Source organism: Streptomyces sp. SCSIO 30461, from assembly GCF_037023745.1.
Classification (GTDB): domain Bacteria; phylum Actinomycetota; class Actinomycetes; order Streptomycetales; family Streptomycetaceae; genus Streptomyces.
Genome location: NZ_CP146101.1, coordinates 5,697,163 through 5,812,505, shown reverse-complemented (window position 1 = coordinate 5,812,505; position 115,343 = coordinate 5,697,163). Strand labels below are relative to the sequence as shown.

At 68.9% G+C, this 115,343-nt stretch carries 97 protein-coding genes and 5 pseudogenes (2 of these 102 only partly in view); 62 read left to right on the top strand and 40 right to left on the bottom strand.

Features of this window, described 5'->3' with window-relative positions; translation table 11 throughout:
• From rpsA to V1460_RS26045, 4 genes are all read left to right on the top strand, one after another.
• A protein-coding gene (rpsA, locus tag V1460_RS26060; RefSeq protein ID WP_338676048.1) for a 30S ribosomal protein S1 crosses the window boundary here: on the top strand, positions 1-1,112 show its 3' portion. It extends 382 nt beyond the left edge of the window; only the last 1,112 of its 1,494 coding nucleotides appear in the window; the start codon falls outside the window, past its left edge; its stop codon occupies positions 1,110-1,112.
• Positions 1,113-1,388: 276 nt separating this feature from the next.
• Positions 1,389-2,327: a PAC2 family protein gene (locus tag V1460_RS26055; RefSeq protein WP_338678203.1), complete on the top strand. Its 939-nt coding sequence runs from the start codon at positions 1,389-1,391 to the stop codon at positions 2,325-2,327.
• 31 nt (positions 2,328-2,358) lie between these two features.
• Positions 2,359-2,961 (top strand): dephospho-CoA kinase, encoded by a 603-nt coding sequence (coaE, locus tag V1460_RS26050; protein ID WP_338676047.1) that lies wholly within the window; start codon positions 2,359-2,361, stop codon positions 2,959-2,961.
• Positions 2,962-3,046: 85 nt separating this feature from the next.
• A complete protein-coding gene (locus tag V1460_RS26045) occupies positions 3,047-3,409 on the top strand; it encodes a tetratricopeptide repeat protein (RefSeq protein WP_338676046.1) in 363 nt (120 codons plus the stop codon).
• Positions 3,410-3,412: 3 nt separating this feature from the next.
• Here the strand turns inward: V1460_RS26045 and V1460_RS26040 are convergent, their stop codons facing one another.
• Positions 3,413-3,688, bottom strand: a complete 276-nt coding sequence (locus tag V1460_RS26040) for a DUF6343 family protein (protein ID WP_338676045.1) — start codon at positions 3,686-3,688, stop codon at positions 3,413-3,415.
• A gap of 145 nt (positions 3,689-3,833) precedes the next feature.
• Positions 3,834-4,169: a hypothetical protein gene (locus tag V1460_RS26035; protein WP_338676044.1), complete on the bottom strand. Its 336-nt coding sequence runs from the start codon at positions 4,167-4,169 to the stop codon at positions 3,834-3,836.
• A 200-nt stretch (positions 4,170-4,369) separates the two neighbouring features.
• Here V1460_RS26035 and V1460_RS26030 point away from each other — a divergent pair, with 200 nt between their 5' ends.
• From V1460_RS26030 to V1460_RS26015, 4 genes are all read left to right on the top strand, one after another.
• Complete coding sequence (locus V1460_RS26030) at positions 4,370-5,335, top strand: slipin family protein (RefSeq protein WP_338678202.1); 966 nt, start codon at positions 4,370-4,372, stop codon at positions 5,333-5,335.
• 199 nt (positions 5,336-5,534) lie between these two features.
• Positions 5,535-8,507, top strand: coding sequence for a DEAD/DEAH box helicase (locus V1460_RS26025; RefSeq protein ID WP_338676043.1), 2,973 nt, complete (start codon positions 5,535-5,537; stop codon positions 8,505-8,507).
• Entirely contained in the window at positions 8,504-9,856 is a 1,353-nt protein-coding gene (locus tag V1460_RS26020) for an SWIM zinc finger family protein (protein WP_338676042.1), read from the top strand. Before V1460_RS26025 ends, V1460_RS26020 begins: the two co-directional genes overlap by 4 nt.
• 210 nt (positions 9,857-10,066) lie before the next feature.
• Positions 10,067-10,786 (top strand): chaplin, encoded by a 720-nt coding sequence (locus V1460_RS26015; RefSeq protein WP_338678201.1) that lies wholly within the window; start codon positions 10,067-10,069, stop codon positions 10,784-10,786.
• 53 nt (positions 10,787-10,839) lie between these two features.
• On the opposite strand, the gene V1460_RS26010 is transcribed toward V1460_RS26015, so the two are convergent.
• Together V1460_RS26010 and V1460_RS26005 are read right to left on the bottom strand one after the other, a co-directional pair.
• On the bottom strand, positions 10,840-11,523 hold the full coding sequence (locus tag V1460_RS26010; RefSeq protein WP_338676041.1) for a DUF2293 domain-containing protein: 684 nt from the start codon (positions 11,521-11,523) through the stop codon (positions 10,840-10,842).
• Positions 11,524-11,957: 434 nt separating this feature from the next.
• Entirely contained in the window at positions 11,958-13,169 is a 1,212-nt protein-coding gene (locus tag V1460_RS26005; protein ID WP_338676040.1) for a pyridoxal phosphate-dependent aminotransferase, read from the bottom strand.
• Positions 13,170-13,252: 83 nt separating this feature from the next.
• Here V1460_RS26005 and V1460_RS26000 point away from each other — a divergent pair, with 83 nt between their 5' ends.
• A complete protein-coding gene (locus V1460_RS26000; RefSeq protein ID WP_338676039.1) occupies positions 13,253-13,936 on the top strand; it encodes a helix-turn-helix domain-containing protein in 684 nt (227 codons plus the stop codon).
• A gap of 65 nt (positions 13,937-14,001) precedes the next feature.
• Entirely contained in the window at positions 14,002-14,658 is a 657-nt protein-coding gene (locus V1460_RS25995) for a uridine kinase (protein ID WP_338676038.1), read from the top strand.
• 33 nt (positions 14,659-14,691) lie between these two features.
• On the opposite strand, the gene V1460_RS25990 is transcribed toward V1460_RS25995, so the two are convergent.
• Positions 14,692-15,567, bottom strand: a complete 876-nt coding sequence (locus V1460_RS25990) for a carbohydrate kinase family protein (RefSeq protein WP_407077634.1) — start codon at positions 15,565-15,567, stop codon at positions 14,692-14,694.
• Positions 15,568-15,668: 101 nt separating this feature from the next.
• Complete coding sequence (locus V1460_RS25985; protein ID WP_338676037.1) at positions 15,669-16,577, bottom strand: pseudouridine-5'-phosphate glycosidase; 909 nt, start codon at positions 16,575-16,577, stop codon at positions 15,669-15,671.
• A 123-nt stretch (positions 16,578-16,700) separates the two neighbouring features.
• Here V1460_RS25985 and V1460_RS25980 point away from each other — a divergent pair, with 123 nt between their 5' ends.
• Positions 16,701-17,078, top strand: coding sequence for a cupin domain-containing protein (locus tag V1460_RS25980; RefSeq protein ID WP_338676036.1), 378 nt, complete (start codon positions 16,701-16,703; stop codon positions 17,076-17,078).
• A gap of 21 nt (positions 17,079-17,099) precedes the next feature.
• Here the strand turns inward: V1460_RS25980 and V1460_RS25975 are convergent, their stop codons facing one another.
• Both V1460_RS25975 and V1460_RS25970 read right to left on the bottom strand, forming a co-directional pair.
• Positions 17,100-18,467, bottom strand: a complete 1,368-nt coding sequence (locus tag V1460_RS25975; protein WP_338676035.1) for an MFS transporter — start codon at positions 18,465-18,467, stop codon at positions 17,100-17,102.
• A 223-nt stretch (positions 18,468-18,690) separates the two neighbouring features.
• Positions 18,691-19,245 carry a methylated-DNA--[protein]-cysteine S-methyltransferase gene (locus V1460_RS25970; RefSeq protein ID WP_338676034.1) on the bottom strand — a complete coding sequence of 185 codons (555 nt, stop codon included), beginning with the start codon at positions 19,243-19,245 and terminating at the stop codon, positions 18,691-18,693.
• 245 nt (positions 19,246-19,490) lie between these two features.
• Between V1460_RS25970 and V1460_RS25965 the strand changes: the two genes are divergently transcribed.
• The 6 genes from V1460_RS25965 to V1460_RS25940 all read left to right on the top strand — a co-directional run bounded on the left by V1460_RS25965 (position 19,491) and on the right by V1460_RS25940 (position 28,346).
• Positions 19,491-20,309 (top strand): MHYT domain-containing protein, encoded by an 819-nt coding sequence (locus V1460_RS25965; RefSeq protein WP_338676033.1) that lies wholly within the window; start codon positions 19,491-19,493, stop codon positions 20,307-20,309.
• Between the two features lie 738 nt (positions 20,310-21,047).
• Positions 21,048-21,941, top strand: coding sequence for a reverse transcriptase domain-containing protein (locus V1460_RS25960; protein WP_338676032.1), 894 nt, complete (start codon positions 21,048-21,050; stop codon positions 21,939-21,941).
• Between the two features lie 107 nt (positions 21,942-22,048).
• Entirely contained in the window at positions 22,049-24,202 is a 2,154-nt protein-coding gene (uvrB, locus tag V1460_RS25955; RefSeq protein ID WP_338676031.1) for an excinuclease ABC subunit UvrB, read from the top strand.
• 148 nt (positions 24,203-24,350) lie between these two features.
• Positions 24,351-24,929 carry a TerD family protein gene (locus tag V1460_RS25950; RefSeq protein WP_338676030.1) on the top strand — a complete coding sequence of 193 codons (579 nt, stop codon included), beginning with the start codon at positions 24,351-24,353 and terminating at the stop codon, positions 24,927-24,929.
• 125 nt (positions 24,930-25,054) lie between these two features.
• Complete coding sequence (locus V1460_RS25945; RefSeq protein ID WP_338676029.1) at positions 25,055-27,055, top strand: TerD family protein; 2,001 nt, start codon at positions 25,055-25,057, stop codon at positions 27,053-27,055.
• Positions 27,056-27,332: 277 nt separating this feature from the next.
• Positions 27,333-28,346, top strand: a complete 1,014-nt coding sequence (locus V1460_RS25940; RefSeq protein WP_338676028.1) for a TerC family protein — start codon at positions 27,333-27,335, stop codon at positions 28,344-28,346.
• Between the two features lie 87 nt (positions 28,347-28,433).
• On the opposite strand, the gene V1460_RS25935 is transcribed toward V1460_RS25940, so the two are convergent.
• Entirely contained in the window at positions 28,434-29,732 is a 1,299-nt protein-coding gene (locus V1460_RS25935) for an MFS transporter (RefSeq protein ID WP_338676027.1), read from the bottom strand.
• Between the two features lie 159 nt (positions 29,733-29,891).
• Positions 29,892-30,077: pseudogene (locus tag V1460_RS25930) on the bottom strand (MBL fold metallo-hydrolase); the annotation flags it as partial.
• A gap of 18 nt (positions 30,078-30,095) precedes the next feature.
• On the opposite strand from V1460_RS25930, the gene V1460_RS25925 reads away from it, so the two are divergent.
• Positions 30,096-31,598 carry a recombinase family protein gene (locus V1460_RS25925; protein ID WP_338676026.1) on the top strand — a complete coding sequence of 501 codons (1,503 nt, stop codon included), beginning with the start codon at positions 30,096-30,098 and terminating at the stop codon, positions 31,596-31,598.
• Positions 31,599-31,637: 39 nt separating this feature from the next.
• Here V1460_RS25925 and V1460_RS25920 read toward each other — a convergent pair whose 3' ends face one another.
• Both V1460_RS25920 and V1460_RS25915 read right to left on the bottom strand, forming a co-directional pair.
• Positions 31,638-31,958 (bottom strand): hypothetical protein, encoded by a 321-nt coding sequence (locus V1460_RS25920; RefSeq protein ID WP_338676025.1) that lies wholly within the window; start codon positions 31,956-31,958, stop codon positions 31,638-31,640.
• A 935-nt stretch (positions 31,959-32,893) separates the two neighbouring features.
• The gene (locus V1460_RS25915; RefSeq protein WP_338676024.1) at positions 32,894-33,121 is read right to left on the bottom strand and encodes a hypothetical protein; all 228 of its coding nucleotides are present in this window, start codon (positions 33,119-33,121) and stop codon (positions 32,894-32,896) included.
• A gap of 496 nt (positions 33,122-33,617) precedes the next feature.
• On the opposite strand from V1460_RS25915, the gene V1460_RS25905 reads away from it, so the two are divergent.
• Complete coding sequence (locus V1460_RS25905) at positions 33,618-34,181, top strand: DNA-binding protein (protein ID WP_338676023.1); 564 nt, start codon at positions 33,618-33,620, stop codon at positions 34,179-34,181.
• A 51-nt stretch (positions 34,182-34,232) separates the two neighbouring features.
• Entirely contained in the window at positions 34,233-34,682 is a 450-nt protein-coding gene (locus V1460_RS25900; RefSeq protein WP_338676022.1) for a hypothetical protein, read from the top strand.
• 281 nt (positions 34,683-34,963) lie between these two features.
• Here the strand turns inward: V1460_RS25900 and V1460_RS25895 are convergent, their stop codons facing one another.
• From V1460_RS25895 to V1460_RS25880, 4 genes are all read right to left on the bottom strand, one after another.
• Positions 34,964-38,884, bottom strand: coding sequence for a hypothetical protein (locus V1460_RS25895; protein ID WP_338676021.1), 3,921 nt, complete (start codon positions 38,882-38,884; stop codon positions 34,964-34,966).
• Positions 38,885-38,928: 44 nt separating this feature from the next.
• Entirely contained in the window at positions 38,929-41,232 is a 2,304-nt protein-coding gene (locus V1460_RS25890; protein WP_338676020.1) for a hypothetical protein, read from the bottom strand.
• A 48-nt stretch (positions 41,233-41,280) separates the two neighbouring features.
• Entirely contained in the window at positions 41,281-42,180 is a 900-nt protein-coding gene (locus V1460_RS25885; RefSeq protein ID WP_338676019.1) for a hypothetical protein, read from the bottom strand.
• A gap of 554 nt (positions 42,181-42,734) precedes the next feature.
• On the bottom strand, positions 42,735-43,724 hold the full coding sequence (locus V1460_RS25880; RefSeq protein WP_338676018.1) for a hypothetical protein: 990 nt from the start codon (positions 43,722-43,724) through the stop codon (positions 42,735-42,737).
• A 71-nt stretch (positions 43,725-43,795) separates the two neighbouring features.
• Between V1460_RS25880 and V1460_RS25875 the strand changes: the two genes are divergently transcribed.
• A protein-coding gene (locus V1460_RS25875) for an IS5 family transposase (RefSeq protein ID WP_407077527.1) occupies positions 43,796-44,613 on the top strand; the annotation gives its coding sequence in 2 pieces (ribosomal slippage) (positions 43,796-44,138 and positions 44,138-44,613; 819 coding nt in all).
• 160 nt (positions 44,614-44,773) lie between these two features.
• On the opposite strand, the gene V1460_RS25870 is transcribed toward V1460_RS25875, so the two are convergent.
• Positions 44,774-47,149, bottom strand: a complete 2,376-nt coding sequence (locus V1460_RS25870; RefSeq protein WP_338676017.1) for a DNA topoisomerase — start codon at positions 47,147-47,149, stop codon at positions 44,774-44,776.
• Positions 47,150-47,485: 336 nt separating this feature from the next.
• Here V1460_RS25870 and V1460_RS25865 point away from each other — a divergent pair, with 336 nt between their 5' ends.
• Both V1460_RS25865 and V1460_RS25860 read left to right on the top strand, forming a co-directional pair.
• Complete coding sequence (locus V1460_RS25865; protein WP_338676016.1) at positions 47,486-47,713, top strand: hypothetical protein; 228 nt, start codon at positions 47,486-47,488, stop codon at positions 47,711-47,713.
• Positions 47,714-47,779: 66 nt separating this feature from the next.
• Positions 47,780-48,520, top strand: coding sequence for an NUDIX domain-containing protein (locus V1460_RS25860; RefSeq protein ID WP_338676015.1), 741 nt, complete (start codon positions 47,780-47,782; stop codon positions 48,518-48,520).
• Between the two features lie 2 nt (positions 48,521-48,522).
• Here the strand turns inward: V1460_RS25860 and V1460_RS25855 are convergent, their stop codons facing one another.
• Positions 48,523-49,896 (bottom strand): hypothetical protein, encoded by a 1,374-nt coding sequence (locus tag V1460_RS25855; protein WP_338676014.1) that lies wholly within the window; start codon positions 49,894-49,896, stop codon positions 48,523-48,525.
• Positions 49,897-50,087: 191 nt separating this feature from the next.
• On the opposite strand from V1460_RS25855, the gene V1460_RS25850 reads away from it, so the two are divergent.
• The 9 genes from V1460_RS25850 to V1460_RS25810 all read left to right on the top strand — a co-directional run bounded on the left by V1460_RS25850 (position 50,088) and on the right by V1460_RS25810 (position 57,266).
• The gene (locus V1460_RS25850) at positions 50,088-50,879 is read left to right on the top strand and encodes a fumarylacetoacetate hydrolase family protein (RefSeq protein WP_338676013.1); all 792 of its coding nucleotides are present in this window, start codon (positions 50,088-50,090) and stop codon (positions 50,877-50,879) included.
• Positions 50,880-50,935: 56 nt separating this feature from the next.
• Entirely contained in the window at positions 50,936-51,799 is an 864-nt protein-coding gene (locus V1460_RS25845) for an acetaldehyde dehydrogenase (acetylating) (protein WP_338676012.1), read from the top strand.
• A 14-nt stretch (positions 51,800-51,813) separates the two neighbouring features.
• Positions 51,814-52,842, top strand: a complete 1,029-nt coding sequence (gene dmpG, locus V1460_RS25840; protein WP_338676011.1) for a 4-hydroxy-2-oxovalerate aldolase — start codon at positions 51,814-51,816, stop codon at positions 52,840-52,842.
• The gene (locus tag V1460_RS25835; RefSeq protein ID WP_338676010.1) at positions 52,839-53,816 is read left to right on the top strand and encodes a beta-ketoacyl-ACP synthase III; all 978 of its coding nucleotides are present in this window, start codon (positions 52,839-52,841) and stop codon (positions 53,814-53,816) included. Before dmpG ends, V1460_RS25835 begins: the two co-directional genes overlap by 4 nt.
• Positions 53,813-54,043, top strand: a complete 231-nt coding sequence (locus tag V1460_RS25830) for an acyl carrier protein (RefSeq protein ID WP_338676009.1) — start codon at positions 53,813-53,815, stop codon at positions 54,041-54,043. The genes V1460_RS25835 and V1460_RS25830 overlap by 4 nt, the downstream gene beginning before the upstream one ends.
• A 7-nt stretch (positions 54,044-54,050) precedes the next feature.
• Entirely contained in the window at positions 54,051-54,896 is an 846-nt protein-coding gene (locus tag V1460_RS25825; protein WP_338676008.1) for a CoA ester lyase, read from the top strand.
• On the top strand, positions 54,893-55,423 hold the full coding sequence (locus V1460_RS25820; RefSeq protein WP_338676007.1) for a MaoC family dehydratase: 531 nt from the start codon (positions 54,893-54,895) through the stop codon (positions 55,421-55,423). The genes V1460_RS25825 and V1460_RS25820 overlap by 4 nt, the downstream gene beginning before the upstream one ends.
• Positions 55,424-55,435: 12 nt before the next feature.
• Positions 55,436-56,605, top strand: coding sequence for a GNAT family N-acetyltransferase (eis, locus tag V1460_RS25815; RefSeq protein ID WP_338676006.1), 1,170 nt, complete (start codon positions 55,436-55,438; stop codon positions 56,603-56,605).
• Positions 56,606-56,843: 238 nt separating this feature from the next.
• Entirely contained in the window at positions 56,844-57,266 is a 423-nt protein-coding gene (locus tag V1460_RS25810) for a hypothetical protein (RefSeq protein ID WP_338678403.1), read from the top strand.
• A gap of 8 nt (positions 57,267-57,274) precedes the next feature.
• Here the strand turns inward: V1460_RS25810 and V1460_RS25805 are convergent.
• The 6 genes and pseudogenes from V1460_RS25805 to V1460_RS25780 form a co-directional block, all read right to left on the bottom strand.
• A pseudogene (locus tag V1460_RS25805) lies at positions 57,275-57,415 on the bottom strand (alpha/beta fold hydrolase); the annotation flags it as partial.
• 402 nt (positions 57,416-57,817) lie between these two features.
• Positions 57,818-62,791: an amino acid adenylation domain-containing protein gene (locus tag V1460_RS25800; RefSeq protein ID WP_338676005.1), complete on the bottom strand. Its 4,974-nt coding sequence runs from the start codon at positions 62,789-62,791 to the stop codon at positions 57,818-57,820.
• On the bottom strand, positions 62,788-68,415 hold the full coding sequence (locus V1460_RS25795) for a beta-ketoacyl synthase N-terminal-like domain-containing protein (protein WP_338676004.1): 5,628 nt from the start codon (positions 68,413-68,415) through the stop codon (positions 62,788-62,790). The genes V1460_RS25800 and V1460_RS25795 overlap by 4 nt, the downstream gene beginning before the upstream one ends.
• Complete coding sequence (locus V1460_RS25790; protein WP_338676003.1) at positions 68,412-69,230, bottom strand: thioesterase domain-containing protein; 819 nt, start codon at positions 69,228-69,230, stop codon at positions 68,412-68,414. The genes V1460_RS25795 and V1460_RS25790 overlap by 4 nt, the downstream gene beginning before the upstream one ends.
• A 49-nt stretch (positions 69,231-69,279) precedes the next feature.
• Positions 69,280-72,219, bottom strand: coding sequence for a non-ribosomal peptide synthetase (locus V1460_RS25785; RefSeq protein ID WP_338676002.1), 2,940 nt, complete (start codon positions 72,217-72,219; stop codon positions 69,280-69,282).
• Positions 72,220-72,223: 4 nt separating this feature from the next.
• Positions 72,224-73,240, bottom strand: coding sequence for a TauD/TfdA family dioxygenase (locus V1460_RS25780; RefSeq protein WP_338676001.1), 1,017 nt, complete (start codon positions 73,238-73,240; stop codon positions 72,224-72,226).
• A gap of 521 nt (positions 73,241-73,761) precedes the next feature.
• Here V1460_RS25780 and lat point away from each other — a divergent pair.
• From lat to V1460_RS25745, 7 genes are all read left to right on the top strand, one after another.
• Positions 73,762-75,084, top strand: coding sequence for an L-lysine 6-transaminase (gene lat / locus V1460_RS25775; protein WP_338676000.1), 1,323 nt, complete (start codon positions 73,762-73,764; stop codon positions 75,082-75,084).
• Between the two features lie 54 nt (positions 75,085-75,138).
• On the top strand, positions 75,139-76,704 hold the full coding sequence (locus tag V1460_RS25770; protein ID WP_338675999.1) for an aldehyde dehydrogenase family protein: 1,566 nt from the start codon (positions 75,139-75,141) through the stop codon (positions 76,702-76,704).
• A gap of 64 nt (positions 76,705-76,768) precedes the next feature.
• Positions 76,769-77,665 carry a hypothetical protein gene (locus V1460_RS25765; protein ID WP_338675998.1) on the top strand — a complete coding sequence of 299 codons (897 nt, stop codon included), beginning with the start codon at positions 76,769-76,771 and terminating at the stop codon, positions 77,663-77,665.
• The gene (locus V1460_RS25760; RefSeq protein WP_338675997.1) at positions 77,662-78,963 is read left to right on the top strand and encodes a hypothetical protein; all 1,302 of its coding nucleotides are present in this window, start codon (positions 77,662-77,664) and stop codon (positions 78,961-78,963) included. Before V1460_RS25765 ends, V1460_RS25760 begins: the two co-directional genes overlap by 4 nt.
• A gap of 73 nt (positions 78,964-79,036) precedes the next feature.
• Positions 79,037-80,449, top strand: a complete 1,413-nt coding sequence (locus V1460_RS25755) for a hypothetical protein (protein ID WP_338675996.1) — start codon at positions 79,037-79,039, stop codon at positions 80,447-80,449.
• Positions 80,446-81,774 carry an MFS transporter gene (locus V1460_RS25750; protein ID WP_338675995.1) on the top strand — a complete coding sequence of 443 codons (1,329 nt, stop codon included), beginning with the start codon at positions 80,446-80,448 and terminating at the stop codon, positions 81,772-81,774. The genes V1460_RS25755 and V1460_RS25750 overlap by 4 nt, the downstream gene beginning before the upstream one ends.
• 12 nt (positions 81,775-81,786) lie before the next feature.
• Entirely contained in the window at positions 81,787-83,130 is a 1,344-nt protein-coding gene (locus V1460_RS25745; protein WP_338675994.1) for a hypothetical protein, read from the top strand.
• 308 nt (positions 83,131-83,438) lie between these two features.
• On the opposite strand, the pseudogene V1460_RS25740 reads toward V1460_RS25745, so the two are convergent.
• Together V1460_RS25740 and V1460_RS25735 are read right to left on the bottom strand one after the other, a co-directional pair.
• Positions 83,439-83,813, bottom strand: a pseudogene (locus tag V1460_RS25740) (transposase); the annotation flags it as partial.
• Positions 83,791-83,883 (bottom strand): annotated as a pseudogene (locus V1460_RS25735) (IS5/IS1182 family transposase); the annotation flags it as partial. The pseudogenes V1460_RS25740 and V1460_RS25735, both read right to left, overlap by 23 nt.
• A gap of 400 nt (positions 83,884-84,283) precedes the next feature.
• Between V1460_RS25735 and V1460_RS25730 the strand changes: the two are divergent.
• Together V1460_RS25730 and V1460_RS25725 are read left to right on the top strand one after the other, a co-directional pair.
• Entirely contained in the window at positions 84,284-84,736 is a 453-nt protein-coding gene (locus V1460_RS25730; RefSeq protein ID WP_338675993.1) for a hypothetical protein, read from the top strand.
• The gene (locus V1460_RS25725) at positions 84,733-85,368 is read left to right on the top strand and encodes a DUF6262 family protein (RefSeq protein ID WP_338675992.1); all 636 of its coding nucleotides are present in this window, start codon (positions 84,733-84,735) and stop codon (positions 85,366-85,368) included. Before V1460_RS25730 ends, V1460_RS25725 begins: the two co-directional genes overlap by 4 nt.
• Here V1460_RS25725 and V1460_RS25720 read toward each other — a convergent pair.
• The gene (locus V1460_RS25720) at positions 85,352-85,729 is read right to left on the bottom strand and encodes a hypothetical protein (RefSeq protein WP_338675991.1); all 378 of its coding nucleotides are present in this window, start codon (positions 85,727-85,729) and stop codon (positions 85,352-85,354) included. The genes V1460_RS25725 and V1460_RS25720 overlap by 17 nt on opposite strands.
• A gap of 114 nt (positions 85,730-85,843) precedes the next feature.
• On the opposite strand from V1460_RS25720, the gene V1460_RS25715 reads away from it, so the two are divergent.
• From V1460_RS25715 to V1460_RS25705, 3 genes are all read left to right on the top strand, one after another.
• Complete coding sequence (locus V1460_RS25715; RefSeq protein ID WP_338678198.1) at positions 85,844-86,155, top strand: hypothetical protein; 312 nt, start codon at positions 85,844-85,846, stop codon at positions 86,153-86,155.
• Positions 86,156-87,186: 1,031 nt separating this feature from the next.
• Positions 87,187-87,468 (top strand): hypothetical protein, encoded by a 282-nt coding sequence (locus tag V1460_RS25710; RefSeq protein WP_338675990.1) that lies wholly within the window; start codon positions 87,187-87,189, stop codon positions 87,466-87,468.
• Between the two features lie 476 nt (positions 87,469-87,944).
• The gene (locus V1460_RS25705) at positions 87,945-88,130 is read left to right on the top strand and encodes a hypothetical protein (protein WP_338675989.1); all 186 of its coding nucleotides are present in this window, start codon (positions 87,945-87,947) and stop codon (positions 88,128-88,130) included.
• A 1,502-nt stretch (positions 88,131-89,632) separates the two neighbouring features.
• Here the strand turns inward: V1460_RS25705 and V1460_RS25700 are convergent.
• The 10 genes and pseudogenes from V1460_RS25700 to V1460_RS25655 all read right to left on the bottom strand — a co-directional run bounded on the left by V1460_RS25700 (position 89,633) and on the right by V1460_RS25655 (position 101,691).
• Positions 89,633-89,818 (bottom strand): hypothetical protein, encoded by a 186-nt coding sequence (locus tag V1460_RS25700; RefSeq protein WP_338675988.1) that lies wholly within the window; start codon positions 89,816-89,818, stop codon positions 89,633-89,635.
• 2 nt (positions 89,819-89,820) lie between these two features.
• Positions 89,821-95,934: an RHS repeat-associated core domain-containing protein gene (locus V1460_RS25695; RefSeq protein WP_407077526.1), complete on the bottom strand. Its 6,114-nt coding sequence runs from the start codon at positions 95,932-95,934 to the stop codon at positions 89,821-89,823.
• A gap of 334 nt (positions 95,935-96,268) precedes the next feature.
• Positions 96,269-96,691: a hypothetical protein gene (locus V1460_RS25690; RefSeq protein WP_338675987.1), complete on the bottom strand. Its 423-nt coding sequence runs from the start codon at positions 96,689-96,691 to the stop codon at positions 96,269-96,271.
• Positions 96,688-97,518: an IS5 family transposase gene (locus V1460_RS25685; RefSeq protein WP_338675986.1), complete on the bottom strand. Its 831-nt coding sequence runs from the start codon at positions 97,516-97,518 to the stop codon at positions 96,688-96,690. Before V1460_RS25685 ends, V1460_RS25690 begins: the two co-directional genes overlap by 4 nt.
• Complete coding sequence (locus tag V1460_RS25680; protein WP_338675985.1) at positions 97,511-98,158, bottom strand: reverse transcriptase N-terminal domain-containing protein; 648 nt, start codon at positions 98,156-98,158, stop codon at positions 97,511-97,513. The genes V1460_RS25685 and V1460_RS25680 overlap by 8 nt, the downstream gene beginning before the upstream one ends.
• Before the next feature lie 664 nt (positions 98,159-98,822).
• Positions 98,823-99,380, bottom strand: a pseudogene (locus V1460_RS25675) (ISAzo13 family transposase); the annotation flags it as partial.
• 176 nt (positions 99,381-99,556) lie between these two features.
• Positions 99,557-100,006: a hypothetical protein gene (locus V1460_RS25670; RefSeq protein ID WP_338675984.1), complete on the bottom strand. Its 450-nt coding sequence runs from the start codon at positions 100,004-100,006 to the stop codon at positions 99,557-99,559.
• Between the two features lie 182 nt (positions 100,007-100,188).
• Positions 100,189-100,695 carry an ATP-binding protein gene (locus V1460_RS25665; protein WP_338675983.1) on the bottom strand — a complete coding sequence of 169 codons (507 nt, stop codon included), beginning with the start codon at positions 100,693-100,695 and terminating at the stop codon, positions 100,189-100,191.
• A gap of 25 nt (positions 100,696-100,720) precedes the next feature.
• Entirely contained in the window at positions 100,721-101,218 is a 498-nt protein-coding gene (locus tag V1460_RS25660; RefSeq protein WP_338675982.1) for a DUF6415 family natural product biosynthesis protein, read from the bottom strand.
• Positions 101,215-101,691, bottom strand: a complete 477-nt coding sequence (locus tag V1460_RS25655) for an ATP-binding protein (RefSeq protein WP_338675981.1) — start codon at positions 101,689-101,691, stop codon at positions 101,215-101,217. The genes V1460_RS25660 and V1460_RS25655 overlap by 4 nt, the downstream gene beginning before the upstream one ends.
• Positions 101,692-101,904: 213 nt before the next feature.
• Between V1460_RS25655 and V1460_RS25650 the strand changes: the two genes are divergently transcribed.
• Together V1460_RS25650 and V1460_RS25645 are read left to right on the top strand one after the other, a co-directional pair.
• A complete protein-coding gene (locus V1460_RS25650) occupies positions 101,905-103,110 on the top strand; it encodes a Tat pathway signal protein (protein ID WP_338675980.1) in 1,206 nt (401 codons plus the stop codon).
• Between the two features lie 45 nt (positions 103,111-103,155).
• Complete coding sequence (locus tag V1460_RS25645; protein WP_338675979.1) at positions 103,156-103,725, top strand: N-acetyltransferase; 570 nt, start codon at positions 103,156-103,158, stop codon at positions 103,723-103,725.
• Positions 103,726-104,032: 307 nt separating this feature from the next.
• On the opposite strand, the gene V1460_RS25640 is transcribed toward V1460_RS25645, so the two are convergent.
• The 3 genes from V1460_RS25640 to V1460_RS25630 all read right to left on the bottom strand — a co-directional run bounded on the left by V1460_RS25640 (position 104,033) and on the right by V1460_RS25630 (position 106,510).
• Positions 104,033-104,782 carry a hypothetical protein gene (locus V1460_RS25640; protein WP_338675978.1) on the bottom strand — a complete coding sequence of 250 codons (750 nt, stop codon included), beginning with the start codon at positions 104,780-104,782 and terminating at the stop codon, positions 104,033-104,035.
• A gap of 169 nt (positions 104,783-104,951) precedes the next feature.
• Entirely contained in the window at positions 104,952-106,118 is a 1,167-nt protein-coding gene (locus tag V1460_RS25635) for a hypothetical protein (protein WP_338675977.1), read from the bottom strand.
• Positions 106,115-106,510 (bottom strand): hypothetical protein, encoded by a 396-nt coding sequence (locus V1460_RS25630; protein WP_338675976.1) that lies wholly within the window; start codon positions 106,508-106,510, stop codon positions 106,115-106,117. Before V1460_RS25630 ends, V1460_RS25635 begins: the two co-directional genes overlap by 4 nt.
• A gap of 863 nt (positions 106,511-107,373) precedes the next feature.
• Between V1460_RS25630 and V1460_RS25625 the strand changes: the two genes are divergently transcribed.
• The 16 genes from V1460_RS25625 to V1460_RS25550 form a co-directional block, all read left to right on the top strand.
• Positions 107,374-107,808, top strand: a complete 435-nt coding sequence (locus V1460_RS25625) for a homing endonuclease associated repeat-containing protein (protein WP_338675975.1) — start codon at positions 107,374-107,376, stop codon at positions 107,806-107,808.
• The gene (locus tag V1460_RS25620; protein WP_338675974.1) at positions 107,799-108,398 is read left to right on the top strand and encodes a hypothetical protein; all 600 of its coding nucleotides are present in this window, start codon (positions 107,799-107,801) and stop codon (positions 108,396-108,398) included. The genes V1460_RS25625 and V1460_RS25620 overlap by 10 nt, the downstream gene beginning before the upstream one ends.
• Before the next feature lie 268 nt (positions 108,399-108,666).
• The gene (locus tag V1460_RS25615; RefSeq protein ID WP_338675973.1) at positions 108,667-109,107 is read left to right on the top strand and encodes a hypothetical protein; all 441 of its coding nucleotides are present in this window, start codon (positions 108,667-108,669) and stop codon (positions 109,105-109,107) included.
• An 86-nt stretch (positions 109,108-109,193) separates the two neighbouring features.
• On the top strand, positions 109,194-109,388 hold the full coding sequence (locus tag V1460_RS25610; protein WP_338675972.1) for a hypothetical protein: 195 nt from the start codon (positions 109,194-109,196) through the stop codon (positions 109,386-109,388).
• Positions 109,389-109,538: 150 nt separating this feature from the next.
• Positions 109,539-109,868 (top strand): hypothetical protein, encoded by a 330-nt coding sequence (locus V1460_RS25605; protein WP_338675971.1) that lies wholly within the window; start codon positions 109,539-109,541, stop codon positions 109,866-109,868.
• Positions 109,869-109,924: 56 nt separating this feature from the next.
• Positions 109,925-110,413: a hypothetical protein gene (locus V1460_RS25600; RefSeq protein ID WP_338675970.1), complete on the top strand. Its 489-nt coding sequence runs from the start codon at positions 109,925-109,927 to the stop codon at positions 110,411-110,413.
• A gap of 401 nt (positions 110,414-110,814) precedes the next feature.
• Positions 110,815-110,964, top strand: coding sequence for a hypothetical protein (locus V1460_RS25595; RefSeq protein ID WP_338675969.1), 150 nt, complete (start codon positions 110,815-110,817; stop codon positions 110,962-110,964).
• Between the two features lie 144 nt (positions 110,965-111,108).
• Complete coding sequence (locus V1460_RS25590) at positions 111,109-111,567, top strand: hypothetical protein (RefSeq protein ID WP_338675968.1); 459 nt, start codon at positions 111,109-111,111, stop codon at positions 111,565-111,567.
• Positions 111,564-111,839: a hypothetical protein gene (locus tag V1460_RS25585; protein ID WP_338675967.1), complete on the top strand. Its 276-nt coding sequence runs from the start codon at positions 111,564-111,566 to the stop codon at positions 111,837-111,839. The genes V1460_RS25590 and V1460_RS25585 overlap by 4 nt, the downstream gene beginning before the upstream one ends.
• The gene (locus tag V1460_RS25580; RefSeq protein WP_338675966.1) at positions 111,836-112,141 is read left to right on the top strand and encodes a hypothetical protein; all 306 of its coding nucleotides are present in this window, start codon (positions 111,836-111,838) and stop codon (positions 112,139-112,141) included. Before V1460_RS25585 ends, V1460_RS25580 begins: the two co-directional genes overlap by 4 nt.
• Before the next feature lie 79 nt (positions 112,142-112,220).
• The gene (locus V1460_RS25575; RefSeq protein WP_338675965.1) at positions 112,221-113,036 is read left to right on the top strand and encodes a hypothetical protein; all 816 of its coding nucleotides are present in this window, start codon (positions 112,221-112,223) and stop codon (positions 113,034-113,036) included.
• 274 nt (positions 113,037-113,310) lie between these two features.
• On the top strand, positions 113,311-113,577 hold the full coding sequence (locus V1460_RS25570; RefSeq protein WP_338675964.1) for a hypothetical protein: 267 nt from the start codon (positions 113,311-113,313) through the stop codon (positions 113,575-113,577).
• A gap of 62 nt (positions 113,578-113,639) precedes the next feature.
• Positions 113,640-114,179, top strand: coding sequence for a hypothetical protein (locus V1460_RS25565; RefSeq protein ID WP_338675963.1), 540 nt, complete (start codon positions 113,640-113,642; stop codon positions 114,177-114,179).
• Positions 114,180-114,251: 72 nt separating this feature from the next.
• Positions 114,252-114,614: a hypothetical protein gene (locus V1460_RS25560; RefSeq protein WP_338675962.1), complete on the top strand. Its 363-nt coding sequence runs from the start codon at positions 114,252-114,254 to the stop codon at positions 114,612-114,614.
• Positions 114,614-115,240, top strand: a complete 627-nt coding sequence (locus V1460_RS25555; protein ID WP_338675961.1) for a hypothetical protein — start codon at positions 114,614-114,616, stop codon at positions 115,238-115,240. Before V1460_RS25560 ends, V1460_RS25555 begins: the two co-directional genes overlap by 1 nt.
• Positions 115,237-115,343 carry the 5' portion of a hypothetical protein gene (locus tag V1460_RS25550; protein WP_338675960.1) on the top strand. It continues 31 nt past the right edge of the window, so 107 of the gene's 138 nt are visible here — the first part of the coding sequence; the start codon lies at positions 115,237-115,239; its stop codon lies off the right edge, out of view. Before V1460_RS25555 ends, V1460_RS25550 begins: the two co-directional genes overlap by 4 nt.

The following is a 115,343-nucleotide window of genomic DNA, read 5'->3' as shown; positions in this document are numbered from 1 at the left end:
TCGTCACCGGTACCGTCATCGAGGTCGTCAAGGGTGGTCTCATCCTCGACATCGGCCTCCGCGGCTTCCTCCCGGCCTCCCTGGTCGAGATGCGCCGTGTCCGCGACCTCCAGCCGTACGTCGGCAAGGAGCTCGAGGCCAAGATCATCGAGCTGGACAAGAACCGCAACAACGTGGTCCTGTCCCGCCGTGCCTGGCTGGAGCAGACCCAGTCCGAGGTCCGCCAGACGTTCCTCACCACCCTCCAGAAGGGTCAGGTCCGCTCCGGCGTCGTCTCCTCGATCGTCAACTTCGGTGCCTTCGTGGACCTGGGTGGCGTCGACGGTCTGGTCCACGTCTCCGAGCTGTCCTGGAAGCACATCGACCACCCGTCCGAGGTTGTCGAGGTCGGCCAGGAAGTCACCGTCGAGGTCCTCGACGTCGACATGGACCGCGAGCGTGTCTCCCTGTCGCTGAAGGCGACGCAGGAAGACCCGTGGCAGCAGTTCGCCCGTACGCACCAGATCGGTCAGGTCGTCCCGGGCAAGGTCACCAAGCTGGTTCCGTTCGGTGCGTTCGTCCGTGTGGACGAGGGCATCGAGGGCCTGGTCCACATCTCCGAGCTGGCCGAGCGCCACGTGGAGATCCCGGAGCAGGTCGTCCAGGTCAACGACGAGATCTTCGTCAAGGTCATCGACATCGACCTGGAGCGTCGCCGGATCTCGCTGTCCCTCAAGCAGGCCAACGAGTCCTTCGGTGCCGACCCGGCGTCGGTCGAGTTCGACCCGACCCTGTACGGCATGGCCGCGTCCTACGACGACCAGGGCAACTACATCTACCCCGAGGGCTTCGACCCCGAGACCAACGACTGGCTCGACGGTTTCGAGAAGCAGCGCGAGGAGTGGGAGCGCCAGTACGCCGAGGCGCAGCAGCGCTTCGAGCAGCACCAGGCGCAGGTCATCAAGTCCCGCGAGGCCGACGAGGCCGCTGCTGCCGAGGGTGGCGCCGCCGCTCCGGCCGCCGCGCCGCAGGGTGGTTCCTACTCCTCGGAGTCGGACGACAACTCCGGCGCCTTGGCGTCGGACGAGGCCCTGGCCGCGCTTCGCGAGAAGCTGGCCGGCGGCCAGAGCTGATGAGGCTCACAGCCGGACGCTAGCCGCCAGGCGATAGCACCACCGAGGCCCGCCCCTTTCCGGGGCGGGCCTTCGGCTTTGTGCCCGCGCCATCGTGGCCCACCGGGTACGCGACCGTGGCGGGTGGTACGAAGACGTCACGGCACGGTGGTTGCCGTGGAGCCGACCCACTGCGTCGGCGTGCGTGCCACCGGCCGCACCGCGTCCCATGCCCCGGGAATGACCGCCCCGTCCGTGGTGTTGGCAAGGGCAATCGGAAGAGGGGCGTTGACGGTGGTGCTTGATCCGCAGGGTTTGTACGCGTGGGATCCCAAGGGGCTCGCGGTGGTCGACATGGCGCTGGCGCAGGAGTCGTCAGGGCTGGTGATGCTGTACCACTTCGACGGCTACATCGATGCGGGGGAGGCCGGCGAGCAGATCGTGGGTTCGCTGCTGGGCTCGCTGCCGCACCAGGTGGTGGCCCGCTTCGACCACGACCGGCTCGTGGACTACCGCGCCCGGCGGCCGCTGCTCACCTTCCGGCGCGACCGCTGGGCGGGCTTCGAGGCACCCGCGCTGGAGGTCCGGTTGGTCCAGGACGCCACGGGCGCCCCGTTCCTGCTGCTCTCCGGTCCCGAGCCCGATGTCGAGTGGGAGCGGTTCGCCGCCGCGGTCCGGCAGATCGTGGAGCGCCTCGGAGTACGGCTCTCGGTGAACTTCCATGGCATCCCCATGGGTGTGCCGCACACTCGCCCCGTCGGTCTCACACCCCACGGCAACCGAGTCGACCTCACCCCCGGGCACCTCAGCCCCTTCGACGAGGCACAGGTGCCGGGCAGCGCGGAAGCACTGGTCGAGTACCGGCTGATGGAGTGGGGCCACGACGTCCTCGGGATCGCCGCGCACGTACCGCACTACGTCGCCCGTTCCGCCTATCCCGATGCGGCGCTCACCGCTGTCGAGGCCATCACCGCCGCGACGGGCCTGGTGCTCCCGAGCGTGGCGCACACGCTGCGCGCGGAGGCGCAGCGCACCCAGACCGCGATCGAGCGGCAGATCGGGGAAGGCGACGAGGAACTGGTGACGCTGGTACGGGGGCTGGAGCACCAGTACGACGCGATCGCCGGAGCAGAGACGCGCGGCAGTCTGGTCGCCGAACCGGTGGACCTCCCGTCAGCGGACGAGATCGGCCGCGAGTTCGAGCGGTTCCTGGCCGAGCGGGAGGGCGACGCGTAGCCGCGCGGACCGGACCCCTAAGCTTCCGCTCATGCTGAAGGTGGGTCTGACCGGCGGAATCGGCGCCGGCAAGAGCGAAGTGTCGCGGCTTCTGGTGTCGTACGGGGCGATCCTCGTCGACGCGGACAGGATCGCGCGTGAGGTCGTGGAGCCCGGTACGCCCGGGCTTGCGGCGATCGTCGAGACCTTCGGCCCGGAGATCCTGGCCGCCGACGGCACACTGGACCGCCCGAGGCTCGGGTCGATCGTGTTCGCCGACGCCGACCGGCTGGCCGCGTTGAACGCGATCGTCCACCCTCTGGTCGGAGCCAGGTCCGCCGAGCTCGAAGCCGCGGCGGGGCCGGACACCATCGTCATCCACGACGTCCCCCTGCTCACCGAGAACCACCTCGCCCCGCTGTACGACATGGTCGTGGTGGTGGAGGCGTCCGAAGACACCCAGCTCGACCGACTGGTGCGGCTGCGCGGCATGACCGAGGCCGACGCCCGGGCACGCATGGCCGCACAGGCCACCCGGGAACAGCGGCGAGCCATCGCCGATCTGGTCATCGACAACGACGGGCCCCTGGAGTCACTGGCGCGGCGCGTACGGGAGGTCTGGGCGGCCCTCACCGAGCGCGCGGCAGCCGGATAGCGCGGTGGGGGGACCACGCGGGGGCGTACCCGAGGGACACCCACGGGCATGTTGAATCGCCTGGGGCAAGGGGAAGGATGCGAGAGTGCCCGACACAAACCCGGAGACCCACGTCATCGACTTCCGCGCCGCCGAGCACCTGCTGGCGGCCCGGGATCCTCGGGGTGCGGTGAAGCTGCTCGACTCAGTGATCGCGGCCCATCCCGAGAACACCGCCGCGCGGCTGCTGCGCGCCCGCGCCTTCTTCGCCGCCGCGCAACTGCGCCCAGCGGAGCTGGAGTTCGAGATCGTACTGGAGCGGGAGCCGGACAATGCGTTCGCGCACTTCGCGTTGGCCCGCACCTACCAGCGCGCGGGTCGACCCGAGCTTGCCCGGAGGCACTTCAGGCTGGCCGCGGCGCTCGACCCCAAGCCCGAGTACCTGGAGGCGGCCCGCTTCGACGACTGACCGTCAGTCCCGGGGGCTGCTGTCGCCCCGGTCCGGTTCGTAGGGCGGGATGTCCGGGCCCGGCTGGTAGTGCGGTCCCTGGTGGAGTCGGTGCACCACCATCATCAAGTCCGCGGAGATGATCACGATAAGCACCGCGCAGGCTATCGCCCAGCCGGCTCTGTCGTTCAGGCTGAACAGAGCGGTGCCGGCGACCGCCCACAACAGGCCCCAGACACTCAGCCAGAATCGCAACCGCAGGGGACTGCGTGCGGTCGCGGGCTCACTCCCGGTGCGCATGGCATATCGCCTCTTCCACTCCAGTGTCTACCCGAATTCCCGCGAATATGACCGCCCTGGGTGGATACGGGTCGAACCCATGGGCCCTGCGCGCGACGGGGCGCGGGCGGCATCGCGACGGATCCGCGCTGAGGTTTGGTGCGCCTCAGTGCACGAAGCTGTAGCTCAGCCAGGGCGTCGTCCCCGGTGCGATGTTGTCGAACAGCGTGGTCCCGATGTACCCGGACTCGGGCCCCTGGCAGTTGGGCTTCCGGTACAGGAAGATGTCCACCAGCGTCGCGTTCTCCACCCGGTGCGCGCCCTTCGGGATGAACGGGAAGCAGCCGGTCACGACGGGGTTGGACACCGTGACGACGCGCTTGTCCTCGGTCTCGTAGATGACGGTGCCGACCGCGGTCCGGCCGAGGCCGGAACAGCCCGCGACGGCGAGGGTCAGAAGCAGTGTCCCGGCCGCGATGGCGGGACGCCTGAGGTGGGGCATGGCTGGTCCTCGTCTGTCGTCTGGGAGCCCACTCGTCTTGTTCGTGATCGCTTGTGATCGCCACGTTGCCGGAGATCGACCCGGCGGGCACGTCAGAGACAGCCGCACAGGGGACCCGGGCGGATGCGGACGCTCGCCCCGCGGTCGTGGGGGGAATACCGTTGAAGCGGGGACCGGTGTGGACGGCAGGGGGTGCCGAGATGGTCGAAGACCTGGTGGTGGCCGGTGTGGCGGCTGGTTCGGCCCTCGTGGTCTACGGTGTGGCCGCGGCCCGGGTCATCAAGCAGTACGAGCGGGGCGTGGTGTTCCGCCTCGGACGGTTGCGGGACCGTGTCCGCGAACCCGGACTGACGATGATCGTTCCGCTGGTCGACCGCCTGCGTAAGGTGAACATGCAGATCGTGACCATGCCCGTGCCCGCTCAGGAGGGCATCACCAGGGACAACGTCACGGTGCGGGTCGACGCCGTCGTCTACTTCAAGGTGGTGGACGCCGCCGACGCCATCGTCAGCGTCGAGGACTACCGTTTCGCCGTCTCGCAGATGGCCCAGACCTCGCTGCGCTCGATCATCGGCAAGAGCGAACTGGACGACCTCCTGTCCAACCGGGAGAAGCTCAACCAGGGACTGGAGCTCATGATCGACAGCCCGGCCCTCGGGTGGGGCGTGAGCGTCGACCGGGTGGAGATCAAGGACGTGTCGCTCCCGGAGACGATGAAGCGCTCGATGGCCCGGCAGGCCGAGGCGGACCGGGAGCGCCGGGCCCGGGTCATCAACGCCGACGCGGAACTCCAAGCGTCGAAGAAGCTGGCCGAGGCGGCGCATCAGATGGCTGACGCGCCGTCGGCGCTCCAGTTGCGGCTGCTGCAGACGGTGATGGCCGTCGCCGCCGAGAAGAACTCCACGCTGGTGCTTCCCATCCCGGTGGAGCTGCTGCGCTTCCTGGAGCACGGTGCGCATCATCCGGAGCCCGCGGCTCATGCGGAGCCCGTGAGCGCGCGGGAGCCCGCAGCGCTGGACGATGCGGCCGATCCGCAGGCGCCCGCCGCCATCGAAGGGCTGGAACCGGGCGGGGTCACGAGCCTCGGCCTGGACCTGCCGCTGCCCGACGCGGCCGGGGTGCCGACGTCCGATGAGGACGCCACGGAGGGCCGCCGCACGGCGTGACTCCGCTCGAGTGCCGGTGCCGACGCGGTCCCGGCCCCCTCAAGGAGCAATGTCAGACCCCACCCGTATGGTCGTGGCTCGAGGTACGGACGGCTTCGAAGGCCCGGACTCCCGAGGAGACCCGAAGGCACCGGGGCACCGAGCCGAAGGTCACGAAGGACTCCGAGCATCCGCCACCGGAGGGGGAGGTGCCCCGCGTATGCCGCATCCGTCGCGTACCCGTACGCCGTTGACGCAGACGCAGACGCCGCAGGAGCGGACGGCGCTGCACACCAGCGCCGCGGTGTTCGTCCCTGCCGCGCTGCCGCGCGAAGGGCGCGTCGCCTTCTGGAGCCCGGATGGTCAGCAGCCGTCTGCCGCGCCCGGTTCGGCGGGGGAGCACACCGAGCTGACGGTGGTCCGGCGGCACGGCAGCGGGGCACGTCGCCAGGTCGTCCCGGCCGTGCTGCTGCCCCTCGCCGACGCCCTGCCCCTGCTCGCCCGCGCGCGGCACGACGCCGCGGCACACCCCGCCACCGTCTGCTGGGGAGCCGCAGCCCTGCACGCCCTCGGGCTCGTCGCGCGCGGCCGGCTGCTGCCCGGACTGACCGTGGAGGACCAGGACGCCTGGCGGGCCGGTCCGCTCGACGCCGACGACATCGCCCATCTACGCGGCATCGCCGCCGCGATGCCCTTCGAGGCTCATGCCACCCCGGTGCCCGGACTGCGTCCGCTGCGGCTGCCCGAGCCCGAAGCGCTGGTCAGGTCGTTCCTGGACGCGGTCGCCGACACGCTTCCCCGCACCCCGGCGGCCGAGTACGCCGTGGGGCGGCCGTTCGCCGCGATGGCTCCACAGCGGCTGCCGGACGCCCGCGCCTGGGCCGCAGAGGCCGCCGCGGGCATGGACGCAGGCGTGCGGATCTCACTGCGGCTGGATCTGTCGGCGTACGAGCTGTTCGACCGCGCCGACGAGGACGGGACCGACGAGGACGGGCCGGGCGGGGACGAGCGGAACGGGGACGGCTCCGCGCGGCAGGCCGCCGCCGTGCTCGTCCAGGTGCACAGCCTCGCCGATCCGACCCTGGTACTCGACGCCGCGCGGCTCTGGGCGGGCGACGGTGACGATCACTTCGGGCCCCGCGCGCGGATCGACGCGGTGCTCGCGCTGCGCCGCGCCGCCCGGGTGTGGCACCCGCTCGCGCGTCTCCTGGAGCGCGAGGTCCCCGATGTCCTCCCGCTCGGCGAGGACGAGCTGTACGAGCTGCTGGGTGTGGCCGCGGAGCGGCTCGGCGCGGCCGGCGTAACCGTGCACTGGCCCAGAGAGCTCGCCAGGACCCTCGCCGCCACCGCCGTGGTCCGGTCACCTGCGCCGGGCTCGGCCACCGATGGCACGCCGTTCTTCGACAGCGGGCAACTGCTCGCGTTCCACTGGCAACTGGCGCTGGGCGGCGACCCGCTGACCGCGCGGGAGATGGACGCGCTCGCCGAGTCCCACCGGCCGATCGTGCGGCTGCGCGACCAGTGGGTCGTGGTCGACCCCGATCTCGTACGCAAGGCACGCAAGCGAGAGCTGGGGCTGCTGGGACCGGTGGACGCGCTGGCGGTGGCACTCACCGGCAGCGCCGAGGTGGACGGGGAGACCGTCGATGCCGTGCCCGAAGGAGCCCTCGCCGCGCTCCGCGACCGGCTGGTCGAGGGCCCGGCCGTACCCGCGCCGCCACCCGGGCTCACCGCGACCCTGCGCGACTACCAACTCCGCGGGCTCGGCTGGCTGGGCCTGATGACCTCACTCGGGCTCGGCGGCTGCCTCGCCGACGACATGGGACTCGGCAAGACGGTCACGGTCATCGCGCTCCATCTGCACCGCGCCGCGGCGGGCGGCACCGGGCACGGCGCCCGCACGGCACCGACCCTCGTCGTCTGCCCGGCATCCCTGCTGGGCAACTGGCAGCGGGAGATCGCCCGTTTCGCCCCCGGGGTGCGGGTGCTCCGCTTCCACGGTGCCGAGCGCACCCTGGAGGCCGTCCGGGGCGACCGCGCCGAAGCCGACCGTCCCGGCTTCGTCCTGACCACCTACGGCACGATGCGCAGCAGCGCCGCCGAGCTCGCCGCCCAGACCTGGGGCATGGTCGTCGCCGACGAGGCACAGCACATCAAGAACCCGTTCTCCGCCACCGCCAAGGCCCTGCGCACCATTCCCGCCCCGGCCAGGATCGCCCTCACCGGCACGCCCGTGGAGAACAACCTGTCCGAGCTCTGGGCTCTACTCGACTGGACGACACCGGGACTGCTCGGACCGCTCAAGGCATTCCGCGCCCGCCACGCCCGCGCCGTCGAGAACGAGCAGCACGCCGAGAACGCGGGGAACGAACCGGCCGTCGAGCGGCTCGCCCGCCTGGTCCGGCCCTTCCTGCTGCGCCGCAGGAAGTCGGACCCCGGCATCGTGCCCGAGTTGCCGCCCAAGACCGAGTCCGACCACCCCGTGCCGCTGACGCGGGAACAGGCATCGCTCTACGAAGCCGTCGTGCGCGAGGCCATGGTCGGGATCGAGTGCGCCGACGGCATGGCGCGCCGTGGACTGATCATGCAGCTGCTCACCTCGCTGAAGCAGATCTGCAACCATCCGGCGCAGTACCTGAAGGAGGACGGCGCCCGGCTCGCCGCCCGCTCGGGGAAGCTCGCCCTGCTCGACGAACTGCTCGACACGATCCTGGCCGAGGACGGTTCGGCACTGGTCTTCACCCAGTACGTCTCGATGGCCCGGCTGATCTCCCGGCACCTTGAAACGAGGGGGGTCACCTCACAACTGCTCCACGGGGGCACCCCGGTGCCCGAGCGGGAGCGGATGGTGGACCGCTTCCAGTCGGGCGGGGCGCCCGTGTTCCTGCTCTCCCTGAAGGCCGCTGGCACCGGGCTCAACCTGACCAGGGCCGGGCATGTCATCCACTACGACCGCTGGTGGAACCCCGCGGTGGAGGACCAGGCCACCGACCGTGCCTACCGCATCGGCCAGACCCAGCCCGTGCAGGTACACCGGCTGATCGCCGAAGGGACCGTGGAGGACCGCATCGCGGAGTTGCTGCTGTCCAAGCGGGCGCTGGCGGACGCGGTGCTCGGTTCCGGTGAGGCGGCGCTGACCGAGCTCAGCGACCGGGAGCTGGCCGATCTCGTATCGCTGCGGAGGCCGTCATGACCGCCCCCCGCCGGTCCGCCCGCAGGGACTCCCCGCGCAGAGCCGACGACCGCCGGCGCACGTTCCCGCGGCTCGCCCCACGCCCAGGAGACGAGCCATCCGCCGCCTCCTGGTGGGGCAACGCATGGGTGGACGCCCTGGAGGACACCGCGCTCGACTCGGCGCGCCTCGCCCGCGGCCGGTCGTACGCGGGCCGGGGCCACGTCGACGCGATCACCGTGACGCCGGGCAGGGTCACCGCCTACGTCCATGGCTCCCGCCCCCGCCCGTACCGTACGGACATCAGGCTGCGCACCCTCACCGACGAGGACTGGGAGCGGCTCCTGGGCGCCGCGGCGGCCAGGCCCGAGCACATCGCCGCGCTGCTCGACAAGGACGTGCCGTACGCTCTCGCGGATGCCGCCGAACTGCTGCCCGCCCCGGGCGATCTGATCCCCGACTGCTCCTGCCCCGATGACGGGTTGCCCTGCAAGCACGCCGCCGCGCTCTGCTACCAGACCGCCAGGATCCTGGACGAGGATCCGTTCGTGCTGTTCCTGATGCGCGGACGCGGCGAACAGGAAGTGCTGGCGGAGCTGACCCGGCGCAACGCGGCGCGTTCGGCGGCCGAGCGAGCCGCGGCCCAGCGCGTCGCCGCTGAGCGTGCCGCCCCCCGGCAGACCGCCGGGACGGGACGCGCCGGTGCCGAGGTGCCGGCGACGTCACCGTCGCTTGCGACCGTGCAGGCAGCGGCCGCCCTCGCGGATCGCGGCCGCCCGGCGCTGCCGGACCCGCTGCCGGTACCCCCGCGCCCCGGGCGGCCGCCCGTGTATCCGGAGGCCGCCGGCGCTCCCGACCCACTGGCGCTCGACCTGCTCGCCACCGAGGCCGCGGCCCGTGCCCACACCACCCTGCGCACCGGGCGGGATCCGCTGGCCGGACTCACTCCCTGGCAGGACGCGGTCCGGTTGGCCGCCGCCCATCCCGGCTCCGGGCTCACCGCCTCCACCCGGGCGCTCTACACCGCGCTGGCCGGCTCCGCCGACCGCACGCCGACGGAGCTGGCCCGTGCCGTGGCGGCATGGCGCCAGGGCGGTCTCGCGGGTCTCGCCGCCCTTGAGGAGGAATGGGACCCTCCTGCCGGACCGTTCGACCGGGCCCGTCCCGCACTGATCGCCGCCGGTTTCCCCGACGGCCCGTCCTTCCGGCCGCGTCGCAACCGGCTCTCCACCACCTCGCTCCAACTGCGTCTGGGACAGGACGGCTTGTGGTACGGCTATGAGTCGGACCCTGGCACCGAGGACTGGTGGCCGCGGGGTATGCCCGACACGGATCCGGTCGGGGCGCTCACCGCGCTGAGGGGCCGCTGACGCCCGACGCGCCCCATCCGACCCATTGCATCGAGTGACTGTCTCGTGACGTTCAGTTCGATAATCAGCCCACTCGATGGGGTGAAAGGGGGGCCGGCCATAACCCGAATGGCTCCATCGCGTTATTTCCGGTGCGGGCAGAAACCCGTGGTCATTATCCGGAAGGCAGGAACAATGAGGCAGATTTGCCGAACAGGCCTCGTCGCAGCGATGGTCACGGGTGGCGCCATGGCAGCCGTCGGGGCCGCGCACGCCGACTCGGGCGCGCAGGGAGGCGCGGCCGGATCACCGGGCCTGATCTCCGGGAACACCGTGCAGATCCCCGTGCACGTCCCGGTGAACGTGTGCGGCAACACCGTCAACGTGGTCGGTGTGCTCGACCCGGCCATCGGGAACCGCTGCGCGAACGGTGGCGACTCCGCCCTGACCGCCGGTGATGTGCGGTCGGCCGCCAAGCAAGCCGCTGCCGACACCCGTGGCACCGGCGCCGACCGGGACATCCGCGCGAACCACGGCATTCGCGCCGACCGCACCGGAACCGGCCGTGACCAAGGCTCCCACCGCGACATCGGCGCCCTCGGCGGCGCGTTGGCCGCTGCCGACGCGCAGGGCTCCCCGGGTCTGCTTTCCGGCAACGGGATCCAGCTCCCCGTCGATGTGCCGGTGAATGTCTCCGGTAATTCCGTCAATGTCGTCGGTATCGGCAATGCCGCCGTGGGCAATGTGTCGTCGAACGGTCCTGCCGCCCCGAACCCGGTATCCCGTCCGCCGATGGAAGAAGTCGCCGCCGCTCACCACGAACCCCACTCGACATCCGCCCAGCTGGCCCAGACGGGTGCCGCGGCCGGTGCCGTCTTCACCATCCCGGCGGGTGCGGCCATGATCCTGGGTGGCGCCGTGCTCTATCGCCGCTTCCGCGCCGCGGCGTAGCGCGGGCGGCTCGGTGGGGGGTCAGGGTGCGTTTCGCCTCCACGCGGCGGATGTCACTCCGTCCCCATGCCCCCCGCCTCCCGCTCGGGTCCACGCCATCGGGCCAGCGTGGCCTCGATGGCCTCCGCCACTCGCCGGCGCGCCTCATGCCGCGGTATACCCCGCATGAGCAGGGTGTCGTAGGGCGTGTCCAGATGTCGTACGGACGCACGTACCGCCGCCGTGACCGCGCCCTCGTCCAGGGCGCGGCCGGCCGCGGTGCGGCCCACCCGCCCGCTTCCGCGCTCCGATGTGTGCGCCGCGACATCGGCTGCCCGGTCGAGCGGGCAGTATGGGAACAGCCGCAGGATCTCCGCCGTCAGCGTCGCCGTGAACCGCACATCCCGCGCCGCGCGCCGCGAGGCGTCCCGCTCGCGGCGCCTGGCCCGTGCCTCCGCATCGGCCAGACAGGCCGCCTCGGCCCGCGCCAGCGCCACTTCCTCCACCAGCAGGCCCTGCCGCTCGTACCGTGTGCGTTGTCTGTTGTGCCGCACGACGACGGCCCACAGCCCACTTGCTTCCCGCGCGCGGCGGGTGAGCGCCGCGTTTCCCCGTGGCAGGAACACCAGATGTCCCAGGTCCGCACAGTCCAGGCAGCTCGGGGAGTTGAACTCCAGGATCATCCGCTCCAGCGGCCCGCGACGGCAATCGGCGCAGCGGCGCTGCTTCAACGGCTCCACGACGACCAGAGGCTCCATCGGGCTCCGCCCCTCCCTCGCAGCGACCGTGTCCCCCCGTGCCTCCTGCGTCCCCCGATATCGCGTCAAATAATCGTTCGATGGGGCCAACGCGGTTCCAGTGGAGGTTCGAGTCCTCCCCCGGCACTTCCGTGCGCGCCGGGGTAGCCCAACTCGGCAGAGGCAGACCGCGATCAATCTCAGACTCTCGCTCCAGACTCAGCATTCGCCGCTCATCGCCGGATCGACCGGGCCCGGGCCCTGGTGCGTCGAAACGCCAGTTCGAGTCTGGTCCGCCGAGCTCGATCGGCGGTGGTCCAAGGGCAGGACGCGACGCAATGAGACCGACCCGGACCCTCAAGCGTGCCGGCTGTGATGTGGGCGGCATCGACAGGGCCCGGAGGCAGGCTACGCCTCCGGGCCCGCTCCCGTTTCGCGTCCCTACCGCGGGGCACTCACTGGCGGTAGCCGCTGAGGAAGCGGCCGATGCGGCTGATCGCCGCGTCCAGGTCGTCGGCACGCGGGAGCGTCAGGATCCGGAAGTGGTCCGGGCGCGGCCAGTTGAAGCCGGTGCCCTGCACGACCTGGATCTTCTCGCGCAGCAGTAGATCCAGGACGAACTTCTCGTCGTCGTGGACGGGGTACACCGAGGGGTCCAGCCGCGGGAAGGCGTACAGCGCGCCCTTCGGCTTCACACAGGAGACACCGGGAATCTCGTTGAGGCGCTCCCAGGCGCGGTCGCGCTGCTCGTGCAGCCGCCCGCCAGGCGCGGTGAGTTCCCGAATCGACCGACGGCTGCCGAGCGCGGCCTGGATGGCGTACTGGGCGGGTGCGTTGGGGCACAGCCGCATGGAGGCGAGCATGGTGAGCCCCTCCAGGTAGCTGCGGGCGTGCTGCTTGGGCCCGGTGACCACCAGCCAGCCGGAACGGAAGCCGGCCACCCGGTAGGTCTTGGAGAGCCCGCTGAAGGTGAGCACGACCAGGTCCGGGGCGAGAGCGGCCGCGCTGTGGTGGACGGCGTCGTCGTACACGATCTGGTCGTAGATCTCGTCGGCGAACACCATCAGCCCATGGCGGCGCGCCAGGCCGAGGATGCCCTCGATGATCTCGGGCGGATACACGGCGCCGGTGGGGTTGTTGGGATTGATGATCACCACGGCCTTGGTCCGGTCGGTGATCTTCGATGCCATGTCGTCGAGGTCCGGGTACCAGTCCGCCGACTCGTCGCAGAGGTAGTGGACGGGGCGTCCTCCGGCGAAGGTGGTGACGGCGGTCCACAACGGGTAGTCGGGAGCCGGGATCAGAACCTCGTCGCCGTCCTCCACCAGCGCCTGGACAGCCATGGAGACCAGCTCCGACACGCCGTTGCCGAGGAAGACGTCATCGACCCCGACGTCGCTGAGCCCGAGCCCCTGGTAGCGCTGGGCGACCGCGCGGCGGGCGGAGAGGATGCCGCGGGAGTCGGTGTAGCCGTGGGCCTGCGGCAGCATCCTGATCACGTCCTGGAGGATCTCCTCCGGTGCCTCGAAGCCGAAGAGCGCCGGGTTGCCCGTGTTGAGGCGCAGAACGCTGTGGCCCGCCTCCTCCAGCGCGTTGGCGTGCTCGATGACCGGGCCCCGGATCTCGTAGCAGACCTCGCTCAGCTTGCTCGACTGCCGGAACTCCATGCGCTGACCTCCCCGGAAACGTTGATGCTTGGTTTTACCAAGTGGCTGCTTGGAAAGTCCAACGGTATGTCTAGACTCCCCGTATGCCGACTCGCCCGACAACCCCGCCAGGCGCCGAGACCGCGTCGCCTGCCGCAGCTTCGCCGCGCGCCGTGCGGCGCCGAAGCTACGACCAGTTCTGTGCCGCCGCCCGTGCGCTCGACGCGGTGGGCGACCGCTGGACCCTGCTGATCATCAGGGAACTGCTGGCGGGGCCGCGCCGCTACACCGATCTGCACGTGGATCTGCCCGGTGTGAGCACGGACGTGCTGGCGTCCCGGCTCAAGGACATGGAACGCGACGGCCTGGCCGTACGCCGTCGCCTTCCGGCGCCTGCCTCGGTGTATGTCTACGAACTGACCCCTCGTGGAGAGGGGCTGCTGCCCGTGCTCGCCGCTCTGGCCGATTGGGGCGCCTCCGAGTTGACCGATCCCCGGCCCACTGACGCGGTGAGGGCCCACTGGTTCGCGCTGCCGTTGCGGCGGAGCCTTGAGCGAGACGGCTGGCGGGGGCTCGTGGAAGTCAGGTTGGACGAGGGCGAGTTCCATGTACGCGTCGGTGCGGACGCGGGGCATCCGGTGTATGGGGAGGGTGCGGCGCCGGAGGGAGCGGCCGATGCGCGACTCGAACTCGACGCCGGGACCTGCCTGGAGATCGGCCGGGGGTGTCTGAGCGTGGCGGAAGGAGTACGGGACGGCCGTGTCCGCCTGAAGCGGTTCACGGCCTGAGCCGGTTACGTCCTGCCGCGGGGGGCATGCCGTTCGCCCGGCAGGCGGATCGGCATGATGGAGCCGTGCGACTGGAACCGATCACCTGGGATCGCCTCACCGAAGCCGTCGCCGACCGGATCACGCGGACCACCGCCGCGGACGGCGGCCCCTGGCTCCGGGTGGCCGTGGACGGTGCTCCCGCCACCGGCACGGGCGCGGCCGCCTCCGGGCTCGCGGAAGCGCTGAGACTGCGTGGGCGTTCGGTCCTGGTGATCGCTGCCTCCGGGTTCCTGCGACCGGCTTCGCTGCGCTACGAGCACGGCCGTGAGGACCCCGACTCGTATTACGCGGACCGGCTCGACACCGGAGCGCTCTGGCGCGAGGTCTTCGCACCACTGGAGCCCGGAGGCCAGGGCCGGGTGCTGCCCGACCTCCGGGACCCGGTCACCGACCGCGCCACCCGCAGCGCCTACCGCGAACTGCCGCCCGGGGGAGTGCTGGTGCTGCACGGCCCGCTGCTGCTCGGGCACTGGTTCCCGTTCGACCTCACCGTCCATCTAGGGCTCTCGCCGGGCGCGCTGCGCCGCCGTACGGACGAGACCGAGCACTGGGCGCTGCCCGCTTTCGCGCGCTACGAACGGGAGGTCGCCCCGGCCGATTCCGCCGATGTCGTCGTCCGTGCCGACGACCCGCGGCATCCGGCCTGGAACCACCCGTGGGGACCGCCCGGCGAAGCCTGAGGGCCGTTCCGGCGACGCCACCGGGAGGGGGCCTCATCCCACGGGCGGACGCCCCCCGTCCAAGGTGACGGCGACGGCTCCCGCGCGGCATCCCTCGTGTGCCGCGACCGCCGGGTCCGCGCCGGCCAGAAGAGCGGCCAGGAAGGCGCCGCTGAAGGCGTCGCCCGCTCCCGTCGAGTCGACCGCCTGGGCCGGGACCGGAGGCACCCGCCCCGTCACCTTGCCCGATTCCGCCAGCAGCGCGCCCTCGGCGCCGAGCGTGACCACGGTGAGCGGGATTCGGCGACTGAGCACGGCAGCCGCGTCGGCGGTGTCGGCGACGCCGGTCAGCACCCGGGCTTCGTCCGCGTTGGGCAGTAGCACATCGGCGCCTGAGGCCGCTTGGAGGAACTGCTCCGCGCCCAGTGCCGCGATGAAGCCCGCCGAAGCGGGGTCCACGCTCACGGGGACGCCCCGTGAACGTGCGTCGACGATGGCGGCGGCGGCGAGTTCGCGGCTCGGGTCGGCGAAGAAGAGATAGCCGGAGAGATGGAGCCGGGCGACGCCGTCGAGCAAGTCGGGCGACCAGTCGGCCGGCGAGATCCGCAGGGCCGCCCCGCTGTCGGTGAGAAAGGTGCGTTCGGCGTGGGCATCCACGAGCGCGACGATGGTGGCGGTCTGCACATCGGGATCGGACACCAGGAGGGGACGCACCCCGGCCTCGCGCAGCCGTGCGGTGTGCCATTCGGTGCTCTCCCCGCCGACCCTGCCGAGTAGCCGTACGTCGGCACAACCCGCGTACGCGGCCCAGCAGGCCGCGTTGGCCCCGGCGCCGCCCGGGAGGGTGCGCACCTCGGCGGCGGTGTCGGTGCCATGGGCGAGCCGCGCACGGTGTCGTGCCACGACATCGGTCGCCACATCGCCGATCACCAGCAGGGCACCGCCTCCCGTGCGCGACGCGCCCGGAGCGGAGGCGCCGGGATCAGGGCCACCTGGACCGCCGGTGGTCCCGGCCTGGCCGGCGGGGCCGGTCACAGCGCCGCCGCGATCCGGGCCGCGAGCCGCACGTTCCCGCGCACCGCCGCCAGGTTCGCCTCCAGCGAGGCACCCGCCGTGGCGCGCATCAGATGTTCCAGCAGGAACGGGGTCACCCCCTGGCCGGTGATACCGCGCTCCCGGCAGGCGCTCAGCGCATCCGACAGCACCCGGTCGTGCAGTTCGGGGTCGAGCTGCCGGTCCTCCGGGACCGGCTGGGCCACGACCAGCGCGGTGTCGGGACCGCCGAGCGCGTCCTGGGCGCGGATCACCTCGGCGACCTCTTCGGGCGTGTGCACCGTCCAGTCGACGGGCTCGCCCGATGAGGACAGATAGAAGCCGGGGAAGCGGTCGGTGCCGTAGCCCAGGACACCGACGCCCAGGGTCTCCAGGCGTTGCAGGGTCGCGGGGACGTCCAGGATCGACTTCACCCCGGCGCAGACCACGGCGATCCGGGTCCGTGCCAGCAACCGCAGGTCGGCCGACTCGTCCTGGGAGCGGACCCACTCCCGGTGGACTCCGCCGAGTCCGCCCGTCGCGAACACCCTGATCCCGGCACGAGCGGCGAGAAACGCCGTGGCGGACACGGTCGTCGCACCGCTCGCCCCGCTGGCGAGGGCGGGCGCGAGGTCGCGGTGGCCCAGCTTGCGCACCTCGGGGTCCTGGGCGACCCGCTCCAACTGGGCCTTGCCGAGCCCGATATGGGCCTGCCCGTCCAGTACGGCGATCGTCGCAGGCACCGCCCCGTGGTCCCGGACGAGGGACTCCAACTCCTCCGCGACCGCCAGGTTGCGCGGGCGGGGCAGGCCGTGGGCGATGATCGTGGACTCGAGGGCGACGACGGGACGGTCGGCGTCGAGCGCCTCCCGCACCTCTTGTGACAGCAGCAGCGTGGTCTCGGACATGATCCATCCCTGGCACCTCACCTCACTGCGCAAACGTTTCGGCAGGCAGGGAATTGCCTCGTCCCGCCGTCGGGCCATGCCTGCCCGCGCGATGCCCGACCGACCCCGCTAAGGTGACGCGCCATGACGACCTTTGATGACACCGCCGCCGGTCCGGAATCCCCTTCCTTTGTCGTGCACATTCCGGATATCGACTTGGAAGTGGAGCCGCTCGACCCTGACCAGATCGTCTCCGGCGAGCCCGTGGTCACCGGAAAGGTCCTGTGGGAGTCGGAAGACGGCAGGCAGCTGCGCGGCGTCTGGCAGATCACCCCCGGCGTGGTCACGGACACCGAGGCCAATGAACTGTTCGTGGTCGTGAGTGGGCGCGCCACCGTGGAGGTGGAGGGCGGGGACACCTTTGAACTCGGCCCCGGCGACGCATGTGTGCTGCGTGAGGGCGACAAGACGACCTGGACGGTCCACGAGACGCTGCGAAAGGCGTACCACATCAGCCTGTGACCCGGGTCGGGGTCGGGCGGCTCAGTCGGCGGTCGCGGAACCCGCCGGGTCCGGGGCGACCGCGGCGCCGGGGGTGTCCTGGCGGGCGGCGACCCCGTCCCCGGGCGCAGTCGTGTCCCCACCGCCGCGCGACCGCCCGAGCGCGCGACGCACGGCGAGGGCGGCCAGCGGCAGCAGCAGGCAGGCTCCGACCGCGTTCAGCCAGCCGTAGCCCGCGCGGGACACGATCAAGCCGGCCGCCATACCGCCGATGCCCGCCGCCGAACTCATCGTCAGGTCGGAAAGTCCTTGGACGGCGGCCCGGGCCGGTCCTGGCACCGAGTCGGTGAGCAGCGCCGAACCCGAGACGAGTGCGGCGGACCAGCCGAGACCCAGCAGGAACAGGCCCGCGGCGGTACGGCCGTGGCTTGCCCCTGCGGTGCCGGCCAGCAGCGCCGCGCACGCGAGCAGTCCCACGGCCAGGCCGATCACCGCGAGCCGGCCGAGCCGGTCGGCGAGCCAGCCCATCACCGGTGAGAACGCGTACATGCCGGCGATATGGCCGCTGATCACCAGCCCGATCAACTCGATACCCGCCCCGTGATGGCTCAGGGCCACAGGGGTCATCGACATGATCGACACCATCGCGGTATGCGCCACCGCGATGGTGGTGAGGGCCAATCGGGCCGATGGCGAGGCCCGGACGGCACGTACGCCCGCCCGCAGCGAGCGCCCTTCATCGGTGTCCTCGCCGGCCGGGGCCAGTGCCCGCGCGGTCAGCAGGGGATCGGGGCGCAGCAGCAGGGCGATGACGAGTGCCGCGATCAGGAACACCCCGCCCGCCCACAAGAACGGTCCCGCAGTCTCCGGGATCCCGAGCCCGGACGCGCTGCGTCCCGCAGGCCCGGCGATGTTCGGCCCGAGGACCGCTCCGATCGTGGTGGCCCACACCACGAGCGAGATGGCCCGCGCCCGCCGCTCGGGCTCCGCCAGGTCGGCAGCGGCGAACCGGGACTGCAGGTTCGCCGACGAGGCGGCGCCGAAGCCCGCCATCCCCAGCAGCAGCAGCGGGTAGTTCCCGAGCACCGCCGCCAGGACCACGACGCCCGCCCCGAGCGCACCGATCACATAGGCCAGTACGAGGCCGGGGCGGCGGCCACGTGCGTTCATCAGCGCGGCCAGCGGTACGGAGAGTACCGCCGTGCCGGCCACCGTAGCCGTCGACGCGAGACCTGCGAGTGCCTCGGAACCGCTCACATGCTGCGCCAGTACCGCGGCCAGGGCGACGCCGGTGGCGACGCCGAGGCCGCCGAGTATCTGGCCCGCTATGAGCACCGGAGTGATCCGACGCCGCAACGCGGGCAGTCCCGCCGCGTCGACCACGGCCGAGGACTTCGCCCCGGCGCTCACCGGGCGACCGCGCCCGGCCCGGAGAGCATGCTGGTGAAACCGACTGTCGGAACATCGCAGGAAGTAGGGGCCACCGTCGCAGTCTGCCAGGTGTGCCCGCGTCGACGGAATCGCCTTTCAACCGCCCGGCGGGTGCGCGGAGGCAAGCCCAGGGCGCACACGGTCGGTGCCGTGGGTGCGTACGGCCGGTGCCGCCGGGCTCGGACGGTCGGTGCCACCGGGCTCAGAACAGCGGCTCGGGCAGCACCCCCTCCAGGGCCAGCAGCCTGCGCTTGGTCTCCCGGCCGCCGCCGAAGCCGCCCAGACTCCCGTCGCCCTCCACCACGCGATGGCAGGGCACCACGAGCGGCAGCGGATTGGACCCCATGGCCGCGCCGACCGCCTGCGCGGCCCCGGGCTGCCCCACCCGCGCGGCCAGCTCGCCGTAGCCCACGACCGAGCCGTACGGCACCCCGGACGCCAGCTCGCGCAGCGCCCGGCGTTGGAAGCCTGAGGTCAGCGACCAGTCCAACGGCAGGTCGAAGTCCTTGCGCCGCCCCGCGAAGTACTCCGCGAACTGACGTATGGGCTCGGCGAGCCAAGCGGGGGCGTCGCCGCTCCCCGCCACCGCGTCCACCTCGTGCGGCGCGCTGCCCAACTGCGCGGCCAGCCGCCCGACCGCCCTGTCCCGCACCGGCGCGCCAGCGTGGAACACGACGCTCACCAGTCCCTCGGCGGTGGCGGCGATGAGCAGCGGCCCGATGTCCGAGCCCATCACGGTCCACTCGAAGCTCTCCATACCCACCACCGTAGAACCAGCCACTGACACTGCGGCTGGTACTCAGGTTGGTCGTGGCTCTGCCACTGACTGACGCCCTGCTGGGCTGCCTACAAGCTGTTCTGTCAGCCCCCGGCGCGGCGGCGCCCGGGTTTGCCTCCTGGCCGGATCGCTCTACTCTCGCCCCGTAACGGGCGTTCCTCCAGCGGGAGCCCTGCGGTCACGCGTGCCAACGGGCGGCACAGGGAGCGAAGGGCACAGCACGTATGCACGGTACAGTCGACGGTTTCAGCCACGGTCTCCTCACGCCCGTAGCCGCGTATCTGATGGCCTGCGTGGGAGGGGTGCTCGGGCTGCGCTGCACCGCCAGGGCCGTGCGCGGCGGCGGACCGCGCGGAGCGAGCGGAGTGTCACGCGGCCGCTGGCTGATGCTCGGCGCAGCCGCCATCGGCACCGGGATCTGGACCATGCACTTCATCGCGATGACGGGTTTCACCGTCGCCGGGGTCCCGATCGTCCACGACCGGCCGACGACCTGGGCGAGCCTGGGTGTCGCGGTCGGTATGACCGGCATCGGGACCGTCATCGTGGGCTGGCGCGGCGCCACGGCCATGGCCCTGGTCACCGGTGGCACGATCACCGGGCTCGGCATCGCGTCCGCGCACTACCTGGGCATGGCGGGGATGCGGCTCCAGGGGCGGCTCGCTTACGACACGGGAACGGTCGCCCTCTCCGCCCTGATCGCCGTCGTCGCGGCCACCACGGCACTCTGGGCCGCCGTCTCCGCGCGGGGCCGGTTGCCGAGCCTGGGTGCCGGGCTGGTGATGGGGGTCGCCGTCAGCGGGACGCACTACACAGGCATGGCGGGTGTGCGGGTCCATGCGAACCCTCCGGCCCCCGTGGGTCCGGTCGGCGAGTCGGCGGCGGCACTCAGCGCCCCCCTGCTGGTCGGGCCCGTCTTCTTCCTCGTGCTGGCGGGCGGGCTGGCCATGTCGTCCGGCAGGCGCTCCGTGGCCGCAGGGAATCCGGCTTGCCCGCATCGATGTCAGTGGCGGGTCGTACGGTGGTTCCATGGTGCGTCCTGAAAGCTGGTCCAGGCTCGCGGGTGAAAGTCCCGTCCGGGTAGACACCGGAGTGCCCGGTAGCAGGTCCCGGTCCGTCGCGGAGACGTGGTGGGCTGAGCGGGATGTCGAGAGCCTCTTTGGAGGGAGCAAGCACGCGGGCCGTAGCGTGAAGCGAACCCTGCAGCCTCGTCACACCGACAGTGAAGAAGCCGAGCCCGTCATGTCAGGGCGAAGGCCATGTCCTGGGGGCCCTGTTCCGGGGTCAGCCTCCAGGGTTCTTCCGGGGTAGAGGGGGCGGCACGTGTGCACAGTCTGGGCCGGAACAGGAGAGACCCGTCTGACCACGCCTGGCATCAGGCAAGAGACCGGACGTATAAGCCGATGGTGAAGTCGTCCGGAGGGCAGCGGGAGTCCGAGCGGGGCGTAGTACCGCTGATCGGCGTGCAACATAACGCGCCGGGAGGGAAGGGCCCGCACTTTGATCACGTTCGTGGCGAGGGTAAGCATGAGGGCATGACCGGGTCTGCCCGGTCCAACTACCCCGACGGGCGATGCTCCGTCGTAGTGGACGGATATGCGTCCGTCTCGAAAGTGCGAAAACTTCAACGCGGACTATGGGCTGCGGCCAAGCAGTCGCCGGAACGGCGTTTCCATGCCCTGTATGACCGTATCCACAGGGGTGATGTGCTGTGGGAGGCGTGGGAACGGGTCCGGGCCAATAGAGGAAGTGCCGGGGTGGATCGGGTCACTCTGGTATTCGTGGAGAAGGAATATGGGGTCGGGCGGTTGCTCGGAGAGCTCCAGTCTTCTTTGCGTGCAGGTACGTATCGTCCCGCGCCCGCCAGGCGTGTGGATATCCCGAAACCGCAAGGCGGTGTGAGACCGCTAGGGATTCCTGCTGTCCTGTCGGACCGCAGGGTCCTCAAGCTGGTTCGTCTGTGGTTGCAAGCTGGTGTGATGGTGGACGGTGAGGTCCGGCGGACGGTTGCCGGGACGCCTCAAGGCGGGGTGATCTCGCCTCTGCTGGCCAATATCTACCTGCATGTTCTGGATACCGAGCTGACGCAGCGAGGAGTGGGCGAGCTCGTGCGGTACGCCGACGACGGAGTCGTCCTGTGCCGTTCGGCTCGTCAGGCCAGAGCTGCTCTGGAGGCGGTCGGGGAGATTCTCCGATCTCTGGGGCTGCAACTGCACCCGGACAAGACGAAAGTAGTTGACCTCAGAGAGGGCCGGGAAGGACTCGACTTCCTTGGCTGTCACTTCCGTGCTCGTTTCTCGGGCAAGGTGTGGGAGAAGTACGGAAAGATTCGCTTCTACCTGCATCGCTGGCCATCGCAAGCGGCAATGAAGAGACTCCGGGGCAAGGTCCGGGAACGGACTGACCGCCGTCGGTCGGGAAGGGATGTCCGTGATGTGATTGCGGATTTGAATCCAATCCTGCGCGGCTGGGGAAACTACTTCCGAACCGGGAATGCCGCTGGGAAGTTCCGAACTGTTGATGATTACGTGGTGTTCCGGCTCCGTAGATTGATGATCAAGAAACGTGGGCGGAACTTGCGTACAGGGCAACATTTGGAATGGACTGAAGAATGGTTCAGCGGGCACGGCCTGTATCAACTGCGCGGCACGGTTCGTTACCCGAAGACTGCGTAACCATGTCAAGAAGATCACCGGTAAGCCGTGTGCGGGAAAACCGCACGCACGGATTGAAAGGGGACGAAGGAGACGGACTCGTAAGAGCACCGCGCCTTCAACTACCAATGCGGCCCGTTACCCAGATCGAACGTTCGATGGCGCCCTTCGAGGTCGTCAGCCCCTACCGGCCCAACGGCGACCAGCCGACGGCCATCGCCGAGCTGGAGAAGCGCGTCCGAGCAGGTGAGAAGGACATCGTCCTGCTCGGTGCGACCGGCACGGGCAAGTCCGCCACCACGGCCTGGATGATCGAGAAGCTCCAGCGCCCCACTCTGGTGATGGCGCCGAACAAGACGCTGGCCGCCCAGCTGGCCAATGAGTTCCGCGAGCTCCTCCCGAACAACGCGGTGGAGTACTTCGTCTCGTACTACGACTACTACCAGCCGGAGGCCTACGTCCCGCAGTCGGACACGTACATCGAGAAGGACTCCTCGATCAACGAGGAAGTGGAGCGGTTGCGCCACTCCGCGACGAACTCGCTGCTGACACGCAGGGACGTGGTCGTGGTCGCCTCGGTCTCGTGCATCTACGGCCTCGGCACCCCGCAGGAGTACGTCGACCGCATGGTGCCGCTGAAGGTCGGCGCGGAGATCGACCGCGACCAGTTGCTGCGCCGCTTCGTGGACATCCAGTACACGCGCAACGACCTGGCGTTCACGCGGGGCACCTTCCGGGTCCGCGGCGACACCATCGAGATCTTCCCGGTCTACGAGGAGCTCGCCGTCCGCATCGAGATGTTCGGCGACGAGATCGAGGCGCTGTCCACACTGCACCCGCTCACCGGCGAGGTGATCAGCGACGACCACGAGCTGTACGTCTTCCCCGCCAGCCACTATGTCGCCGGCCCCGAGCGCATGGAGAAGGCGGTCAACGGCATCGAGCGCGAGCTCGAGGAGCGCCTCGCCGAGCTGGACAAGCAGGGCAAGCTGCTGGAGTCGCAGCGCCTGCGGATGCGCACCACCTACGACATCGAGATGCTGCGCCAGATCGGCAGTTGCTCCGGCGTGGAGAACTACTCGATGCACTTCGACGACCGTGAGCCCGGCACCCCGCCCAACACACTCCTCGACTACTTCCCCGAGGACTTCCTGCTGGTCATCGATGAATCGCATGTGACGGTCCCGCAGATCGGCGCCATGTACGAGGGCGACGCGTCCCGCAAGCGGACCCTGGTCGACCACGGCTTCCGGCTGCCGTCGGCCCTGGACAACCGGCCCCTGAAGTGGGAGGAGTTCCAGAAGCGGATCGGGCAGACGGTCTATCTCTCCGCGACCCCGGGAAGCTACGAGCTGTCCCGCTCCGACGGCTTCGTCGAGCAGATCATCCGCCCCACCGGACTGGTCGACCCCGAGGTGGTCGTCAAGTCCACCGAGGGCCAGATCGACGACCTGGTGCACGAGATCCGCAAGCGTACCGACAAGGACGAGCGCGTACTCGTGACCACCCTCACGAAGAAGATGGCCGAGGACCTCACCGACTACTTCCTGGAGCTGGGCATCAAGGTCCGCTATCTGCACAGCGACGTCGACACCCTGCGCCGGATCGAGCTGCTGCGCGAGCTGCGGGCGGGTGAGTACGACGTGCTGGTCGGCATCAACCTGCTCCGTGAGGGACTCGACCTCCCCGAGGTGTCCCTGGTGGCGATCCTCGACGCGGACAAGGAGGGCTTCCTGCGCTCCGGCACCTCCCTCATCCAGACCATCGGCCGCGCGGCGCGCAACGTGTCCGGCCAGGTCCATATGTACGCCGACAGGATCACCCCGGCGATGGAGAAGGCCATCGAGGAGACCAACCGCCGCCGGGAGAAGCAGATCGCGTACAACAAGGCGAACGGCATCGACCCCCAGCCCCTGCGCAAGAAGATCAACGACATCGTGGCCACCATCGCCCGCGAGGAGGTCGACACCGAGCAGCTCCTCGGCACCGGCTACCGCCAGGGCAAGGACGGCAAGGCGGCCAGGACGCCAGTGCCCTCGCTCGCGGCGCACGCGGCACCTGCCGCCAAGTCGGCGAAGGGCGGCAAGGCCGGAGGGGCCGGGAAGGGCGAGATCACCAGCGACCGTCCGGCCGCCGAACTGGCCGGAATCATCGAGGAGATGACCGATCGGATGAGGGCCGCCGCGGCGGAGCTCCAGTTCGAGGTGGCCGCGCGGCTGCGGGACGAGGTCAGCGAACTGAAGAAGGAGCTGCGGCAGATGAGGGAGGCGGGACTGGCCTGAGTCGGCCACTGTTGCAAGAACGACACAAAAAGGCAGACCCGCGGGCCGTGAGCCCGCGGGGATGCGTAGTGTTTCAGACGTGGCCGCCCCAGGGAGGGCGGTCGCGGCGGCTATCCCGGTCAGACCGGAGAGAGAGGGGGGACAGCGCGTGAGCGTCAACTTGTCCAAGGGACAGGGCATCAGCCTTCAGAAGTCCGACGGTGGCACGCTGACCGCGGTGCGGATGGGCCTGGGCTGGCAGGCGGCCCCCCGGCGCGGACTGTTCGGCTCCCGCACCAGGGAGGTCGACCTCGACGCCTCGGCCGTCCTGTTCGCCGACAAGCAGCCGGTTGACGTGGTGTTCTTCCGTCACCTCGTCAGCGATGACGGCTCCGTCCGGCACACCGGTGACAATCTGGTCGGCGGCGCCGGGCAGGGCGGAGACGACGAGGCCGTCCTGGTGGACCTGCAGCGGGTACCGGTCCACATCGACCAGATCGTCTTCACGGTGAACTCGTTCACCGGTCAGACCTTCGCCGAGGTGCAGAACGCCTTCTGCCGGATCGTGGACGAGACCAACGGCCAGGAGCTGGCGCGCTACACGCTCACGGGCGGTGGCCAGTACACCGCCCAGGTCATGGCCAAGGTGCACCGCGTCGGCTCCGGCTGGCAGATGACCGCCGTCGGCGAGCCCGCCAACGGGCGCACCTTCCAGGACCTGATGCCGGCGATCGTCCCGCACCTGTAGGCGTCACCGCCCGGACACGGCATGTGCGGGTGGCTCCCGGAGGGCGGCGCCTTCCGGGAGCCATGCCATAGGGCAACGCACCGCAGCTCCACCGACGAGAGCTCAGCACCGAGGGGACAGAGCAGATGACCGCCGAGCTGGTCCGCGGGCAGAACCATCCGCTGCCCCACACCCGGCTGGAGATCCGGGTGTCGGCCGGAAAGTCCGTGGTGGCCGGTGCCACCCTGACCGACGAGCACGGTCGCGTACCCGGTCCCGAATGGATCGCGCACCCCGCCCAGCCGGCCTGCCCCGGAGTGGAGGTGTCCCGGCAGGCGACGGCGGACCACCGGATCGCCGTCGATCTGGCCGCCGTACCGGACACCGTGCACCGGGTTTCGGTGCTGCTCGCACTGCCGGTCGCCCCCGGTGCCCCGATCAGCTTCGGAGCCGTCGCGGCCCCCCGCCTCGCCGTCACAGGCCCCGATGGCACCGGCATCGTCGCCTACGACACCACGGGCCTGGACACCGAGTCCGCCGTCGTCGCCCTGGAGATCTACCGCCGCCAGGAGGCATGGAAGATACGGGCTGTCGGCCAGGGCTACGCGGGAGGGCTTGCCGAGCTGCTCGCCGACCAGGGCGTCGAAGCCCCGGGGGAGCTCGCCGCCGCCATCAACGAGGCCGTGGCCGCCGGGCCGGCTCGTACGGTCGGCACGCCCCCACCCCGAACCACGGAGGCCCGCCGGGGCGCACCGGCGGCGGCCGCAGGCGCGACGGGCGACTACACCCTCGCCGCGCCCGCGCCCGCGCCCGTGCCCGCGGTTCCCGCGCCGGCCCAGGGCACGCCTGAGCCCGCGGACACCCATCACCCCGGGTCCCACCAGGGCGTCCACCAGCAGCCGGGTACGGCCGCGGCGCCCGACGGCGGCCCCATCGACTACACACACCCCCGCAGGCGGCCCGTCGTGCCGCCGCCACCGCCTCCTGCCGCACCGCCTGCGGAACCGGGGCGACCCGCTCCGCCGGTGGCCGGTGACGCCACCGGCTGGTCCATGGAGGAGCGGCTCTACAACCAGGTCTGGGGCATGTTCGAGGATCTGGCGCGGGCTACCGCCGCCTACCGGAGCGCGGTCGACTTCGCCGAGGCCCGCCGCGATCAGGAGCTCGACAGGGCGCTCTCGGACCCACGTGCCCGGCTGACCGGATCAGGGGACGCGGCATCGGCCGCCCGCGCCCGCTGCGAGGAGCTGACCGGACGGGCACGCGAGGCCCTTGATCGCGATCTCGGCCGACTGGCCGCCGAGTCGGAGGTCGTCGAGCCCGCCCTGCCGCCCGCGTTCGCCCGCTGGGACCACCCGCTCTGGGGGGCCTACCGTGTGCCGATGGAGGTCCCGATGGCCCTACGCCTCGGGGATCTGCACCTCCCCGAGCGCCCTGAGCTGCACATTCCCATGCTGGTACGGCTGCCGCTCGAACGGGGCCTGTGGGTCGACAGCGGTCGCCGGAGCTCCGACGCCGCGTCCCTGATGGACGAGGCACAGGTCCGCGGACTCGCCATGGACGCGGCCGTCGCCCACGCTGCCCGGCTGCTCGCCGTCCACCCTGCCGGTGAGTTCTCGGTCCATGTGATCGACCCCGCCGGTTCGGGGGCGAGCTCGCTGGCTCCACTGGTGCGCTCAGGTGTACTGGACGAACCGCCCGCTTCCGGTGCCCAGGGCGTCTCGGCGGTGCTCGCCAAGCTCACTCAGCGGGTCGATCTCGTCCAGATGGCGGTACGCGCCCGAGCGGCCGACGCTCTGCCGCCCGATCTCGACACCGCCGAGCAGCTGCTGATCGTCAACGACTTCCCGCACGGCTTCGACGACCGTGCCGTCACCCAGTTGCGCTATCTCGCCGACGAGGGGCCCGCGGTGGGCGTGCATCTGCTGATGGTGGCCGACCAGGAGGACGCGAGCGCCTACGGCCCGGTGCTCGACCCTCTGTGGCGCTCGCTGCTGAGGATCACCCCGGTGCCGGACTCCCATCTCGCCGACCCCTGGGTGCAGCACTGCTGGACGTATGAACCGCCGGTGATCCCACCGGGCAGCCGGGTACTCCACCAGGTGCTGGCCGATGTGGCCGAGGCCAGGCGGACCCGGAGGCGCTGAAGCCCTGGGGAGGCGACAGCGGTACTGAATCCCGCACACCGTGTCCCACCTGCCCATTTGGTCGTTGCATTACCTTTCTCTTTACCTCTCTTTGGTCTTTCCTGTACTGTTCTTTGCGCGGAGGGGAGTATTCCCGCGTGCGGTGTGCCCGTCAGTACGGACCGTCAGACAGAGCCGGTCCCGGGACGTCGGCCCGTGAGCGACAGTGTGCGCCCGGGTGGAAGAGACCTCCGGCAGCGACGACGCTGATCAGTAGCGGTACGACGCCGGAGGCGCAGTGGACGTTTCGATAGGTATGTGGGTGCTGACCATCCTTGGTCTGTGTGCCCTGATCGCAGTCGACTTCTTCATCGGGCGCAAGCCCCATGATGTGTCGGTCAAGGAAGCCGGGATCTGGACCGTGGTCTGGATCGTCCTGGCCGTGCTCTTCGGCATCGGCCTGCTGGTGGCCGGAGAGAGCCAGGCGTCGGGCGAGTTCTTCGCGGGATTCATCACGGAGAAGTCGCTCAGCGTCGACAACCTGTTCGTGTTCGTCCTGATCATGGCCAAGTTCGCGGTGCCATCCCACCTCCAGCAGCGTGTGCTGCTCGTGGGTGTGCTGATCGCCCTGGTCCTCAGGGCCGTGTTCATCGCCGCGGGTGCCGCGATCATCGCCAGCTTCTCGTGGGTGTTCTACATCTTCGGCGCGTTCCTGATCTACACCGCCTGGAAGCTCATCCAGGAGGCGCGCAAGGGCGAGGAGGAGGATGAGTTCGAGGAGAACCGCCTGCTCAAGTCCATCGAGAAGAAGTTCGGCGTCGCCGACCGCTACCACGGCACCAAGCTGTTCATCCGCGTCAACGGCAAGCGTGTGCTGACCCCGCTGATGGTGGTCATGCTGGCCATCGGCACCACTGATGTGCTGTTCGCCCTGGATTCCATCCCGGCCATCTTCGGTCTGACCCAGGACCCGTACATCGTCTTCACGGCCAACGCCTTCGCCCTGATGGGCCTGCGCCAGCTGTACTTCCTGATCGGCGGGCTGCTCAAGAAGCTGGTCCACCTGAGCTACGGCCTCTCGGTGATCCTCGGCTTCATCGGTGTGAAGCTCGTGCTGCACGCCCTGCACGAGTCCGGGGTGCACGTGCCCGAGATCTCGATCCCGTTCTCGCTGACCTTCATTTGCGGCGTCCTGGTGATCACGACCATCACCAGCCTCATCGCCACCAGCCGACAGGAGAAGCGCGAGGCCGCCGCCGCGAAGCCGGTGTCGGACGACGGCCAGACGGAGAAGGACAGCGTCGGCGCCTGATCACAGGTGGCGCACGTCGCGGGGCGCGCACCTCTCTGTGGTGCGGGCCCCGTTCTGTGCGCGTGCGGCACATGTGGTGCCGGGTACTCAGACCGCCGCGCCTGCTTCCTCGGCAGCGGCCTCCCCCGGACGGCCCTGTTCCGGCTTCCGTGCGGGCAGGGTCTCAGGCAGCAGCGCGAAGCAGAACAGGCTGAGCAACGCGATCCCGGTCAGATAGGCGGCGACCCCCCAGGGCGGGCCGCTCCCGCCCGACATCGCGGTGGCTGCGATCGGGGTGAGCGCCCCACCCAGCACCCCCGCGAGGTTGTAGCCCACGGCTGCGCCGGTACAGCGCACCCTCGGCTCGTAGAGCTCCGGCAGGTACGCGGCGATCACGGCGAAGATGGTGATGAAGGCCAGCAGAGCGACAAGGAAGCCGAAGAACATCGGCACCGGACGCCCCGTCTGCAGCAACGCCACCATCGGGAACATCCAGAGCGCGATGGCCGCGCAGCCGACGAGGCACAACGGCCGCCGCCCGTAACGGTCACCGAGCATCGCCGCGAACGGAGTGGCCGCCCCCTTGACGGCGACGGCCGCCATGATCGACCCGAGCATGGCGGTGCGGCTCACTCCGAGCCGTTCGGTCCCGTAGGCGAGCGCCCAGGTGGAGACGGTGTAGAAGACCGCATAACCCACTGCCAGCGCTCCCGCGGTGAGCAGCACCAGCCGCCAGTGCCCGCGCAGCACCTCGGCCAGCGGCAGCCGGGCGGGTTCGGTGATCTTCCTGAACTGCGGGGTCTCCGCCAGCGAGCGGCGCAGCAGCAGTCCACCGGCGGCGAGCAGCCCCGCCGCCCAGAACGGCACCCGCCAGCCCCAGGACTGGAACTGGGCACCGGTCAGCCCCGCAGAGAGTGCCAGCATCACCCCGTTCGCGAGCAGGAAGCCCACGGCGGGCCCGATCTGGGGGAAGCTCGCCCACAGCCCGCGGCGTTCGGCGGGCGCGTGCTCGGCGGTCAGCAGTACGGCACCGCCCCACTCCCCGCCGAGCCCGAGTCCCTGCAGGAAGCGCAGCACCAGGAGCAGCGCCGGAGCGGCGGCGCCGAGCGTGGCGTACGAGGGCACGCAGCCGACCAGCACGGTGGCGACACCGGTCAGCAGCAGCGAGCCGAACATCACAGGCCGCCGTCCGTATCGATCACCGATGTGCCCGAAGAGTACGGAACCGAGTGGGCGCGAGATGAATCCGACGGCGAAGGTGCCGAAGGCGGCCAGGGTTCCCGCGAGCGGGGAGAAAGTGGGAAAGAACAGCGGTCCGAGCACCAGGGCCGCGGCCGTGCCGTAGACGAAGAAGTCGTAGAACTCCACGGCCGTCCCGGCGAGCGAAGCCGCGGCCAGGCGGGACATCGAAGGGGTGGGTGATTCAGAGGAGGGCGGCGAGGGAGGCGAAATGTGGTTCATGTGCACGCCGCCCCAACCACACTTGATCGCCCCGGGTTACGGGGGACGGGACGGGGGCGCACACAGGCGTGTGCGCCCCCGAGGAGCCGGGGCATGACGTGCGGCTCACCAGCCGCGTTCGCGCCACTCCGGAAGATGCGGACGCTCGGCGCCCAGAGTGGTGTCGCCGCCATGGCCCGGATAGACCCAGGTCTCGTCGGGAAGCCGTCCGAAGATCTTGGTCTCCACGCCATCGATGAGGTCGGCGAACGCCTTGGGGTCGTCGTGGGTGTTCCCCACACCGCCCGGGAACCCGTAGGGTTCCTACTTGTGAACACTCTCACCCTGGCAATCCGCACCATCGCCTTCCTGTACGCGCGGATCTCCGAGGACCCGCAGGACCGTCGGCGAGGCGTCAACCGGCAGATGAGCGACCTGAGGACCTTCACCCAGGAGAACGGTTGGGAGGTCGGCGGCGAATACATCGAGAACGACGTCTCCGCTCATTCGGGTGAAGAGCGCCCCGAGTACGACCGGCTGATGGCGGATGCCATCGAGGCCGCGCGTCAGCCAGGGGTCCGGGTCGTCATCGTCGGCTACCACCCGTCCCGTGTCTGGCGGCGCCGCGTCGAGCGAGCCCAGGCCATCGAGGATCTGCGGCACGCGAAGTGCTGGGTGGCGTTCGAGTCCGGCGGTCTGTTCAACATGTCGAAGGCGTCGGACCGCTCGCAGCTCGCCAACCTCGGCGAGTCCGACACGGCAGAGTCCGAGGTGAAGAGCGAGCGGGTGGCCCGGGCCGCCCTGGAGCGCGCCCAGGAGGGCCGCGCGAACGGGGCGGTGTCGTACGGGTGGCGCCGCCAGTACGAGTACGACGACCGCGGCCAGGTCTGCGGCTTCCACGACGTCGAGGACCCGGTGCAGGCCGACGTCGTCCGCGACATCGTCACCCGCCTGCTCTCGGGGGAAAGCCTCCTCGGGATCACGGCCGACCTGAACGCGCGCGGGGTGGCGTCGCCGGGCGCCGGGATGCAGCTCAAGCGGCGGGCCGCCGGCCAGAACGCGGACGGCTCGCTGTGGAACAAGACCTCCGTCAAGAAGCTCGCGCTGCGGCCGGCGAACGTGGGCATCCGCGTGCACCAGGGCATCGAGTACAAGGCCGCCTGGCCGGCGCTCATCACGGACGAGCAGTACGCCCAGTTGAAGAACCTGTTCGCGGGGCGGACCGTGGTGCGGGAGCAGCCGGGAGCGCGGCGGCACCTGCTGACGTGGGGTGAGGTCGCCACATGCGGGCCGTGCGGGGCCGTGTTCCGGGTCGCGCTGAAGGGGAACGCGAAGCGCGGGAAGAAGAAGCCGACCTACGTCTGCGACGCGAACGGCTGTGTCGGCCGGAACGAGGAAGCGCTCGACAACCACGTCGGCAAGGTGGTGGTGAAGCTGCTGTCGAAGCCGGAGGCGGCCGACGTCTTCCGGGGTGATGACTCGGCGGCGCTGGCCGCTCTGGAGCGGGCTGAGGGCCTGAAAGCGCGCCAAGAGGCCGCTGCTGACGACTACGCCGAGGGGGCCATCACCCGGGAGCAGCTGCGGCGCATCACGGCGAAGCTGGCGCAGCAGATCACGGAGGCGCAGAACGAAGCGCGGAGGCTGCGGCCAGCCTTCGACCTCGCCGCGTTCGACGGCCTGGTGGGGCCGGGGGCGGAAGCGGCATGGAAGGCGCTCCTGGTGCCGCAGAAGCGGCGGGTGCTGGACGGCCTGGGGCTGCGGTTGAAGGTGCATCCGGTGGCGCGGCGGGGCCCGGGGTTCGACGAGACCACCGTCGCGCTCCGATGGGAATGAACCTCGCGTAGCTCCGCACCGGGCATGGCAGCGTCCGCGTCACGGGCGGAGGGACACTACGGCGGTCTCGCCGGGGTAAAGCCGGGCGCCCGCGGGGAAGAGCAGCCTGACTCCGGGGCTGACGGCGCCGCTGAGCGCGCCGATGTCGGCGAGCACGAGGGAGTGGTCGCGGTACAGGGGCGTGCCGCGCAGGAGGCGGCGCGCACCGGGCGTTCCCCCGGTGGCGGGTCTGAGTCGGGCGGCCGGGGCGCGCGGGGTGCGGGCGGCCAGTCGGGCGCTGGACGAGCAGAACGGTGCGGTGGTGGTGCTCGTAGGGCAGGAGGGCGGTGAGCAACCGTCGGACGGCCTCGTCGAGGGCAATGCGGTCCAACGGGTGTGTGGATGCCGATGCAGCCGGCAAGCTGGAAGGCGCGGTTGGAGGGGTCCTCGCGAAGGCGGGGGGCGGTCCAGGGGGCGCCGCGAAGGTCCACGGCCCGGGGGACGTCGTTGTGGTCGGCCTCGGCCCGGATCAGCCCGACGCGCTCGTCGGTGAGTTCGACGAACCAGAAGGCGGTGCCCCGGTTGTTCGCCGAGTTCACCCAGCAGGGCGTCCCGGGCCGGCCGGGGTTCGTCGGCGGGCTCGGGACCGCCCGTGGTGAGGGCGGCGGCGAGGACCTCCGGGGTGGGGCCGCCGAGGAGGAGTTCGCCCTCCATGCGTCAGCGGCAGTTCCTGCAGAACCGCCCGGCCGCATTCGACCCCCCGATCACTTTCGACCTCCCGCTCGACGGCCGCGCTTGGACTACGCAGGCAGTGGACCGTGTGTGCTGCCTCCGTCATCGCCCATCGTGGTGGCGCAACTGCGCTGCAGGCAAAGGTCGTTTGCTTGAACATCGCAGGGCGGGAGCGGTGGCCGCCGTTTCGTTCCCTGGGCTCAGCCGGCGAGGGCGAGGAGGTTGACGAGGAGCTCCGCCCAGACCGGGAACAGTAGCCAGGCGTCAGCGTCTGAGGCCGGTCGTTCTTGCGGCCGGCCAGGCCGAGCAGGCCGTGGATGTAGTCGCGCATCTGGCGGAGGGGCTCCACGCGGGTTGAACCGTTGGCCGACGCGGAGGAAAAGGTCTTCGAGTTCGCGACCCCAGGCCTCAGCTGCAGGCCCGTTGATCACGGCGAGAGGCTGCCCTGCGGTTGCCACTACCAACGCTGGCTGCACACGATCGAGGGGCTGTTTCATGAAGACAGCCCCTGACCTGACATCTGCCCACTACACCTACCATGCATAGCCTCTGAGCAGGAAAAACGTCGCAGTCCTGCCGGAGTGTTAGGCGGCATCCACTCCGACCTGGGGATGAGCGACGGGTGGCTGTGCGGTCTTGGCCACGGCGGGCCGGAACACGGTGCGCAGTTCGACGATCTCAGCCCCGGTGAGTGGCGCCCGGGACGCGACGAACTCGGCGAGGAACGCGTCGATGTCCTGGCCGGCAGCCGGTGAGCACCAGCCGTTCGGGTCGACGTTCACGCGGTGCCTGCCCAGAACTCGGCCCAGCACTTGTCTTCAGTGTGACGGGCCGACGACTCGGGCCCTATGGCACGCGCCTCGAGTTCTTCCTGACTGCGTGAAGCCATGAGTCCCACCCAAGTGCTTATCGACTAGCGAGTAACGCTCTTTCGGCACTCTATCGCGTGGATGCTAAAGTGTCAGTAACGAAAGGCATTCGACTTGCTATGCGAGTGCCGTCCGAATGCGAGGTGGCGGGCGAGCCCCTCCACCTCAAGCGCTCGCACCACGCGCTGTGGAAGACTCCTGAGGACCTCACGCCCCACCAACAGGCCAAGCTCACCTGGAGAGGCTGATCATCCCCAGAGGCTTCGGCTTCCGTTCCGCCGAGGCCGTCATCGCCCTCACCCTGCTCCGCCTCGGTGGCAACCGCCCCACCCTGCCCCGACGCCAACTCGCATGAGCCTGACCTGCAGGTCCCACACAAGAGCCCTTTTCACTCACCTACGATTGCTTCATGCCGTCGCCCCTTCCCACGTCCCTTGCTGTGTCCGACGCCATCACCCACTACCGCCAGCTGCGCGAGCTGACTATCGACGAGCTGGCCTACGTGCTCTTGATGCTCGATCACCCGATCTCGGCCGACGCCCTCGCGGAGATGGAGCGATGTGCTCGCCCTGTGACCGTCGACGATCTCGTCGCGATCGCCTATGTGCTTGACACGACCCCCGCGGTGCTGCTGTCGCACATTCCCATCGACATGCCGGAACCCGAGGGGCCTTTCGCCACCGGGCTCCCGAGTGACGTCGACCCGACCGAGCTCCGTGCCTGGATCGAGGGGAAGACCACGCTCGACCGCGAGTCGCGGGTGCGCTGGTGGGAAGAGCGGGCCGGCCGCCTCAGGGTCCGGTCAGCGCATCACGAGGAGCAGCTACAGGGCGCGTACGCAGAGCTGCGTGAACTCGGCGACCTGGCAGTCCAAGACGCAGACGCCCCGCCCGTGCAGCGTCTGCAGTGGCGCATCCAGGACGGCGAACACGCGCTCAATCAGTCTGAGGTCGCGCTGGCGCTGACTGAGCATCGGCTCGGCAACCTCCGAGAAGGCACCTGACTGACCTTCTATCTCAAACCGACGATCCAGAACGAACGAGGGGAGAACACCATGAGCATCACCAGGACCGCACGTAGGACGCGGGCCAAGATCGCCGTGCCCATCGCGGCCCTGGCCGCGGGCTCACTCATACTCACCGCCTGCAGCGGAAGCAGCGACAGCGCCAGTAAGCTCGACGGTACCTACTACATCAAGGACGTCAACGGCACGTCCGAACTCGGCCAGTTGGTCGTCAAGGGCAACAGTGTCTCGCATCATGAGTACACCTGTGACGGTGTCTACGAGAAGCCGGGCGTGACCAGCACCGGCGAGTTCAACAAGGATCAGTCCCAGATCATCTGGACGGTCGCCGGAGAGGACAGCCGCAACAAGCGGACCGGCAGCGAGTCCATCTCAACCAGCAACGCCGCGATCAGCATCAGCGGTAGCGCCTACGTACGTGACAACTCCGATGCTGGCAAGGCTCTGTTGGACGGCTTCAAGGCCAAGTGCGGGAGGTAGCGTCGACGTCCCGCTGGCCGGTCAAGCAGCACAGAACCCCGTGAGTATCGCGTCCACGGGGTTCTGTCCTTCCTCGGCTGGTCAAGTCTGACGCCTGCTACTGAAGTTGCTGCGACCGGTACTCCTCGATCGTCGCCGGCGGTCGGCCGTACTTCGGGGCATACCGCTCGACGAAATCGAGTTCGGCCCACGCTGTTGCGGCTCAAAGGACGACGCACCCGGTGAGGATGATCGTTCTCACCGGGTGCGTCAGTCCTCCGCGCTCGCTCTCGATCGGACGGTCAGTCCTCCTCGCGCCGACCTCGGCGGAGGCCACCGGCCGACCGCTGCTGCGGCTCCGGGGTCTCCACGCTCTGAGGGGCCGGATCGGCAACCCGGCGCGGACGCGGAACCGGAGCTGGCCGCGGAGAACGAGCCGGTGCAGGGGCCGACGGCCGCGGAGCCTGAGCCTGCGGGGCGGGTGTTTGGCGCGGTGTCGGCGTCGACGCCTGGATCGAACTCGGCTGACGCGTTGCCTGCGTCCGAGCCGGAGTCCGCGCACCAGGCGCAGCCGGAGTCTGCCCCACAGCCGGAGCGCCGGCCCCTGGCCGCCTCGGAGCCGAGGCTCCGTCGCGGCGGGCGTTGATGACGGACAGCGGCCGGTCACGGTTCGCCTGCGCCTCGGCCTGTTCCTGCCGTGCCGGCGGTCGGATGGGTGTCTGGGCCTTGGCCGGAGTAGGGGTAGGGGTGCCCTGAGTGGAGCGCGTTGGACGCGTGCTCGGCACACCCGACTGTGTCGGAGCGGGCGCCGGTGCGGGCGCAGCGTCGCCGCTGAAGCGCTGCGGTGCAGCTTGCTGGTTGCTGCCCTGTTGGCTCTGTGCACCCTGGGAAGTGGTGCCGAACTGCGTTGGGCCTGTCTGACCGGCTACAGCCTTGCGGTCTTCGCTGGTCGGGGTAGAACCAGCGCCGCCGGTGGCGCTCTGGCCCTGAGTGGAGCGCGTTGGATGCGTGCTCGGCACACCCGACTGTGTCGGAGCGGGCGCCGGTGCGGGCGCAGCGTCGCCGCTGAAGCGCTGCGGTGCAGCTTGCTGGTTGCTGCCCTGTTGGCTCTGTGCACCCTGGGAAGTGGTGCCGAACTGCGTTGGGCCTGTCTGACCGGCTACAGCCTTGCGGTCTTCGCTGGTCGGGGTAGAACCAGCGCCGCCGGTGGCGCTCTGGCCCTGAGTGGAGCGCGTTGGACGCGTGCTCGGCACACCCGACTGTGTCGGAGCGGGCGCCGGTGCGGGCGCAGCGTCGCCGCTGAAGCGCTGCGGTGCAGCTTGCTGGTTGCTGCCCTGTTGGCTCTGTGCACCCTGGGAAGTGGTGCCGAACTGCGTTGGGCCTGTCTGACCGGCTACAGCCTTGCGGTCTTCGCTGGTCGGGGTAGAACCAGCGCCGCCGGTGGCGCTCTGGGAACTGCCGCGAGAGCTCGACGGCTCCGTGGACGAGGCCAGAACCTCACCGGCGATGATCATGTGGCCGTCCGAGGTGTACCCGAGGTTCGAGAGGCCGCCCTGGTTGCTCAGACCCTGCGCAGTCTGCTTGTCTGAGCGCGAGCTGCCCGCTCCACCATTTGTCAGCTGCAGCGGGCCACCCTTGTCGTCGGGTCCGTCGCGACCGGGCGTGCCCTGCACGCCAGCGGGACCACTGCCGCCCGGCAGGGCCTTGACTTCGTCACTACCGCCGTCGGAGCCACCAGATCCACCATCCAGCGCCGGGCTGTCCGGGTCATCCGATCCATCCTGGCCGCCACCCCCGAGGGTCAGCTGCTGTTGACCAGAGGTCAGCGCCATGGTGTCACCGTTCGTGCCGCCGGCGTTGGTCGACGCCGTCCTGCCCGCGGGCTTGCCCGTGCTCGGGGACACCGGATTGGTGGTCTTGCTGTTGAACCCGCCTGCGAGCTTGTTGCTCATGGCCATACCCGCCCCAGCCCCTGCACCCGCGGCCAGAGCAGGCATCAGCCCGCCCTTGTCCGGCTTCGGCGTGCTGTTCGTCTCGAGGAACTTGTCCACGAGCTTGGTGACCACCTCGTCCATCGCCTGCAGCACAGTCTTGCGCACCCGTAGCAGGGCGAAGGTGATGCCCATGATCACCAGAGAGGAGATCAGGGTCAGGATCACCACGATGATCCCGCCGAGCGCAGCGCTGCCCCACAAGCCGCCCGGGCTCATGAAGCTCGACACGGGCCCGGCCATGATGTCCGGGACCGAGATCAGGAACTCCGAGACGAACTGGTAGATGAACAGCGTGACGAGGACCTCGAGGATCAGAGCCATGGAGTAGACGATCACTTTTGAGATCGCCTGCATAGCGCCTAGCGTCGCGAACGGCACGGCTGCCACCAGGCCGAAGATCCGCTTGACCGAGCCCGCCAGCATGCCGATGGCGTACCAGAAGCCGAGCAGGACGATGGAGCCCAGGATCGTGGCCGCGTTGCTCCAGTACATGAACTTCGCCGGCCCCGTGCCCACCTGGCTGACGGCCATGTGGTTCTCGCGGGTGAAGCCGCTGGTGGCGTTGTTCGATGAGTACATGGTCAGCGAACTGGGGTTGAACCCGGTGTTGAGGTAGTTGTATGCCGTTAGCGGAGACAGGTTGCATGAGGAGGGCGTCTTGCCCACCGTCAAGCCACAGCCACCTTTCGTCCCCGTTGTCGTGAACACCGTCGAGTCCTTACCGGGACGAGAGGAGGTCAGGCCCGTGCCGTCGGTCGAGATCACTGGGTGATCGACCGGCCTCGGCCCCTTCTCCTCACCGAACTCCTCCACGTCACCGTAGCTGTTTTTGTCGACAAACCAGCTCTTCTTGGCCTCCGCGCTTTCGTCCAGCTGCGTGATCGAGCTCTTGATCCCCGACTCGAAGTCGGAGGCTGCGATCTCGTTGCTGCCGATGTACTTGCCGATGATTCCAAAGGTCGAGAACACCGCCTTGAGGTCGTCCGAGGCACTGCCGCCGGTGACGGAGACGGTGCCGTCCTTCCAGGCCGACTCGGCGTCGTTGGCCTTCGTTCCGATATTGATGCCGTTGAACGTCGCCCCGTGGGACTGCTTGTTGATCGCCAGCGCACTCGTGCGCACCGACATCATCGCGTCCGGGCTCGCCTGGCCACCGTTCCAGGAGACAGTGGCCTGGTCCGGGATCCCCAGACGGTCGTTCATCATCCACGCCTCGAAGTCGACGTAGGTGCTCAGCACGACGCGCGTCGGGCCGGCGTGTTGACCCAGAACGGAGTCGTCGAACTTGTCGAGCACGCTGGTGTACATCGATCCGATGAGCGGCAGGCCGACGCCGATGAAGACAACGCGCACGATGAGCTTCTTGATCGCCGAGCCCCGGTCCATCTTCTTGAACATGACCAGGCCGATGAGGAGGAAGCCGATGAAGATCGGCACGAGCGCCTGCCACGAGATGTCGACGAGCAGGCCGTACCAGCCGCTGATCCAGTGCTGAAGACCTGAGAGTGCGCCGCCTCCGGTGTCACCTCCCGTCATCCCGTCGGCGAAGGTCGGGTTGACCGCCCTGACCGCCTGGTAGAACCACAGGAAGGGGTTGATGAGCTTCAGGAACTGGATGATGACGTAGAACAGCGTGCCGACCGCCAGCGCCAGGGCGTAGAGGACCCAGATGATGGAGCCTCCGATCACGCTCACGATCTGGCCGCCGATGCCCGAGGACATCGTGTCCAGGCCGAGGTCAGCGTTCGCCGCCCCGAAGTGCGCGTAGTCGAGCATGCCCGAGTACTTCGCGTTGCCCTTGTCATCCTTCGCGGCCAGGGTCTCGTAGGTCACGGTCTGCGAGGACCCCGAGACCTCGGCGAAGAACCAGCCCATGATGTTGCCTAGGCTGAAATCCGGGTCGGCGTAGCCCAGCATGGAGCCGCCCGCAGCAGGACTGCTCGTGACCGGCTTCCAGTTCTCGTGCATGCCCTTGTCGTTCGACGGCGAGTTCTTCTCGCTGAAGTACGAGCTCGCATTCGAAGCCAGCTGGTAGAGGCTGTAGTTGTCGCGCTCCTTCTCGTCGTCCGCGGACGCCGGCGAAGAGGTCACCATGATGAGGACTGGCACCAACAGCGCGGCCAGGAGCGCCAGGGCGAGCCCGCGCGCGAGCCTGCCCTGGCGGGCTCCGCCACCGCCGTGGCCGCCCCAGGAACGCGGCCGCGCCCCCGATGTGATCGTCCCGTTCATCGTCTCCCCCCTACTCCTCGCCTTCGTATCAGTGCTGACCTCGTTCACGCCTTGACCAGCTTCTTCGGCCTGAGCTTCCTCGCTGGCCGCCTTGCGCCGTCCTCGGGCTGCTGTAGGCTCTTCTTGCCGTCGTGGCGCTTGCCCCCGTCGCTCTGGCCCGCGGCAGCCTCGCCGTCGCCGCCCTCGCTGTGCTTCCGGATGCTGGTGAGGTTCGCGCCCGGTGCCGGCTTGGCGTGCATGATCGCGTCCATCCGCGCCCCCTCTTCAGCCCTGGCCGCTTCCAGGCGGACCCGCCTGCGCTGTGCCTCTCGGTAGGGGTTGATCCCCAGTGCCAGATCCAGGTGGAAGACCACGTTGGAGACGCCCCGGCGCAGGTGCATAAGGTTCTCGCCCCTGGTCGTGATGAGTTGGGCGAGATCCGGCGGAATCCGCTGGTGCAGCTGCTTCTGGTATTCCGCCACCGTGCCGTCACGCATCGGGCCGAAGAGCGTGTAGTCCGCGGCGTCGAACTTGTTGAAGTCGCTGTCGGCCAGCATCGTGTCGACGTCGTTGTAGCTGTAGACCACCCGGCCACCGCGCTCGTACATATGGTCAAACTGGTCCTTGACGTACTTCTTCACCCGGTCGTCGATGTGCTCGGTGCCGTGGATGATCACCGTGTCGCCGAGCCCCAGCTTGCCGACGGCGAAGCCGACGATGTTCACCAGCTGCGCCATCGCCACGCTCTTGCCGCGGCGCATGAGCCGCGAAAAGTCGTAGACCACGCGCCGCGAATCCCGGACCCCGTCCACGGCCGAGGCCGTGTGGTTGTTGAACAGGTCGCCGTTGGTGCTCAGCATCGCGTTGGCGATGCCCCTGAGCACGTTGTATGCGCGCACCTGGTCCGGGTCGGTCCTGCTGGAGTTCAGCAGCGCTTTGTGCGCGGTTGCCAAGTAGGAGACGAACATCTGAAGACGCGGCACCTGGGTGTGCGGGATGTTCACCACGCGCAGGCGGTGACGCTGCTCCGTGGCGTTGTGCCGCCACATACCTTGCTCGATGTAGAAGTCGGTCGCGGTGTCTTCGAGGGCGCTGCGGATGATCGAGCCGATCGCTCCGTCGCTGGTCTCGTAGAGCTGTTCGAACATCAGCTTGAGCTTCTCCATCTGGGCGGAGAAGACCGTCAGCTCGTCCTCCTCCTCGCCGAACATCTCGAACATGTTCACGTCGCCCTGATTCAAGTCCACGCGCGAGGTGAGCCGCTCGAACTTCGGGCCGAGCTTGTCGAGGTTCGCTCCGTCGAGGATGAGGTGGACGACCTGGCCGTTGTTCAGCAGCGCCGCCTGAGAGATCTTCGAGCACCACATGTTGGCCACCCGCTGGCGGTCGAGGTACTCGCTGAGCGTGGCGTCGGCGACGATCACGTGGTGGTCGTAGGCGTCGACCTCCATGAGCACGGCGCTGTTGTTGACGTCACCGACCATGTAGCCGACGTACTCGCCGCCCTTGTCGTTGAGGCCGTTGGTCACCAGCGAGTACGAACCGGCCAGCTCGGTCGAGGTGAAGTGGAAGCCCCTGCCCTTCTTCTTCTCGTTGTTCTTCCACAGGGCAGAGAGCTCCTGACGCTGCTCGCCGGTGTAGGGCGCAGCCTTCAGCGTGCCGAATCGGTCGATGTACAGGCGCGTGACACGGTCGACCGTGTCGTCCAGGATCGCCAGATCGGGGGCCTTGAGGAAGAGCCGGTTGTGCACGGACAGATAGCTCGCGCCGTCCTGGATCTCACCGATCGTTACCCCAAGGTCACCGGAGATCTTCGCGGCCTTGCGCTTGGAGGAAGTCGTGCCCGTCTCCTCCTGCTCGTTCGCATCCAGCCGGTCCAGCTTCTCCGACTGCTTGATGTACGAGTCGATCCACTTCTCATCCATCCGCCTGACCTGCTCAAGCACGACCGCGGTGACCCGCTCGTCCAAGCCGTCCGGGATCCGGTCGATACCCCAGAAGGCGGCGAAGTTGTCGTGCGCGGCGTCGTCGTGGAAGTACGCCAGGATGCAGGCGACGGAGCCGTCGACTTCGAAGTAGTCGGAACGGAAGAGGTACTTCTCCTTCGGCTTCAGCGCGAGCAGGTGCGGATAGGCGTCGAACGTGCCCTGGAGGTGCTTCACCTCCCGGCGGCGCTGCCACCAGTTCTTCTTCCGCTCGGCAGCCTCATCGGCTGCGCCGTCCGCTGACGCAGCGTCCTGTACGCCCTCAGCCTGAGCGGCACCGTCCGCGCGCGGAGCATCGACCACAAGCTCCGCGGTCTCATTCGTCTCGTCAGGCTTCTTTCCCGGAATGCCGAGCTGCGCCCGGACTTTTGTCATCAGCGCCATGGTGTCCTTCCCTTTCGTTTCTCGTCGTGGTGGTCGGCCTGGCGCTGGTCAGTTCAGCGACGCCTTGAGATCGAGCAGTTCGTCGTCGATGCCCTGGTAGAAGACCCGTAGCATCGGCAGGGCCTCCTCGCGGTCGAGCATCGTGGCTTCCTTGATCATCAGAGTCGAGCCGCCGACCTCGGCCTGGAGGACCTGATGCCCCTTGCGCAGCGCGTCGGCGTTCTTGCCCTTGAGCAGCAGGTACTGGTGGATCGAGGTGAACTTCCCGCCCACGTGCTGCGTGAGAATGTCGAATTGCTCGTTCTGCAGCTCGATCAGATCGGGATCGCGGACCTGCAGGGCCTGGTTGCGCCGTTCCAGGTTCGCCACCTGGTGGTAGATCCGCTGCGGCTCCTTCGTTGTGATGAAGCTGTGCTCGCAGGCCGTCTCGACCTTGCGCCAGAAGGAGTCGACCCGGTCGAGGATCCTGACCCGGTCCTCGTCGAAGAGCAGGTAGCTAGCCGAGCCGACGACCAGGTAGACCCGACCTTCGCCGCCGTCGGAGAAGCGGATCAGCCCGTCCTCGTCGATCCCGTCGATGCCGACGATCGAGTAGAAGTTCGTGGGGTTCGAGCTACGACGGGTGAAGACGTGGCGGGCCTTGCGGGGCAGATACGCCAGGAAGGCAGGCACCCGCATGATGCGCAGCTCCTTCGTCTTCATCAGCCCGCCGAAGTAGGCGATCGCCGCCAGTGCCCAGAGGACGAAGAACGTGATGGCGACCGGGCCCGAGCTCGCGACGAACGTCGACGTGCTGAACCACAGCAGAGCGAGGAAGCCGCCGCCGAAGAAGAGCAGCTGCTTGATCGGGGAGGGTTTCGCCGCCCAGCCTCCCTTGCTCAGCGTGATCTCGTGATCGAGGAAGCTCCTGTTCAGCGAGCTCGGCACCTTGTAGGACAGTTTCGCCATGGATCTCTCATCTCCCCCTGCGGCTCCAATGGTTATTGATTCGCCTATTGAAAAACCTCATACATGAGGTGCGTAGGTGGCATCGTATCGCAGATGGGCTATTTGAATCGATGGTGAAAGGTGCTTGAATGGCGATGTCCGATGGCTCGGACTAGTGGGCCTGAGTCGTCGGGTGTCGTCTGAGCGGCTGACAGATCAGTCGTGCCGCGGAAGCAGAGGCGCTCAGCCCACCGCTACCGTTTCGAAGCCCGGGGTGTCGTCGTCCAGGTGGGCGCGGTCAGCGCATCGACTCAATCGTCCTGGGCGAGGGTCTTTTGGCGGCTCGGTGTCAAGGGGTGAGGCCGGCGGGGGCGCCTGTTGGGGGTATCGCGCATCCCCGGAGTCCGCCCCGCCCGGCTATGACGGCCCCAGGTTCTAGCCATGGGCGAAGCGGTTCACCTGCCGAACTCCGAAGCCGGTCCGATTGACGATGGCCATGGGGCGGCTGATCGCCTGGCGCGACTTCGACGCCAGCACACCGTCGGCGCCCTCAGCTTCAGATGGCCCCGGCCTCCCTACCTGTTGCCTTCCTCGCAGTCCCTGGGGCGTTTGCCCGGTGGCGGGGTCGCGGCAATGAAGTCGGCGCTCAGCACGTCCGCGTAGGGGGCCAACTCCTCGTGGGATGCCACCACGGCACGCACGATCCGGTTGATCGTGTCGGAGCGGGCGAGGCGAGCGCCCCGAGCCCGGTTGGAAGTCCCGGTCAGCAGCGCGCCCCGAGAGAGGTAGGTGCCGCGGGCTGGGCTGATGACACGGCCGGTGAGCGGGTCGGGCTCGTATGTCCCGGCGACGGTGCGCCCGACGTAGGCGTCCAGCGCGCGGGCGGCGTCACGGTTGACAGTGACGGTGGACAGGGCGGTGTCGTCGGCGTTCTTGGGCCGCACCCTCCAGCTGGTTCGAAAGCCCTCGTTGACCCGGTCCTCCAGGTCGAGGGCGAGGATCGTGCCGGGGCGTAGCTTCTCGTGCCCGAAGTAGCTGTTGAGCAGTAGGTAGATCAGGGCCCGGTCGCGCAGTGCGTTGCGGCCGGTCAGGCCATCGGCGGCGTGCATCATCCACCTCGGGCCGTCGCCCCTCAAGCCGGTGCGCTTGGGGTCGGCCGGTACGGGGGCTCCGGCGAGGCGGGCACGGGTGAGTTCGGTGTCGACCCCGTCGGTGATGCCCAGAGCGAGCAGGTGCTGGTAGAAGCTCGTGACGGCGGAGGCCATCATGCCCCGGGTGGCAAGGGCGGTGCTCTCATGCTCGTCAGAGATCCACACCCCGATGTTGGCCCGTGCGCAGGCGTAGGGGTCGAGTCTGTCCCTGAGGTCGCACCAGTTGAGCCAGGCGGTGGTGTAGGCGCGGTAGTGACGGCGGGCCTCGGCGGAGAAGCCGCCGGAGGCCAGCTTGTACGGGGATCTTTCGGCGGTCCAGGCGGCAAGCTGCCGGTAGGCGTCGTGGGCATCGTCGCAGGGGGCCAGGCGCTCATGTCCACAGCAGGTCGAGTGGCGGTGCGGGGCATGCGTCACCCCAAAACCCTAGCCATCCTAAGAGGCTGTCTCATGTGGTGGTGTCGTGACGTGCGGCATCATGGCTGCTTGTGGGTGCTGATCTGTCGCGGCGGCTGGTTCCTGACGGGCTGTGGGAATTGGTTGGACCGTTGCTACCGTCGTTCAAGTCCCGTCCGCAGGGCGGCGGGACTGCTCCGTGTGATGAGCGGGCCGTGTTCACCGCGGTCGTGTATGTACTGACCAGCGGGTGCGCCTGGCGGCACCTTCCCGAGACGTTCGGCGTGTCGCCCGCGACAGCCCATCGCCGGTTCACCGTATGGACCGAGGCGGGCCTGTGGCGCCGACTGCACCGCGCGGTACTGGACCAACTCGGCGCCCGGGGCGAGGTGGACTGGTCTTCGGCGATCGCCGACGCGGCGAGTGTGCGGGCGAAAAGGGGGGTTCGCTGACCGGACCGAATCCGGTCGATCGCGGTAAGAAGGGCAGCAAACTGCACGTGCTGTCCGAGGCCCAAGGCATCCCCCTTGTCGTCGCGGTGTCCGCCGCGAACACGAACGACACGCTGGGACTGAAGCCGCTGATCCGCGGGATACCAGCGGTCCGCTCCCGACGAGGCCCCCGCCGGCACCGCCCGGGAAAGCTCCGCGCGGACAAGGCGTACTTCTCCGCCGAACACCTCGCCTGGCTCCGCGAGCGCCGCATCGTCCCGCGCATCGCACGGCCAGGCATCGAATCGAGCGAACGGCTCGGCCGCCACCGCTGGAAGATCGAACGATCCATCGCCTGGCTCTTCGGCTACCGCCGCCTCACCGTCCGGTACGAACGCAAGGGCTCCCACTTTCTCGCCTTCCTTGGTCTTGCAGCCGCCCTGACCTGCTACAAGAAACTCACCAAGATCACCACATGAGACATCCTCTAAGTGTGGTAACGGACCTACCTGCATGGATTAAACGACTCCGGTCATCGTCCCCATCGCATCCTCATGCGGTCGCTGTCGCTGCCGCGAAAAGGCAGCAATGGGCCCCTAGGTCTGGGACCCACTGCTACTTGTCAGTGCCCGTCCGGCATCAACCGAACGTCGGGACGATTCTCTTCTTGCCGCCCTTTTCCTTCCACGAGATCCGGGCGTCAAAGGTCTTGCCCTGCGACGACACGAACCCCGTGCCTTGGATGGTCTTGCCGGCTGCCAAGTCCTTGCGCTGCGCATCGGTGAAGGTCACCTGGCACCAGGACCGCGGCGGCTCGTCGCCGGAGCCGAAGTCGGGGACGATCTTCTTGGCCTTCGCGTCCCACCTGACCTTGCAGCCGAAGGTCTTACCGGTCCTCGCGCTGACGAAGTCGTCGATCTCCAGGGTCTGGCCCGCCAAGAGCGCCGTGACCTCCGCCGGCGTGAACGTCCGGCCGGACCACTTCGTCGGCCTGTCCGGCACCTTCAGCTGGAACCCGACGAACTTGCGGCCCTTGTAGTCGCCGACGCCGAGCGCACCGGTGGCCGTGAAGGGCTTGCCCTCCGTCGACCTCGTCTGGAACGAGATCGTCTGGCCCGCGAGTAGTTTCGCCACCTCGTCGTCACTGAACTCGTGGCCCGACCAGATCTTCGTGAAGACAACCTTCTTCGGGCCGCCCGGAGCGGCCTGCCACACACCCTCGGCACGGGCGGGGACCACCTGCTCCTTCAGACCCAGCTCGGCGCGCATGGACGCGGCGTTCCTCGTCATCGTGGCGATGTCCTCGCGCACCCATTCGGCGACGATCGCCAGGCGCTCCTCGGCGGTCGCCGTCCCGGCGGCGATGTCGCGCATGTCGGCGTAGACCTTCTCGGTGAGCCCGAGATCGCCGATGCGCGTGCCCGGCAGGAGCCGCCAGCTCATCTTGCCGGCCTGCGCCAGCCTGACCTTGCGGCCCTTCTCGGTCAGCAGCGGATACTTCGCCCTGCCGTTGGTGACCTCCGAGTAGATCGACGTGCGGGTCGCGCCCGTGCCCACGTCACGCTTCTCCAGCTGCTTCATGAGCCACTTCATCGTCGGATGCTCGGGACGCTTGTTCGCGCCTTCGAAGATGAACGGCTCCGCGATATGGCCCAGGCCCTTGCAGGACTCGTTCTCGTCGCCTTCGGCCGTGTCGTCGCCGGCGTCCGGATCGAACACGGCCCGCCAGCCGGCGCTCTTGGGCACATTGGCGATGCCGACGAAGTCCGGGTACTTCTCCACGTGGCCCCTCTGCTGCTCGTACAGATAGTCCTCGGCGAGCATGGCCAGATAGTTCTTCGCGAGCATCTCGTAGATGAGCCGCCCGGCCTTGCCGTACTTGTGCTCGACCTCGTCCAGCGAGGAGGGCACCTTCGGTCCCGGACGATTCGCGCCGTGCGCGCCCTGGGGCTTCACGTGTGTGGACCGGGGCTGGCGGTGCGTCAGAAGCCCAGCGTCGACGCCGACCACGGCAGCGATCTTGTCGACCAGCGGGGCGAGGTCCTTGAACTGCTGGGGCGTGATCGTCTTGTCCTCCGTGCGCGGGTACGAGACGGCCTGGTCCTCGTACATCTTCTGGTAGGTCGAGAGCGCCAGGTTCGCCTTCACACCCTTGCCGACGAGCATTGAGGACAGGGACGCCAGGTCGAGCAGCTTCGGCGGCGCGGTCTTCTTGCCCGCCTTGCTGTCCAGGACGACAGGGGAGGGGCCGTACTGCTGCGTCACCTGGCGCTTCTGGTCGAACCGCGGCTCATCAGGGTTCGTGTACATGACGTCGTTCTCGTCGCGGAAGCGGTTCTGGAAGAACGGCTTCTTGACGTACGCGTCATAAGCCTTCTGCTGGTCGCCGACGAGAGAGACCATCGCCGACTTCAGCCGGCCTTGGCGCAGTACGAGGTCCTGACCGGACTGGCGGCCCATCGCCGTGGCGATACGGGTGAACTGCATCGAGAGGAAGTCCCACTGCGAGCGGTACATCGCCTTGCGGTAGTTGCCCTCGTCCCGCATGGACTTCACCGGTCGGCGCTGCTCGAAGGCCTTCTGGATCGAGGCAATCGACTCGTCGGTGAACTCCATGCGGCTGAACCGCTTGCCATGGAGGCCGAGTTCGTCGATCGCCTCCCAGAAAAGCAGGTCACCCTCGCCGGACGGATCCAGGTCCGTGGCGATGACGATTTCGTCGCCGCGGTTGAGCGCAGAACGCAGAGTCTTGATGACGTCGGCGACGTTCTTCTTCGGCTCGCGCTTCCATGAAAGATCCTGCGGGTTCCACGGCAGATTGCCCAGGTCCCACTTCTGATAAGCGTCCGCGAGCGAGGAGTCCACCATCGCGTGTGGCTGGGCGAACTCGTAGAGATGACCCCGCAGGCTCGTCACCTCGAAGGCCGTGCCCTTGTAGCTGCCCTTCGCCCCGCCGAGGGCGCTGGCCATGTTCCTCGCTGCGCTCGGCTTCTCCGCCACCACGATCGCGACCACGCCTGACTCCTTATCGTCATCGACTCGTAAGCGAGTTTGATGCTACTTGAAAGGGTAGTCAAATGAACCCTATAGGGATTGAGTGGATTGTGTGGACGATGCTTGTGGTTGGACTTGTTGTTTATCAAATAGCGGTCTGTGGTGAGTCAGAGCTCCGCTGGACGAGTGGGTGCAACGGGCGGGCGTGCGGAGTGCGTGCAGGCTGGTTTGGCCGACGGGGATCAACGGAGTTGATCCGGGCGTCGAGCGGATCGTCGCCGGGTCGCCGGCGCCGGCCAGGAGGACAGCGCGGTCTCTGATGGCGGTGGGACCGGTGCGAGTGCGGACGGTCCGCCAGTGCTGGTCTACGTGCTCCAGAACGTCCTGGGGGAGGAGCCGGAGTGGGCCGACCTGCTCCCCCGCGCCGACCGGCGTGGCCTGACTCCGTTGCTGTTGTCCCACGTCCGCCTGTACGGGGAGGTGAACCTTGCCATGGATGCCTGTCTGAACCTGGCCGCAGCCACCGTGCCGGGCCCCCGAACACCAGCAGATCCCGACGAACGGCAGTCGGCCGGGCGTCCATGAGCGCGCATCGACGGCCCTTGATGCGAAGTTGGCGATCAAGCCTGGAACGGGTTCTACGATGGGTCGGTGACTGAGACGCTGCCCCCTGCGGGCATTGACCTCTTCGACGTTGAACGGCTCCTGCTGGCCGAAGCCGCAGAGCCGCCGCTGCCGCCCCAGGATGCTGAGGCCCGGGACCGGGTGTGGGACACGGCGGTGCGGGCCAACCCGACTCTCTTTGACGGGCCTGTGGTGGCGTGTGGGGGACTGGAGCAGTCCGGCCCGCGCATCCTGCGCCTTTCCTGGGTGCGTGTGACGTACCGGCACTACGCCTTGCGTCGCGTTCCGGGCGCCACCGCGCTGCCGTCGCTGTTCGTGAACGTCGTCCAGCCGACCGTCGATGGTCGTGTGCTGGCGGCGAGGATGTCGCCGTCCACTGCCGCTCCGGGCCGTTGGCAGTTGCCGGGCGGGTCTGTGGAGCCTCCGCAGGATGGGGCGGTGCTTGACGAGTCGGCGCTGGCCGGCCAAGCCGCACGCGAGCTTGCCGAGGAGCTGGGAGTCGAAGCGGTGCCCGATGACCTGCAGTTGTGGGTCGTTACCCGTGGCGAGAACGGCAGTATCGGCCTGACTTACCTTGCTCCGGCCCTGCCCGAGGCAACGCTGCGCGCAGAATTTACTGCGGCTGTGGCAGCCGAGCGAGTCCAGGGCCGCGAACCTGAACTCGATGACATCGCCTTGGTGCGTTCACCTGACGAACTGGCCGGGCTCGCTGGTCCGCACGCGGACTATCTGGAGCCGATCGTCCGCCGCTTCTCCGTGGGCCAATAGGGTCAGGCGCCGGCGAGGAAGTCGCGGCCGCGTTCGTCGAGTTCGGCCACGCACCGAAGGCCACGGGCTCGGAAGCGTGCAAGGTCGCTGCGCATGCGGGAGACCGCCTTTCGGGTGCGGACGGAGCGCACGCCGCCCATGTGGTCGATGGCTCGGTGCCAGGTTGCACAGGCTTGCTCAATGCTGCCGCGCTTGAGGTGCATCTCGGCGCCCGCGACCAGGTCCAGGGCCACGATGCGTGCGTAGGGTTCCGCGGGGCGGGTTGCGGCGGCCAGCGCGTACTGCTCGGCGGCGGATCGGTGGTCTCCCAGGGTCTCGTGGACCTTGGCGGTGCGGGAGTAGACCGACGCGGCCGGTGGACCCCAGGCCAGCGCCCAGAACGGCACCTCGTCGCCGGGAGCACCGGTCAGCAGGATGCGGGCTTGTTCGGCTTCGGCGAGGGCGGCGCGGCGCTTGCCGCTCTTGGCGAGGGTGTGGGCGTGGACGACCCGGAAGAGAGCTTCGGTCTGGGCATCGACATGGCCTTTGGCCCGGTTGAGGCCGGTCTCTGCAAGGCCCAGGCAGTGCTCGGGGCGGTGGAGCTTGAGGCCCTGCATAGCCATGGTGCGCATCACGAACCCGTCGTGGCCGCGCAGGCCGGACTCGGCGGCCAGCGCGTAGGACTGGAGGTAGTAGCGCTGGGCGAGTCCTTGCTGGCCGGCGTCGTAGCTCTTCCAGCCGAGCAGGTGAACGCCGCGGCTGGCGGCGGAGAGCATGTGCTGGCGAACCTCGTCGGTGCGGAATCGTGCCCGGCACAGCGGGGCGACGTCGTCGCGGAGGTAGGTCACCAAGGCGCTGCGGCCGTGCTGTCCGCCGTGGCGTTCGTCCATTTCGGAGAACGCGTTGATCATGTCGCGGACGGCGGTGACCTCGGCCATGCCGACGGTGTGGCTGGTGCGTGCTGCGGTGGTGCGGGCGGCGATGTCCTGGACGTGGGTCAGGGGTAGGGCGGCGGCGGCCACGGAGTAGGCGGAGGCCGTCAGGAAGCGGCGGCGGTCCAACTCGTACCTCCACATGGGCAGCAGGGCGTCCAGCGGGTCGATTCCGAGGGACAGACCGATGGTGTCACTTTCGGGCTCGGCTGTGGAGGGCAGTCCGAGGTCGGCGGGGGTCAGCAGGCGGCCCAGGCGCCGTGAGAGGGCGACCGCGAGGAAGCGGGGGGTGTCCCCGCGGGGTGCGGAGCCGCCGATCCAGTGCTCGATGTTCGACTTGTTCGTGCGTAAGCGTGTGCCGCACTCGGCCGCGACGGCGCAGACAGCCTTGGCCAGCGCCTCGTAGGTGAGGCCGGATTCCGCGATGAGGGCTCTGAGCTGGTCGTTCGGCGTGCGCGTGGTCATGGCACCTGCCTGGGATATACGCGATATACCGCTTGGCCTGCCCGCCACCGTACCGCTGTGAAGCTCCCGGCGGTTGACTCTTCATCAGGCCCGAGCCCGGCGGCCGGCCGTACCAGCGCCGCCCCGGATCTGCTCCTGTGCCCACGTTCTGCGAACCCGTATGGATGCTCCATGCCCTGGGAGGGATCTACATGCACGAACGTGATGACCTCTGGATCGCCGCCGCTGCGTCGGCTTTGCTAGCGGCGGAGTGTGAGCGAGTGCCGATTGACGCACTGACGCTGCGGCGGCCCGACCTGCCGGTGGAGACCGCCTACCGCGTCCAAGCCGCCACGGTGAAGCGACGTGTCGCGGGCGGTGCCCGCATCGTCGGCCACAAGGCCGGCGCGACCTCCCAGGCCATCCAGGAACAGGGGGGCGTCGACGAGCCCGACTCCGGCCTTCTCCTGGACGACATGGTGCTGCCCACCGGAAGCACCCTGCCCTGGGCTGTGCTGATGCAGCCGCGGGTGGAGGCGGAGATCGCCTTCCGGCTCGGCAGCGACCTGGCGGGGCCCCATGTCAGCGTCGAGGAAGCCCGGGGCGCGGTGGCAGAGGTGCTCCTCGCCCTGGAGGTGATCGACACCCGGTACTCGAGCTGGCAGATCACCATCGCCGACAGCATCGCCGACAACGCGTCCTGCGGGCGGGTGGTCACCGGACCGCCGGTGCCCTTGGTGGCGGGCATGGACCTGGCGGCCGAACCTCTGGTCGTCAGCGTCAACGGAACCGCGGTCGCCACGGGGGAGGGGCGGGCCGTGCTCGGTGACCCGCTCCGTGTCCTGGCGTGGCTTGCCGGGAGGCTGCACTGCTTCGGCGACGGTCTGCGGTCCGGTCAGTTGGTCCTGGCGGGGGCTGTTCACGCGAGCTTCCCGTTGGAGGCCCAGAGCACGGTCTACGCCCGCTCGCCGCACCTGCCGCCGGTCGAACTGCACGTGAGTTAGCCCGCAGTGCCCCGTACACCCACCCCCATCCTCCTCTCTGAACGAAGGAGCGGCTAATGGCTGCTGAACAACGACGTCGCGTCGCCGTACTCGGCGCCGGTCTGATCGGGATCGAGCTCGCCGACAGGATCGCCCGATCCCCCCAGCTGGAACTGGCCCTGGTGGCAGGCCGCGACCAGGACAGCCTGGGCCTTTTGCGGGCTGCCGAGATGGGCTATCCGACCACCGCTGGCGGAGTCCACGCCGTCGTGGACGCCGGACCCTTCGACGTAGTCTTCGACGCCACCAACGCCGACAGTCACGCCGAGCACTGGGCGGCTCTGCGTCCGACCCGGGCGAAGCTGATCGACCTGACCCCCACAGGGCTCGGGACGGCCATCGTCCCGGGCGCCACCAGCCACCGTGCGGCGGCCCACCGGCACCTGAACCTGGTCAGCTGCGGCGGGCAGGCATCCATCCCGGTCCTGCACGCCATCGCCCAGCACTGCACCCCCACCTACATCGAGGTGGTCTCCACCGGGGCCAGTGCGAGCGCCGGCCGGGCCACCCGCCTCAACCTCGACCAGTACATCGCCACCACCTCGACCGCGATCCGCACCTTCACCGGAACTCGGGACGTGAAGGTGATGGTCAACCTCAGCCCCGCCCGCCCCGCCCCGCCGTTCCGGGTAGCCATGACCGTCCTCGCCGACGGCATCCGCCCCGCCCCGGTACGCACGCGCATCGAGGCCGCGGCCCAGGCGGTGCGCGCCTACGCGCCTGGGTTCACGGTGACTTCCCTCGCCGTGGAGCCAGGCCGGATCTCAGTCGTGGTCGAGGTAACTGCCTGCGGCGGACGACTTCCCCGCCACGCTGGAAGCGTCGACATCATCAACGCCGCCGCTGTGCTGCTGGCCGAGCAGACGGCCATCTCTCGATGAAGGGAACCATGCTCATGAACAGCAGCACGCCGGACGACCGGCCCCGCATCATCCTTCACGATCCGACCCTGCGTGATGGTCACCACGCGGTCGGCCACCAGCTCGATGCCGATCAGCTCCGCGCCTACGCCGTCGCCGCGAATGCCGCCGGGGTGCCGGTCGTGGAAGTCGGCCACGGCAACGGACTGGGCGCCTCCAGCCTCCAGATCGGCCGCGCCCTGCTCGACGACGCCACCATGCTGACCACCGTCCGCGAGGCCCTCGCCTCGTCGAGGATGGGCGTGTTCATGGCCCCCGGCTGGGGCACCTCCGAGGACCTCGCAGCCGCCGTCCGCCACGGCGCCGACGTCGTACGCATCGCCGCGCACTGCACCGAGGCCGATGTCACCGAACGCCACCTCGGAACCGCCCGCGCCATCGGTGCCGAAGCCCAGGGCGTCCTGCTCATGAGCCACATGGCCAGCCCCGGCCACCTCGCTGAGCAGTGCGCCCTCATGGTGAAGTACGGCGCGCAGGCCGTCGGCATCATGGATTCTGCCGGTCACTACCTCCCCGGCGACGTCATCGAGCGCGTCCGCGCCATCGCTGACGCCGTGGACGTGCCGGTGATCTTCCACGGCCACAACAACCTGGGCTTGGCCGTGGCGAATTCGCTGGCCGCCGTGGACGCGGGGGCGTCCGTCATCGATGCGACCGCCCGCGGGTTCGGCGCCGGAGCGGGTAACACCCAGATCGAAGCCCTCGTGGCCGTCCTCGACCGGCGCGGCTTCGACACCGGGATCGGCCTGCGCGAGATCCTGTCCGCCGCCGACGTCGCCGCCGACCGTCTGATGAAGGCCCCGCCGTCCATCGACTCGATCGCCGTGGCCAGCGGACTGGCTGGGGTGTTCTCCGGCTTTAAGCGACCGGTCCTGGCGGCCGCCCGTGCCCAGGGTGTCGACGTCATCGACCTGTTCCTCGCCCTCGGGGAGCGGCAGATCGTCGCCGGGCAGGAAGACCTGATCGGTGATGTCGCCCGGCAGCTCAAGGCGGGCACGCGATGACCCGGGCCGCCGTGGTGGCCGCAGTCGGCTCCGTGCTCCCCGCATTCGTCGTTTCCAACGAGGACCTGACCGCGCGCCTGGACACCACCGACGAGTGGATCCGCTCACGGACCGGAATCACCCGCAGGCACGTCGCCGGGCAGGAGCAGTCCACCGCCGACCTCGCCGTCCGGGCCGCCACACAGGCTCTCGCCGCCTGCGATTCGGCCACGGTGGACGCCCTGGTCCTCGCCACGACCACGCCTGACCGCTGCTGCCCAGCCACCGCGCCCACCGTCGCCACCCGCCTCGGACTCACCAGCATTCCCGCCTTCGACCTCGCCGCCGGCTGCACCGGCTTCCTCTACGCGATGGCCACCGGCGCCGGACTCATCGCCGCCGACACCACGCGCACGGTCCTCGTCATCGGGGCGGACCGCCTGGCCAGCCTCCCCCACCCCGAAGACCGCACCACCGTCCCCCTATTCGGCGACGGTGCTGGTGCGATGCTGCTCCGCAGCGGCAACGTGGGCGAGCCAGGGGCGCTGGGGCCGGTGGTGCTGGGCAGCGACGGTGCTGGTGCGGACCTGATCCGTGCCGAGCATCCCGGGGCCCTGCACATGGATGGAGCCGACGTCTTTCGCCATGCGGTCCACCACATGTCCGGCGCCTCCAGACAGGCAGTCGCCGCCGCCGGGTGGGACCTTGCGGACGTCGACCGCCTCGTACCGCATCAGGCCAACCACCGCATCACATCCTTCGTCGCTCGCCAGCTCGCAATTCCCGACGGCTGTCTGCTCAGCAATGTGGCCGATGTCGGCAACACGGGCGCCGCGTCCATCCCCCTCCTCCTGGCTCAGGCCGCCACCGAGGGTTGGCTCAAGCCCGGGCACCGCACCCTGCTTACTGCGTTCGGCGCTGGACTGACCTGGGGCGCCCTCACCCTCACCTGGCCCGACCTCTCACGCACCCGCCTTCCGGAGGAAGCCCCATGACCGGTGACCTCGCTCGCATCCTGACCGACGACCTCAACCTGCCCAGCGACCACCTGACCGACGATGCCAGCCTCGACCACGCCGGATTCGACTCCCTCGCTGTTGTCGAACTCTCCGTCCTCCTTCACGGCCGGTACGGCATCGACATCAGCGACGGCGACATCAAGGCCGCCGCCACTCTCGGCCAGCTCGACCGCCTCATCACCACCAAGCGCGACGAAAGGTGAACCACCCATGACTCACACCAGCCGCGGGCCCGGACGGGCCTGGATCATCACCCCCGGCCTGCACACAGACCGCTTCGTCAGCGCGCAAAACTCCGGCGCCGCGGTCGCAGTAGTCGACATCGAGGACTCCGTCGCCCTGGCCGACAAGCAGACCGCCCGCACCTCCTCCGAGATCTTCTTCGCCGTCGATGAGCCTCCGTGCACCCTCGGCATCCGGATGAACAGCCTCACCACGCTCGACGGCCTCAAGGACCTCGTCGCCCTTGCCGCCTACACGACCCGGCCCGACCTGATCGTGGTCCCCAAGGTGGAGTCCCCCCGCGACATCGAGCTCGTCGCCGCCGCCCTCGACGCCGACGGCTATACCCCCGACATCTGGGCCCTGGTCGAAAGCCCCCGTGCCTTCGACCACCTCCCCCAGATCATGAGGGCACCCCGTCTCGGCGGCGTCATCTTCGGCTCCGCGGACTACGCCGCCGCCGTCCGCTGTGGCCTGGGCTGGGATGCCCTCCGCTACGCCCGATCGGCCCTCATCAACGCCGCCACCGCCGCGGACATCCCCGCCATCGACGCCCCCACCTGGGAAATCGACGACCCCGACACCCTGCGCCGTGACGCTGAACGGGCCAAGGAACTCGGCTTCTACGGCAAGGGCTGCGTCCACCCCCGCCACGTCGAGATGATCAACGACGTCTTCACACCCACCGCCGAAGAAGTCGCCCAGGCCCGCACGATCATGGCAGCCGCCGACGCCAGCGGCGGAACGGTGACCACCGTGAACGGGCAGATGCGCGGCACCCCCTTCTTCAACGCCGCCCGTGCGCTCATCGCCGAAGCGGACCGCACGGCATGAGCCCCGGACTGCCACACGGCTACCGCACCATCGGCGAGGACCGGATCCGCGAGAGCGTCGGCCTGTCCTACGACGAGCTCGCCCCCGGCCTGGTCATCGAGCACCGGCCCGGCCGGACCGTCACCGAAGTCGACAGCTTGCTGGGAGCGGCCCTGAGCGGCAACGTCGCCCCCATCCACACCGACGCCCACTACAGCGGCCAGACCCAGTGGGGCCGCATCCTCGTCTGCTCCGGCGTCACCCTCAACCTCGTGGCCGGCATGACTGTCCGCAGCATCAGCGGCCTGACCACCGCCAACCTCGCCGTCGACCGCGTCCGCTTCACCGCCCCCGTCCACATCGGCGACAGCCTCTACGCCGAAACCAGGATCCTCACCCGCCGCCCCTCGGAAAGCAGCCCCGGCAGCGGCGTCATCACCTGCCACACCACGGCTCACAACCAGACGGACACCGACGTCATGGCCTTCAACCGGACCTTCCTGGTCCCCCTGGACGCCGACACCGTCCGCGACGCCACCAACTACTAGAAGGGCGGGCCCGTGAACCAGCAACTCACCTTCACCCCGGCCGATGACAACCTGTGGGAGCAGTACGACCAGCTCGCCACCCGCGCCTACGGCCACCCAATCGGCGATATCACCCACCTGCGCGAACATGCCGACCTCCAAGTCGCCATCCGCGGCAGCCGCGTCGTCGCCGGCGGCCTCGGCCTCCTCGTCGACCAGTTCTTCGGCGGCGCCCCCGTCCCCAGCGCCTGCCTCGGCGACGGCTGCGTGGCCCCCGAGGAGCGCGGCGACCACCTGGCAGCCGACATGACCGCCAATCGACTACGCCCTCTCATCGACCGCGGGGCGGTCATCTCCACTATCGTCACCTCCTCCACCGGCTACGCCCGGCGCCTCGGCTGGGAGGCCCCGGTCGACGTCCTCGCCTGGGCGACATCGACCGACGACCTCCGGCGGTCCTTCATCAGCGAGGACTTCGAGGTCGAGCACGGTCTCACCGACGCAGCCGAACTCCTCCAGCAGCAGCTCGCCCGGCAATGGAACGGACCCGTCCACCGGCCCACTTGGTGGACCCGGTGGAAGCAGGACAAGAGCAACCTCACCGCATACCGTTTCGCTCGCCCCGGCCACACCACTACCGGCCTGCTCACCCTGGCGACCAAACGACACGAGCGCCACGGCATGATCCTGGTCGTCCACGACTTCTGGGCCGCCGACCAGCCCACCGCTGCGGCCATGCTTGCCTTCCTCGGCCGCCACAACACCCGCGCCCGAACCATCGAGTTCCGCCGCGGGGTGCTCCCCCCGTACCCCACTCTGCTCCACGGCCTCCGCCACCACCGCCCAACCGCCGAAGCCTGGCACCCCTGGATGCTCCGCATCCTCGACACCCCCGACGCCATCCGCCTCCGCGGCTGGCCTACCGACCTCACCGCTGCCGTGCCGATCGAAATCGAGAATCCGGCTGGCGGCTCGGCCCGGTGGATGTTGCAGATCGAAGACGGAGCAGCCGAAATCTCTCCCACTCACATCCACGCGCAGGTGACCCTCACACAACGCCAGCTCGCGGTTTGGTACGCCGGCGGATACCGGTCCACCACCGCAGCCCGTACGGCCGGAGTCCACGCCGTATCGGATGACACGCTTGCGACCCTTGTCCGCAGCACGACACAGTTCGAGCCCTGGCTACCCGACCACTTCTAGCGCTTTTACCCTGGCCGACCTCGTCATCGGCCGGGGCCACTACCTGGCCGAGCTCGACGCCAATTGCGCCCTCCCAGGCCAACGCCTACAGCGGCAAGCGCTACGTCACGTCGCTGAACCCGACGCTTTCGGCCAAGGTTATCGACCCCGACGGCTCCGTCACCAAGGCGCAGTTCGAGGTCACCCCGACCCGGCCTACGCCGACACTACCTACACCTATACAGGCACTTCGGCCTCGGTGGCCTTCGGCTCCACCGCCAGCCACAAGATTCCCACGGCGAATGCCTTCCCGGTCAGCAGTCACCTGCGCTACCGGGTGCGGGCTTATGACGGCACCAACTACGGTGTTTGGAGCGGCTACACCGCCTTCGTCCTGAACACTGGACTGCCCGCCGCGCCCGTCATCAGCTGCGGCACCTATACCCAGAACGGGTGGACGGCCAAGGCGTCCAACGCGGTCAACTGCACCCTGGACACCAGCTCCACCGAAGGCGCCGGCTACCTCTGGGGCCTGGACAACTCCAGCCTCCCCAACAAGACGCTGGACACCACCAACGGCAACGGCGGTGACGTCCAGACCGTGTCCATCGACCCGGCCGATGGCTGGCACACTCTGTACGCTCGAAACCATCCCCTGTCGGAGAAGCCGTGTCCGCGCTGATCGGGGGCCACGACACGCCAGTCGGGAAACAGCGCCCGTGCGAGTTGGGTGAAGGTGTGGCCCTCATTGAAGTGCCCGTGCAGCGCGAGTACTGGCTGCCCCGGACCGCCGAAGTCGAGGTAGGACAGGCGGCGCCCGTCCACCGTCATGGCTGCACGTATCGGCTCGAACTCAGATATCGACATCACGAAGGTCAGCCTGCCACTCGGACGGTGTCACACCGAACCGGACCGTCTCACCTGGCCCTGTTCCCGGAGCCCGGGAACAGGGAACAACCGGCGACAGCTACAAGGCAGCGTGAGGCGGGACACCGACCCTGACTGCTGCTATCGCTCCCAAGGTCGTTAGCGTCCTCCCCGCCGCCTGCGGCGGTAGCTCGGGAGGCATATATGCCCGAGAACACCAGGTATGCCGTCCCCGCGCGAGCCTGACCAACGCGGACCCCACGCCCCGTCCTGCCCCGATCCGGAACCTGCTGGCCAACGATCCCTCAACCTGACAACGCCCGACCCACCGACCCATCGGCACGGCCGGGTAAGGCCGGACCCCGTTCATCCGCGACCGCCGGACCGCCCCCGTATCCGGGCGGCGCGCTGTTGGAGGCGCACACGCCGCTCCGCGGCCTCCGTGTTTTGTGGCTCCGGCGTCGCGTGCTCCCGGATCGCCGCGGTCAGCGCGCGAACCGTCCGCGCGCTCCAGACGAGGTGCGGGGGCACCCGCCGGTCCATCGACTCCGAGATGCGGGCAGCGAGCGCCAGCGCCGTCATCGAGTTGCCCCCGAGATCGAAGAAGTCGTCGTCGACTCCGACGTGCGACAGGCCCAGCGCCTCGGCCCACAGCTCGCTCATCGTGCGGTGCAGGTCGTCGGTCGGCCGCACGCCAAGGGCCTCGTCGTTACCGGAGGCACGTCCGGCAGCGATCAGCGCCCGGACGTCCAGCTTGCCGTTGGGCGTCATTGGGAAGGCGTCGACGACGAGTACGCGGTCGGGCAGCAGATAGGACGGCACGCGGCGGGCGAGCCAGGCGCGCAGCGCCGGACCGTCGTGGTCCGCCCCGGCCGACGCGTGCCGCTCTACGGCCGACATCAGTCGGCGGACCCCCATGTCCTCCTGCGGGTAGGCCGCCGCGCGGCGAATCGCCGGGTGGGCTTCCAACGCCGCTTCCACCTCGGTCGGTTCCACGCGGAACCCGCGGATTTTCAGCTGGCGGTCGACGCGCCCCAGGTACTCCACGGTTCCGTCGGGCAGGAGCCTGCCCCGGTCACCGGTGCGGTAGGCGCGGGGGGACCCGTCCAGGGGCAGTCTTACGAAGCGGTCGGCTGTGGCTGCGGGATCGCCCACGTAACCCGAGGCGAGTCCGCTGCCAGTGACGACGATGTCCCCGGGCATCCCGACCGGCACGGGACGCAGTGCCTCGTCCACGACGGCGACCCCGGAGCCGGTGACCGGTTCGCCGACAGGCAGCGACCGCAGGTGTCCGACCGGTCCGGTGACCCGGTAGCAGCAGGAGAACGTGGTGTTCTCCGTCGGACCGTATCCGTTGAGCAGCACCCCTTCGCCCACGTGTGCACGCGCGTGGTCGATCAGGGAGGGGGGCACGGCCTCACCGCCCACCAGCAGGTGGCGCATCCGACCGAGGCGTTCGGGCGCCGCCTCCAGCATCCTTGCGAACAGCGTGGTCGTGAAGAATCCTGTGGTCGCGCCATGGCGTTCGAGTGCCGCGCAGAGTAGCGCGGGGTCGCGCAGTTCGGCGCGCGACGGGACGACGACCGTGCCCCCGTTGGCGAGGGCGCCCCAGATCTCCAGGGTTGCGGCGTCGAAGGACGTGTTGGCGACCAGGAAAGTCCGGTCCCGGTCCGTCATCGGCAGTGTCCGGCTCCGGTGGACCAGCCGGACGACGGCGCGGTGAGGGACGCCGACGAGCTTGGGCTCTCCGGTGGAGCCGGAGGTCGGCATCAGATAGGCGAGATCCTCTGGCCCTGGCGCCGTGCCGGGCGCTGTGGTGAGGTCCCGCGTCTGACCCCCAGGGGCGGTGTTGTTGTCTAGCAGCAGTGTCCTTGTGCCGGGAGGCAGTTGGGTCGGGGTGGGCGCGTCGAGCAGCCCCGGGCGGGTGACGCAGACCCGTACGCCGGCCCGGCGTACGAGGTCCGCCAGCCGGGTCGGGGCGTGTTCCGGGGCGAGCGGGAGATAGGGGCAGCCGGCCCGGACCACGGCGAGCAGTGCGGCGAGCAAGTCTGTGCTCTTGTCCAGGACCACGGCGACCGGTGTGCGCCCGCGGACCGTCTCCGTGGGCAGGCGGGCACCGATCAGGTTGGCGCGGGCGCCGAGTTCGGCGTAGGAGACCCGTCTGTCGCCGTCGATCACGGCGGTCGCCTCCGGGCGGTCCCGCAATTGTGCCTCGAACAGGTCCACTAGGCTGAGCGGGGCGGCCGGAGTATGACGTAGGGCGGCGGCGACGGTCTCCTGCTCGGCGGCCGACAGCGACGGCAGCGAGGGCAACGGGGTCGTCGGAGCGGCCACGGCGTGCTCCAGAAAGGCGGCGAACGCGTCGGCGCACCGGTCGAGCCCCCCGTCGAGCGTGGTGGAGGCGTCGCAGACCCATTGCAGTCGCGTCGGTGTGCCGTCGTCTCCCTCGTCGAGGAAGACGGTGAGGTCATACAGGGCGTTGGAGAGGGACATCGACCGGCGCGCGCCGTCTGGGCCGGTCGCCCCGCGGGCGCGCTGGGCCAGCACCACTCGGGTTGCGGCGGAGCGCGCCTCGGCTGCGGCGGGCAGCAGGTCCAGCATGTCCTCGAACGGCAGCCCGCCGTGTTCCAGTGCCGCGGCAACGGTGTCGCGGACAATCGTGAGGTATTGGTCGAACCGGGTGACGGGGCCCAGGGGCGCCGGGTCGCGCACCGGCAGCAGATTGACGAAGTGGCCCAGGGAGCGGGGGAGCCCGAGCGCTTCGCGGCGTGAGACGGCGATGGTCACGGCACGATCGCCGACGGCTCCCCGCAGACCGAGGAACGCCTTCAGCGCGGCCAACACCACGACGAACGGGGTGGTGCGTCCGGCGCGGGCGGCCTCCCGTATTTCCTGCCACACGACCTCTGGAACGTCCCGGTCGATGCGCAGGGTACGGGCCGGGCCGGCATCGGCCCGGATCGGTTCGGGGAGTGGACGGTGGTCCTCCAGCCCGGTCAGCGCGGTGCGCCAGTAGTCCGTCAGCGCCTCCTGGCGCTCCTGGTCCGGTGCGGGCGCGCGGGCGGCCGCGACGGGGCCGGGGACCGGCTCCGTGACGCCGTCGACCCGGCCGTCGTATGCGTCGAGCAGTTCGCTCTCCAGGACGGCCGTGGACTCCCCGTCCAGGACGAGGTGGTCGGCGGCTAGGAGAAGGGCGGCCCCGCCGGGCATGAGTAGCAGTTCGGCCGACCAAGCGGCGGTGGTGACGTCGAAGCGTCTCTCCAGCAGTTCGGTCATCCGCTGCTCGACGGCGTGCTCTCCCGGGACGTGCCCGGTCGGCAGGGAAACCGGCCCGGGCGCGGTCACCCGCTGGCGCGGCCGCGCGTCGGCCTCGACGGTGAAAACGGTACGTAGTGTCTCGTGCCGGTGCACGACCGTCTCCCAGGCGGACCGGACCCGTTCGGGGTCCACCGCGCCGTCCATCCGGACTGCGTGCACCACTGTCGTTCCCGCCGAACCGGGGTGCAGCTCCCGCCACGCCCACAGACCCTCCTGGCTCCGGGTCGCCGGATGGGTGCCCGGTTCGGCCGCGTACAGCGTGTTCTGGGTAACACTGCTCTGCGGGTTCGCGGTCACCAGGGCACGGACCGTGCGCGTCTTCAGGATGTCCGCGGCGCCGGTGGGGAACCCCTGGTCGCGCAGGGCGGCGGCAATCCGGACGGCGTCGAGCGAGGTGCCGCCCAGCCAGTGGAAGTCGTCCTCGACGCCGATCCGGTCGAGCCCCAGGACGTCCGCCCAGACGTCCGCCACCGTCCGTTCCACCGGAGTGGACGGCTCGGTGGCCACCGGGCCGTCGAGCGGACGGGCGCGATCGGCGGCGGTCAGGGTTGCCGTGTCGACCTTTCCGTTGGCCGTGAGCGGAAGGGTGGGTACGACCAGGACGCGGGAGGGCACCATGTGGGCGGGCAGCCGGTCGGCCAGAAGGGCGCGAATCTCGGTGGCGGTGGTCCGGGCGTCTCCTTCGACCGCGGCTGTCAGCCGACGCCGACCCTCGCCACCCACCGTCAGCACCAGGCCCCGGCGCACGCCGGGGAGGGAGTTCAGCACGGCCTCGACCTCACCGGGCTCGACCCGGAACCCGTTGATCTTGACCTGGTGGTCCAGGCGTCCGCAGAACTCCAGTGCGCCGCCGGGCAGCCGGCGCCCCAGGTCACCGGTCCGGTAGGCGCGCCCCCAGGGCGAATCGGTGAACCGTCTGCCGGTGTCGTCCCCGGCGTCGAGATAGCCGTGGGCCAGGCAGGCTCCGAGGACGATAATCTCGCCGGTCGTCCCGTCGGCGACCGGCTTCAGGTGCTCGTCGACCAGGCGGATCTCCGAGCCCTTCACCGCGCGGCCGATCGGGACGCGCCAGGCAGGGTCGGTGCTTTGACGGAAGAGGTGAAGCGTCGCGGTGACGGTGGCCTCCGTTGGACCGTACCCGTTGACGGCCCGCAGACCGGGGCAGAGAGCGGTCAGTTCCGCCAGCGTGCCCTGGGGGATCGGCTCGACGCCCACGAGCACGCGGTCGAGGGCCGCGCTGTCCGCCGCTGCATGTGCAGCGGCGACGAGCGGGGCGAGCAGTCCGGGGGCCACGTATGCGCTGGTGATGCCGCGTGTGGTCAGGCACTCCCACAAGGTCGCGCCGTCGGTGAGCGCCGCCGGGCCGGGCACGTGCAGCGTTCCTCCCCGGGTGAGGACGGAGAAGATCTCCCAGACGGACACGTCGAACGACGGGGGGGCGAACAGCGTACCGACCGGCCGGGCTAGGGGAGGGGCCAGGTCGTCGAAGGAGTCGAGCATGGCGAGCACAGACGCGTGCCCGACCACGACACCCTTTGGGCGGCCGGTCGACCCGGAGGTGTACATCACGTACGCGGCTGGGTCCCCGTCCATTGCGGGCAGCACGGAACCGGTACCCAGGTCCTCCGTCGGGCGCTCCACCGCGCACGCGGCGTCCTCGTCCCCTTCCGTGTCAGGGGCAGCGGTCACCACGGCAGCGGGCCGCAGGTCGGTCAGCAGCATGTCCCGGCGCGCGGTCGGGAGAGCGGGGTCGACGACGCAGTACGCAGCGCCCGCCCGCACCACCCCCAGTAGGGCCGTCACTGTCCGCGCCGTCCTCCCGCCGACCACGGCCACACGGGAACCCGGGCGCACGTCGAGCGCGGACAGCTGCTCGGCTACCGAGTCGACACGGGCGGACAGTTCGGCGTAGGTCAGGGAGCGGCCCGCAGCGTCCACCAGCGCGGGCCGGTCGGGAATGCGCCGCACATACGGCTGCCAGGCTCCGTCGAGCGTGCGATCACGGTCGCCAGTGGATGTCACGGGGTCGCTCCATTCGGGTGGTCGATGCCCTCCGCGCGCGTCGCCCGCGCCGCCCGGGCGAAGCGGCGCGAGAAGCGCTCGCCGGCGGGGCGGGTCCGGCCCGCCGCCGGGTCGGTCACGGGTGCCTGAGCCCCGTGCTCGGCGAACGAGGTAAGGAAGTGGCAGACGCGGTCCAGCATGGTCTGCACGGACGCGGGCCGGTAGCGGTCGGCGTCGTACAGCACATGGATGAGAAGCCCGTCACCGCGCGGCAGGAACTCCACGGCCAGCGGGAACTTGGCGGTTGCCGGGAGCGGGAGGTCGAGAGAGGCCATCCGGTCGGTCCCGCCTGCGTCGGTATCGAACATCGTCGCGATCACCGAGAAGAGCGGAGCACCGTCCCGCCCGGCGGCCCGCACCACGTCCACAAAGGGAACCTCCGCGTGCGCGACGGCACGGGTGAAGCTTTCCTTGATCCGGGACACCACGCTTCCCGCAGTCGCGTCCGGGCCGTCCGAGCCGAGCGGGTCCAGGACCAGCACCACCGGGTCGACGAACATGCCCACGACCTCCTCCAGATCCGGCCGCCTGCGATTGGCCAGATTGGTCCCGATGACGATCGTGCTTTCTCCCGTCCACCAGCCGAGGGCGAGAGACAGTGCGGTCAGCGCCGCGGTGTACAGCGTCGCCTGCCGGCCGCGTGCCTCCGCACGCAACAGGTCCAGAGTCCCGCGCGGCAGCAGACGGGTCGCCACGGCGACCCCGCCCCGGCCGGGCCCTTCCGGAGCGACGTCCGGATCGTCCGGAGGAGTCGTCGCCACCGTCCCCTCCAATGTCCGTTGCCAGTACTCCAGTCGGGGGGAGTGGTCGGGATGTGCGCGCTGGTCCTGCTCCCACTGGACGAAGTCCCGGTAGACCGCCGCAGGCGGTGCGACGGCCCGTCCATTCGCCAGGAACTCCTTGATGTCATCGTGGATGAGCCGGACCGACCAGGCGTCTACCGACATGTGGTGGCACACGAACACCAGGTCCACCGTCTGCTCACCGCGTACGAGCAGCACCCGCGTCGAACCGGTGCCCAGGTCGAAGGGGCGCCCGACGACGTCGCGGGCGGCCGTCAGGAAGGAGCCGCCCGGGTCGGCGGGATCTGTACGTACCTCCTCGACGGGCACGTCCTCGGCCTTCAGCAGGACGGAGCCGGGCCGCCCGTCCTCGCGGGCGCGGTACGCCGTGCGCAGCACCGGATGGCGTTCCAGCAGGACGAGCACGGCGGCGCGGGCCCGCTCCGCCGAGGTGCCGGGCGGCAACCGCCACCCGAAGGGCACGTTGTAGCCGGGGCTGCTCGGGTCGAGTTCGGCGAGATACCAGAGCCGCTCCTGAATGGTGGAGAGTGTGTGGTCCGCCACGGCGGGGGCGGCGGGAACGGTCGTCGGGTCCGCTCCCGCGGAGTGGGCCTCCATCAGGGCGGCCAGTTCGGCGACCGACCCCGCCGCCAGGAGCGTCCCCAGGGAGACGGTGCCGTCTGTGACGGGCCGCAGTCTCGCAGCGATCTGCATCATCTGGAGGGAGTCGATACCGAGCCCGGTTAGGCTCTGTTCCGTATCCACTGCCAGGTGCCCCGTCACCTCGGCGATGGTCCGCGCCACGGTTTCCTCCGCGGACGATCCCTGCCCGCGCAGGCCAGCTGCCCGCGCCTCGGCGACCGCTTCCAGATCCGCGTGCACCAGGTCCAGGCGCTCCTCCGGGGAGCGGAGCGTGGCTGCCAGGACGGGTGCAGAGCAGCGGAGTGCCCGGCGCAGCAGGGCCGCTCCGTCGTCCGAACCGAGTCCGTCCGTGACCGTCCGGCCGTCCGTGGTCCAGCCGTCCCAAACCAGGGACACCCACGGGCGCCCGCTGTCACGGGCCGTGCGGGCCGCGAGGGCGTCCAGGTAGGCGTTGGCGCTGACGTATGCGCTGAAACGCACCGCGCCGATGACGGTGGACAGCGACGAGAACAGCATGACGAAGTCGTAGTCCCGGCCCTCCAGCGCGGTAACGAGGTGCGCCGCTGCGCGGACCTTGGCGCGGGCGACGTCCGCCGCGGAGTCCTCGTCAAGGTCCTCGAGGAGGGGGAAGTCCTCGATGGTGGTGTGGGCGGCCAGGTGGAAGATGCCGTCGACCCTGCCGTGCTGGCGGACCAGGGCGTCCAGGGCGCCCGACAGGGCCTGCGGATCGGACGCGTCGAGGCTCTGCTCGGTGACCGTGCACCCGCGGGCGCGCGCCCTCTCCAGCAGCCGCTCCTCGTGCGCCGACCGGGCTCGTCCCGGTCGGCGTCCGGCCAGGACGACATGGGCCCGCACCTCGGCCGCGACCGCCGCCGCCACCACCGGCCCCAGACGGCCGGTGCCGCCCAGAACGAGATAGACACCGCCGTCGCGGAAGGGGGAGACACCGGTCGCAGCCGCGGGCTCGTAGGAGCGCCGGTAGCGCACTCCACCGCGGTGCGCGCTATCCCTCACACCGTCTGACACCAGTTCGGCCGCCAAGAACTCGGCCTCGGTCCGCGGATCCGTGCCCTCGGCACCAGCGGGGGCCAGGTCGGTCAGGCGGACCGAGAGTCCGGCCCGCTCGTGGGGTGCGCAGCGCACGGCGCCCACCACGGCGGCGACGGCGGGATCGGCACCCTCCCCGGGCAGTACGGCGAAGGCTCCCCGAGTGACGGCCAGAACCCGTGAGGCGCCGGACCTCTCCCAGGCGGCCGCCGGATCCAGCAGCCCCCTGCGCAACCACGCCCTGAGCCCTTCCTCGTCGGCGAGGTCGACCGTGGAAGGCGGCAGAGTGGCCGTCAGATCCACGCACACGTCGGCTACGTCGTCCGGCAGGGCCGTGGTGTTGACGGGACCGGGCTGACGGACCCGCACACCGCGTCGCTCCAGGGCCTCCGCGAGCGCGGTGGCCAGCTCGCCCCCGCCGCACACGGCCACCGTGCCGGGCAGCGAAGAGCCATCGGACACGTGGAGGGGCGCGGGCCGCCACATCGGCGCGCTCACATCCCCGGCCCCCGTGTCGTCGGGAACCCCGACAGCGGCGGGGACCGCTGCGCGGGGCGGCACATGGTTCCAGAAGCGCCTGCGCCGGAAGGGATAGGCGGGCAGGGAGACGAAACGCTCCGCAGACGTGCCGTTGGCGGCGTCCAGGTCGATCGGGAGGCCCTGGGTCCACAGCCGGCCGAGGGCCGACAGCAGGGCCGACTCGGCGTCGGTGTCCGGGTCGCCGCCGAGGCTGACCGCGCGCCCGGGATCGTCGCAGGCCCGCCCGGCCAGAATGGTGAGCGCCTGACCGGGGGACGCCTCGACGAAGTGGCGGCAGCCGGAGGCGAGCAGTGTCTCCATGGCTTCGCGGAAGCGGATCGGCCGAAGCAGGTGACGCGCCCAGTGCTCGGGGTCGGCCAGCTGGCCGGGGGTCGTCCAGGTGCCGGTCAGCGTGGAGACGACCGGCCGGGTCGCCTCCTGCGGGCGCGCCTCGGCGACCGCCCGCGCGAGCCGCTCCCCAGCCTCCTCCATCAGCGCACTGTGCGGAGCGATGCGTCCCGGCAGGATCCGGGCCCGCACACCGCTTTCGCCGAACCGCCGCACCTGCACGTCGGCGAGCGCGGCGGGCCCGCTGACGAGAGTCCGGCCGGGGGCGTTGTCCCCGGCGACTTCCATACCGGGAAGCAGCAGCTCGGCCGCTTCCGAGGCAGAGCAGGCGACGCCGATCATCCGGCCGTCCGGTGTCGCAGCCATCGCCGCCTCACGCACGGTGAGAACCCGCATGAGGCCCGCGTGGTCGAACACTCCGGCCAGGTGGGCAGCCGCGTACTCGCCGATGCTGCTGCCGCACAGCACGGCCGCCGACGCGCCGAGATGCTCGCCCAGCCGGGCCAGGGCGACCTGGACGGCAGCGAGGGACGGCTGGTGGGCGAAGGCCCGCACGAGCGGGTCCCGTCCGCCGACCCCGTCCAGCAGGGTGGTCGTCGAACAGCCGAGGACATCGGCGAACTGCTCGATCTCCGTCCGGAAGACAGGGTGGCGGCGCATCAGGGCCTCGGGAGCATAGGCGACTTCCGCTCCCTGGCCAGGGAAGAGGAGCGCGAGACCTCCGGGTTCGGGGTCGGCCGTCCGTACAGGCGGCAGCGCGTCGAGACTTCCCTCCGTGTACCGGCCGCCGAGCACCACCGAGGCGCGGAGAGGACGGGCCCGGCGTCCGGCCGCCAGGGTGTGGGCGATTCGAGCCGCAGAAGCGGGTGCCTCGTGCAACCGCCGGTCCAATGCCTCGCCCCAGCGGGCCAGCGTCCGCGGGCCGTGGGCGGACAGCGGGAGCACCAGCGGTCGGTCTATGTCGGCCTCGTCCACCGGACGTTCGGCATCCGTCGGGAGGTGCTCCTCGACGATGACGTGGGCATTGGTGCCGCCCACCCCGAAGGAGCTGACACCCGCGCGACGGGGATGCGGGGGCCGCCACTCCTCCGTCTCCACAGGGATGCGGAACGGTGAGTCGGTCAGATCGATGTCCGGATGGGGCGAGTCGCAGTGCGACAAGGGGGGCACGACACCCTCGCGGACCGCGTGGACGGCCTTGATCAGCCCTGCGGCTCCGGCCGCGCGGTCGAGGTGGCCGAAGTTCGCCTTGAGCGAGCCGACGGCGCAGAAACCCGTGCGGTCGGTGAAGAGCGAGAACGCCTCCGTCGCGGCCTGCAGTTCGATCGGGTCGCCGATACGGGTGCCGGTCCCGTGCGCCTCCAGGTAACCGATGGTCTCCGCAGGAACGTCCGCCACCGCCAGTGCCGAGGCGATCACCTCGGCCTGTCCCTGGACGGCGGGGGCCATGAAACCGGACTTCGCCCGGCCGTCGTTGTTAGTCGCGGTCGCCCGGATGACCGCATGCACGGTCCGGCCCTGGTCCAGGGCATCCCCGAGCCGTTGTAGGACAACGACGGCGCTGCCGTATCCTGGCACGGCGCCGCTGGCCCGTGCGTCAAACGGGCGGCAGTAGCCGTCCGGTGAGGCGATCATGCCTTCCTGGTGGACGTACCCCAGGTGCTGGTCGGGATCAACGGAGACACCACCAGCGAGGGCCACGTCGCTCTGCCCCGCGCGCAGACTCTGACAGGCCATGTGCACGGCGACCAGCGACGAGGAGCACGCCGTCTGCACATTCACCGCCTCGCCCCGCAGATCCAGCAGGTATGCGACCCGGGTGGCGAGGAAGTCGGGCGCATTGGCGATCATCTGCTGGTAGCGGCCGTTCTCATCGTCCGCGCACGGAGGGGCCGGCCGGTACCGGCTCTGCGCGGCGGCCGCGTACACCGAGACCAGCGTCTCCTCGTCCGGGACGACGGCGGCTTCCTCCAGCGCGGTCCAGCAGTCCTCCAGAAACAACCGGTGCTGGGGGTCGAGCAGTTCAGCCTCGGAGGGTGTTACACCGAACGCCTCGGCGTCGAAGAGGTCGGGCGCCGTGACCAGACCTCCGGCTGGCACCCGGTTACTCGAGTTGCCGGTCTCCTTCCAGCGGGAGATCCGGTCGGCACCCGTACGGCACGACTCCCAGAAGGAGTTCACCCCGTCCGACTGGGGGAAGTGACCGGCCATGCCGATCACGGCGATGTCGTGGTCCCTGTCCGTCATGGGGTTCCTCCGGGAACGGGGGTGCTCCCTCCGGCGGAGGCAGCGGTGAGCAGAGGCGTGAGGATTGCACCGAGCGCGGCCACGTTGCCGGGTGCCATCAGGCCGTGGTGCGTGCCCGGCGCCCAGAGGGTCTCGGGCGGTCCGCCGAGAACCTCGGACCAGCCCAGGTCTTCGGGCGCGTCGTACCAACCTGGCTCGTCCCGGGCACGGAGCAGCACGACGGGTGCAGACGGCACCCGCGGCCGGGGCCCGCAGCGGGCCGCCCGCAGATGCCAGGCGTATACCTCGGCGAAGGGCTCCAGGTCCTCGGACGTGACGCCCCTCGTGGCAGGGAGGGTACGCAGCGCCTCCGCCACGACGTGCAGTGCCTCCGGCACGGTCGCCGCCACCGTGTCCGGCGGGAGCAGGCCGGGGGCCAGCTCGAAGAGCGCCGCCATCTCGTGGAGGAGGGACGGTGTCCGAGAAGCGAGCAGGGCAGGGGTCGCGGCGTCCAGCAGTACGACGACCTCGACGGTCCGTCCGGCCTGCTCGGCGAGCGTGGCCATCTCCATCGCGACGGGCCCGCCGAAGGACCAGCCCGCCAGTCGCAGCGGGTCGGTGTGCTCTTCCATCTGCGACCAGTAGTCGGCGGCGAGGGCCGCCACCGAGCAGCGTTCCGGCGGCCCCGCCTCCAGGTTTTCCAAGGCGAGGACCGTTCCGTGGCCTCCCAGGTGGCCGGCTAGCCGACGGAATCCGGTGGCCAGCCCGCTCGCGGTGTGGACAAAGACCGTCGTGGACCCGCTGCCGGAGCGGAGCGTGAGGAGGTTGTCGGTCATCGGGCCCTCGCCGCAGACGCCTGCCCGGGGCCGTCGGGCCTGTCCGGAGTCATCCCTGCTCCGGGTGGTCCAGGCCGACGGCGATGGACCCGACGGTGGGCCGACGCACCACCTGGCGGAGCGACAGACCGTTGTGGCCCTGCGCACGCAGCCGGTTGACGAGGCGGGCGAGCAGCAGGGAGTGACCGCCGGCGGCGAAGAACTCCTGGTCCGGGTGGGGCCATCCACCGCCGAGGATCTCCCGCCAAGCGGTCGCCACGGTCAACTGACACGGGGTGTAGTCCTCCGGAGAGACCTCCACATGGCCCCGGAGTTTCTCCAGCAGGGCCCGTCGGTCGACCTTGCCCGTCGTGGTCAGCGGAAACGTGGGAACGACGGTGACGGCCGCCGGGACCATGGCGGCTGGCAGCCGGAGCTCCAGGTGGGCGCGGACCAGCGCGCTGTCGGCCTCGCCGGTGAGGAACAGGGCGAGCCGGGGGTTGTCGCCCCGGTCGTCGAGCACCACGGCGGCGGACCGCACGCCGGGCGCCGTCTCCGCGGTCCGTTCGATCTCCGCGGGCTCGATGCGCCAGCCGCGAAGCTTGACCTGGTCGTCGAGACGGCCGTGCAACCGCAGCCGTCCGTCGGGTCCCACAGTTCCGCAGTCGCCGGTCCGGTAGGCGGGTATGTCTCCGTCCGGCAGCCGGAGCGCGGCGAACGGCGTCGGGGCGTCGGCCTGTCCGAAGTAGCCGGTGGACAGACCGGGACCGGCGATCCACACCTCGCCCCGCAGACCGTGCGGCAGCGGGTGGCCGTCCGCGTCGGCGACGGCGACCGTCGCGTCCGCCACGGCCATACCGACGTGCGGTTCCTCGCCCGGCGACAGGAGTCCGGCTGTGGCTGTCGCGGTGGCCTCGGTCGGGCCGTACAGGTTCCACACCTCGGCCCCCGGGTACCGTTCCTGGGTGCGCCGCAGCAGGGAGGGGGTGACGGCTTCCCCGCCAAGCAGCAGTCGGGCTAGCGGCAGCGGGCCCGAGTCCGCCCCGGCGGCTTGGAGTTCCGACCAGTATCCGGGGACGCAGTTGAGCGTCAGCTCACGGCCGTCGGCGCGCAGTTCCTCGTGGACGGCGGCCATGTCGGTGCGGTCCGACGCGAGCAGCCAGACCGGCTGACCGGCGAGCAGCGGTCCGAACAGCTGCTTGAAGCTCGCGTCGAAGACGGGGGCGGACAGCACCGGTATCGCGGTCGGTTCCGCGAGCAGGTCACGGGCCACCCACCGCAGGTAGGTATTGAGGCTGGAACGCCTGATCGGGACGAGTTTCGGGCGGCCTGTGGTGCCCGACGTCCTCAGCAGGTAGGCCGTCGCACCGGGTGAGCACTCCGGCTCCCCGGGGTCGGTGGGCCGGGCCACGGCCGCTGCCAAGGGCAGGACCTGACAGGTGTCGGCGACGGCCAGCTCCGGGGTGTCAGCGCAAGCGAGCACGAGTGTCGCCCCCGCCCGACGGATTGCGTCCTCCAGCCGGTGGCGGGGTTCGGACGGGGCGAGAGGCAGGAAGGAGGCCCCTCGCCACAGCACCGCCAGGAACGCGGCGACCAGGTCCGGATGTGCTTCCCCGACGACGGCGACGACGTCACCCGGGGCGATGTCGCCCAGTTCCGCAGCCACCGAACCGATACAGCCGAGGAGATCGGCGCGGCTGAGCACGAGGTCGCCGTGGCGTACGGCGGGCGCGGCCGGGTCGTGACGGGCGAGTGAGGCGACGGCCGCGCAGAGGTCCTCGGTCCGGCCGGCGTCTGCGGCATCCCAGCTTTCGCGGATACGGCCCAGTGCCTCTGAGGTATTGAGGTGTAGCGAACCGACCGCCGTGCCGGGACGTGTGACGAGGTCCTCCAGCAGGGCGGCCCAGGAGGTGAGCAGCGCACCGAGTGCCGCCTCGTCCACGCCGTCGCAGCTGGTGGCGGTGAGGTGGTCGCCGTCCTTACTCGATTCCAGACCGAGCAGCACCGCACCGGAGCGGAACTCGTGGGCGTCGGTCAGCTCCCAGCCAGCGGGCATCTCCCACCGGGTGTGCGGGTCGAAGACGAGGCCGGGGCCAGGCTGCCCTTCGACCACGGCCATGCCTCCGGCCGCCTCGTCCTCCTGGGAGTCCCGGTCGCGCTGCGTCTCCCAGGCGACCAGGGCATCCATGTCCGGTGCGATGCGCGGGTATCCGGGCAGTACCTGCACCATGGGCCCGGGCTCGTCGTCCAGTCCCATGAGCCCGCGCGTGTCGACGACACGGCCGAGCTCCGCGGTGCCGGGCACGACCCTGCTCAGCAGCACGCGCAGCGCCAGCAGTGCGAGATCGGAGGTCCGACAGCCCATGTGATCGGCCAGGGCGGTCAGAGACGCGGAGCAGGATGGGCCGAGTGGACGTGACCGTACGCAATCAGCCGCCGTGCTGCCCGGCTGCAGGCCGAGTGCCGCACGGGTGTCGCTGGCCGGAGCACCGTCCGAGACGGCCTTCCAGTACTTCTCTTCCTCGTCGAGCTCTCCCTCGGCCTGCATCAGCCCGTGCTCGGCGGCGACGACGAAGAAGTCGCCGGGACCGGCGCTGGCCGCAGGTGACCCCGCCGCGTGGAGCAGGAAGAGTTCGAGGGTGCGGCGGTCGGCGAAGACCGGGTCGGCCTCCAGGTCGACGTCCATGCCGTCGCCGTTGGGACGGGCGGAGACGGTCAGGTTGCCCGCCGCCAGGCGCCAGGCCCCGTCGGCTTGCTGCTCGAGGGCGGTCGGCTGCGGAGCCTGCCGGGGAAGCCGGAGGCCCGGGACGGTGACCAGGGCGCAGCGGAGGACAGGCATCGCGGCGAGTGCCTTGTGAACGCCCGTCAGCAGGTCCGGGACAGCCAAGTGCGGCACCCGTACGGCCAGGTGCACACGCCGCCGGGGGTGGCGAAGAGCCGCGCGCTGGAAGGGGGAGAGCGGATGGGCGGTGTCCCCGTCCGGCACGGTGGCGAGGTCGACGGTGCTCATCGGGTCAGCCCTTCTGCCCGGCGAGGTACGACTCGCCCATCTTGAGGAGGATGCGTCGGTCACCGGAGAATGGCCGCCGCCCGTGGCCGCAGATCATGTTGTCCACGATGACGGTGTCGCCCGGCTGCCAGTCAAACTGGACCGCGTTGCGTTCGACGATGCCGTTGACCACGTCGATCACCTCGGGGTCGATGGCGCTGCCGTCCCCCCAGTAGACGTTGTTCGGCCATAGCTGTTCGTCGGTGTCGTCCGGGGAGGTGGACAGCGCCTCGCGGATTCCGTCGTCCATGCGGGAGATGTGGAAGCCGTGGGCGTAGTTGAACCAGACCTCCTCACCCGTGACGGGGTGGCGCAGCAACGCGGGCCGACGTTCGTGGGTGCGCAGCTGGTCGTCGCCGATCCACTCGCAGGTACGTCCTTCCCGTGCGCACAGCTCCTCCACCTGCTCCCGGCTGTCGGTCTCGTAGGATCGCTGCCAGGTCCGGTTGTAGCCGTAGCCCCGGGTGTAGAGCAGCTCCCGCTCGGCGAACTGCTGGCGGACGTCCGCGGGGACCTGCTCCAGCACGCGCCGGTTGTCCACGAGAGGCGTCTGGCCGCGGTCCTGCGGAGCGATATCGCAATGAAAGAACAGCAGCATGGGCCAGTCGTTGGAGTAGCAGAACTCGCTGTGCAGCCGGATGTCCAGCTCCTGCGGGTACTCGCTGGCGGTGTAGGTGTCGTCGTTGACCCGGCTGCGGATGGCGGCTCCGCCCCGGTAGTCCACCTGAGAGTCCGTGAAGGCGTCCACCAGCCGGGCGAAGTCGTAGGGGGCGGGGGAACGCAGCAGGAGCGCGCCGTGCCGGTGCAGCTTCTCGCGCAGCTCGGCGCGGTGGGTGCGCACCCAGGCGACGAGATCCACCTCGTTGTCCGATTCGAGCAGGAGCGGAAGCCCCTGGTCGTTGATTGTGCTCTCCCGGACCGCGGCGCGGGCCGGCCGCTGGGACGCGGAAGCACCCAGACGTGAGAACTTACTGCTGGTCATGCCGTTCACTCCTGCACAGGAAAAAGAAGAATGACGCCTGCAATAGCGCCGACGGCTCGCCGGGGCCGAAACGGTACGTTCATGAAATCAGTACCATGGAATATCCCGGGCGCCCGCGCACGAGAATGCTTTTGATCCAACCCTGCCTGCAGGTGTCACTACAGGTTACACGGGAGGACTATTTTTCAAGCGAAGAGAATATTCAGATCAGCGCCATTATGCACGTCGCGATCATGACTTTCAACCTTACTGTGGTCTCCGGATCAGGCTTTCCGCATATCACCTAAAGCCGACGAAAGGGTCATTGCGCACACTATGCGGATCAAGCTCTCGTACGCATCCTGAGGCTTCTTCATGGGGCCCTTGACCTGCTAGGTTTGTCTTAATTAGGTTGCGCAATGACCGGATGAGACTGCACGGTTGTTGCGGCTGCCCTTCTCGATGAAAAGGGCGATCGGTGCTGCCGTCGCTCCTCAATAACATGGGCCAGGGAGTTCCAGTTGTTCGATAACGCGGCGCCTGTGGGATTTGAGGAAGTCCGTGACGTGCTCGGGCGGTACTTCGTGCTGGACGGGTTCCCCTTCGTCCTGGATCTGGAAAAGAGCCACGGTTCCTGGCTCGTCGACGCGTCCACGGGACAGGAATACCTGGACCTCTACACCTTTTTCGCCTCCGCGCCTCTGGGCATTAACCCTCCCGGCGTGGTGGACGACCCCGATTTCATGAGGCTGCTCGCCGGCGTGGCCGCCAACAAGCCGGCCAACGGCGACCTCTACACCACGCACTTCGCCGACTTCGTTCGGACGTTCCACCGCGTGTTCGGCGACCCCGACCTGCCCCACTTGTTCTTTGTCGAAGGCGGCGCGCTGGCCGTGGAGAACGCGCTCAAGTGCGCCTTCGACTGGAAGAGCCGCCACAACGAGGCGCATGACCGCTCACCGGCGCTGGGTGGCCGAGTGCTCCATCTGGACCGGGCCTTCCACGGCCGCAGCGGGTACACCATGTCGCTGACCCACACCGATCCGGACAAGACCGCCAGATTCCCCGTCTTCGACTGGCCCCGGCTCGAGGTCCCGGCGGTGCGTTTCCCGCTGGAGCGCCATCGCACCGAGGTGGAGGCGGCCGAGCGGCGTGCCCTGGAGCAGGCGGAGGCCGCATTCGCCGCACATCCGCACGACATCGCCTGCTTCATCGCCGAACCCGTCCAGGGGGAGGGTGGTGACAACCATATGCGGCCGGAATTCCTCCTTGCCATGCAGGAGTTGTGCCACAGTCACGACGCCTTGTTCGTCCTGGACGAGGTGCAGACCGGAGCCGGCGCCACCGGGGCGGCGTGGGCATACCAGCGACTGGGGCTCCAGCCCGATGTCGTCGCCTTCGGCAAGAAGATCCAGGTCGGCGGAGTGATGGCAGGCCGCAGGGTCGACGAGGTGGCAGACCACGTGTTCGCGACCAGCGGACGCATCAGCTCCACCTGGACCGGAGGCTTGGTGGACATGGTCCGCTCCCGGCGCCTGCTGGAGATCGTCGAGCGCGACGGCCTCGTGGCGCGCGCGGACCGGGTGGGCCGCGACTTCCTGGACCGCCTGACACGTCTCGTGGAGAGGTACCCGCACGTCGCGGACAACGCCCGGGGCCTCGGGCTCATGTGCGCCTTCGACGCTCCCGACCGGCACAGCAGGGACACCGTCATCACCCGCATGCGTGAGGAGCAGCAGGTCCTCGTGCTGCCCTCCGGCGAACGCTCGGTGCGCGTCCGTCCTGCCCTGACGGTGACGGAGGAGGAACTCGGACTCGCCCTGCGGGCACTGGAGTCCGTGCTCGCCACCATGCCCACTCCATAAGGGGCATGGCCCCCACCTGCACCACCCCCTTTTTTCCTTTTCGTCAGGAGACGCATGAACCGCCAACTTATCGCGCACATCGGCGGCGAAGATGTTGGCCCGGGTACCGCGGGATGGACCGTCGTACCGTCGGTCGACCCCGCCCGTACGCACCACGTCGTCGCTGAGGTCCACCTCGCGCCAGGGGACGTGCTGGCGGACGCCTGCCGGACGGCCTCCGCCGCCCGGGACACCTGGGCGGCCGTTCCCGCGCCGGTGCGCGGGCGGGTGATCGCGTCCGTCGGCAGGCTGGTAGAGGCCAACAGCGAGCAACTGGCACGCCTGGTCACCCGTGAGGTGGGCAAGCCGTACGCCGAGGCACTCGGGGAGGTCCGCGAGATCGTGGACACCTGTGACTTCTTCCTCGGAGAGGGGCGCAGGCTTTACGGCCAGACGGTTCCGTCCGAGATGCCCGACAAGCAACTCTTCACCTTCCGTGAACCCGTCGGCTCCGTCGCCGTCGTCACTGCGGGGAACTTCCCTGTGGCGGTGCCCAGTTGGTACATCGTCCCGGCCCTCCTGTGCGGGAACACCGTCGTATGGAAGCCCGCACCGTACGCCGCCGCCTGCGCCGACGCCCTCTACCAGCTGTTTGCGGCGGCCGGACTGCCCGACGGCGTGCTCAACCTGGTCCACGCCGACGGGGAGCAGACGTACACCGGACTCGAAAGCGCGCTGCGCGCGGGACATCTCGACAAGATCGGGTTCACGGGGTCGAGCGAAGCGGGCAGCAGGATCGGCGCATTGTGCGGGCGGTACCTCCAGAGCCCGTGCCTGGAACTCGGGGGCAAGAACCCGATGGTCGTCGCCGCCGATGCCGACCTCGAACTCGCCGCAGAAGGAGCCCTGTTCTCCGGATTCGGTACGGCCGGACAGCGCTGCACCTCGCTGGGGACCGTGCTCGTCCACCGCTCCGTCCACGAGCCCTTCCTGCGGCTTCTCACCCACGCCCTGGAAAGGGCTCCGATCGGCGACCCTCGCGAGGATGTCCTCCACGGACCGCTGATGAACGAGCAGTTCGCCCGACGCTTCGAGGAGTACCTGACCTGGATCCGGCCGCACCACCGGATCCACGGTTCTTCCGCCACCGGTCGCATCACCGGAGAGCGCCCGCGGGCCGGCTTCGTGGGGGACCCAACCGACGGCCTGTACTACCACCCCACCGTGGTCGACGGGGTCCGTCCTGACGACATGCTCTTCCGCGAGGAGACCTTCGGCCCACTGGTGGGCGTCACCACCTTCGACACCCTTGAAGAGGCAGTGGCCCTGTCCAACGCATCCGGATACGGCCTTTCCTGTGCCATCTACACCAGCGACCCCCGGACCGTCTTCACCTACCGCCGCGGCAGCCGTGCCGGGATGGTCAGTGTCAACAACTCCACCTCGGGTGCCGAGGCCCACCTCCCCTTCGGCGGGAACGGCAGGTCCGGCAACGGCAGCAGGCAGTCCGGTATCTGGGTGCTCGACCAGTTCACTCGCTGGCAGTCCGTCAACTGGGACTACTCCGGCCGACTACAGAAGGCCCAGATGGACGTGGCGTCCATCGAGCCGGACGAGGCGTTCCGGCTCGGTGACAGCTGATGCCCGCCACGGCCACCGTCCGGCCGACTGCCGGAACTCCCCACGCACGAAAGGACTGACCGAGATGCCGGACGCGACCGTCCCCCCGCGCATCGCCTGCGTGACCTCCACGCGCCTGCCCGGGCTGTGCGACGACGACCAGCCCTTCCTCGACGAGCTCGGGTTCCACGGGGCCCGGGCCGAGCCGGTGGTGTGGGACGACCCCGAGGTCCCCTGGGCCGCGTACGACGCGGTCGTCGTCCGGTCCCCGTGGGACTACCCGGACCGTCCGGCGGATTTCCTCCGCTGGTACGACCGGACGGCCTCCGTCACTACCATCCACAACTCGCCCGCTGCGGTGCGCGACAACCAGCACAAGCGCTACCTTGCCGAGCTGTGGAAGGCTGACGCGCCGGTCATCCCCACCGTGGTCGTGGACGACCCGTCGGAGGCAATCGCCGTGGCCCGTGCCCATGGCTGGGAGCAGGCCGTGCTCAAGCCGGCGACTGGCCTCGGCGGACGGCGTGTCACCCTCCTCACGGCATCCGACGACGGCCCGACACCGGTGCCACATGGACCGGACGGCGGACAGTGGTGCGTGCAGCCCTTCCTGCCGCACGTTCGGGATGAGGGCGAGCTCTCCCTCATCTACATCGACGGACGGCCGAGCCACGCCGTGCTAAAGAAACCCTCGGGCGCCGACATCCGGGTCCACGAGGGCCACGGCGGCAGCCACGCGCCCATGGAACCGACACCCGAGCTCATCGACGTCGGCGACGCGGTGCTGGCCGCGACCGGAACCCGTGACGAACTGTTCGCCCGCGTCGACGTCATCCGGGACACCCGCGGCCGGTTGCTGCTGTGCGAACTCGATGTCACCAGCCCCTGCCTCTACTTCTGTCACCGGCCGCAGGCTGCCGGCGACCTGGCCGCCGCAGCCGTCTCCCGTGCCACCGTCCGGGCCGCAGCGAGAGCTGGATGAGCGCCCCCGGACTATCCTCGACGCAGTACGCCGACAGCACGTCCCCGGCGGTCCGGACCGCGGCGGAACTTACTCACGCCCTGCGCGGCCTGCCGTTCGCCTCCAGTGGTGAGATCCCGGTACGACCGCTCGTCGTGTCACGCCGTCGGATGCACGCCCGCTTCGACGCCGCCCGCCGTTTCGTCTCCCTGATCAGCCGCACCTGCCAGGCCGCCGGCAGCCCCGAACACCTCCTGGAACTCCTGGGCGCGGACCCCTCGCTCTACGGTCCTTTCCGGCCCGCCGCGTACGAATGGACCTGGGCGGACTGCATGTCCCGCAGCGACGCCGTCCTCAGCGGGGGCGTCCCGCGCTTCCTGGAGTGCAACATCGGCGGCGCGATCGGCGGTGTGGTCAGCATGCACGTGCTCACCCGCCACCACCTTGCCCGCCTGGGGGAGCGGTACGCCGCGACCGACCCGCTGGACGTACGGGCCGAGCAGTTCGCGGACATCTGTCTGTCCCTCGGACGGGAACCCGCCGCCGCCGTCCTCGGCACCCTGCGCGAGGACAATGTTGGCGACGCGCGCTATTTCGAACTGGAGATCGCCCACCTGCGACGGCGCGGACTAGATGCCGCGTTCTTCGAACCCGAGGACCTCCTCGACGGGCTCGGACTTCCCGGCCGAGCCCGCTACCCCGTGGGCCTGCGGCACTTCCTCCCGGTGAACTGGCGCGACTGGGGCATCGACTCCACGCCAGCTCGCCGCGCCGCCGAGGAAGGCGTGCTGATGCTCGCGCCGGACAGCGCCTTCCTCCTCCAGAACAAGAAGGTCCTGGCCTGGATGTCCGAAGGCCGCCCCTGGTTCGACGCCGCCGACCGGGCCTTCCTGGATCGCCATCTCCCCTGGACCCGTGTCGTCGCCGACGCTCCGGTCTACTACCGGGGGCAGCGCGCGGACCTGCCCCGCATACTGCTCTCTCGACGGGACGACATGGTCCTCAAGCCCGCGGACGGCTACGGCGGCCTCGGGATCGTGGTGGGCCGGGCGACCTCGGCGGCCGACTGGGAACGCGCGGTGGACGACGCCCTCAACGGCCACTGGATCGCACAGGAGTACGTGGAACCCGACGCGGAACCCATGGAATTCGTCCTGCCCTCGGGCGAGGCCGTCACCCGCACCGTCCCCGCCGTCCACGGGCTGCTGCTCATGAGCGGACGCGAGGCGGGCTGCCTGGTGAGGCAGTCACCCGGCACATCCACCGTTCTCAATGCCCGTCAGGGCGCCTCCCTGAACATCGCTGTCCACCCGCGCTGAACCGCCCGGCCCGACGAGGAGAGCCGACCATGAGCCCGCACCCAGCCCCGATCCGCACCCGAGGGGACGTCCCGTGGTGATGGAGACCCACGCCCCCACCGAGCCCCGCGACCCCCAAGCCATGCTCGACCCCGGCCTGCTGAACGGCCCGGACGCGGCCGACAACGCCCGGGCCCTAGACCGCACCATGAGCGTCGGCTCGTTCCGCACCCGCGACTCGGCCATCCCCCTCAGACCGGTGCTGCTGCCGGCCGCGCAGTACACGGAGCTGGTCACCACCGCACTGCACGCCGCCGACCTCCTCACCCGGGTCTGCCGCACGCGGGCCTCCTCCCCGGAGGAACTGGCCCGCCTCGTGGACTTCGTCCGCCCCTCCGTCTCGCTCTGGAGCACTTCGCCCCGGCAGACCCGCTGGTCCACGGCCATGGCACGCCCCGACCTGGTGCTGTCCGGAGGCGTCCCGAAACTGCTGGAACTCAACGTCAACAGCGCCCTCGGCGGACTCCACCAGGTGCCCCGCATGGACCGCGCCTACGCCAGCCGCCTGGACATCCGTGCCGCGGCGGCCCGCTTCCCCTTCTCATGCCTCAACATGGGCACCGTCCTAGCGGCCCTGCTCACCAGGGTCGGCCGCTCCATCGGCGTGGAACGCCCTCGCGTCGCGATCCTCGGTTTCGACCACCCGGAGGACCGCAACGGCCAGGAGGCCGCGTACACCGACGTCATCGACACCCTGCGCCTCCACGGTCTGCCCGCCGTCTACGCGCAACCGCAGGACCTGCGCCTCGTGCACGGCCGGACGTTGGTTCACGGGACACGCGTCGACATCCTCGTGCGCGACTTCGTCACCGCCGACGCCGCCGACGCCGGTATCGACCTCGCCCCCCTGCGCGCCGTCGTCGAACAGGACGCGGCGGTCGTGCTGGCACCGGAGACGGGAGCCCCCTACGCCAGCAAACGCGTCCTCTCCTGGCTCACCGAAGACGCCCCGTTCATGTCCCCGGCGGACCGGCAGTTCGTGGAGCGGCATGTTCCCCCTACCCACGTCGTGCGGCCCGGCGTCCTGGGCGACACCCCCGACGCAGTCCTGCGCCACCTGTGGGAACACCAGCCCCGCCTCGTACTGAAGGGCAACCAGGGCCACAGCGCCGAGCGCGTCGCCGTGGGCCGCGAGTGCCCCGAGGACCGCTGGCGGGAACTGACCCGCGAGGCCGTCGCCCGCGGCGACAGTGTCGTACAAGAACTCGTGCCGACGGACACTGTCCACGTGCCCATGTACGACCCGGGCAGTGGCGCCACCGCCCTGGTGCGCAGCAAGGCCGTGTACGGTCCGATGCTCTTGGACGGACGGTGCGGCGGCATCCTCACCCGGCACATGGACGCCGAGTGGGGGGACGTCGTCAGGACGGAGGGAGGGGGCACCATGAACAGCACCATGGCCTGGGAGGCCGCCGACTCCGACGGACCTGCGGAGGGGGTCCGTTGACGTCGGACACCCTCCAAGGTCCCGGTCAGGGGCGGGCGGTGTGGGCCGACCGCGACTTCCGGCTCCTGTGGTCGGGACAGGCGACGGCCCAAGTGGGCGGGCAGGTAGGGCAGTTCGTGCTGCCCCTGCTCGTGCTCCAACTCGGCGCGGGTGCGGGGGCCGTGGGCCTGCTACGTGCGGCCTCGCTCCTGCCCCACCTCCTCTTCTCCCTGCCCGCGGGGCACCTCGCGGACCGCACCGAGGCCAGGCCGCTGATGATGTGGGCCGACGTGATCCGCTGCCTGACCATGCTGACCGTCTTGGTGACAGCGTCGCTCCACGTGCTGACGGTGTGGTGGCTCCTGGCGGCCGTGGTGGTCCTCGGCGTCTGTGCCGTGGTCTTCGACATCAGCTACTTCTCCCTGCTGCCGGGCATCCTGCCCCGCGAACAACTGGGCGCCGCGAACTTCGCGCTCGAAGCGGCCCGCTCCTTCGCCACCCTCGCGGGCCCGGCCCTGGCCGGGCTCCTGCTCGGCCTGCTTCCTCTGTGGGCGGCACTGACCGCCGACGCCGCCGCCTTTGCGGTGAGCGCCGTGACCCTGATAGTCATGCGCCGAGGCAGCCCCGGGATCACTGGGCGCGGCGGTAGGGACGACACGGGGAAGCGCGCCATGACTGCGGGCTGGCTCCAGGTGTGGCGCAGCCCCGTCCTGCGCCCCAGCATGCTCTATCTCGGCTTCCGTAATTTGTTCGCCGGAATCTTCTCCACCTATGTCCTCGTCTTCCAGGTCCGCGAGCTGGGGTTCTCCGTCACCCGGGCCGCGATGGTCGAACTCCTCGGCAACGGAGGCTTTCTTCTCGGCGTACTGGTTGGCGGGTGGGTCTCCCGGCGCGTGGGCATCGGGCCCCAGCTGTGTGCCGGTGCCCTAGTGAGCGCCCTGGGCATCGCCGTGGTGAGTCTCGCCCGGGGTGACGCGGCACTGGTCATGACCGTGGCCGGTCTGATCGCTTACGGCCTAGGCGTGGCCTCCAGCAACCTGCAGAACGTGGTCCTGCGGCAGGCCGTGACTCCTCCGGAGGTGATGGGCCGGGTGAACGCGGTGCTCCGTCTGGCTGCATTCGGCACCCTGCCTGCGGGAGCCGCGCTGGGAGCGCTGACCACATCCCTCTGGGGCCTGCGACCGTCCCTCCAGTTCGCCGCCGCCGGGGCCCTGCTCACTACGGCGATCCTGGTCTTCAGCGGCATCCGGACCGTGCGGGCTCTGCCCCCTACGGAACCACTCTCGATCGCCGAACGTCGGCTCGTCCCCGCCGACGCCCCTCCCTCCCCACCCGCCGCCTCGTAGAAGGACATTGTGTTGGCCATCGTCCCGCCCGACTCCGGAACCTCCCTGGTCATGGCCTGGCACCGGCTGCTCGCTGGCGATCCCGGCGGGACCGCCGAGCTCGCGGAGGCGATCGAGAAACGGATGAGCGTCCAGTCCTGGCGCCACCCCGACTGCCCGGTGCCGGTGCGTCCGCTGCTGCTGCCCCGTGCCGAGGCTGCCCGGATCACCGGCGTCGCCACCGCCGTCGTGGGGCTTGCCGTCGAGGAGTGCGCTCGGCGCGCGAGCAGCCCGGCCGCACTGGCCGAAGCCCTGGGCTCACCACTATCTCCTCTCGTCACCGACCGCGCGTCGTGGAACCGGTGGTCCGCGTCCCAGGCCCGGCCCGACCTGGTGCTCTCCGGTGGCGTCCCCAAGGTTCTGGAGTTGAACATCGGAAGCGCCATCGGCGGCCCGGAGCTAGTGGCCCGCATGGACGCCGTGTTGTGGTCGATGCCGCCGGTACGGGCGCGTGAGGCGGAGTGGAAGCTGCGCTGCGGCCGGACGATCCAGGCCCGGAGAGAGCTGCTGGTCAGCATGGCCCGGGACCGCTGCGCAGGAGCCCCGAGGATCGCGATCGCTGGTTGGAGCGCCGAGAACTTCCGTGAGACTGTGGCGGACGCGGAGGAACACGGTGCGCCGTGCTCCTTCGTCGAGCTGGAGGAACTGAGTGAGGACGGCGGCCTCCGCGACGGGCAGGGCCGACGCGTCGACATCCTGCTGCAGAAATTCCTCGCTGCGGGCGCCTACCTCGACGGCGAGCCGATGGAGGCGCTGGAGCAGGCCGTGGCCCGCGACTCGACGCTGATCGCGTCCCCGGAGCTGTCCACGCTCCAGTCGAATAAGAAGGTCCTGGCGTGGCTGACCGAACGAGGCCCGGAGATGCCGCCCGCGCAGCGGAACGTGATCGAGCAGCACGTCCCGTGGACGGCTGATCTTGTGGACGGCCCGGTACGACGGCACGGCCGACGGCACGACCTCTTGGATCTGCTTCTCCGTGATCGGGACTCCTTCGTCCTCAAGCCAGCAGACGCCTTCGGCGGAAACGGTGTCGTGATCGGCCGGGAGGTTCTGGCCCGGGAGTGGGAAGAGGCGGTCCGGGCGGGGGCCGGAAAGGGCTGGGTCGCGCAGGAGTACTGCCGCCCCGACCACCATCCAGTGTCCGCGTTCGACCCTGCGTCCGGTGAGGTCCCGCTGTTGGAACGGCCCCATGTCATCAGCCCGTTGCTGATCTCCGGCGCTGGGACTGGTTTCCTCACCCGCTTCGCGCGGCCGGGCGGTGACGGCGTCACCAGTGCGCAGGCGGGAGCCACCAACACGGTCTGGGTCCACGACTGAGCCGCCCGGCGTCCAGCGTCCGGAGACTCTGACCCTCGGCTCGGTGCTGACGTGGGCCTGCCAGAAGGCAGAGCTGCTGATCCTCGGTTGGCAGTAGGCCGACAGGGAGTCGAGCCGTGGTGCGGAGCGGTGGCGCTCCATACAGCCGTCCCGCTCACCACAAGGCTGGCACCAAACCCCGTCGCGGCACCGACACCGTTGACCGAGCCCCGTAGTCTGCTCTGGCGCAGAACGGAGTGCTCTTCGATGAGAGGGGAGTGTCATGAATCAGGCTCTGGCCCGTAGTCGGTGGTGACGCCGGATAGTGGTTAGGGTAGAAGAATGGGGTGGCGGAGGAGGTCGAATCCGGCGCGTCCGTACATCTGCCTCATGATCCTCTTGGTGCGGGTGTTGACGCCTTCGGTGCGTCCGTTGTGGTAGGGCAAGGTGAAACCAGCGTTCACGGTGGACCGATCGATTTCGAGACCGTTGGTGAAGCTGCGCAGGTGAGGCAGGTCGAAAGCCCGGACGGTCGTGATCCACTCGGTGAGTTTCACGTCGTTGCCCTCAGTCGGCTTCAGCAGGGCGGCGAAGCCGCGTCCGAGATCGGCGAGTGCGGTCATCTCCGGGCAGGCCGCGGCGATCTTCTCCAGCAGGATCGTTTCCTTCGGGCGCAGGTTTTCGGGGGCGGTGAGCAGCGTCCGCACCCGCGCGCCGCAGCACCGCCACCAGCTTCCCGAACGGTCGCGGGCTGAGTCCGGTGAACGGGGATATCCAGACACCTCACGGCGCCAAGCCGTCAAGCCGGGACAGCGGGCATGAGCTCACCGTTCGATTTCGAGGGCCCTGCCGGTGGTCATCAGAGAGCGTCCTTGATGTGGCCTCGAGCGAAGTCCCATGGGGCGGGAGCATTGGCGGCCGCGTACTCGTCTGCGATGCCAAAGATGCTCCCGCATCCTGGACATTCCGCCTGGCCGAACAGGTGCGTCAGGCCCCAGGCGAGCCGTTGCTGGCCATCCCGTACGGCCGACTCGTGCAACATCCTCCCGGTGCCGGTCAGCTCGTGCGGGACGGCCGGCCTGAGCGGGACCTGGTGGACATCCCCCAGAATCCAGTCCCGGATTGAGGAGCAGCATCCGTAGTCGCCGACCGCGATCGTCACTGGTGCGTCGCAGTGCGGACAGGCGACAGTGACGAAGGAATCGGTGAAGTCGTCCAGGGCCTCGAACCACAAGAGCTGGCCGTCGAACGCGAGCATGGCCCGCAGCCGGCTCAGGTAGATCTTCCCGTCCAGGCCAGACCGCAGCCGGGCGGCGGCCATAGCGCGAAGCTCGGCCAAGATCGCAGCACAGCAGGCGACTTCTTCGTCGCCACCGCCGACTACCTTCACCGCTACTTCGAGCCCACCGCCCGCGCCATCGACGGCCTGGAGAAAGCCCTGGCCGGACTCGGCCTCCTCGACGATGCCCTCGCCCTGGACCTGCGCAAACCCCAGGACTACTTCCACCGCGTGTGGTCCACCGTCTTCCGCGCTACCGACCTCGCCGACGCGGGCACCGACGAGCCGGACGAGTACAGCGATACGAGCACAGCTGACAGCGACGACCCCGAACAGGACGCTGCATGAACACCGTCCCCGTGCCCGAACCCCGCACCGCGGCGGCCTTGGCCGCCCGCCGCCGCAAGACCGAAGCCGCCGTCGAGCGCATCCACCAGGCCATCGCCCGTCTCCGACGCGAGAAAGCCCAGGTCAGTGTTGCCGCTGTGGCCCGCCGAGCGGACGTCTCACGCACCTTCCTCTACGACAACGCCGAGGCCAGAGCAGCGGTCGCCGCAGCCATGGCCGAGGCTGGCGAACGCCGGACCCGGACGCTTGCCGAGCAGGACGAAGAGCGCGAGGCGACTTGGCGCGAACGCGCCCTGAACGTCGAGGACGCCCTCAAGGCCGCCCACACCGAGGTCCTCTCCCAGCGCACCCGGATCGGCGAACTCCTGGGCCAGATGCGCGACTTGCAAGCCGAATGGACCGAGGGCGCCATCCAGCGCATCACCACCGAGAACACCACCCTCAAACAGCGCGTCCGTCAGCTCACCACCGACAACCGCACCCTCGACGAACGCCTCAAGGCCGCCCGCTCCAACCTCCGCTTCCAAGACCGCCGCGTCGCCGATCTTGAGGCCCAGATCGCCGAGCCAATGGCAGGGAATCGGCCGACAACGTCCGGCCGTGCATCGTCGCCGGTCACGGACAGGACGTGAGCCGAATCCTCTCGACGGGCGGTAGGGCAATGGGCATCTTGTCGGTGATCCAGGCGTATTCGAGGCCGGCCAGGGCACCGTCCTCGACCCACACGAGTAGCTCGCCGATGTACTGACCCTGCTCATCGAGCACCTGCGCGTCCACGGGGACGATGTCGGCGCCCAGCGACGCTCGTCGCACGGGTTCGAGGACTCTCAGGTCGATGCTCACCGATCCGGGCGCCCAAGCGGCGACGACTTCCGCCGAACCGATCTGACTCCGAAGCTCCGATGAACCAGTGAAGTCGCTGGCCAGAACGTGTTCCAGCACTGCCCTCTCGGCTGGGTTCAATGGTCGCGGAGCAACAGGCACGATCGGCATGACCCCATGATGCCCTGCAGTCCACTCGGGTCGCCCGTCGTGCTCCGCCCTTGCAGGCGCCGGAGCGGAGCACGATCGGCCCTTGTCACAGGCGCGGCCTGCAGTGGCTGGGTGATGAGGTGGCCCTGCTGTTACTGGGACGAAGAGGGTATCTGGTTCTACTTCGAGCTCGATGCCGACGGACGAGTGATCCGGCAGGTCGAGCTGCAAGAGCCTGAACTGACTCCGCTCGCGGCGGCGTCGCTCGACGAGTGGCAGCGCGCTCAGGGTGCCGGACGGCTGGAGGAGTACGAGGCCAAGTACGGGCTGACCGCAGAATTGCCCTTCCAGGAGTGGGAAGGGCATGATCCCCGCTGGCTGTCGGCAGAAGAGTTCGAAGTGGTCTGGACAGCCGCCCGTCAGCAGATCGAGCTGCGATCCGGCTGACCCTGCGAAGCGTCAGCCGAACTGGAGAGCCGTCCATGCGCCAGGTCGGCCGACGGTCTACCAGCGACGGCATTCGGTCCCAGCGCCGCCGTCCCGATGGTCCCGGAAAGTCGCGTATCCCTGTCCGGCGCGCTCAGCGCAGTCGGGACCATGAAGGTCCAGCGAACCCAGGTCGCGGGTGATGGCCGAGCCTGCACTGAAGTAGGCCGGGTCCAACTCGAAGGACACCCGAGTTCCGCAGTCCGGCGGGGCTTGGAACTCTTCGGGCGCCGCGGCAGGCCGCAGATGGAGGAGTTCCTGGCGAAAGCCACGGCCCTCTCGCCATACCTCGACGACCGCGCGTGAGCTTACGGCCGCCGCCGCGGCACTCAGCCACCGTTCCCCGCCGAGTATGGAGCCGTAGTAGCCCAACCTGGGCCTGCCCTGTTCGTCGAGGGGTGTCAGCGTACGACCTCTGATGGTCGGGTGGCCCGGGGGAATCTCACCCCCGGGCCACCCGACCCCTCTGATCCCCAGTCGCGTACGGATGAACGTCCCCAGCTATGTCGCGGGAAGCAGCACGGCTGAGGAACCTGGTTGAGTTCGCGAAGCCGCCCGGAGACACTCTCACGATGAGTCGTAGCGCATCGCCCGGATCGGTCGAACGAGGTTGGGACGAGCCGTGGTATCGGGTTCGCACGGACGCCTTCGAGGCGGCCTGGTCAAGATCGGACCAGCAACGCTCGTCCCCGAGATGAGAGCGGGCTCGGGCGCGGCGGGCGTAGGACGAGTGCTTCCACACGCGGTGATGCTTTGCCCCGTACGGCGCTGAGGGCCGCACTGGCGATCGACTCTGCCTCGACAGGTCGGTCGCAGTTGTAGGCGGCGACGACCCAGAAGACGAGCAGGGCTACTACTTCAACTCAGTCTCGCTGGCCCGACCGGGCTACTACGACGGGCCAGGCCAGCCATGAACCCCTGCTCAGACACCTGAACTCGCCTCACGAGCGATCCACGGCCCGTCCACCATTCCGGTGGGTGGGCAGCGCGACATGAACTACGAGCACGCCTCCGCCAACGCGAAGCTGGAAATCCTCGCCGCATTCGGCGTGCCCGAGTCCGTCACCGACAACGCCTCCGGTCCCACATTCGACGACGCGGAGCAGGAAGAACTCGGCTTCTGGCTGCACACAGAGCTCGGACACCTGAAGCTCATCGCCCACGCGTTCGAGAAGGACGCCGGTAACGACATGAGGCTCCGCTACGACACGTCGACCGCCGAAGTGCTGGAGCTGCCCAGGCGCAGGCGCCGCGCCGAAGCACGCGAGGAGTGAAATGCCGGGCTGATCAACGTCGACGAAACCGCAAGCTCGCCGGAGTCGCTCCGACGCCAACCCCCACGCTCGCGCCCTGTGGATCTCCCCGCAGAAGGCACCCGTACCGCTCCTCCCCGGCGACACTGCAGCACTGGGCATCTCCAGCGGCCCGGAGCCGGTCGGAGACCCCGGGGCCACGCAGGGCCCCAACTCACCGCAGCAGCCCGGACAGCCAACTGGGGACGGTGCGGCAGCGCAAGCCGTGGCCGAGGCACGTGAGGGCACACCCGACTCGGCACCGGGACCGGCGGCAGTGGCCGTCGATGAAGAGGGCGCTATCACGCCGAACGCCCGGTCGAGCGCAGCGGCGGCCGCAGTCCAGGAGGCTCATGCTGGCTCGGACGCAATACCCGCAGAGGGGGCGGCGGCGGTCGCCGTGGACCGCCAACTTGCGAGCGAGACGCCGGCTCTCCATACGGTCTAGCCTCGTAGTCATGGGAATTGACTGGGAGAACATGCTCGGTACAAGCGGCAACGGCCTCAACGATGCCTACGACAGCGCGGTCTCCGCGGTCATCTACAGCGAGGACCTGGGGGACGGCCGTCGGCCACTCCCAGTCGGCGAAGAACACGACGATACAGACGGCCTCCGTACTGACGCTGCTCGGTTCGGAGAATAACCGAGCGCCCCGCCGGAAGACCTTGGGCGCTCGTGCGTCACGCGGCTTGGACCAAGTTGGCCCGTGTCGCTCTCTCCCACTCGACCAGGAGTCGTTGGTACTCCGCCGCGCGGCTGGGGCTGTCGGGCTCCTCCATGAGCCGGCGGATGGCCGCGTTGATCCGCGCAGCGGCAGGTCGCAGCCTTCCGTGAGGCCGGGAGGGGGAGAGCATTCATAGAGGGTACGATCCCGCACCGACAACGGTCGTCGGCTTCCCGCAGTGGAGGGCTTGGCTGGCGCTCGGGTGGCTTCTCCCGGCGAAGGCGCGGCGGAGTCGGGAAGTCGACCCTTCGCGCCTTCGCCGGGAGAAGCCGTCGATCAGGTCGCGTGCGCCCTGGCGAAGCCGGTGTTCATCCTCACGGAGACGGCGGGGAGCGTGGGCGGCGTACGTCTTGTACGCCTTGTCCAGCGACGTGTCGGAGGTGAACTCGCGACGGGGCACCTTTCGCATCACGGCTTCGATCTCCGGTGAAGAGGTCCGCGCACAGCTCGTCCACCACCTTGTTCCGCAGGCGGGTCGCCTCGTCGGCTCGACGGTCGTGTTCGTCATCAACTTCCTTCGGTCATACGTGTTCGGGGGAGGACCGGCAGCAACGCCGGTGGGCTGGGGAGCTATCGGCGGATGTTCTCCTTTCCCGTCGGCTCACCCAGAGTTGGCGCGTTCGTGGTAGCGGGACGCGCGACCGCCGGGCACTGCTCGGTGCCCCGGCACGGGGAGCGTTTCATCTGCCGTGAGGGGACGTTAAGTCCGATCTTCCCTGGTTCGTGGTCGCTCGATCGTGGTACTGATGGCTGCGCGGGCCATGTAATGGGCATGTCCATGTTGAGATGCGGGTCATGGAGAGAAAGCCGTACCCCAGCGACTTATCGGACGAGCAGTGGGCGTTGATCCGTGCGACACGAAGTCGCGCATTACTGACAGCGGCCAAGATCTTTTCCCCACGTACGGCCAGCAACTCCCCACTGACGGCCCCCACTGGCGGCCAGTTAGATTCCCCACCTGCCGCGCGCCGGTCATGGAATGTCATCGCCGGGGCGGCTCGCATGCCTCCGGCAACTGGCCCCGATGGGCCTTGGGCGGCGGCCGGCCAGAGCCGCACGGAACCGGGCCCTGTGAGGCCGGCGCCCGGCCTCACAGGGCCCGCCCGACGGCGAGAGACAGGCCATCCGGGCGGAGGTCGAGCTGGAGCGGCCCAGATGCTGATCTTCGTCACTGACGGTGATATTTCTCGCGGCCAGATGACTCCCCGTCAGGTGGCCGTGGGCGGGGAAATCTAACTGGCCACCGACACCCGTGTCGGCGATGGGCGCGTACGCCTGCTTCTTTCCGGATGCCTGCCGGCCGTAGAGCCACCGCGTGCCGGTGCGGCGATTGATGCCGACGATCCAGCAGGCTTCCGTGTTACCTATCCCAAGATCCACAAGCCGAAGACATTCCTCCCGCTCACGGGCCAGAGGTTTATTCAGTTCCAGCTGCGCTTTCTGCGCCTAGCATCGACGAGGAATGACAGACAGCCAATGGCAGGAACCACTGCCAGCCAGTCGCTCTTCACGATGAGCGAGATCGCCAGAATTCCTAGAATTCCGGCAAATGCGAGTTCTCCCACAAAGGCGGCTTTCTGTACCTTTGGTTGATTTTGCTGTGACATGCTCAACATCTCCTTGTCCAGGCTGAAGGGGCGCCATAGAAGTGGGCCGCCTTCCATGCGTGCAGGCTCAGGCATTTGCCGCGGAGGGCGGCATATGAGGCAACCGTTGTGATGTACCAGACGTACAAACGCAGGTATCCGACGAGAAGCTTGAGTGGGCCTGGCATCCACTTCTCGATAACTCCGAGAAGTTGTCCGGTGGATCCCGCACCGGCAGCTGCCCATCGGGTTTCTGATTTGTTCAGATATACCCAGATGTGCATGTAGGGCGACCACCAACGCTTCCAGACGCTGTACGACCACATGCCGTTCAGGTCGAAGCAGTTGATGGGGTCTCCGTGACAGTATTCGTATGCATTGGCATTACCCCCGGGGATGGGGTCGGTTGACAGGAATCGCCCTTCGCCAGGGGAGTAGAGGCGTGTCCCCATCAGGATGAGGTCACTCGTGACCACTGTTGAACGCTGCTCTGCCCCCAGCCAGGAGTACCGGTCAACGGCTTGCTGTCCCGTGCGGGCGTTGCCGTACTCGTCCGAGTCCAGCGCGAGCGGCGCGAACGTGGTGTCGAGCGGCAACTGTAGAGCGATGTCTCCGTGAATGTTCGTCAGGTCGATGACCACGGCCCCAGTTTTTCCCGTGGTGGCACCCAGGTTTCCTTCGAGGGACTGTACGTTGCGTGTGATCACGCCACCTGTGGCGTCTTCTTCTATCCAGCGGGGATTATCCGAGTCGTCGCCGTAGTGATTGCGTTTGGCGTTGGTCTGGGTCCAAGTGCCGGAATTCTCGGTCTCGACGGTCCACGAGCGGAATCGCATTCCCGCGTCGAGCTGCCAGGTTTGCCGCTTGCCGCTTGTCGTCTGACGCTGGACGAGATCGTTGGCGTAGTAGCTGATCGCTGTGGTGCCCGGCTTGGTTACCGTCCGACCGAAAGCGTCGTACGTGTAGCCCGCGTCGACGAGTCGGTCAGCGCTGTCATACAGATGAGTTGTCGTGGTACCACCAGAGCCCGGACAGTCGGCGCCCGGGGAGCTGGCGGCAACCGTCCGCGAGGTGCGGTTGGTACGGGAATCGAAGCCGTATGTACGGCGGGTGCAAACCGTGGCGACAGTGTCGTCGACGCTGGTCAGTCGACCTACGCCGTCATAGCGATAGGTCTGGTTTGACCAGCCGGAATGAGTGCTGTTCTGGCTGTGGATGGTTGCCGTGACGCTGTCGGAGTAGACCAGGGTGGCATCGCTGTCACGGGTGTAGGTGCGCTCCGAAGTAGCTCCCGAGGTGTCCCTGGTGACCCGGAGGGTGTAGCCGCCAGGCAGCTGTTGCTCGTCGACCAATCCGTCGGCGTCGTAGGTCGCTTGGAACGCTCCAGCCACGGAGTCGTTGATCTTAGTCGGCAGGCCGCGAGGCTCGTCGGCCTGGTCATACGTGTATGTGGTCGTTGAGGGGGCGTTGTCCGTTACCTTGGCTAGCCTGTTGAGCAGGTCGTACTCAGTGGCGGTCGTTCCGGTGTCGGCATCGGCGTAGGAAATTATGCGGCCGAGCTTGTCGTAGACCCTGGTGATGACTCCGCCGCTCGGCGAGACGGTCCTGAGGGTACGACCTGAGGCCGGGTCATACTCCGTGGTCACCTCAGGGACCGCTTGGCCGATTCCGCCAGTGACAGCCACTTTGGTGGGGCGGCCCGCATTGTCGTAGGTGATCGTCGTGGTACGGGTCACGCTGTTGGCAGTGTCCGAGACTTTCGCCGGGGCTCCCCACCAGTTGTATTCGGTGGTGGACGTAGGCAGCTGCGCCGGGTTGGAGCCGCCTCCGGTGATCGCGCCCGCAGGGCCTGCGGAGCAGACTTGGTCGGCCCACTCTGGGCGGCCTTGGCAGGCTCCCGTTCCGGTCGCGGACCAGTAGGTGGTTACGCGGGTTGCGGCGTCGGTGCCGTTGGCGCCGGGCAGTCGTTGCTTGGTGATGCGGCCCTGGGCGTCGTATTCGGTGGTCTCGGTGACCGCGAGACCGCCCGGGTCCTTGCTTGTCTGGGTGGGTAGGCCCTTGGCCCAGTCGTACACGGTCTGCATTACGCGGGGCTCGCCCTGGACACCGGGGTGCTCGCGCACCTGGGCGCCTGTGGTGACCTTGGTGACCTGGTCCTTGACCTTGGCGGTGCCGTCGGTGGGGCGGCCCGCGTCGTACTCGTTGAGTGTCCAGGAACGGGCCGTCACCGAGGTACCGGCTGGGACCAGGGTCGTGGCCCCGGACTTCAGATCAGCGGTGAGGTCGATCCGACGCAGCGGGCTCAACTTCTCCAGGGCCCGCATGCCGTTTTCGTTGTAGACCGAGATGGTGGAGAGCAGGGTCGCCCGCTCGGCGGTAGAGAGTTGTGCGATGCCGAGATCGGCCTGCGCGGCCCGGTCGGCGGCGCTGACGCCGAGTGCGACGGCCCGGTTGGAGGCGGACAATTCGCTCACTGTATTGCCAAAGCGGTCGTACTCGGTGGTGACGACATGCCCGCCAGGAGTAACCGCGTTGACAGAGCGTCCGGAGACGCCCATGTAGGTGAGGTCGGCGCGCGTGTAGGACGAGGCACCGAGAGCGTCACCGGAGTGCGCAGCCGGGACGGCGTCCGCGGGGAAGACCGCGGCCGCGTCCGTAGGCGCGTCCTTCTGGCCCCATGCCTTCACATCCGCTGCGCCCATCTTGTAGGGGGCGTCAGAGCCGGTCAACGGCACGTCATAGACGACCGAGGTGAAGGCGGTGCCTTCCTCGACGTTCGAGGTGCCTTGCTTCAGACCGGCCCGGGAGGCCTTGAGTAGCATGCCGTCACCTGCGGTGGCCGCGTTGCCGGCCTTGCCGTAGATGAACGTCCAGGCCAGCTCACCGGCCGGAGTCAGGCTGGTGACGCGGCCCGCGGTGTCGTAGGCGTACTCGGTGAACAGGGATGGGGTGATCTGTGGGTTCCAGGCGCGGCGCAGTCGGCCTTGGTCGTCGTACAGGTACTGCTGCACCGACTTCGAGGTCGCCGAATTGGCACCCGGTTCGGTGGACCACAGCCGGATCTCGCTCACCTGCCCGGCGAAGTCGCCGAAGGCGGAGCCGGTGGCGGTGGTGGAGGTCGCGTAGGCGTACTCCAGGACGCGGCAGCCCTTGGTCGCCGGTGTCGCCGTGCAGGTGGCGGCGCTGACCGCGGAGGTGGGGGCGATGACCCGCTTGGGGCGGGCCAGTTTCTTGCCGTCCACAGTCACGGTCTCGGAGACAACCGTGATGGTGGAGTTGGTGAGGCCGTCCCGCAGCGTGCTGGAGACCTGCCAGCTCGCCACCGCCGGGTCGGGCTTGGTGAACTCGGTGACCGTACCCTGCGTGTCGGAGAGAGTGAATGATCCCGTGACGCTGCCGGCGAGGGACAGGGCCTCAGAACCTGGTTCTGGAATCCAGCCGGTCTTACCCGCGTTGGCGGCAAAGTGAATGGCGTCGCCGTCAGTCATCACCACGTCGACGGCGGTGTCGGAGGCCTTCTGGATGTGGCTGTAGTCCGACTCAGTCGCCTCACCGGCGGTGCCCGACACCCACTGCTTGCCGAAGATCGCCGCTTGACCCTCCTGGTTGGCGGCCTGCTGCGGGCCGCGTGAGGAAGCGGTGCGGGATACCGACAGGCCCAAGGCAGAGACGTCGGCAGCCGAGAGGCTGTAGTCACCCGTCAGCAGGTTCACCGAGCCGGGGCCTATCTCGGTGCTCGCTGCACCGCTGGCGTTGCGGTCGACGACGACGGTCAGCGGGGCAGTGCTGCCCGAGGCGGAGTTCGGGCCGGTGAAGTTGGCCTTGATCTGGATCGTGCCGTCCGGGTTGACGGTATCGGTGGTGTTCCATACCAGCGGCGCGTTCTTGCCACCGGTCATCGCCGCCGGCCAAGCGGTGAGCGGGACGCCGCCAGAGCTGACGTCGCCAGCGGGGATCTGGACCCAAGGGTCGGCTTCGGAGCGGCGCCAGGAAAACGACACGTTGTCGTACATGCCGCTGTCTGTCTCGGCGACCAACGGCAGGCGACGGGCGGTGCGCTCACCGTCGGTGGGCTGGACGAAGCCGCCGGGGCCGGCGTGGAAGGTGTAGTCGATGGCCTCGGACTTGTTGTCGGCTTTGTCGACCTGCCGCACCTGGAGCGTGTGGGTGCCGTCCTTGGGCGGGGTGACGCCGATGGGCTTGGCAGCGGTGGAGCCGGCTGTACCGACCTTGGTCCAGGTCGCCCCGTCCAAAGACCACTCGAGCCAGTTATGGTTCGTGCCGTTCGGCGTGATGGTGAACGTGCCCGTCTGACCTGCACCCTTGACCCACGAGGTGGACGGGTAGTCCGTCGAGGTGATGGCTGTCGGGGCGGACGGTGCGGTGGTGTCGACCGTGAAGGACTTCCAGGCAGACCACCCGAGGTTGTAGTGCGCCCCGTCGTAGGGCGAGGTGCGGAACTTGTAGGTCTTTCCGTTGGTCAGCACTCCACCGGGGACGGTCACCGAGGCGACCTGACCGGAGGGGACGTACGGGGAGACGATGACGTTTCCGACCTGGGTGTCGGTGACGCTGTCGAAGATCTGGAAGGTGCCGTTGACCTTGTCCCCGTTGGCGTCGACGAAGGTGTCACGTAGCGTCGGCGTCAACGTGTTCACCATGTAGGCGCCGCTGTACGAGAAGAACGGCGGTCCCGCCTCCTGCTTGGTGCCTGTGCGGGGACGGTAGTTGTAGGTAACGGTCAGCTTCGGCGGGTTGGACGCGGCGTTGGCGGAGTTGACCCGCTTCCATTGCGCCGTGACCGTTTCGCTCGTGGCCCGCAGGCCCATGTGGCCCTTGGCCGCCTTCGCGGAGGCCCATTCCTGCACCAACGTGGTCACATTGGCATTGATCCAGCCATCAGGAGCCGAGGTGCAAGCGGGGTTGCCCTTGGTCTCGGTGGACGTGGCCTTCTTGGCGGTCCACGCCGGCTGCGCGGTCCACCGCGAGGACGTGGACGCCGCCCCGGTGGACCAAACCTCCCACGGGTAGGCGACACAGTCGGTGTTGCCGGAGTGGAAGTTCCACAAGGACAGCTTGGCATCGGTCACCAGTGCGTCCGAGATCGGCGCGGTGTTCCACGAGATGAACGACCGCGCGGTGCGCCAAGTGCCGTCACCGTTCTTGGTGCCGGGGTTACCCAGGTCCAACTCGGTGTCAGTGGACCAGTCGACGGTCTCGCCTTGCTGGACATAGGTGTCGAAGACGCTCGACAGCGACGAGGTGGACGGGTCCACCGTTACCGGGTACTGGGTCTTCGGGTCAGCCAGGAACTTCGCGTCCGGGGTGACGACCAGATCGACCCCGCCCTTGGTCTTGTTGACCTTCATGGCAACCTTGGCCCGGTTGGTGTGCTCACCGGACACCTTGTCGACCGAGGCATCCCACATCACCGGGGCCGGCATGACAGCCTGCTTCTTGCTCTTCTTGTCCGTGAAGAGCAGGCTGCCGTCCTTCTGCTGCGTAACCTTCAGACCCTTGGTCCGCAGCGGCAGCGTATAGGTGTAGCCGTCGGCTTCAGGCTTCTGCTTGAGCTCGACATACTGCTCGAACCCAGTGCGGGTCGCCTCGACCACCACATCGGCGCCCGGCACGGCGTTCACATACTCGGCGCGCGTGCCCTCCAGCTTTGGTGAGGGCAGACCGCCTTTCCACTGCAGAGTGATCTGCTCATCACCCTCGCCCAGCGTCACCAGGTCCGTGGCCTTGGACGCTTGAGCGGCCTTGAGCGAAGTAGCCGGGGTACCCCTCTTGCCCGCCAGTTTCAGACCACGGGGGTGGGCCTTGGGTTCCACGCCGCCAGAGCGACTGACCAGGTCCAGGTCCACATCACGCCAGCCGCCATCAGCCGCATCGTCCTGGAACCGGACAGGGCCAGCGGTCAGCTCGGTTGTAAGCGAACCATCCTTGTTCACCCACGTCGTGGATGTCTCGGTACGCTCCGAGAGCGCCTCAACCCGCTTCCCCGACAACCGGGCCGCCACTCGGGCGGAAGGGATATCGGCTGCCTGGGTGACTGCCGAGTTCTTCGGCGCGGCAACGGTCTGAGGTGATACCGCAATCGCGGCACTCCTGCCGTCGACCAAGGTTACGGTCAAGGCCAGCGCAAGACTGCCGACTATGCACGGCAGCCCTCTCCCCGACCAAACCCATCCACGCGAACGCCGCGCGGGTCTGTGAACCTTCATAGTTCCTCTGTCTTTTCTTGCAATGCACCACACATGTGATGCATCCGTGAACATACAGAGGTGGAAAAGATCTCAAACGGCGCAACCAGGCACACGCCCCGCCGGGAGGAGGCGAAAACGGAGCGATCTTCATCAGTTCGTAACCCCAGATCCGGCGATGCCTACCCATCAGAGTGCGGTTCGCGCCGTGATGCCTGTTTCGCGATGAGGTCTGGGTGAGGTGCCCTGCTCGGTGGGCTGGTGCTCAAGGGTGGGGCTGTGTGAACAGGCCGGTCTCGGGTTCGGTGAGGATGCCGCGGGCGACCAGGCGTTTCAGCTTGGACCGGATGCCCTCGGTGTTCTTCGGCAGGATCGGCAGGTCGAGGGCCTCGCAGATGTCGCGGGCCCGCATCGGATGGCCGGTGTCGGCGAGGGTCGTGAGAATCTGCTGGTAGGCGGGGTGTTCCGGCACCTCGGCGCGGAGTGGGTCGTCGGCCGGTGCCGGTGCGGGGAGGCTGAGGAGGGTCTTGCGGGTGATCTGCAGATGCTCGCTCTCGGTTTCGAACTCGCGTAGGCGTGTGGTGAGTTCGGCGATCTGGTCCCGGAGTCGGCCAGCCTGCCCGGCGACCTCGCTCTCCCGGGCCTCGACGTGGGCCAGTACGGCCTTGAACTGGGGGATCTCGCTCACGCGTTCCTCCAGGAGGGAAGGGTGGTGCCGGTGAGGCGGCGGGCCATGACCGAGGTCATCGCCCAGAACACCCGCGAGCGGGAGGAGGCGAGCCGGTGTTCGTAGTCACGCACGAGACGGCGGTAGAACATCAGGATCCCGTTCGTCTGCTCCACGATCCACCGCTTGGCCTGCGGGACGAAGCCTTTGTCGGCCGGGTTGCGCTCGACGATCTCCACGTCGATGCCCAGGGTCTTGCCGTGGTCGACAACGCTCTTCTTGAAGCCCTGGTCGACCAGGGCTTTGCGCACGGTGTCGGTCTGCGCGGCCACGCCGTCCAGGAGGGCGATGCCGGCGGTGTTGTCGTGCGCGGACGCCGGCAGGGCGACGGCCTCGACGACGAGGCCCAGCACGTCCACGGCCAGGCATCTCTTCCTGCCCGGCACCTTCTTCGAGGCGTCCTTGCCCGTCGTACCGGCCGGGACACGGACAGCCGCGTGGATACTCTGGGTGTCCAGGACCACCAGGCTCGGGTCGGCTAATCGCTTCCGGCTCTCGCGCACCTGCACGCGCAGGAGGTCGTGAACGGTCTGGTCGGTGCCGTCCTCGCGCCAGGCGGCGAAGTAGTAGTACGTCGCGCTCTTCGGCGGCAGATCGTGCGGCAGGTACTGCCACTGACAGCCGGTGCGGTTCTGGTAGAGGATCGCGTTGACGATCTCCCGCATCGCGTATCTACCCTGGTGACCGGTGGCCGAGGGGTGCTCGGCCTTCCAGGCACTGATCACGGGCTCGACCAACTGCCACTGTTCGTCGGTGAGATCACTCGGGTACGGCTTGCGGTCACTCATCCGGCCACCCAAGCGAACCCCGAACGCCTGACCGGCAGACATGCTCCAACGTCACCCCATCGAGCGACACCAAACCCGGCATCACGGCGCGAACCGCACTCTGACAGCCACGGCCGGGCCGAAATCCATAGGATCGCGGCTCGAACCGTGCCTCCCACTCGGGTTCAAGTGCACTGAGGACCATGGCTTGAAGACAGCGGTCCAAGATCACGGGAATCCCGAGCGGCCTCCGCCGCCCGTTCGCCTTCGGTATGAACACCCTCCTGACGGGGCGGGCCTTCCACGGGGCGGCCTTGTGCTGCATCCAGTCGGCCAGTTCGGCCTTGCCCCGGGGCTGCAGTACGACCATCCCGTCGATACCCGCCGTCTTGCGGTCAGCGTTGACCTCCGTGACCCGCCGCACGCTCATGAGCGTGTTGGCGCGGGAGCGGAGCATCAACTTCTGCAGATTGCGGACCCGTTTGAGGTCCCCTGCCTGCGATGCCGTGAAGATCCTCTGCCTCAGCCGCCGTACTTCCCCCTCCGCTGCCTGCCAGTCGATCGACAGCCAGTCGGTGGGGCCGTCCTCCGGTCCGTTCACCGCAGCACGGTCGGTCACGACGGAGTCCGCCGTGGCCGTCGGTGTGGCTTTGGTGTCCAACTTGTCCTTCGGTTCGAGCGTTGATGGCCATCGGTTCCTCACAGGCCCACCTGATCCACGTCAGCACCCTTTCAGGTCCCGGGCAGTACCCGTATCCGGCCAGTTGTGCGGGACGACCGGCAAAGGCGCCGACCTTCAATCCCGGTTTCCTGCCGCCTTTCGGCTGCCAGCCTTGGCTTCTTGGATCATCCTGTGCCCGCTGGGGAGTTAGGCCTTCCTTGCGGTCGGCTTACCGGAGGTGATACCTCCGGACCCCATCGGGGTTACCACGTTCCACGCGAGCGAGATACGACCGGGGTGGGTGCCCCCTATACTCCGGGACGGCGATGCTCTCCCGGCTGACAAAGAATCCCCAACCGGCGCCTGCCGCTTCTCAGCGGCCAGTCCTGCACCCCGCTGGAACATCCCATCTGCGGGGCCAAAGATCACGAAGCATCATCAGGGGTTCAGTCGCCTTCACCCGTCCGGTCTTCTCCTTGCCTGTGGTCTGCGGATGGAACGCAGGCCCTTGGGCTTCTCCCCCGAGCTTCGCACCGCGCCGTTACCGGCACCGCACGTCGGGGTGGGGACTGGCCCTGAGCACTGGCCAGGAATACGCTGCCGACGTCAGCCGTCGGGCCTCTGACCAGCGCATTCACTCATCTCGTGCAGCATCGTGTCGCACCTCTTTCTTCTTGGTGTCCACGCTGATCACCGGGTCACCCGCCTTCAGGAAGTCGGCCACCGTGGCGTTGAGGTGCCCGAACTGGGCGTCCCGGTCCGGGTGGTGGCTGCCGGCCAGCACCCGCGTGTTGCCGCGCAGGCTGAACCCGGCCGCCTTCAGCAGGGCGGCGACGGTGTCGCGGCCCGCCTTCCTGCCTTGGGCGGCGAGTTCGTCCGCAAGGCGGCGCAGCGACTTCGTCGTCCACGTCAGCGGCTTCATCGGATCGCCCTGCGTGTTGTCCTCGACCAGCTCCAGCAGGGCAGCCACCAGTCCCGGGTCCTTCTTCGCCAGGGCCGGTCGGCCAGCCCCCGGACGCCGTACCCGCCCGTCCGGCTCCGCGTCGGCGTCGAGTTCGGCCAGGCCGCGGCTGACACAGCCCTTCGAGACACCCGCGGCTCGCGCCACCGCGGCGATCCCGCCATGCCCCAGCTGCCGGGCCTCCGCGCCGTACAGGATCCGGTGCTGCCGCTCGTTCAAATGCGGCGTCACCGCCTCGAACTTCGCCCGTAACGACTCCATCGAGCCATCAAAACGCCCCATACAACATCAACGAGCCCAACTACCGCAAGCAACCCACTAATTCATCGACGGCCCCAATTCGGTGGATGTGTGCTCCCCACACCGGGGGTGGTGCTCTACCCGAGGGCCTGGGCGAGGGCCTGGGCCGTGTCGGCAGCCGGCCCGCCGGGCAGAAACTAGTCGGCCCCTTCCTGTCGGCCTTCGATCGCACGCTGGCGCTCAGCCATCTCGCGCAGCTCGTCCGTGGACACGGGGGTGACGCCGTGGAGGCTGTGCACGGTGAAGCTGGCCAGAGTCCATCTGATCTCCTTGTCGCCGACATGGACGTGCTGGAGATCGTCCGGCCGAGGGCCAGGGTTGGGCAGGGGGGTGAGAGTCACCGGGTCGAAGACCACACCAGCGACGCCCCACAGCGGGCTGTACTCAACGAGCGCGGCGACATGGCTGCGGCGGAGGGGCGGGCAGGTGTCGATCGATTCGACCGCGCAGACCGAATGCAGCGGAGGCGCCGTCGTGGTCTCGCCTTCGGCGATGGGAGTGTCGGCGCCAAGCAGGTAGAGAGTGCGATCGTCAGCTCCGTAGCTGAGCACCGTTTCGCCGCACACCGCACACAGGTCATACCGCATCGCGCGCTTCTGCCGGTGCGTGTTGATCCGTCGGAAGTCCGGCCTCGCCCCTGCCCCGGGCGAGGCCGGAACGCACCCACAGCGCCCCGTAGCGGCGGTCTGTCACCGGCACTTCAGGGAGACGGACTCGCTGGTCCACGCCGTGACGTAAGGGACACGCTTCCCCCTCCAGAAATGCTGTCTCACAGGTCCACCGGTCCCGGGGCGAGTACGGCACGCACGGTCTTGCCTGTACCTTCGTGCGGCACGAACCGGGTGACCTGGGCGCCGAGGAAGGCGACTTGCCATAGGCCCCGCCCCTTCTCGCCGCGTACGGCGGCCTCGAAGTCGCGGAAGACCGGGTTCAGGTCGGACACGTCAATGAGCAACGCCCCGGCTTCGTCAATCGCAGCGGACAAGGTGAGCATTCGATCGGAGAGGGGGACGTCTTCAGGTATGCCGTGCTTCACACCGTTGTCCACGAGCCGGCTGACTGCCTCGACGGCTCGGAGGATGTCTCCGTGCCAGCCGAGGATGGTGACCATCCGTCGAGTCCACGTTCGACTCAAGGGCAGCGCCCGCGGGTCGCCGGGGAGCTGGGTGGTGAAACTGCGGACGATGGGCGCGCCCGGCATCGTCATCGCTGCCGAGCACAGTTGTTGGTCCTCGGGGGGAAGCGGTGCGTCGTGCGGTCGAATCTCGGCGATCATCGGGTGTTCTCCGGGTACTCGGCCGTCAGGGGGTGGGACGTCGGCTGGCGTCTGGTGCGGGTGGCGGCTCGGTCAGGGAGTCCGGCTTCTTCACGGCGCCGATCTCGACCAACAGATCCAGCAGCTCATTCACAGCCCAGCCCATACGCCGCAGGAGTGCGAGAGCCGGCCCGTAGTCGCCCGGCATCTCTTCCTCGCGCACCCCGCAGGCCCTGTGGATGCGCGAGAAGGCGCGTTCGTCCCGCCGCTCGGCCTCGCCGTTGAGGGCGATGCTCACGAGCTGCATGAGGTGGCCACGGAGCCGCTGCCCCAGTTCCTCGATCTCTTCCTCGGCTGGGGGGACGGAGTCGAGGGCGTCCGCCACGTCGTCCAGCCAGGCGTCCCCGTCGTACGGGCTCCAGGCACGTATCTTCGCCAGGGCCTCTTCCACAGCCGCCCGGTTGGCCGGCTGGGCTGGACCTACGGGGTGGGTCCACCGGGGCACGTCGTCGCTGGAACGGTTGGTGAGGGCGGGCGTGGTCATCGTCCTTCCCCCAGGCAGAGAAGGCACCACACAATCGTACGGTCTTCAGTGACTCCCCACGAGCCACCGTTCTCCCGCACCAGGCAGTCAACGACGTGGAGGCCGCGCCCGGATTCGGCTCCCTCCTCGACCGGCTTCGGTTCCGGGAAGTCGGGCATGCCGTCGGCGATGGCGAGGCGCAGAAACCCGTCGTCGCGAACCACGATGCTGATGCCGATCTGGCTCGTGCCGCTGTGGATTACGGCGTTGGTGAGTAGTTCGGAGATGATGACCGTGACGTCATCGATCATCTCTTCGAGGCCGCAGAATCGGAGTCGCGCGGCGGTGATCCGGCGCATGCTTCCAACCCGGCACGCGTCGGCGCGGCTGGGCTGCTTGCCGCCGCGGCGGGGATCGACCTCGATGCGTTCGGCCATCACGTCCCGGCCGCGTTGGGGGATCGTGCCAGGCGTCTGTACGGCGGTCGTCGTCATCACGTCCTCTGGAGGCAGGAGGGAGCGAGCTGAAAGGCCTTGCCGCGCCGCCTGCTAGCTCACGTGTAGTCAGGTAACCGCCGTACTGGCGCTGTTGTGCATGCCGTATGGACTGGGAGTTGGCCGCAACCACCCTGCCGTTTTGACCGTCCCTTTACTCTCCACGGCGGAGTCGGCCCATAACGTTCTGTCACGCCGGGAACACGGAACGACTTGCTCGCAGCGTGGTTGCACGAACATCAGGTGAAGGTGGGAGAGCTAACTTCCCTGGTCAACACGGAGATCAGCAAGCTGACGGGCCGGTACGGCACAGTCCACGACAGGCACATCCGCAAGCTGCTCAGTGGCGAACACAGGTCGCCCAACGCCTTGCTGAGAACGGCGCTGGAGAAGGTCACGGGCCTTCCAAGTGCAGAGTTAGGCTTCACTCCTCGGGGGAGCATGAAGGCAAACAACCCCTCTCCAGCACCCGAGGATGACCCGTTGTATCGCCGCGCCTTGCTTGCCGCAGCCACCGCCGCTGGTGTCTCACTTGCCACGCCGCCCCTTGGAGGGCAACGGCCTCGCCGCCTCAGCTCCAACGACGTCGAGGCGTTGAAGGCTGAACTCGTCGCCTGGACCACCGCTGAAAGCACATACGGTGGCACCCCGGAACTGGAGAAGCGTGCTGAAGGCATCACCGACAAGGTGATCCGTCTCCAGCAAGAAAACAGCGCGTCCGCGCGGATCCGCTCCGATATGTACACGGTCGCTGCTGCTTTCTCCAACAGTGCCATGTGGGCCGCCATCGACGGCCAGCGCTTTGAACCAGCCGAGTACCACCTGGACAGAACCATCCGCCTCGCTGGTCTGTCCGGCGACCCTGCCACCGAGTTTCGCGTGTGGGGCCACGCCAGCATTCTCTTCCGGCATCTCAACCGCCCTACCGACGCTTTGGCCGCGGCCGAGAGGGCTCAGGCGTCCGCCATCACACGGCGCGACCCGTTGTTCTCCTCGCTGGCGATGTCTCGCCTGGCGGTCAATCACGCCGCGCTCGGCGACGACAGAAGCACCATGCGCTATTTGGAGCTGTCCCAGAAGGCCCTGGATCGTGCCGACCTGAACAAGCTCCGCCCGTCCTGGGTCGGCTTCTACGATCAAGCCGAGCTCGACCACCTGGCGATGGTCGCCTGCGTACGCCTGGGTCAGTGGCCTGACGCCGAACGGCACGCGCACCGCAGCCTCGCGTATATGCGTCCGGACCTCAAACGCAACAGCGCACTCGTGCACGCGCATCGCCATTGCGCAACTTGGCCAGAGGGACCTGGAACAGGCGATCGGCACCGCCCAGAGCATCCCCGAGGGCATGCTGAGGCACGCACGCGTCCGTGGTCTCCTGGACGGCTTCACCAAGCAGGTCATCACCCTGGCCCCCCATAATTCCGAGGTCCGCGACTGGCGGGCCCGCTACCGAACGGTGGTCGCATGACTAACGCTGGCTCCCTGACACTGCTCCGCACGAGCGACGTGGAGAAGTACCGACAGGTCTTCCTCAACGTTCACGTCGAAGTCCGAACGCAGTTCGGCTTGATGGAGAGCCCGTTCAACGCCGTGGAACGGTTCGACGAACGACTGACCAGCTATGCCTCGCGGGAGGGATGGGAAGCCATCATCGCCTTCAACGGTGAGGAGCCGACCGGCTACATCTTCGGGGGGCCACTCGCCGCCGGATCACGATGGTGGTCGAGCATGCGGCAGCCGCAACCGGACGACTTCACCCGGGAAACCGGCAGCCGCACGTTCGCTGTACAGGAAGTTCTCGTCCGTAATGGGTATCGCGGCACTGCGGGAGCAGGAGCCTCCCGTACACTGCACGAGCACCTCCTCGCCGAGCGCAACGAGGAGCGCGCCACGCTCCTGGTCGACCCCAGCCGCTCCGATGGACGGCTGAAAGCGGTGTACGAGTCCTGGGGGTATCGGGACATCGGCGAGCAACAACCCTTCGCCGACTCGCCCGTTTTCGCCACGATGCTGCGTGATCCACTTCGCCAGTAGTCGGGACAGCCAGTCGGCGCTCTCATCAGTGTTCGCCTGTTGTGCGGTCAGCCGAGATACGACCGAAAGGGATAGCGAGGCCGCGTGAGGGCTGTTCGTAAGAGGATCCCCCCAACGAACAGAAGCCGCTCGCACCGCCGCCGGGGACACGGGCCGGGGGTCACTTTCCGGCGGCGGTGCGAGCCTTTCGCTGCGGCGGATTGCGCGCGAGCCGGGAACCCGGTCTGCGCGATCCGCCCGCCGGGGTTCTTCGCGCCGGCGGACTGCACCCGGGAGGCCGCCTGGGCCCCGGTTCCCGTGCGGGAGGTCAGTGAGGGGTGTGGCAGTTGGGATCGGTGCAGGCCCTGGCCAGGGCGAGGGTGCGGTCCTGGGGCGGGGAGTCCAGCCACTCGGCGCGCATCGCCTGGAGGCGGTCCAGGTCGGTGGACAGCTCGGGCACCTGGGTGCGCAGTTCGTCGGTCCACTGCCGGGTGAGGGCCTGCCCGTTGACGTACAGCTCCCCGTCCCGGCCGCCGACGGCGAACAGCACGCCGCCGCGCGGGGCCGGGATCACCATCGCGCCGACCGGCTCGGCGACCTTGCCCTGGCGCACCAGCACCGCGGTGGCTGCCTGCGCCTGGGCCAGGGCTTCCTCGTCCAGCGTCGGCATCGGATCGGGCCCGTGCGGCGGAGCGAGCGGCATCACGCCGTCCTCGGGCGCCCCCGCAAGACCACGTCCGGCGAGCTGGTTGTTCTCGTAGAAGGTGACCATCGGCGCCAGCAGCGGCATCTGCTCCCGCAGGCGCTCGGCCACCGAGGGGGTCAGCCGCTCCCCGTTGACCAGCACCTGCCCGCTACGGCCCTCCGCCACGGACAGCACCCCGCCATCAGGGGTGAAGTGGTACTTCGTCTCCGCCCCGTCCGTCATCAGCCCGGCGTCGATCGCCCGGTCCCAGGCCGCCGCGACCCGGACGAACTCCGCCCGGAAGATCGGCGGCACCCCGTCCAGGCCGAGGCCGTCCTTGCGCCGGCGCTTGTCCCGCCGGGCCTGCTTGGCGCGCTTGGCGTCCCGTCCCACCGCTGTCCTCCTTCTTCACGGACCCCGCCACCGGACAACGACCAGGCACGTAAGGGGTAGCGCGCTCTCGCCCGGACAGCCGGACGCGCGCGGCCCTCCGGCCAACGGCGTGCGCCGCACGTCTTGCAGCCCTGCCGGGCGGGGGAGAGCTTCTCCTTGCTCGCCGTGGTCATCGAATCGGCCGTCCGTCCCGCTCGCGTTCGAGCTTCAGTTGCTTCCTGGTCGCCTCACGGGCCTTGTCTCGGAAGTAGATCGCTTCCTTGTGCGTGATCGGCGCGTCGTGGAGGTTGTGCGAGCCCCGTAGGAAGTTCTCCGTACGGTCGGCGATGGAGTACGCCAGCGCCTGCTCAACTACCGCGCCGGTCTGGCGCACTTCGCCCAGCTCGTCGCGCAGCTTGCGCAGCAACCCGTCCCGCTCGCGTTCAGCGGCCTCGATGTTCGCCAGGCGTGCCACCATGCTGCCCAGCAGCGGGTCGCGGGAGCGGAACAGCTCGACAGCGCGTTCGGTGGCAGGATCGGCATCAAGGTGCAGGTCGAGCTGAGCCAGCAGGAACGCCGTCACCAGCGTGCCCTGGCTCAGCCGCTGGCTGAACTCCCGAGCAGAGCTGTCGCTCACGCCCAGCTCACGGACCGCGGCCGCTCGCAACTGCTCCCGCAGCGCGTTCATGATGCTCTCGGGCAGCGCCTTGATGTGCGGCTGGCTCTGCACGCCGGCGAGCCGGAAGCCGGACTGGGGGAGCGTGGCGGTCTCGGCTGAACTGCTCGAACCACCCTTCGAGGCCGCGCTCTGGGCGGCGTCCTGATGGTCGGTGAACTTCAGCGATCCGGATGTGGCGCGTTCGGGTTCACCCGGTGCGGAGACGACACGGTGAGCAGCCACTTCGGCCGCGGCGGCGTCCTTGACGGCCGGCTGTGTCCCAGGGGCCGGAACGGAATCAGTCGCAGGGCCCGCTGGCGGACCTCCCGAGGGCACCCGATCGGCGGGGTTCTGCCCTCCGCCGACACCACGCTGATGGGGTTCGCCGGCCCGCTCGGAGTCGCCGGAGTCGGGCTCGCGGTCCGGTTCCAGGCTCGGGCGATCCGCTTCGGCTTCCACGTCGAGATCAGCCTGCGGACCTTCAACCTCGAGTTGAGAGTCGACGTCGCCGGCCTCATCGAACTGCATATCCGGCTCGGGCGTTGCCGCCTCGGGCTCAGGCTGTGCTGTCTGGGTTTGGACACGCTTGAGCTCCTCGCTCCCGCCGCGCCTGTAGGCGTCAAGGAAGGACGTGTCCACCTCCATCACCTCGTCGGTGGGCGTGGTCGCCTCCAGCATCTCTGCGAAATCCCGGCTCATACGAGCTCACCGTCCTCGTCGTCCAAGAGGTAGTTGTCGCCGCGGGTGAGCCCGATCAGCGAGTCGAAGCCCATGGTGACGACACGTTCGAGGTTCGCCGAGTTCTTCGCCAGTGCCGCGACCTGGTCGACGAGTTCGTTGAGCCGCGCGATCTCCAGGGTCGGCAGGTCGTAGTCGAGGTTCTCGCGCTGGATCTTCTCGGCCACCGCCTCGGCCACGTACTCGTTCAGCGAGGAGAACCCGCGCTTGTCGGCCCAGTACTCCGCCCGCTGCTTGGTGTCCGGGGCCAGCCGGATGAACATGCCCTGGCGGCCACTGTTTTTTTGCGTTGCGCCCTTCCTCGTGTCGCGCACCGGCTGGGCCTTTTTCTTCGGCTCCTGTTGGCTGGTCATGCGCGACTTCTCCTTGCTGTGGTCGACCCATTCAATGGGGCGCTTTGACATCGCCACTCAGTAAGCCACCTGTGCTCTTTTCACAGGCATCCGAATGTCTGTGGAGTTGCTGACGTGCGCAGTCGCCCCCGGAGATTCATTGCTGTAGCAGGCGACCCTGCCAGGGTGGGGTGCGCTGAACGGGGTCACCTGTTGCAGGTCACAACCGTTGTCGATTAACCCGGCTCCGGCCCTTTCGTGTGCCGGATGGACTCCTGTGCAGGAGCCTGGCCTGGGACTTGGAATCGCGTTCCTCGTGCAGTCGGTGTCCTCGGGTGAACCCCGGCGGCAAGACCGCCTTGCCCTTGGCGCTGCGTAGGTGCCCGACGAGCGACCCGGCGTCGATGGCCTTGGTGGTGCTTGCGGTCGGGCCCGGCGGAGACGGCGACCGTGGCGCCCGGGTTGTGCTGTCATCGCCACTGGAGCATCCGACCAGCAGGCCGCTCGCGGCCACAGCGAATGCCGCAGCCGCAAGTGCGACCTTCCTCGTTCTCCAGGTCTTCATCGCTTCACATCTCACCTGCCCTATCTCCGTCTAGTTCGATTGAATCGACGGGCCTTTGAGGCTACCTTACGCGAATGCCTATCAAGTGTCAGTCGTTGGCGAGTCCGAAAGGCCATGAGGTCAGGAGGTGTAGAGGACGTGCCCGAACCCCGCCCGGCGCGCAGAGTGCGTGCGGGCTGGGCTGGCTGACGGGGATCAACGGAGTTGATCCGGGCGCTCTGTGACGCGTCGTGCGCGTGCCGACTGCGAGCGGCCCCCCTGCCGGGTGGCTGTTCATGCGTTTTCCACCTCCTCTCGCGAAGGGCTGACTATGCATGCTGTGCACGTCCCCGCACCTATGAAGTCAGGTCCGGTCGTCTACACCGACCGGGAGCTCCTGGGCATGCTCATCCACCTGGCGCAGGGGGAGGGCACTCTCGGACGTCGCACGTTCGAACAGCGCCGCAGGGGCGCGGGCCCGTCGGCTGCGCTCTACGAGCGCCGCTTCGGCAGCTGGAACCGTGCGCTGGAGAGCGCGGGCCTCGACGCGGTTGCACAGCCCGGGCACCTGCGGGATGCGACGACGAAGTGGACCCAGGAGCAGCTCATCGCCGCGATCCGCTGGTGTCTGCTGGTAACGGGGTCCACGACGCTGGCGGCCTACGAGGCTTGGCGCACGGATCCGGCGAATCCGAAGACCGATGTTCCGCCGGCCACCACCATCCGCTTCCGGATGGGCAGTTGGTCACGGGCCACCGAACTGGCGTGCAGCTGAAGTCCATCGGCATTTTCGATGCCGCTCACGCCGTGCTGCGGGCAGGCCCGAGTCGGCAGATCTTCCTGGGAAGGGGATTCATGGCGGGTGTAGTCACTGTCTGCATTCTGGAGCCGTGCTGCGAGAAGTCGGAGCCGGGCTACACACCGAGACCGAAGCCCTACAACGTGCGTACCCCGGGCTGGTCGGACTCGTGCAACCACCTTCGTAGCGAGCGGCGGAAAGCGACGATCACGGTATACGGGACGCGCGGGGAGGCCGAAGCCGAGTACCAGGGCAAGGCGTGCGGCTGGCGGTCGACGGATGGATGGCTGTACGAGGGCGAGATGCCGCCGGAGGGGGAGCGGTATCGGATCATGCCGATCAAGGGCACCCTGACCACGCACTTCTGGCACGGGGAGCCGGTCGAGATCCCGTTCCCGACCATCGACCTGGCCCGCGAGTATGCCGAGGAGTATCACGAGTACCCCGACGGCGGGCGCCACAAGCAGATCCTCTACAACATCGTCGGCGACCAGGACACGGTGGTGCGCTGGTCGTCCTACACGGTCATGGTCGGAACCGAGCTGGACGCGGGCGACTGGGCGTAGAACCGCTGCCTGACCAAGCCCTCTGGTCCCAGGGGAAGCGGCCGTGGAGCAGACGGAGACGGATGCGCACGCACCGGCCCCTGCCCGCCGCGCGACCACCCTCTGGGTACAGCCCCACCCGCCGACATCGTCCCCGACCCTCGAAAGCAACTCGGTGCGACATATCTGAACAGCAGTGTTGCCTCGACGCCCGGGCCTCCGCCACTGCACGCTGCCTGGCCTCCCGGCGGTGTCTCATCCACCGGTACTCACCATGAAAAGGAACACCGTGTTCAAAACTCCCTTGGCTGTGCTCCCGCGCGACGCGGCCCCCGGCGACGTCTCCGAAGCCCTCACCCGGCTCTCCGAGGCCCAGGCGCTCCCCTTTCACGGGTGGGACCGTACGTACAGTGCGCGTATCCAGAACCTGGCCGGATGGCTGCACTGCGCCGCCATGTGGCGGGGCCAAGACCTCACCGAAGCCGCCGACATCCCCGAAGGGGGCGGCAAGGTCGTGCTCCACGCGCTGATCGACGCGCATGCAGCCATGCTGGCCCGCCACGAAGCCGAGCTCGCGCCGTACAAGGACACCGACGGAACACTGCTCGGCGAGGACTACGACGAACACGATCAGGTCGCCGACCGGCACATCGGGGAGGTCGTAGAGATGCTCGGCCTCGTCATGGCGGTCCTGGTCGGCGAGTTCGGACGGCCGGCGAACACCCCGTAACCGCGTATCCCGCTCAGCCCTGGACCACAGCGGCAGCAGGCTGTCCGGCCCTGCCGTCCCCTCACCTCAAGGAGAACCTCACCCCGATGTCCACTCTCGACCTTGTGTGGCAGGCCCACAAGACCGCCGACGACCTGAGCAACAGCCTCGCCGTCTTCTACGAGGACGGCTATCAGACCGGACTCACCGGTCTCACCGAATCCCAGAGGCAGACCCTCGCCGGCCAGCTCGGCACGCTCCAGAGGGACCTCGCCAAGGTGGGCGTTGTGCCGCCCTCTTGAGTCACCGGCCCCCCTCCATCCGGTGCTCTTGCGCCGCGTCTCTGCGGTAGCTCGGACGGCAAGCACAACTACGCCGAACCACACACGCAGCATGAACAACGACGGCGCTGCCGTGCCAGCTCGGCAGACAACGACCGCAAGGAGAATCCCATGATCATCGCCGAAAACCTCACCCACGCGATCGTCACCGCCGCCGTCACTACCTGCTTGGCCAACCGCCGCCCCGGTATCTGGGAGTCCATCTCCATCCAGCCCGCCACCAACCCCGAGGACGGCTGGAACCTCGGCCTGGTCGCCCTGAACCGCAAGGACGGCACCACCCTCGTGGTGGACTTGCTGCGCCCTGTCGGCCCGACCACCCCCGAGTCCTTCCAGGAGATGACCCGCGCACGGCTGGCCGGCGCTGAGCGGCTGGCCATGCTGTTGGCCCTGCTGCCCGACGAGGCGCATGGCGAGGTCGTGCGGATCCCCCTCGCCTGATGCACGACCGCCCCACGGGGCCGGCGGCTCGGCCCGACCCTGCTCAGGAGAACATCATGGACCTCCGCGAGACGGCCATCACCGTCTTCGGCGTGACCCGCATCATCCGCACCGAGCGCAAGAGCACGATCCGCGCGCTGGAGATGGCCCACACCAAAGCTGTTCGCGACGCCCTCACCGAGCTGCACAACGCGGGCAAGAGTGACGCCCTCAGGGCTGCCCGAAAGGCCGCTCAGGTGTCCGAGGCGGCCGCCTACCAGCACGCGAGCGGCCCGATGGCCCAAGCCGCGCACAACGCTCGTCGTCGGGTGAGGGACATCGAGAAGCGCAAGTTCACCGCACCCTCGTTCCCGGACCTCAAGGCCCGGATGCGGCCCGAACCCGTGAAGTTCGACCTGTCACCGACCGACCCGATGTTCGCCGACATCCACGAGTTCTTCGACCCTGATGCTGAACCTGCCGCGCCCGAGTCTCCTGCCGAGGAGGCCCCGCCCAAGAACGTGCAGGAGCGGCTCGACTGGTCCCTGCCGCCGAGCACTTCGTAGTCGCCCCCGCCTGACCGGCTCACCCGGATACCGAAAACCCCACACACAAGGAGAACCCGATGCCCCGCCAACTCCCACCCAGAACACCCGTCGCCTACTACCCCGGAGACGAGCACCGCCCGGAAGCCCATTGGTTGGGCATCGTCATTGAGCGCCACGACAACGGAATTGGCGTCCTGTTCGGACTAACCGACATCGAATGCACCGACCCCAAAGGTTCCTCAACAACTGGGTCGGCAACGTCACGACGGTCGAAACGAAGAAGCTCCGCGACCTGCCCACCGCCCTGTGACGCACATGCCCGAGCAGCCCACACCAACCCTGCCCGAAGACCTCGTCCGCTACCTGGAACAGCGCGACGCCGACCGCGCCTGCGCCGACTGATGCGGGAGGCCGCAGTCATGGGCTACGTCCACGGGCGTATGCACCCGGAAAGCCGAGAACACCCCAAGGACAGCGCGGTCCTCGCTGAGGTCGTAGCCGCGTGCCTCGCGATGCCGGACCTCTACCCGGTGATCAACCACGTCGCGACCGAGAGCAGCACGTCGTGATCGCCGTGCTCTCCGCCGCCGCCCAGCGTCCTCATCTGGGCTGGTGTGCGCCTCAACCAGACCAAGGAGAAATGACACCTACATGGTCCCGAAGTTCAACGGTGACCAGATCTTCGCTGGCCGCTACACGGTGGGGGAATTCTGATGCTCAACAAGATCGTGATGGAGCCGGGCGCGTGCACGTTGTGCGGTGCGAAGGCACTGCGCTGGCCGAAGGGGCAGCAGCCGGAGGACTGCGGTTCGCTGTTCGAGACTGACTGGCAGCACGCCGGCCGCCCCACGAAGGACGGAATCGAGCTGTGTGTGATCACCTCGCGTGGCTCGCACATGCCGAAGCGAAACCTGGACGAGGCGTTCAAGCCGACGCCGGGCGTCGAGGTCGAGCAGTTCGAAGTGCGGTACTTCGCCCCGCGCGCCCACCACATGTACGGGTCGAACCCGGGCGGGTTCGCCGGGTCCATGGTCATCGGGGATCGGGAAGAGGCGGAGCGAAACGCGGACAAGTCCACGAACGGGACGGACTCGGCGTACGTATACCGGGTGGTCAACGGGGTGACGGAGCCGAAGGCGTGCTCCGTCGGCAAATGGGAGAGCTCCGCGTGAGCGTCGTTCTCATCGGCCGCGACCACGGGGGTCAGATTCACATCACCGACTATGACCAGATCGCGGACGGCGACGAGGAAGCGCTCGCGGAAGTCGCGGTGCACCAGGGGACCAAGTACCCGGACGACTGGTGGGTGTGCGAGCTGTTGTGCGACGACTACGAGCGCGCCTTGCGCATGGCCTGGGGTGCGTTCTTCGAACGTGCCAATGTCCGAATGTTCGACGGGGTCGAGCACCACGGGGAGCTGGAAGACGGGATGGGGATGGGATGACGCAGACGTACGCGTACACGTTGCTGGGCCGCTGGGATTCCGTCGGTGATCTGCGCGTCGAGCACGTCGGTGTGAACTGGCCCGAGGACAAGATCCGGCGGGAGGCCGATGCCCTCAACAACTACAGCGGGTGGTCGGCCACTTTTGAGGCCGAGACGGTCACGGAGGCGTTCCGGGCGGCGGGCCAGCAGCACTGCGACGAGACGCAGATCGACTGCGCGTCCAGGCTGCTCGACGACCGGGGAGTCAAGCCGCAGGTGATGTACGAGGGCCGGACGCTTCAGGAGCAGTCGATGTCATGAGAGCCCAGCACGGTGCAGGCACGGGTTCGCTTCCCGCGCCGGGCGCGCAGTGGTCCATCCCTGTCTCGGAAGGAGAGGCATGAGCGGGTACGGAAGCATTCGCGCGGTGCGCAACGCCATCACGGAAACGCTGACGGCGGAGGGTCGCGAGCCGAGCGCCTACAACATCGCCGGGATCGCACGGGACGCCTTCACGGCGCGCAGCGGCGGCGGGTACAGCCTCTCGCTTGACGCCGAGGTCTGGCGGGCCGCCGTCGACAAGCACCGCCGCCCGTTCGGGCTCGGCGATCTGGTGCGCGTTCAGGTCACGACGAAGACCGGGCACACCGAGACGCACTACGGCAAGATCGCGCAGTTCCGGAGGGCCAACGGCGGCATGTACCGAGGCCGGCCGGTCAAGCCGCACTCCGTGTACGTCGAGCTGGACCACCACACCAGCGGCTGGCTGTGTCCCCTCACGGAGGTCACCCCGGCGCTCGACGACTTCGAGATTACCCGCGAGTGGTCGAAGGTCCACGAGGGGTGCCTGTCGTTGGACTCCGCCTACCGGTGCCTGCGCTGCGGGACGTTCTCCTACAAGTCCGCCCGGGTCATGGCCGTGCACAAGGTCAGCGGCCAGCGTGTCCGCCTGTGCGAGGAGTGCTTCAACAACGACGAGCTCGGGCGGCTCGGGCACCAGGTCATGTTCTACGAGCGCAACAGCAGGCAGACCATCACCGAGCTGACCGAGAACCCGGAGCTGATCACCGAACCGGCCTGCGACTCCTCCTACGAGAAGTCCGACGGCGAGGCGTACCGGGAGTGGGCGGACGCCTTCCCGTGGATGGTCCCGGTCAAGGCCGCCGAGCTGTACGCCGCCTGGAAGGAGCAGGCGCGGGCGTCCGCCGCCGCGTGAGACAGAAGCAGCAGCAGATCAGACGGGGTCGGCGAGTTTCACCGACCCCCCTTTCGTTTCTCAGTGGAGGCGTGATGTACCGCATCGTGGTCGCCGAGCAGCACCGCAGCACGTTTCGCGGGTACCGGCTCGAAGACCTGGACGGCAAGGACGCCGCCGCAATCCGCGAGGGCCGCATGGTGCTGGCCGCCATCGGGCTGGAGAGGCGGCGCGACGACGGCGTCTGGGTCCGCAAGGCCGAAAAGATCAGCTTCGTGGTCCCCCCCCGGACGTCGTGGGCGAGTACCCGCACTTCGAGGAGATCGCCGAGAAGGAGACCCGGTTCTGGGCCTCCGACATGTGGGGCGCCACGCTCGAGGCGCCGGCCGGGGAGAAGGTCCTCTGGGGCCGGCTCATGACCCCCTGCACCGTGGTTGAGACCGAGACCGAGTCGTACGACCACGGCATCAAGCACACCGGCTACGTCCTCATCCGCGACATGGGCGGCGAGTGCCGCCGCGTCTCCGCGGAGCTGGTCTCGATCGATCCCTCCGAGGCGTGAGTCACCCCTGAAAGTCCGAGCCCCGCACACGACGTGCGGGGCCCCATCGTGATTGGAACGGAATGCAGACCAACAACACTTACACCTACGCCGGGCGGGCCATCCTGCACCGGACCCCGATGCCGGAGGGCCGGATGCTGATCATTGCGTACGGCGGCACCCAGGACCCCTGGGCGACCGGCTTCCTCGGCGAGGACAACGGCAAGTATTTCGCCACCCACGAGGCGGGGTGGCAGAACTACGCGCGCCGCATGGCGGAGGGCCTCGGCCTCATCGCCGCCCCGGCCGGGGCCGTGGTGATCACCGCCGAGCAGATCGAGCAGGTGCAGGCGTCGGCGACGGGCCTGGCGAAGGCACACGACGACTTCGAGAAGGCCATCGGCACCGACAACTGCGAGACCCACGTCCGCCTCCAGGCGGAGGACGACATCGCCGAGTCGGCCACGGACATGGGCAACCTCCTGCGGGACCTCCGGCTCTACACGCCCGCCGCCGAGCCCGAGGAGGACGTCGAGGACGAGCCCGCCGCGACCGAGGCGCCGCAGCACACGACCGGGACCTTCGTCGACGCCGTCACCTACGGCGAGAACTGGAACCGGTGAGCCATGCAGAACCGAGTGAAGCTCCCCGGCGGCATGACGACCGGGTCGGGATCCCGATTCAACAGCCGCGGAATGCTTGTCACGTGCAGCGCCGCGTTCTGCGACAACGAGGCGACGCACGTCTTGGAGTTCGTCCCGCGCGAGGGCAACCCGGATCGATGGGGCGCGTACTGCGAGAACTGCCCGGAGCGGCGCATCGCGCCCGCGGCCGAGGTGGACGCCGCCCGCGAGCAGGGTGTGCGCCTACACGGCCAGTCCTTCGACACGACCCGGCTGCCGCTCTCAGACGAGCACTGGCGGTACCGCGACTTCACCGACGAGGAGCGGGCCGAAATCGACCTGATCAAGAACGGGGAACTGGTGGAGACCTATATCAGCCCCGGCGTCTTCGAGTGGCGCAAGCCCAGCAACGAGAACGAGGAGAACATCCGCTGATGGCTGCACCCTACTTCGACTGGTTCGAGGACCTGGCGATCGAGCGGAAGCTGGAGCGTCAGGTGCTGCTGCTTGCCCTGGCCCACCCCCGGGCCGGCGTCGAGTCCGACCGCCTGCGCACGATCCTGCACCGCGAGACCACGAACCCGATCGCCGAGCTGGTCGACGTGACCTGGAGTCTCAAGCACCGTGGCCTGCTGAACATCGCCCCTGAGCCCGACGACCCGAACGGCGGCCTGTGCGCGTACACACTGACGGCGGCCGGCGAGGTTCTGGCCGGCGAGATCCTGGAGCAGGCCCGCTCCTGCGGCCGGTACTGGCGGCAGGAGCAGCCGGACCTGCCGCCGACCGAGGAGATCGACAACACCGGCGGGAAGGGCGAGCGCACGGTCGCGTGGCACTTCCACAACCTGGTGACTGACTCCGGCAGCCTGGCCTTCGCCACATGGAGGCGCGGCGAGCACTTCGTGCGGCTGTGGTCCTCGGAGGCGGCGTTCCACGACGTGCTGGCGTGGAAGCCGCGCCGACTGATGTCCTCGGACTCGGTACAGGAACTCGCCGGAGCCTGGGGGCCGGTCGGGCGGCGCATCCGCCAGTACCGCATCTTCCCCTCACCGGAGGCATGAGTGTGCTGCCCGGACTCACCAAGCACGTCGCCCTCCTGCCCGCGCACAGCAACTGCGCCACCGGCTTTCTCGTCGTCCGCATGGTCGCCCACGACACGGTGCA

Coding starts and splice junctions, on each gene's coding strand:
- V1460_RS25850 (WP_338676013.1), top strand. CDS start 50,088: ATGCACGAACGTGATGACCTCTGGATCGCCGCCGCTGCGTCGGCTTTG.
- V1460_RS25890 (WP_338676020.1), bottom strand. CDS start 41,232: ATGGCGCTGATGACAAAAGTCCGGGCGCAGCTCGGCATTCCGGGAAAG.
- V1460_RS25795 (WP_338676004.1), bottom strand. CDS start 68,415: ATGACGGACAGGGACCACGACATCGCCGTGATCGGCATGGCCGGTCAC.
- V1460_RS25830 (WP_338676009.1), top strand. CDS start 53,813: ATGACCGGTGACCTCGCTCGCATCCTGACCGACGACCTCAACCTGCCC.
- V1460_RS25820 (WP_338676007.1), top strand. CDS start 54,893: ATGAGCCCCGGACTGCCACACGGCTACCGCACCATCGGCGAGGACCGG.
- V1460_RS25825 (WP_338676008.1), top strand. CDS start 54,051: ATGACTCACACCAGCCGCGGGCCCGGACGGGCCTGGATCATCACCCCC.
- V1460_RS25945 (WP_338676029.1), top strand. CDS start 25,055: ATGACCGCCGAGCTGGTCCGCGGGCAGAACCATCCGCTGCCCCACACC.
- V1460_RS25985 (WP_338676037.1), bottom strand. CDS start 16,577: ATGTCCGAGACCACGCTGCTGCTGTCACAAGAGGTGCGGGAGGCGCTC.
- V1460_RS26040 (WP_338676045.1), bottom strand. CDS start 3,688: ATGCGCACCGGGAGTGAGCCCGCGACCGCACGCAGTCCCCTGCGGTTG.
- V1460_RS25630 (WP_338675976.1), bottom strand. CDS start 106,510: ATGACCAGCCAACAGGAGCCGAAGAAAAAGGCCCAGCCGGTGCGCGAC.
- V1460_RS25575 (WP_338675965.1), top strand. CDS start 112,221: ATGAGCGGGTACGGAAGCATTCGCGCGGTGCGCAACGCCATCACGGAA.
- V1460_RS25555 (WP_338675961.1), top strand. CDS start 114,614: ATGGCTGCACCCTACTTCGACTGGTTCGAGGACCTGGCGATCGAGCGG.
- V1460_RS25720 (WP_338675991.1), bottom strand. CDS start 85,729: ATGCCGATCGTGCCTGTTGCTCCGCGACCATTGAACCCAGCCGAGAGG.
- V1460_RS25685 (WP_338675986.1), bottom strand. CDS start 97,518: ATGAGTGACCGCAAGCCGTACCCGAGTGATCTCACCGACGAACAGTGG.
- V1460_RS25660 (WP_338675982.1), bottom strand. CDS start 101,218: ATGACCACGCCCGCCCTCACCAACCGTTCCAGCGACGACGTGCCCCGG.
- V1460_RS26005 (WP_338676040.1), bottom strand. CDS start 13,169: ATGGAGTTCCGGCAGTCGAGCAAGCTGAGCGAGGTCTGCTACGAGATC.
- V1460_RS25655 (WP_338675981.1), bottom strand. CDS start 101,691: ATGACGACGACCGCCGTACAGACGCCTGGCACGATCCCCCAACGCGGC.
- V1460_RS25855 (WP_338676014.1), bottom strand. CDS start 49,896: ATGACCACGCGCACGCCGAACGACCAGCTCAGAGCCCTCATCGCGGAA.
- V1460_RS25710 (WP_338675990.1), top strand. CDS start 87,187: ATGAACTACGAGCACGCCTCCGCCAACGCGAAGCTGGAAATCCTCGCC.
- coaE (WP_338676047.1), top strand. CDS start 2,359: ATGCTGAAGGTGGGTCTGACCGGCGGAATCGGCGCCGGCAAGAGCGAA.
- V1460_RS26025 (WP_338676043.1), top strand. CDS start 5,535: ATGCCGCATCCGTCGCGTACCCGTACGCCGTTGACGCAGACGCAGACG.
- V1460_RS25565 (WP_338675963.1), top strand. CDS start 113,640: ATGCAGACCAACAACACTTACACCTACGCCGGGCGGGCCATCCTGCAC.
- V1460_RS25665 (WP_338675983.1), bottom strand. CDS start 100,695: ATGATCGCCGAGATTCGACCGCACGACGCACCGCTTCCCCCCGAGGAC.
- V1460_RS25715 (WP_338678198.1), top strand. CDS start 85,844: ATGAGGTGGCCCTGCTGTTACTGGGACGAAGAGGGTATCTGGTTCTAC.
- V1460_RS25885 (WP_338676019.1), bottom strand. CDS start 42,180: ATGGCGAAACTGTCCTACAAGGTGCCGAGCTCGCTGAACAGGAGCTTC.
- V1460_RS25635 (WP_338675977.1), bottom strand. CDS start 106,118: ATGAGCCGGGATTTCGCAGAGATGCTGGAGGCGACCACGCCCACCGAC.
- V1460_RS25645 (WP_338675979.1), top strand. CDS start 103,156: ATGACTAACGCTGGCTCCCTGACACTGCTCCGCACGAGCGACGTGGAG.
- V1460_RS25590 (WP_338675968.1), top strand. CDS start 111,109: ATGCTCAACAAGATCGTGATGGAGCCGGGCGCGTGCACGTTGTGCGGT.
- V1460_RS25835 (WP_338676010.1), top strand. CDS start 52,839: ATGACCCGGGCCGCCGTGGTGGCCGCAGTCGGCTCCGTGCTCCCCGCA.
- V1460_RS25790 (WP_338676003.1), bottom strand. CDS start 69,230: ATGACCGACAACCTCCTCACGCTCCGCTCCGGCAGCGGGTCCACGACG.
- V1460_RS25935 (WP_338676027.1), bottom strand. CDS start 29,732: ATGTCCCGCCTGGCCGCGGCTTCGCTCGCCGGGACGGCCGTGGAGTTC.
- V1460_RS25965 (WP_338676033.1), top strand. CDS start 19,491: ATGCACGGTACAGTCGACGGTTTCAGCCACGGTCTCCTCACGCCCGTA.
- V1460_RS25605 (WP_338675971.1), top strand. CDS start 109,539: ATGATCATCGCCGAAAACCTCACCCACGCGATCGTCACCGCCGCCGTC.
- V1460_RS25770 (WP_338675999.1), top strand. CDS start 75,139: ATGAACCGCCAACTTATCGCGCACATCGGCGGCGAAGATGTTGGCCCG.
- uvrB (WP_338676031.1), top strand. CDS start 22,049: ATGCGGCCCGTTACCCAGATCGAACGTTCGATGGCGCCCTTCGAGGTC.
- V1460_RS25785 (WP_338676002.1), bottom strand. CDS start 72,219: ATGAGCACCGTCGACCTCGCCACCGTGCCGGACGGGGACACCGCCCAT.
- V1460_RS25580 (WP_338675966.1), top strand. CDS start 111,836: ATGACGCAGACGTACGCGTACACGTTGCTGGGCCGCTGGGATTCCGTC.
- V1460_RS26015 (WP_338678201.1), top strand. CDS start 10,067: ATGGTCACGGGTGGCGCCATGGCAGCCGTCGGGGCCGCGCACGCCGAC.
- V1460_RS25760 (WP_338675997.1), top strand. CDS start 77,662: ATGAGCGCCCCCGGACTATCCTCGACGCAGTACGCCGACAGCACGTCC.
- V1460_RS25560 (WP_338675962.1), top strand. CDS start 114,252: ATGCTTGTCACGTGCAGCGCCGCGTTCTGCGACAACGAGGCGACGCAC.
- V1460_RS25725 (WP_338675992.1), top strand. CDS start 84,733: ATGAACACCGTCCCCGTGCCCGAACCCCGCACCGCGGCGGCCTTGGCC.
- V1460_RS26000 (WP_338676039.1), top strand. CDS start 13,253: ATGCCGACTCGCCCGACAACCCCGCCAGGCGCCGAGACCGCGTCGCCT.
- V1460_RS25700 (WP_338675988.1), bottom strand. CDS start 89,818: ATGTCACAGCAAAATCAACCAAAGGTACAGAAAGCCGCCTTTGTGGGA.
- V1460_RS25610 (WP_338675972.1), top strand. CDS start 109,194: ATGTCCACTCTCGACCTTGTGTGGCAGGCCCACAAGACCGCCGACGAC.
- V1460_RS25705 (WP_338675989.1), top strand. CDS start 87,945: ATGGGAATTGACTGGGAGAACATGCTCGGTACAAGCGGCAACGGCCTC.
- V1460_RS26020 (WP_338676042.1), top strand. CDS start 8,504: ATGACCGCCCCCCGCCGGTCCGCCCGCAGGGACTCCCCGCGCAGAGCC.
- V1460_RS25670 (WP_338675984.1), bottom strand. CDS start 100,006: ATGCGGTATGACCTGTGTGCGGTGTGCGGCGAAACGGTGCTCAGCTAC.
- V1460_RS26030 (WP_338678202.1), top strand. CDS start 4,370: ATGGTCGAAGACCTGGTGGTGGCCGGTGTGGCGGCTGGTTCGGCCCTC.
- V1460_RS26010 (WP_338676041.1), bottom strand. CDS start 11,523: ATGGAGCCTCTGGTCGTCGTGGAGCCGTTGAAGCAGCGCCGCTGCGCC.
- V1460_RS25895 (WP_338676021.1), bottom strand. CDS start 38,884: ATGAACGGGACGATCACATCGGGGGCGCGGCCGCGTTCCTGGGGCGGC.
- V1460_RS25765 (WP_338675998.1), top strand. CDS start 76,769: ATGCCGGACGCGACCGTCCCCCCGCGCATCGCCTGCGTGACCTCCACG.
- V1460_RS25980 (WP_338676036.1), top strand. CDS start 16,701: ATGACGACCTTTGATGACACCGCCGCCGGTCCGGAATCCCCTTCCTTT.
- V1460_RS25595 (WP_338675969.1), top strand. CDS start 110,815: ATGGGCTACGTCCACGGGCGTATGCACCCGGAAAGCCGAGAACACCCC.
- V1460_RS25845 (WP_338676012.1), top strand. CDS start 50,936: ATGGCTGCTGAACAACGACGTCGCGTCGCCGTACTCGGCGCCGGTCTG.
- V1460_RS25970 (WP_338676034.1), bottom strand. CDS start 19,245: ATGGAGAGCTTCGAGTGGACCGTGATGGGCTCGGACATCGGGCCGCTG.
- V1460_RS25780 (WP_338676001.1), bottom strand. CDS start 73,240: ATGACCAGCAGTAAGTTCTCACGTCTGGGTGCTTCCGCGTCCCAGCGG.
- V1460_RS26035 (WP_338676044.1), bottom strand. CDS start 4,169: ATGCCCCACCTCAGGCGTCCCGCCATCGCGGCCGGGACACTGCTTCTG.
- V1460_RS25900 (WP_338676022.1), top strand. CDS start 34,233: ATGAGCATCACCAGGACCGCACGTAGGACGCGGGCCAAGATCGCCGTG.
- V1460_RS25600 (WP_338675970.1), top strand. CDS start 109,925: ATGGACCTCCGCGAGACGGCCATCACCGTCTTCGGCGTGACCCGCATC.
- dmpG (WP_338676011.1), top strand. CDS start 51,814: ATGAACAGCAGCACGCCGGACGACCGGCCCCGCATCATCCTTCACGAT.